Raw genomic sequence first — 115,343 nt, forward strand, 5'->3', positions numbered from 1 at the left:
TCAACAGAGAAACCGAGATCAGGAACTTCACTACCCACGCTCACATTGCGATCATTCAGATCTTGTCCGGCACAAAATCCACGGCCTGCGCCAGTGATCACTAAACAGCGTACGGTTTCATCGCGTTCTGCTATTTTGATTACTTCACTGAGCTGACGATGCATTTCATCGTTAAAACTATTCAGCCTATCGGGGCGGTTGAGAGTGACGGTGAGAACCCCATTTTCTAAAGTAGTGAGGATCATTGCTTCATTGGTCATGATTATTGTCCTGTAAACTGAGGTTTTCGTTTTTCGAAGAATGCCTCGATCCCTTCACGTCGATCGTTGGTACCCGCTAAAGTCACAAAATATTGGCGCTCAAGCTGTAACCCCTCAGTAAGGTGGTTTTCTTGAGAATGCACCAGTGATGCTTTCGCGGCTTGTACCGCTAAAGGCGCATGCATCGCGATGCGCTCTGCCAGTTTTTGGGCGCGTTCTACCACCAATTCATCCACACAAATCTCACTGATTAACCCTGCTTGCAACGCGTGTTTTGCATTGATTGGTTCACCCGTTAGTACCATTTGCATGGCGAGGGATTTGCCCACCGCGCGGATTAAACGCTGCGTTCCTCCCGCGCCTGGCATTAAACCCAGAGTAATTTCGGGTAAGCCGAAGCGAGCGGACTCACCGGCAATGATGATGTCGCTGGCGAGTAATAATTCAAAACCTGCCCCTAGTGCATAACCATTTGCAGCAGTAATAATAGGTTTTGATATCATGGATAACCTGCGCCAAACTTGTGGGCGTTTATCGGTGATCGCATTCGCAACGGTTTGTTGCTGTAGTTCTTTAAGGTCGGCACCGGCTGCGAAAAAACGTGGATTTCCGGTGATTACGATCGCACCGACCTCATCATTTATTTGTGCTTGTTCGAGGTGCTGAACGAGCAACTCTAAGCAGGCGGTGTTCAGAGCATTACGCACTTCAGGTCGGTTTAACGTGAGTGTCAAAACGCGGTTATGTTGTTGTGACAAAATCCAGTGGTTTTCCATTACAGCTCCTACACGTCAAAGTCTAAAACAACACCATCGCCTTTTGGCCACGCTTGGCAGCTAAGAATGTACCCCGCAGCGATTTGGTCGGGTTCGAGGCTGTAATTGACCCCCATTTCCACTTCACCAGAGCGCAATTTACATTTGCAGGTTGCGCAAACGCCCCCTTTACAGGCGTAGGGCAAATCCGCACCTTGGCGCAGTGCGGCATCCAAAATACTGTCGTCTTGGCTATCCATGGCGATATCCATCGTTCTGCCATCAAGTTGAATACTGACTTGACGTGTTTCGCTAGTTATAGCTGTTGCGGGTTTGAATTTAGCGCCTGAAGTATTGAAACGCTCGGTGTGAACATATTCCTTTGGCATGCCATAGCCGACTAAAGTGTCATGCACCTCATCCATCATGCTGTCGGGCCCACAAATAAACGCTCGGTTAAATTGTTTAAAATTTAATAAGGTGTTATTTAAGGCGCTGAGCTGTTGTTGGCTAATCCTGCCGCTGAGTAGTTCGCTATCTTGCTGTTCTTGGCTGAATAGGTAGAGAACTTGGAAACGTGTTGCAAAACGGTTTTTTAGGTCTGCGATGCTTTCTTTAAACATCACTGAGCGGCTATTTCGATTACCATAAATCAACACAAAACTGCTTTTGGGTTCAGTTTGTAATGTGGCTTTAATAATGGAGAGCAATGGTGTGATCCCAGAGCCAGCAGCGACGGCAAGGTAGTGTGCGTGGTTATCTGCTTCTGGCTGATAGCCAAATTGCCCTTGCGGAACCATCACATCAAGGCTATCGCCAACTTGTAGCTCTTGGTTAACGAAATTAGAGAAACGCCCCTCGTAAATGGCTTTCACCCCAATTTTTAGCGTGTTTTCATCCGGTGAGCTGCAAATGGAATAACAGCGACGTAGGTTTTCACCATTAATAGAGGCTTTTAATGTGAGGTGTTGCCCCGGGCGGTAATGATATTGCTCTCGTAATGCATCGGGTACGTTAAAAGTAATGGCGACAGCATCAGGGGTGTCACGCTCAATGGCAGCAATACTTAAACGATGAAATACAGTCATATAGGTGCCCCTAAATACATTTAAAGTAATCAAACGGTTCTAAGCATTCAGTGCATCGATACAATGCCTTGCATGCAGTGGAACCAAATTCACTAATTTTTTCGGTCTGCTCGCTGTCACAACGTGGGCAACGAACCGCACCTTTGTGTTCTGGGTGCTCGCAGGACGTACCTTGTGGTGGTGCGATACCGAATTCACGCAAGCGTCTTTTTGCATCTTGGTTCATCCAATCTGTTGTCCACGCAGGGGTTAACAGAATTTCGATATCGATATTTGAAAAACCCGCATTACCTAGAACAGTTTTAATTTCATTGAGTAAAAATTCAGTTGCTGGGCAACCTGAATAGGTAGGTGTAAAAATAACTTTCCAACCCTGAGCCGCAGGTAGCACATTGCGGATCATGCCAAGATCAGTAATAGAGAGTGCGGGTAGTTCAGGATCGGGTATTTGGTGGAGCTGTTGCCAGATCTGGTGAACCTGGGGCGATTGAAGTTCGCAATGTTGCAGTCTCTGTTCCATAGCATCACCACTGGCAGTTCGGGTAAGCGCGTTGCACAAACTGCAATTGTGTTAATAACAAGCCCAAATGTTCAGTATGGCTGCCTTGCTTGCCGCCTAAGCGATACGCTTTTTTCTCCGGCACAGTGAGGGTCGCTTCAGTGAATGTTTCGTTAATGGTGTTTAACCATGCGGCTTGTAAAGAACGTGGGTCAACAGCGATGCCTAATTCGCTAAGTGCGACTTCAACGTTATCAGCATGGAAAAGTTCGCCAGTAAAACGCCATAACTCATTGACTGAACGTTGGATTCGTTGATGACTTTCTTCACTGCCATCCCCTAAACGGATCATCCAACCACGGCTAAAACGCAAGTGATAAACGGCTTCTTTGAGGGATTTCTCAGCAATGGCAGACAGTTGTTCATCACGGCTATGAATTAGTGCTTCATATAATGGAACATGATAAGCATCCATAAAAAATTGGCGCACTAAAGTGTCATCAAAGCCATTGTTGGGTTGCTCAACCAGTAATAAATTGCTGAATTCTCGTTCATCGCGCAAAAAAGCAAGGGTGTCTTCATCGCACTCAGTTCCTTTTAATTGCGCGGCATAGTTCAAAAAGTTACGCGCTTGCCCTAGCAAATCTAAGCCGATATTGGATAACGCAAGGTCAATTTCGAGCTCAGGAGCATGGCCGCACCATTCGCACAGGCGCTGCGCTAAAATTAAGGGGGTATCGCCAAGTCGTAATGTGTAATGGTGGAGCTGTTCTTGTTGGTTCATGGCAAGCTCCTTACATGTTTTTGATACCATCAGGGATGGTATAGAAGGTTGGGTGACGATAGACTTTGGTATCCGCAGGGTCGAAGAAGGTGCTTTTATCTTCGGGCTGTGAGGCAATTAAATGTGCGGCCTTCACCACCCAAATTGAGCAGCCTTCGCTACGCCTTGTATATGCATCGCGGGCATTCTCCAGTGCCATTTGGTCATCAGCCGCATGTAAACTGCCGACATGACGATGCGCAAGCCCTTGCTTACTACGGACAAAAACTTCATATAAAGGCCAATCTTGATTGCTCATGGTATTTTCCTTTTTGTAAAATGGTCAGTGATTAAGCCGCCGTTTTAACGGATTTTTGTTTGCGGCTATGTGCCATTGCACCTTCACGTACCCATGCGCCGTCTTCCCACCCTTTGCGCTTAGCGCTAAGGCGCTCGTGATTACAAATGCCATTGCCTTTAATAACTTGATAAAACTCTTCCCAGTCGATTTCACCAAAGCGGTAATGACCAAGTTCTTCATCCCAAACCAGATCAGGGTCAGGGATCGTCATACCTAACGCTTCCACTTGCGGAACGGTGTTATCAACAAACTTTTGCCGTAGCTCATCATTACTGAAGCGTTTGATTTTCCAAGCCATGCTTTGAGCGCTGTGCGGGGAGTCCGAATCGTTGGGGCCGAACATCGTGAGAACGGGCCACCAAAAGCGGTTTATCGCATCTTGCAGCATCGCTTTTTGCTCATCGGTGCCTTCTGCAAGTGCCATAACAGCTTCATAACCTTGGCGTTGGTGAAAACTTTCTTCTTTACAGATTTTCACCATTGCTCGTGCATAAGGGCCATAAGAGGCACGGCACAATGCAACTTGGTTCACAATTGCCGCACCATCGACAAGCCATCCAATCACTCCTATGTCTGCCCAACTTAATGTCGGGTAGTTAAAAATGGAGGAATATTTCATTTTTTCATCAAGTAACTTTTGGTAGATATCTTGACGAGAGCAACCGAGAGTTTCGGCAGCGCTATACAGGTATAAACCATGACCTGCTTCATCTTGAATTTTGGCCAGTAAAATCGCTTTACGGCGGAGTGTTGGGGCTCGAGTCAGCCAATTCGCTTCTGGTAGCATGCCGACGACTTCTGAATGGGCATGCTGACCAATTTGGCGGATAAGATTTTGCCGATACGCATCGGGCATCCAGTCCTTGGGCTCGATGGAAATATCTGCTTCGATTTTGGCTTCGAAGTTAGCCTGATTATGCTCGCTCATTGATTTTTCCATTAAGTGATTCGTTAATGTTATTTTTTATTAAAATAGTGAATCATGTTTATTTAACATCAATGCTAGGAATTGTTAACATAAAGATCAATATTCATTAACCTTGTTTTGCGATGTACTTCACAATTAATAAGTAAAATTAAAGAAAAAACAATTAGTTAAATTTATTGCTTTTTGTGTGGTTTTAATGGAAATAGGCATTTTATATAAAATTGTTCTTAATTTGTTAAATTTAAATTAGCTTCTATGATTATTTTTATGATACATATTTGTCATCTGATTTGAATTGATGTTTTTTATTTCTGGAGAGGAATATGCAGCATTTAACAAGTTACATTATGGGAAAATGGGTACAAGGTGAGGGCGAAGGGCGAAAAATTCACCATGCGCTAACGAATGAAACCTTATATACGGTGACGACTGAAGGGTTGCCGTTAGCTGAAAGTTTGCAATATGGTCGCCAAGTGGGGGGCGAAATATTGTCAGCGATGACATTCCAGCAACGCGGGCAAATGCTTAAGGCCCTAGCAAAATACCTACTGGAACATAAAGCGCAGTTATATGCGATTTCGGCACAAACTGGCGCAACCAAAGCGGATAGCTGGGTGGATATTGAAGGGGGAATTGCCACATTGTTTTCTTATTCGGGGCTCGCTAACCGTGAGCTACCAGATGACACGATTTGGCCTGAAGATGAAATGATCCCGTTATCAAAACAAGGGCAATTTATTGGCCATCATATTTTAACATCTCGCCGTGGCGTTGCCCTGCACATTAATGCATTTAACTTCCCGTGCTGGGGTATGTTAGAAAAACTGGCTCCAACATGGCTTGCTGGCATGCCTGCTATTATCAAACCAGCAACCGCCTCAGCACAGTTAACACAGGCGATGGTGAAGTTAATGGTTGATAGCGGCTTGGTACCTGATGGCGCAATTCAACTGGTTTGCGGTGGTGTTGGCGATATGTTTGAACACCTTGATTTTGAAGATGTGGTGACTTTTACAGGGTCGGCTAGTACAGGGCAAAAACTAAAATCGCATCCACGTATCATTGCCAAATCAGTGCCTTTTACAATGGAAGCGGATTCACTGAATTGTGCAATTTTAGGTGATGACGTCCAGCCAGAACAGCCTGAATTTGCTTTATTTATTAAAGAAGTCGTTCGTGAAATGACAGCGAAAGCGGGACAGAAGTGTACCGCGATTCGTCGCATTATTGTGCCGAAAAACCAGCTCGAAAATGTGAAGCAGGCGTTATTGAAACGTTTATCTGCCACAACAGTGGGCGATCCTGCGGTGGAAGGGGTTAGAATGGGCGCATTGATTAACTTAGAACAGCGCCAAGACGTACAAGAGAAGGTGAATTATTTACGTGATCATGGCTGTGATGTCCTATGTGGTGGGCAATTCGAAAAGCTGGATGTTATTGGAGCAGATAGCCAGTACGGGGCTTTCTATCCACCAACGTTGTTATATTGTGCAGAGCCGTTTAATTCGACTGCGGTACATGAAATTGAAGCTTTTGGCCCTGTCGCCACATTAATGAGCTATGACAATATCGAACAGGCGGTGCAGTTGGCGATTTTAGGTGGAGGTAGTCTTGCGGGGACGTTAGTCACTGCTGATGCACAAGTCGCGCAAACGGTCATTCGTGCGAGTGCGCGGGCACATGGGCGGATGCTAATTTTAAACGAAGCATCCGCCGCGGAGTCCACAGGCCACGGTTCACCGCTTCCGTTACTGGTACACGGCGGCCCAGGTCGTGCAGGTGGTGGTGAGGAGCTCGGTGGGTTGAGAGCTGTCAAACACTATATGCAGCGTACTGCCATCCAAGGTAGCCCTTCGATGCTAACAGCCATTACCAAGCAATGGATTCGCGGGGCAGACACTATCGCTGATGTGGTTCATCCATTCCGTAAGCATTTTGAAGACTTAGCGATTGGCGACACATTACTGACTGCAAGGCGTACCGTTACAGAGGCCGATATTGCTAATTTTGCTTGTCTCAGCGGTGATAATTTTTATGTTCACGTCGATAAAATTGGCGCAGCACAGTCGTTATTTGGTGAACGAATTGCGCACGGCTATTTTGTCGTTTCAGCAGCCGCAGGGTTATTTGTTGATGCAGGTGTTGGGCCCGTAATCGCCAATTATGGCATGGAAAGTTTGCGTTTTATTGAACCGGTGAAAATCGGAGATACCATACAAGTTCGCCTAACGTGCAAGAAAAAGATCAAAAAAACGCAAAAACTTGCTGAAGATAAACCCAATGGTGTTGTTGAATGGGATGTGCAAGTGTTTAATCAGGATGATACCGTTGTGGCGTTGTACAGTATTTTAACGCTGGTGGAGCGTCGTGTAGGTGATTTTCATTAGTCATTATACGATATGAATTAATTATTGAGCTAATAGGTGCATTTTCAATCATTTTCTGTTGTGATGAGTTACTAGCAACTGAATGTAGGGAAACAAAGATGAAAACGCACCACCAAGCGGTTTATCAACAATTTGACCAGCAAGCAAACTCGTATTTAACCAGCCAAGTTCATGCACAAGGTGAGGACTTACTTGTTTTGCAACAATTGCTACAAGGCTGTCAGGGTGAGGACGTGCTTGACCTTGGCTGTGGAGCAGGGCATGCCAGCTTCCATGCAGCGCCGCTGGTAAAGTCAGTGACGGCTTATGATTTATCGGACTCAATGCTCAATGTTGTGGCTAAAAATGCACAAGAACGTGAATTAAACAATATCACTACCTGCAAAGGGACTGCGGAGTCTCTACCGTTTGATGGCAATGGTTTTGACCGAGTGATTAGCCGTTATTCAGCACACCATTGGCATGATGTGGAACAAGCGCTACGTGAGGTGCGTCGAGTGCTCAAACCAGGTGGAAAAGGCATCTTTATTGATGTGGTATCACCGGGGCATCCATTATTGGATATTTACTTACAAACTGTCGAAGTGCTTCGGGATACTTCACACATTCGTGATTATTCCGCTGGAGAATGGTCTGGTATGTTTAATAATGCAGGGCTATTTGTTCAACGAGTACAAAGTTTCCGTTTAGCGCTGGAATTTACCAGTTGGGTCGAACGGATGCGTACACCAAAGGCACTCGTTGAGGCTATCCGCCACTACCAAGGAACATTAAGTGATGAGGTAAAAAGCCACTTTGCAGTACAAGCAGATGGCTCATTTACCTCAGATGTGATGTTGTTTGAATTTCAGTGCCAATAGCTATTTATTGCGCTAAAAATTATTGCGCTAAAAACTGCGCTTGGTTTAATTGGCTAAGCGCGTTATTTACCGCAAAAATTTCACCGCGAACATCAGGAACACCAAAGGATTTTAATCGTGCGCTGTGTTTGGTGAGGTAAGCTTGTGCATCAGCTTCTGAAGCAAACAAATACACACCACCTGCCATTTGTGTTTGTTGGTTTTCAGTCCAAATCTTCCAAATAAAGCCCGGCTCTTGGTTAATTGATTCCGCCAAATCATTCATTGCGGATGCCATTTCATCACCCCATGGCCCCTGATACGGAAAATCAACTTGTAAAATAACGCTCATATCTGCTCCTTATGATTGAAGCGTTATAGTAGTTCTTAAAGCAAATAATAACTTTGCTATTTATCGTATTTTAAACGATTTATTGCTTCAAACTATTACGTTTACCTGCCTCAAACGCAGCCAAAGTCGCTAACCGAGCTTGTTTATGGTCAACAATCGGCTCTGGGTAATTAAGCGCAGTGTTGCTGATCACAGCCCATTCATGAGGTGTATGAATATATTTGTCGGGGACTTGCTGCAATTCGGGCAACCAATGGCGAATAAAAGCCCCTTGCGCATCAAACTTTTTCCCTTGAGTGGTTGGGTTAAAGATACGAAACCAAGGGGAGGCATCAACGCCAGTAGAGGCTGACCACTGCCAACCGCCGTTATTTGCGGCTAGACTGCCATCAAGTAGTTGGCTCATAAAGTATTTTTCACCTTTGCGCCAATCAATCAGTAAGTCTTTGACTAAAAAGTTAGCCACAATCATTCGTAGGCGGTTATGCATCCAACCCGTTGCATTCAGTTGGCGCATAGCTGCATCAACAATAGGGTAACCCGTTTGCCCCGTTTTCCACGCTGCAAAATCCGTTGAAGAATCATTCCAATGAATGTGTTGCGTCCATTCAATAAATGGTTGGTGGTGGCATAGACGTGGAAACGCGACTAAAAGATGTGAATAAAATTCACGCCAGACTAACTCATTTAACCAAGTGAACGCCCCGCTATCTGGGTAATCCAACACTTGGGGATTTTCTGCTTGTAATCGATTGAAGCATTGGCGAGGGGACAGCACCCCCACCGCGAGGTAAGGTGATAATTGGCTGGTACCATCAATAGAAGGAATATCTCTATCGTTTTGATAATCGAAGACTTTCTGGGAACAAAACTGCCTTAGTCGCTGCAAAGCAGATTTTTCACTGGCAGGAAATTGCTGGGAGTCTTCAATTGGCTGGTGCGGAAATAATGGCAAAGCCTTATCGATGTTGATAGCGGCCGCTCGTTTTTCAGGGGCTCGCAGTGAACGGCAATCTGTCACGGTAAGTTGGGTGAGGAAGGCACGGCGAAAAGGGGTATAGACTTGATACATCTCACCTTTTTGGGTAGTTACGGAGCCGGGGGGCAGTAATAAATAGTCATCGAAAGCATGAATATGTAACCCATGTGGCTGGTTGATTAACCATTCGTCCCGTTGTTTTTCGTTCCATTCATATTGCCGATTAAAAAATAAGGCATCAGCCTGTTGCGCCTTTGCGTAATCAAGTACCCATTGTGCCGCATCGGTGAAATGGTTAACGGTTTGGCAAACCAGTGGAATACCAAGCTCTGCGAGTGAATTCTGCAGTTCAACAAGATTCTGGTGAATGAATGAAATTTGCCGTTCAGCCATATCATGTTGTTGCCACTGCTTAGGGGTTGCCGTAAAAAGGGCGATTACCTTTGCATTTGGGTCTGCGCAGGCGGAGGAAAGTGCTTTGTTATCAGTGACCCGTAGATCATTACGAAACCAGATAAGATGACAAACTTGTTTGGCTGCCATCGCCTCCCTCCTTGGTTGAAGTTTTTGTTGAAATTAAAACAAAGAGCCGTTTTACCGGCTCTTCAGACTGCTGACAAACATATTATGTTTGGCGGCAAGTCGAATAGGTTTTGAAAATAAACTAGGAAAATCAATTTATTGATTTTCGGCTGATAACACAAAGTGGGAAAAACCACGCTTTTATCCCGCTTTGTCAACAACCTTAAGAGCCGTTTTACCGGCTCTTTCATGTTTAATCTAATTTAGGGTGCTGATTGATTAAGGATTGGCGTTTTTTCTCAAGCTCAGCAATTTGTTGGTCAATATCTTCAACTTTCTGCTCAATATTGTCAAAGTACTCGCTAAGAATTTCTTTTGCCTCAGCTTTATCTGATGCCGCAGGTGTTGCTCCACGCAATGGCTTATTCGCCGTTTCTGGCATCCTGATACCCGTATATAAGCCGATTAAAGCAATCACGATTAAGTAATATGCAGGCATATATAAGTTAGTGGTTGATTCGACCAACCATGCCGCAACAGTCGGTGTCGCACCGGCAATTAATACTGAAATGTTAAAGGCAATAGCTAACGCACTGTAACGAATATGTGTCGGGAAAATCGCGGGTAAAATGGAAGCCATAACCCCTGTAAAACAGTTCAACAGCACCGCTAAAATTAATAAACCTAGGAAAATTAAGCCAACAGAACCACTGTTGATTAACATAAATGCAGGGTATGCCAATAAAATCAGACCGACACTACCGGTAATAACAAATGGGCGGCGACCAATTTTATCACTGGTTAAACCGATAATCGGTTGAACAAATAACATACCAATCATAATTGCAATAATAATTAGCACGCCATGGTCAGTAGAGTAATTCAGATTGTGTGACAAATAACTTGGCATGTAGGTCAACAACATATAGTAAGTGACGTTAGTTGCGATAACTAAGCCAACACAAATCATCAAGCTTTTCCAATACTTAGTTGCGACTTCACGTACTGAGATTTTTGGTGGGTTTTGAATATTGGCTTTATCTTGTTTTTCTAACGATTCAACATGTTGTTGGAACGCAGGAGTTTCTTCCAGTGAATGACGTAGATATAACCCAATGATCCCTAACGGTAACGCTAAGAAGAACGGAATTCTCCAGCCCCAATCATGGAAGTTAGCTTCCCCAACGATACTGGAAATGAGTACTACGACACCCGCACCTAAAACGAAACCGGCGATAGAGCCAAAGTCTAACCAGCTTCCCATAAAGCCACGTTTGCGGTCTGGTGAATATTCGGCAACAAAGATGGCTGCGCCAGAATATTCACCACCTACCGAGAAACCTTGAGCTAACTTAGCAATTAATAACAGAATGGGTGCCCAGATACCAATGCTTTCATATGATGGAATCAAACCAATACAGAAGGTACTGACTGCCATGATGATAATTGTCATCGAAAGGACTTTTTGACGGCCGTATTTGTCACCTAAAATACCAAAAACGACACCACCTAATGGCCTAACTAAGAAAGGCACGGAGAAAGTGGCTAATGCGGCAATCATCTGTACGCTCGGTGATGCGTCCGGAAAGAAAACCTGACCTAGAACATAGGCTAAGAAACCGTATACCCCAAAATCAAACCATTCCATCGCATTACCCAGCGAAGCCGCGGTAATTGCTTTTTTGAGTTTACCGTCATCAATAATAGTAATATCACTAATATTTAACGGTTTTTCTTTTTTCTTCTTGAATCTCATGAAACCATCCTCTTATTTTAATTTCAATAATCGAAACAACAGCACTTAAGATATGGGTTTTCATACATCGGAAAATATAAAACCTTATTATTTAGAATAGACGTTGTTTACGCAATAGATAAGTTTTTAGTGTTTTTATGTCGCGCTGAAATAACAGGCTAAAATAGGTATGTAATAGGTAGAATAATGAGAGTGTCTGTCTTTAAAATACAGCAAAAAAGTCACCTTGAGTTAAAAAATACAGTACTAATACTACATTAATATCGAACAAATGTAAAATGTAGGTGCTTTATACTGATTCATGCGCCTTATTGGGATTTTATATTGGTAATATAACGATTGAATTTAATACTTGAAAAAATAGAACTTTGGGGATCAATTAGGTGAATATAAATTGTTTTAAATCAATTTAGTATATGTTTTTTTGGTGAGTTTTAGTCTGTCATAAATATATAAGGTTATTGATTTAATATGGTGGAAACAATGGTGTGACTGTGATGAATAATATATGTAGATAACTCCATCTTTTTATGATGTTCTTGTTTTGCTTAAGTTGTTAATAACTCGTCTATTTATTTATCTTGTTGCTATCCTCTTCTTTTGATAATAACGGTGGATTGTGCTGTTCTGTTTTATATTTAATTTGATGAGTAGGAATGAGGAATTTACTTAGTTACAATCAATCTATTATCGATATTGGGTTTGATATACGCGAGTATGACAAGATTCTACTTTGAATGTTGTTATGTTTCTAAAAGTACCTTTCATATTTTGAGCTGCAAGATATCAAGGGTATCACATCCGACTTAAAAGAGTGCCATTATGAAAAAACAGAGTGTTGCATCCTATATTGCAAAAGTACTTGATAATGCAGGTGTTAAACGTATTTGGGGCGTTACAGGAGACTCGTTGAATGGCTTAACCGACAGCTTGCGTCGTCAAGGCGCTATTGAGTGGCTAGGTACTCGCCATGAGGAAGTCGCTGCCTTTGCTGCGGGTTCAGAAGCTCAGCTAACTGGTAATTTAGCCGTATGTGCAGGCTCTTGTGGGCCGGGAAATATGCACCTTATTAATGGGCTGTATGATTGCCATCGTAATCGAGTGCCCGTGTTGGCAATCGCCGCTCATATTCCATCTAGCGAAATTGGTAGTAATTATTTCCAAGAAACCCATCCAACTGAATTATTCCGCGAGTGCAGCCATTATTGTGAAATGGTCTCTAACCCTGAGCAAATTCCACAAGTTCTTGGTATCGCTATGCGTAAAGCGATTCTGAATAAAGGGGTATCAGTCGTTGTGATACCAGGTGATATTGCGCTAAAAGATGCGCCAGAGTCCGCGAAAGAAACATGGTATCAACCACAAGCGCCACTGATTATGCCTCAGCGAAGTGAAATCGAAAAACTTGCTGAACTGCTGAATCAGTCTAAGAATATCACGTTATTCTGTGGTAATGGCTGCGCAGGTGCCCATGATGAAGTGGTTAAACTAGCAGAAACACTAAAAGCACCGGTAGTACATGCGTTACGTGGTAAAGAACATATTGAATGGGATAACCCATATAGCGTTGGGATGACAGGCTTAATAGGCTTTTCATCAGGTTACCACGCAATGATGAATGCAGACACGGTTGTTTTGTTAGGGACACAATTTCCATACCGTCCTTTCTACCCAAGCGAAGCTAAAATCATTCAGGTTGATATTAATGCAGGTAGCTTGGGCTCCCACTGCCATATTGATATGGGGCTGATTGGTGATATCAAAGCAACATTAGATGCATTACAGCCACATTTAGAGGCTAAACAAGATACAAAACACCTTGATGGCGCTTTAAAACATTATGCAGAGGCTCGAAAAGGGTTAGATGACCTCGCTAAACCGGGTCATGAGGGGTTAATACATCCTCAGTATCTTGCAACAAAAATTAGTGAATTAGCTGCTGATGACGCGATTTTCACCTGTGACGTTGGAACCCCGACAGTATGGGCTGCGCGCTACTTGAAAATGAATGGTAAGCGCCGTTTAATTGGCTCTTTTAACCACGGGTCAATGGCGAATGCGATGCCACAAGCTATTGGTGCGCAGGCCGTTGATAAAAAACGTCAAGTGGTTGCAATGTGTGGCGACGGCGGTTTCAGTATGCTAATGGGGGACTTTATCTCTCTTTCTCAAATGCAATTACCGGTAAAAATCATCATTCATAACAATGGCGTGCTTGGTTTTGTTGCCATGGAAATGAAAGTGGCCGGTTTCTTAACAGCGGGAACGGATTTACATAACCCTAACTTTGCAGCGATTGCGAATGCTGCGGGTATCAAAGGGATCCGTGTTGAAAAAAGTGAAGATCTAGACGGTGCATTAAAAGAAGCTTTTGCCCATGATGGGCCAGTGGTGGTTGATGTCCTAACCGCCAAACAAGAGCTGTCTATGCCACCAGAAATTGCGGCACAAGAAGCGAAAGGCTTTAGCTTGTATATGTTAAAAGCGATTATGAGTGGTCGCGGTGATGAAGTCGTTCAATTAGTGAAAACGAACTGGTTACGTTAAATCATTATTGTGAATAGTAGGAAAGCCCATTTCAGGTTATTGAAGTGGGCTTTTTAAAACTATTCAATAACCTGCGGCTGACTGGCTACGCCACAAATGGGCGGCAACCAGTGCACGCCATGGGGAAAATTGTTCCAACCATTTTTCCGTTTCTTTGGCGGAGGGCTGTTCTAATTTCGCAAGTAATGTTTGCAAATTACGTCTTACCGCCACATCTCCATGTAAAGAGCCATCTAAATAGTTGAATCCTCTAAGTAAAGCATAGCTCACAGTCCAAGGTCCAATACCTTTGATTTGTAATAATTGTTCAGTTATTTGATTCGCATTGGAATGAGTCACGTGCTGTGATAAATCAATTTGTTGATTTTCGATGGCGTCACAAAGAGCTCTGAGGGCGATAATTTTTCCCTTTGAAAAACCCGTTTGGCGCAGTATTTCGTCATCAACTAACCTGACTTGCGGAACATCGGGGAAACACCAAATACCTGAAGCATGTTGAATCCCCACGACTTGGATAAATCGCCGACGAATGGCGATAGCTGCATGGACACTAATTTGTTGCCCAATAATAGCCCAAACTAACGCTTCAAATGCACTAGCAGATTGATAAATCCGTAATCCTCTTTGTTTTTCAATGAGCTGTCCAAGTATTGGGGTTTCAAGGTAGCGTTTTTCGAACTCATCAATATTTTGTTTCAAACCAAGTACATGCTGTGCCAGTGTTAGTAAATCTTGCTCATTGATAATGATAGATGGAGAATCAATCGCTAATGAAATCGTTGCTTGTTGTTTTTTAAGTTCCAATGTCATTTTTGTTGCATGTTGTTGCCATATTATGCCTTTATGTAATGTATTTTCTTCTACTATTTCCGCGACATTGTGTTGATCTCTTAAATGAAAGGCAAAAAAATCACCATAAAGGTAATTGGTAGGGAGTGGTAACTGTGCGGTAAATATTTGCATAATGATGGCCTTGTCAGATTGTTCTTTATTAGCAATATAATTGTGAATTAGCGCATTTAGTTACTCATTTTTTGTTGAGTAGGTATGCTATCTTATACAGGGCTATTTATTTTGTATTGATATTATTTGTTTGTTTAATAAGGAAGTGTAAATGAAAACTGAAGGTCACAGTTCATCTCATGGCACTTCGGTACCATCACCACAACCAAGGCAGGAATTAAAAGGCATTGGTGGATGGCTTATTTTACCCATGTTAGGGATAATATTGTCCTTGATTATTTTGCCTTTTTCGATTTATGAGCAAAATGCTCAAGTGATTGAATATTGGATTGAATTAACAGACCCACAATCAAGTTCATTTATTCCATTATTTAAAGAGCTAATCTACTTTGAAGTTTTAGGTAACGTTATTTTATACGCCACCTTACTTTTCCTAAGTTATGTCTTTTTTACAAAGAAAAAACTCACAATTAAAATTTATATTTTTTTCCAGATCTTTTCTTTAGTTTTGACGGTTACGGATATTATACTCGCAAGTATTTTATTGGATTTAGAGGTTGAAGCCTCCGATATCAAAGATATTTTTCGGGCTCTAATTGCTTGTGCCATTTGGATACCGTATTTTTTAGTTTCAAGGCGTGTTAAAAATACTTTTGTAAATTAATAAATAAAATGCTGCGGTTTACTTATTGGGTAGGTAAATGATGATTAAATGCAAACGAGTTTATGACCCTGTTGACGATAATGATGGTTATCGCGTGCTTATCGATAGACTGTGGCCAAGAGGAATAAAAAAAACAGACTTACACCACGACTCTTGGAATAAAGACGTTGCACCTTCCAATGAGTTACGAAAATGGTTTCATCAGAACACAGATCAGTTTGCTCAATTTATCGAGCGATATCAGCAGGAACTTAATAACACAACAGCTTGGCAGGTATTGGTTTCACAAGCAAAACAAGGTGACTTAACACTGTTATACAGTGCTAAAAATACAGAACATAATCAAGCAATTGTACTCAAGGCATTTATTGAAGAAAAAATGCAAAGTAAATAGTAAATAAAGGTTATTTGAATGGATATTCAGCAATCAACCACGCAAACAGAGCCAGCAATAATATCACCAGAGGCTCAGCCGGTAGTTAAAAAGCCGTTACAGGGACTCAGTGGATGGTTAATTTTACCGGTTATTGGTCTGTTTTATATGTTGTACAAAACGGTCACGATGCTATTGCAAGAAATCTCGCAAGTACAAACTGCATGGTCATTGGCAACTGAAGCGGATTCTGATTTTTATATTTCAGGCTTTGCGACAGGTTTTTACCTCTTGCAACTAGGTTATGGTGTTTTAATTGCTCTATTTCTTTGGACGTTTATCGCTGCGGTTAAATGGAAAAAACAGGCGAAGTGGCTGTTTATCACCACCATGGTACTGTTTACTTTAATGGTATTAGTTGCTCGTTTTGTGTTCCCATATATATTTGGTTTGGAAATTAACTACTCAAATATTATTACCGCTATAAATGGCAGCTTCTATTGTGTGTTATGGATCCCCTACTTTTTAGTTTCTCATCGCGTCAAAAATACGTTTATCCATTAAAGCAGATGGCCACACCTAATTTGGCAGTGGCCTAGTAGACAGTTATTTATCAGAAAGATTTAGCGTATGGGTTATATTGCAGTTTGCAATAAAGGCGTCATCGTGAGAAACCAGTAAGAGTGTTCCTTGGTAGTCCTGCAATAGCGCTTCAAGTAGTTGTTTTGAATCCAAGTCTAAATGGTTATCCGGTTCATCGAGTAATAAAATAGCGGGTGGGTTCGGGCTATGCGTGAGCGCCAGTAGTGTTGCTTTTAACTGCTCACCACCACTGAGCTGCTGTAGTGGCAGTAATGATTTATCTCCTCGTATTCGCAGCATACCTAATTGCGTGCGCCACTGCTCTACAGTAAACAACGGTTGGTATTGATGAAGTGCTTCAGCGACAGGTAATGTCTTATCGAGTAAGTTGAGGTGTTGGTCTAAATAGCAAAATTCACCGCTTAGGCGGCACTCTCCTGAAGATGATGGCAATAGGCCAGCAAGCACTTTAAGTAGTGTTGACTTACCACAGCCATTACGCCCTTGAATATGCCAATGTTCTCCACTGTATATGGTGAATGAAAGTGGTGATGAATAACCGTAGGGCAAACGCAAGTCAGAAGCAAAAATTGTGACTTTATTACCTTCATTTTGATAGTTAATCGTCATTTTTTGCGGCTTGATATGGCGAGCTCTTTCTTGGTTTTCCTGTTGTTGGCTTTGCAGATTATCCATAACCCGTTGGTGCCGTTCTGCGACATTTGATTGCCTTTTCTCTGCACGGTTCTTTTGCATATCAAGTAGCAGTAAGGATTGCGACCCACCATAGCGAATTTTTTCCCCCTGTTTCTTGCGTTGAGCGGCTTTTTGTAATGTGGCCTGTTGCTGCTTTTTCTCTTGGTGAATACGTTTTTCTAAGCGCTCACTTTGTGCATCAATTGCGGCAATTTCCAAGTTTTTTTGGGTATCGTATAACGCATAATTTCCCCCATATTCGTGTAAGCCTTTTTCCGTTAATTCAAAAATAGCATCCATTTCGCCTAACAGAGTTCTGTTGTGAGAGATAACTAGGCAGCCAGCCAGATGCTCAGTAAGCTTTTGGCTGAGCCATTGCCGACTTTGCGTATCTAAATGGTTATCCGGCTCATCAAGTAGCAAAAAGTGATCTTGATGAAGAAATGCACGGCAAAGGGCTAGACGGGTACGTTCACCCCCACTTAAATGGGAGATAGGAGCTTCCATTGAGATAGCTAGCCCAGCAGAGTCCAATAAACTTTGCCATTGGGAAGGTAAATGCCATTTATCTTCCGTTAGTTCAAAATCTGCCAAAGAACCATTTCCTGCCTCAATGCGTGAAAATGCATGATAAAGTTCCTTGATGCCTAAGGCATCGACGAGTGTTTCGCCCGTTAGCCGAGTTAACTGCTCAACATAGATAAAGGGGAGGTTCCAATGTACATTCCCTTGTGTAGGGCGCAATTGGTTAGCAAGAATACGCATTAAAACCGATTTTCCTCTGCCATTATGGCCAATTAGAGCATTTTTTTGGCATGACAACGTCCCGCTTAGCGGTGGAAAAAGGGCGGTTTGGTTAAATTCAATATTGAGCTGTGAAAAGTGACAAGCTATCGTCATATGCACCTCCAAAATAATGAGGACAGACAACGTCGTTGACTTATCAAGAAGCGTCGATGAAAGCGGTTGCCTGCCAGGAACAGAAAAATGAATACCAAAAGGGTATTAGAAAATATTTTCTGGCAGTGCTTAGTTCATCGTGAGGCGTACCTGCGAAGTTGGGTGAGAAGTAAGGTCGCGTACATTATAAACAGATGGAATTGATTTGTGCAAATTATCGTGATTGGGGTTTTTCTGAAAGTCGTACAAACTAAAAATAGAAAAAACGGTTTAAAAATAGAAAAAGCCAGTCAACAATTGCAACTGGCCTTTTCCATTAACAACGAGATTTTATAACAACGAGATTTTTACGATTATGCAGAGGTGTGCTCTGACAACCCATTTTTTGCTAACCAATGAGCAATGTGCTGTTTTTCTTCTTCATTCAGCCACATACCCAATTTAGTACGACGCCAAATAGCATCATCCAACTCTGTTACCCACTCATGCTTGACTAAGTAACGTAATTCCGCTTCATAGACATTCGCAGAGAAGGCTTCACCGAGGTCGCTGAGTGAATTCGCGCTTTCAAGGATTAACTTACTGTTGCTACCGTAGGTTCTGGCAAAACGTAGCGCTAAGCCTTCAGGAAGCCATTGATAATGTTGACGTAATACACGTGCATAACCATCACGGTCACAACCTTCGATATCACCACCTGGTAACTGACCATTTTTAGTCCATGGGCTACCTGCATTTGGATAGTAAGTCGCTAACTTATTCACAGCAGCTTCCGCTAATTTACGGTAAGTGGTTAATTTACCGCCAAATACAGATAACAATGGCGCTTGGCCTTGTTCATCGTGAATATCCAATGTGTAATCACGAGTAATGGCTTGTGGTGAGTCTGATTCATCGTCGCACAGTGGGCGAACACCTGAATAGTCCCAAACAATATCACTCACGGTTAACTGTTTTTTGAAGTGATCGTTATACACTTTCAGTAAATAGTTAACTTCGTTTTCATCAATTTTGACGTCTTTCGGGTCGCCTTTGTATTCTACGTCAGTGGTGCCGATGATAGAAAATTCATCCATCCACGGGATAACAAATACAATACGGTTATCTTCATTTTGTAAGATGTACGCTTGTGGTTCATCATGAGCACGCGGAACGACAATATGGCTCCCTTTGATTAGGCGAATACCATAAGGTGATTTTAATTTCAGCCCATCATCAAAGAATTCTTTTACCCAAGGCCCTGTGGCGTTAACCAGCCCTTTTGCTTTCCATGTATGGGTTTCGCCTGTACGTAAGTCCTGAGCCTCAACAACCCATAAGCCGTTTTCACGGTAAGCGCGAGTCACTTTTGTGCGAGTACGAACCTCACCACTCTTGCGTACCACTTCTTGAGCGTTTAACACAACTAAACGCGCATCATCAACCCAACAATCGGAATATTCAAAACCTTTTGTTAGTTCAGGTTTTAGTACAGAGTTTTGGTTGAATTTCAGCCCCTTACTACTTGGTAAGCTGACACGTTTGCCTAAATGGTCATATAAGAATAGGCCAATACGGATCATCCAAGCTGGACGTAAATGAGGCTGATGAGGTAAGCGGAAGCGCATTGGGAAGGCAATATGCGGTGCTAATCGTAATAGCACTTCACGTTCTGCCAAAGCTTCGCTGACTAATCTAAATTCATAATGCTCTAAATAACGTAAGCCACCATGAATGAGTTTAGAACTCGCAGATGAAGTCGCACTTGCCAAGTCTTGAGCTTCGAGCAGTAATACCGATAATCCACGACCTGCAGCATCTGCTGCAATTCCAGCGCCGTTGATCCCGCCGCCGATGACAATCAAGTCTTTAGTTTCCATGCATCCCCCTGAGATGTTCGAAACACTTTCAATAATGTTCGTTTTCGCTCATTTGATTGTAGTCAAAATAGATAGTGATGCCAACTATTATTAATGAAAAAAATAACAACTGCGTGATATTGGTAACAATTTTTTTTCAATACCCACATATAAAGTATTGCTATTTACAAGAGGGAAAAGAGGGTTTCGCGCGAAAAAGAAAAAAACACCTGTAAGGTGGGGGACTATGGTGGGGAAGGGGACTAATGAACATGATGGTAGCTGGGACTACCATCATGAAGGTAACTATTTGATTAACAAAGCTCTAATTGAACATTATGTTGCTCAATCACTTTGAGAATGCTGTCTGGTGGCTGTTTATCAGTAAATAAATAGTCAATTAGGTTCATATTACCCAAATTAACCATCGCGTTACGACCAAATTTAGAATGGTCGGTGACAAGCATGACACAACGTGAATTTTCAATAATCGCGCGTTTGGTACGAACTTCGTGGTAATCGAACTCAAGTAATGAGCCATCCATATCAATACCACTGATGCCCAAAATGCCGTAATCTAACCTAAATTGGGAAATAAAATCGAGGGTCGCTTCACCGACAATACCGCCATCTCGTGATCGTACTTCACCTCCCGCTAAAATTAGGCGGAAGTCTTCTTTTGGCATCAGCAAGGTGGCGACGTTAAGATTATTGGTCACCACACGTAGGTTTTTATGGTTAACCAGCGCATGAGCAACCGCTTCAGGGGTTGTACCAATATCAATAAATAGTGTCGCACCATCAGGGATCTGGCTTGCAACATGCTGCGCGATACGCGCTTTTTCATCTGACCACATGATTTTACGGTCATTATAAGCTGCATTCACAGAACTTGAAGGCAGTGCTGCGCCACCGTGGTGCCGCTGAATTTTATTCTGTTCAGCGAGGTCATTGAGGTCTCGACGGATCGTTTGAGGGCTAACCTCAAAGTGTTCGACGAGTTCTTCAGTACTGACATATCCCTGAAGACGCACAAGCTCAACTATTGCATCATGTCTCTGGGTTTGTTTCACAGCGTTAGCCTCTAATTATTAAAATGTTTTATCTGGAGCTCTGGTGTTTAAAACTGTGCCTATTATCCCATACTCCCATCAATAAGCCGATAATTAACCCTGAAGTATGTGCGGCATTGGCAATATGCATACCTAAAACATCGAAGTAACCGAAAAAAAGCCAGATAATCGAGAATATCATTAACCCTCGAGGAACACTGATGCCACTTTCGGGACGACGTTCACCCGTTAACCACACATAGCTGACAAGGGCATAGACGACACCAGATAAGCCGCCAAAGTTGTTTTCACTAAACAGCGACTGCCCCCAGTTACTAAACAGCGCTGAGACCAGTAAGATAGTGAATAATTTACCCGTTCCGAGCTTTCGTTCTACTTGCCCAGCTAAAAACCACCAGAGCGCAAGGTTGAAACCAATATGTGATAGCGAAAAGTGCACCAATGCAGGACTAAACCAACGCCAAAGTTCCGTTTGTTGGTCGCCAATAGGCCATGCCAAATAACGTAGAACTTCTCGTGCATCAGTCATTTCTACCCAAAGATATACAACAATCGACAACAAAATAACAGCGATAGTTAAAGGGCCAGATTGTTCTTTAAGGTAACCCCAAGTTAGGTAATTGCGATATTGAAACTGGGTATCTGCGCTTCCCGTGTGCCAACTGGCTTCTAGGTAGCGAGGGTGATTTGGGTCTTGTAGAAAAATATCTAATTCTTTTTGGACTTGAGGTTGAAGTTGCTCATCTTCTAGCCAAAGCTCAAAGACAGCTTGTTCTTGTGATGGCTTTATTTTTAAGTGAATATTTTTGCTAGCCATATAGTCAACAAAGGCTTGCGCCATTCTGGGATTAGCAAAGGAGGTGATGTGGATCATGAATGCGTTTTCTCATCTAGAGAGCCGTAACGGCTTGTGGATATTCCCTTAACCATGCTTCAAATCCACCATTGATGCTATATACAGATTCAAAGCCAATGTTGATCAGATATTGTGCAGCACCTTGGCTACTGTGCCCATGGTAGCACATCACCATAACAGGTTGTTCGTAATCCGTTTGTTCTAAAAATTGGCTCAGTGACTCATTGGTGAGGTGATAGGCTCCACTAGCATGGCCTGCACGGAAACTTTGTGGGTCTCGTACATCTACCAGTATGGCCGTGCCGTCTAACCAATGTTGATAGGCTTGTTCTGGTGTTAGTGTTTCAAAATGGTCCATAAAATACCGAATACAGTAGGTAACAACCCATTAAAGGTTAAATAATAGGCACTCGTAAAAACAGAGTGCCAAATATTCGTGGTATTGATTAGTAGAAAGAGTGCTCGCCACGTTGGTGTTCAGTCAGGTCTTTAACGCCTTTTAGCTCACCTTCAAACATTTTGAGAAGTTCTTTTTCGATACCTTCTTTAAGCGTGACATCGACCATTGAACAACCGTTACAGCCGCCACCAAATTGCAGAATTGCAAAGCCTTCATCGGTGATTTCCATCAGGGAAACACGGCCACCGTGGCTGGCAAGTTGTGGGTTAATTTGTGACTGTAAAACATACTCAACACGCTCAATTAATGGTGCGTCATCAGAGACTTTACGCATTTTGGCGTTCGGCGCTTTTAACGTCAGTTGTGAGCCTAGTTGGTCGGTAACGAAGTCAATCTCGGCATCATCCAAGAATGGAGCGCTAATTTCATCAACATAAGCAGATAATTTCTCGAACTTTAGTTCTTTATCTGTTGCTTCAACGGCACCCGGAGGGCAGTATGACACACCGCATTCTGCGGTTGGTGTGCCTGGGTTGATAACAAAAACACGGATTTGAGTTCCTGGCTCTTGATTTTCCAACAACTTGGCAAAATGAGCCTGTGCTGCTTCAGTAATATTAATCATAATCATTTGCTCAATAATAGTTGACTGCTTTAGTTGGTTATAATACGCCCATTTACCCCTTTCCTACAAGGTGCGACACAGTGACCATGCATCAACAGTACGTGCTCCCGCACAAATCAACAATTGTGCTGCGGCATTCATCGTGGAACCTGTTGTAATAACATCATCAATAACAGCAACATGTAGGTTTGAAACCGAGTCGTTTAAGGTAAATGCTCCCTTTAGGTTGTTTTGGCGATACTCACGTTTTAGTGTTGTCTGTGCCAGTGTAGCACGACTACGCGATAATGAATTTTGCGAATAGGGGATATTTAACCATCTGGATAAATTTTCGCCTATTAATGCCATGTGGTCAAATCCTCTCCACCACAGACGGCGGCGATGCAATGGAATTGTGACAATTAAGTCCGGTTTGTGCCATTTTTGTTGGCGGTAACCCGTGAGCCAAAATAACGCAAAGATACGAGCTAGAGTAAAAGCAAGCTGAGGTTGTTTTTGAAATTTAAACCGATGGATTAACATGCGTAAAGCGGCTTGGTATGGGGTTACAGTGATAATTCTCTGCCATGCAGGAGGGGTTTTTAGGCAGCGTCCACACTCCATGGTAGGCTGTTCACAGGGTAAAGCACAGCGCAAACAGCAGGTTGGCATTTTAGGCAATCCTTCAAGACAAAAACTACAAACACCTTGATGAGGTAATTTTAGTGATTGATGGCATAGCCAGCAGCCCCCCTCCATTGTTAGCATAGTAGAGTCCTGTTAAACGAGTTGACGAATAAATGAATGAAGAGAGTGTAACGATGGCAAAGTTATATTGGCAGACCGTTGGTGAAGGTAAACAAGATCTTGTGTTGCTGCACGGATGGGGATTGAATGCACAAGTCTGGCAAACAATTATTCCGCGAATCGCTTCGCACTTTCGGGTTCATTTGGTTGACTTGCCGGGGTACGGACGTAGCCAAGGGTTCTCCCCCATGAATATTCAATCGATGGCGAATATTTTGTGGGAACAAGCTCCTAAAAACGCGATTTGGCTCGGTTGGTCACTTGGTGGGCTAGTTGCAAGCCGTATTGCGCTTGACCATCCTTATGAAGTCAAAGGGTTAATTACCGTTGCTTCTTCCCCATGCTTTAAAGCAGAAGAAAACGGTTGGGCAGGGATCCGGCCAGAGGTTTTATTAGGTTTCGAGCAGCAACTTTCGGCTGATTTTCATCGCACCGTCGAGCGTTTTTTAGCATTGCAAACTTTAGGCACTGAAAGTGCAAGAAATGATGCAAAAACTTTGAAATCTGTGGTACTTGAGCAGCCTATTCCAACTGTTGAAACACTAAATGCAGGGCTTGAATCATTACGTACCGAAGATTTGCGGGATGAATTAAAACAGTTACCTATTCCTTTCTTGCGCATTTATGGTTATCTCGATGGCTTGGTACCGCGCAAAATAGTGCCTATTTTAGATGAGCTGTATCCGAATTCGCCATCCGTGATTATGCGCAATAGCGCTCACGCGCCATTTATTTCTCATCCTGATGAGTTCTGCGAATACTTGTTGGATTTTCAAAGTCGTACCGAGGAATAAATAAAAAAAATCAGCCTAACTTGGGGCTGATTTTTTGTGGTGTCTCTATTATTTGATTTTATACACAAAATGAGCGCAATCAGTGCTTTCAGGGCAACCTTTACAGCTACTGCCTGTTAAACAAGCACTGATATCGACTTGTTCAATTTTTTCTAAACTGACTAGCTTCTCAACCATTGCTTTAATTAATGGGATTGGCGTATTTAGCTGCTCACTAAGTAGCGCGATGTCAGCTTGCCCATATAAGGCGATTAAATCTCTTATTTGTAGCAAGCTGGTCATCGTTTCATTCCTTAGTGGCAAGCATCTCTTGAACAGCCAGAGCATTGCTCTGCGGTTTTGCTCTTGATATTCAAGGTTACGCGGCTACGCATGCGACGTAAGAATATAAACAAGGCAAGGTTGAACAGGATAACCGCAGTAATGGTAATCAAGCTACTTTGTGGGTGTTCGCTGAAAGTCGCTGTTTGGTAAAATAGAGCTGCAAGACTATAAGCCACATTTAAACCCCACAGAATGGAGAAACTCATCCAGCTTTTATTGGTTTCACGTGCGATAGCCCCCATCACCGAGACGCAAGGCACATACAGCAAGACGAAGATGAGGTAGCTGTAAGCTGCAATTCCTGAACCAAATTTTGCTGCCATGGTTCCCATTGAGCCGGATTCCATCTCTCCATCGCCTTTACTAGCTTCGATAGGGTTTGATAGCGCGCTTAAGGTAAAGGTTTCTTTTAAGCTATTCCAAGTTTCAGAAACCGCATCTCCCAGTTCTTCCCATAAATTGAAAGATTCTGCATCAAACGGCTCAGATGTAATGGCTTCAGCGGTATACAGGGTGTTTAGTGTTCCCACTACCACCTCTTTGGCCATTGCCCCGGTAATCAACCCAACGGTCGCTTGCCAGTTATCAGCATGCACGCCAATAGGTTGTAAAGCAGGGGTTATGACTTTACTGACAGAAGCCAGTGCGGAGTCATTAATATTATCAACAGGCTTACCAGAGAAAGAAAAGCTATTTAATGCACCAATAAAGATACTGGCAACGATAATGACTTTACCTGCACGTACCACGAAGCCTTTGAGGCGTTGCCATGTTTGAATCAGTAGTGTTTTGATGTGTGGCACATGGTAAACCGGAAGTTCCATGATAAATGGAGAGGCTTCGCCACGCATGAGGGTATGTTTTAGTAGTAACCCAGTTAAGATAGCGACAACAATCCCTAAAATATAGAGAGAAAAGACCACACTTGCCCCATTTTTGCCAAAGAAAGCGGCAGCAAAAACGGCGAAAATGGCCAGTCTTGCCCCACAAGACATAAACGGAGCCATTAATACAGTAATTAGTCTTTCACGGGGTGCGTCTAACGTGCGGGCACCCATAATGGATGGTACGTTACAACCAAAACCGACAATCAAAGGTACGAAGGATTTACCCGGTAAACCTAGTGCTTGCATGAGGCGGTCCATTACGAAAGCCGCTCGCGCCATATAACCCGAGTCTTCCAGTATTGAAAGGAACAGGTACATCATCCCGATTTGTGGCACTAACGGTAAAACCGTGTTAATACCGCCACCAACACCTTGAGCAAGGAAAATAGTTAGCCAATCAGGGAAGCTGAAATAATCACCTAGCCATTGAATTCCATGGATAAATATTGCTTCTGATGCACCTTCAAAGAAGGGTTGTAAGGCACCGCCAATGTTGATGGCTAAGACGAACATCAAATACATCACAAACAAGAAAATTGGTACGCCGAGCCAACGGCTCAGAATAAATTTATCCAGTGATTGTGTTAGTCGATTTGGTTCAGCGGCACTATTGTTAATCGCAGCATTGCAAATTGTGGCAATAGATTGATAACGTGCGTCGGCAATGAGTAGTTCAGGTTCTTCGTTTAAGCTTTCTTTCAGTGTTTGGCGTATCGCCAGCAATTGCCCTTCAGATATTTCCGCGCGTTGGCGACTATATATATCCCCTTCGAGGATCTGCAATGCTAGCCAGCGGCGTTGCTGGTGGCTAAATTGTTGTGCTGAAATTTGTTCAGATAATGAATCCACTGCCTGTAATAATTGGGGTGGATATTCCACAAGGGCTTGCTGGCTATTTTGTGGATGTGTATCAATGGCTTTTTTCAGTTTATCGATACCAGTTGCTCGAGTTGAAACCATTGGGATCACAGGGCAGCCGAGCTGTTTTTCTAATTCAGCGATATTAATATCAATATGTTGGCTTTGAGCGATATCCAACATGTTCAAGGCGACAATACATGGAACGCCTAACTCGACTAATTGTAATGTCAGATAAAGGTTCCGTTCTAAATTAGACGCATCGACAACATTAATGAGCATGTCTGCCTCACCACTTAAAATAAAGTAGCAGGCGATTTGTTCGTCGAGAGAGGTTTGTTCGGAAATCGTGGTCAGAGAATAGGTGCCAGGTAGGTCAACGAGCTCGATTTTATGGTCATCTGTATGGAAGCGACCGACTTTTCGTTCAACAGTGACCCCAGCCCAGTTACCGACACGCTGTCTTGACCCTGTGAGCTGGTTGAATAAGGTCGTTTTGCCTGCATTGGGGTTACCAATTAAGCCGATGGTTAAACGTTTCATAGTGTTTGCCAATAATAAAAAAGAAATACTTAAGCGGTGGTCGCTTCATCTAGGTTGAGTAGGGCGAGATCCTTTTTGCGTAGCACTAAGCTGACACGATGAGTTTCTATTTGTACAGGATCGCCAAAAGGCGCTAAACGCACCACTTTAAAGACAGAACCCGGAAGTAAACCGAGCGAGAGCAGTTTTTGTCGGTATGCAGGACTGATTTCTGGGGAGAAACCAAGTATTTTGTAACTGCATTGAGGAAGTATTGCCATAGTGTCTTCCTAATCATTTAATTCATAATGATATCGATGACAATTGTTAATGATTACAATTGCTCAGGTAACGAGACCACCAAACAACAATAAATCTAATTAACAATGAGAATCATAATCATCCACCTTTTATTATATTTAGCCTCTTTTTTCGTCAATTTGACTTGATATGGATCAACGAAGCATTGAGTTTGCGGTGTTTCGTTAGCAAAAATAATGGTGGGATAAACGGGGGAGAGGGTTTAATTATGCCTAATATATTGGCTGGGGTAATTAATTACAGCATTATTTATTGAAATAGGCACCACAACAGGTACATTGCGATGCCTATTAACAGAGTTAACGTTTCTTGCCAAATGCAGCAGCAAGGGCATCACTCATGGCACTATTACCCGAAGATGCGTTGTTTTGGCGTGAACTTCCTCTTGATTGAAGTGTTTTACGCGTATTTTTTTCCTGTTCAGGGGCGGCACGGCGAGGAGAACTATTAGAATCCCCCGCTTGCTCATCTAAACGCATCGTTAAAGCGATACGTTTACGTGCAATATCAACATCTAACACTTTTACTTTAACAATGTCGCCCGCTTTTACCACCTTGTGTGGGTCTTCGACATAACTATTTGAAAGTGAAGAAATATGAACTAAACCGTCTTGGTGAACACCAATATCCACAAAAGCACCGAAGTTGGTCACATTAGTGACTGCGCCTTCTAATATCATGCCAGAAGTCAGGTCATTCATCGTTTCTACACCTTCTGCGAAGGTGGCAGTTTTAAACTCAGGACGTGGGTCGCGACCCGGTTTTTCCAGTTCTTTAATGATATCAGTGACAGTTGGAACCCCGAATTGCTCAGTAGTAAAGTCACGTGGGCTCAAGGCATTAAGCACCTGTGAGTTACCCATAATTTCTTTGAGCGGCTGGCGGACAGACTCAAGAATTTTTTCAACAATCGGGTAAGCTTCAGGGTGAACAGTAGAAGCATCTAACGGGTTTTCACCATTGGTGATACGTAAGAAGCCCGCACATTGTTCAAAGGCTTTTGGCCCAAGGCGTGCAACTTTGAGTAACTGTTTTCTATCACTAAACTGGCCATTCTGGTCGCGCCAGTCCACCACGTTTTGCGCAATCATTTTGCTTAAACCGGCAACGCGAGTCAGTAAGGCAACAGAAGCGGTATTCAAATCAACACCAACGGAGTTTACACAGTCCTCGACGACCGCATCGAGTTTACGCGCTAACTGAGTTTGGCTAACATCATGCTGATATTGGCCAACCCCAATGGATTTAGGGTCAATTTTCACTAATTCAGCAAGCGGGTCTTGTAGGCGACGAGCAATAGATACGGCACCACGTAAAGACACATCTAAGCTAGGAAACTCCAAAGCCGCAAGTTCAGAAGCGGAATAAACAGAAGCGCCAGCTTCGCTGACAATGACTTTCTGTGCAGTGACTTCAGGGTACTGTTTTTGTACTTCAGCAAAGAAACGTTCCGTTTCACGAGAAGCGGTGCCGTTACCAATCGCCACTAATTCGACGTTATGTTTTTGGCAAAGTGCCGCAACGATGGTTGCCGCTTTTGCAGCTTGTCCGGTGTGCGGATAAATCGTATCCGTCGCAATTAATTTACCTGTCGCATCCACAACTGCGACTTTTACCCCAGTACGTAAACCTGGATCTAAGCCCATGGTGGCACGCATTCCCGCTGGCGCCGCCATCAGTAAGTCACTAAGGTTACGAGCAAACACGTTAATAGCTTCCTCTTCAGCTTTTTCGCGCAGTGAGCTCATGACCTCTGTTTCTAAGTGCAGTAATACTTTGACACGCCATGTCCAGCTGATCACGGCTTTACGCCATTGGTCAGCCGGAGCATTATTTAAACGAATATCTAAATGGCGGGTGATAATTTCTTCGCAGTAACTTTCTTTTGGCGGTTCATCGAACTGCGGATCACAGTTTAATGAAAGTTGTAAAATTCCTTCGTTACGACCACGGAACATCGCAAGCGCTCGGTGAGAAGGGACTTGAGCAACAGGCTCGTGATGTTCAAAATAGTCACTAAATTTTACCCCTTCTTCTTGCTTACCTTCTGCAACAACAGAAACAAGGTGGGCATTTTTCCAAATATAGTCACGAACTTTCGCTAAAAGTGCCGCATCTTCGGCGAAACGCTCCATAAGGATATAACGAGCACCATCTAAGGCGGCTTTGACATCAGCAACACCTTTATCTGCATCGATATACGTTTTTGCAAGTTCGTCAGGTGATTGGCTAGGGTCATTCCATAAGGTGTCCGCTAAAGGCTCAAGCCCTGCTTCGATAGCAATTTGCCCACGGGTGCGACGTTTCGGTTTATAAGGAAGATACAGGTCTTCAAGTTCGGTTTTATTAAGCGTAGTGTCGATAGCGGAGGCAAGCTCTGGAGTCAATTTACCTTGCTCTTCTATCGATTTGAGAATGGTTTGTTTACGGTCATTTAATTCGCGCAAGTACCCTAAACGGCTTTCTAGCTGGCGAAGCTGAGTATCGTCCAACCCACCGGTAACCTCTTTACGGTAACGTGCAATAAACGGGACAGTATTCCCTTCATCTAATAGTGTGATGGCAGAAAAAACTTGTTTCGGCTGGGCTTGCAGTTCCGCTGCAATAATTTGGCTTAGAGTTTCATTCATGTCGAGTTTAAATACCTACTGAAAGAACAGTTAAAAAATTTACTGCACTGTTATACTTGGTGGTAACGAGAATTTCCAGACTGAATTTGAGCCTATTGGTAGGAAAGTCTCAGATTATGTTCTATAAAATACTATAATTATGGTTTCACTGATTAATATTCAAAGGTTATGACTAAAAGTCTTTTAATTACACGTGAAGGTTGGGATGCATTAGATAAAGAGCTGAAATACCTGTGGAAGGAAGAACGTCCTCGGGTTACTCAATCTGTTTCAGAGGCCGCAGCTCAAGGGGATCGCTCAGAAAATGCAGAATATATTTACGGCAAAAAAAGGTTGCGCGAAATTGATAGACGCATCCGTTTCTTATCCAAAAGATTGGATCAATTAAGGATTATCGAGCCTGATCCTCGCCAAGAAGGCCGTGTGTTTTTTGGAGCATGGGTTAAACTAGAAGATGAAAATGAAAATATCAGAATATTCCGTATCGTCGGTGCTGATGAATTCAACCCTACAAAACAATGGATTTCAATTGATTCTCCCGTAGCACGAGCCTTGATAGGTAAACAGGTTGATGATGAAATAACAGTAAATACGCCAGGAGGGCAGGTGACTTATTTTGTGTTAGAAATAAGCTACCAGCCACTAACCACCTGAAGTGTAAAATGATTCATTAAATCCTACGTTAGTGGTAAATTAGTGAGCATTAATATTGTTTTACTTACATTCATTAAAAAAATAATTTGAAAGATGCACATCTTGAGGGCTACAAAATGCAGGAAAGTTATAAGGTTCTTGTCGTCGATGATGATATGCGTTTACGTGCACTGCTGGAACGTTACCTCACTGAGCAGGGTTTTCAGGTAAGGAGTGCCGCGAACGCAGAACAGATGGACAGAATCCTGACAAGAGAATCTATTCATCTGATCGTCTTAGATCTAATGCTACCGGGTGAAGATGGCTTATCAATTTGCCGTCGCTTACGTAGTCAAAATAACCCAATTCCTATTATTATGGTAACAGCGAAAGGCGAAGAAGTTGATCGCATCGTTGGCTTAGAAATCGGTGCGGACGACTATATTCCAAAACCTTTTAATCCACGGGAATTGCTAGCTCGTATTCGTGCGGTTTTACGTCGCCAAGCTAATGAATTACCGGGTGCGCCATCTCAAGATGATGCGATAATTACTTTTGGTAAATTTAAATTAAATCTTGGGACACGAGAAATGTTCCAAGGTGATGAGAATATGCCATTAACCAGCGGTGAATTCGCGGTGTTAAAAGTGTTGGTTTCTTACCCAAGGGAACCGTTATCTCGTGACAAGTTAATGAGCTTAGCGCGAGGTCGTGAATACAGTGCGATGGAACGTTCAATCGATGTTCAAATTTCACGTTTACGCCGCATGGTTGAAGAAGACCCAGCACACCCTCGTTATATCCAGACGGTTTGGGGCTTGGGCTATGTGTTTGTTCCTGATGGAAGTAAAGCATGAAGCGACTGAGGTTCTCAAGGCGTAGTACATTTTCTCGCTCGTTATTTTTATTTGTAGCCTTACTGTTTGCGAGTCTCGTAACCAGTTATATGGTCGTGTTGAATTTTGTTGTAATGCCTAGCTTACAGCAATTCAACAAGGTACTGGCATACGAAGTAAGAACATTAATGACAGAGAAAATGGTTCTACAAGATGGAACCTCAGTGCGGGTATCTCCCGCGTTGCGTAAGAAAATCTACAATGAATTAGGAATTACCTTTTATGCACATTCAGCGGCGATGGAAGAAGGACTGAATTGGGCAAAAGAGTATGATTTTCTAAGTGAACATATGTCGGAATATATTGGTGGTAAGGCGAGTGTTCACCTTGAATTAGGCCGAGAATACCCCATTCTATGGCTAACGTCTTATCTCGCACCTGATATTTGGGTGCGAGTTCCACTGACTGAAATCGGCCAAAACCAGTTCTCCCTTGTTTTTCGCTATACATTAACAATTTTTCTCACCATTTTTGCAGGGGTATGGTTGTATATACGCTACCAGAACAAGCCGTTGCTTGAATTGGAATACCACGCAGGTGAAGTCGGCAAAGGGGTAATTTTACCCCCAATGCAGGAAAAAGGCGCCACTGAGGTTAGAGCTGCTATTCGTTCTTTTAACCACATGGCTGCAGGGATTAAAACCTTAGAAAATGACCGAACTGTCTTAATGGCAGGGGTAAGTCATGACCTAAGAACTCCCTTAACCCGTATTCGTTTAGCGACAGAAATGATGAGCCCAGAAGATAGCTATCTGGCTGAATCTATTAATAAAGATATTGAAGAATGTGATGCGATCATCGGCCAATTCATGTCTTATCTGAAAACAGGTCAAGAAATGGATATGGAATTCTGTGACCTTAACGCTATTTTAATGGAAGCGGTGAACTCAGAAAGTAATGTCATCGGTGAAATTGAAACCGCACTTGAGCCTGGCTCAATGATTGTTAATGGTAACCCATTAGCAATTAAACGCGCGATTACCAATATGATTGTTAACGCTTATCGCTATGGTAATGGCTGGATCAAAGTCAGTAGTGGAAAAACGGAAGACTCCGTTTGGTTCCAAGTCGAAGATGACGGTGCAGGTATCAAAGAAGAAGATATTCATCGCCTGTTCCAGCCATTTGTACAGGGTGAAAAAGCTCGTAGCAACAAAGGCACAGGGCTAGGGCTAGCGATTATTCGCCGAATTGTCGATGCTCATGAAGGGAGCATTGAGATCCATAAGAGTGAGCGTGGTGGGTTTGCGATTAGGGCTTTGCTGCCTCTTAAAGAGAAAGAAGACTAAATACTCTTCACACTTTGTGCCGCAGCGTTGTTGGCTGCGTTCGGCTACTCAGGTCATATACTTGTGTATGCTCCCCGAGCTAAATACTCTTCACACTTTGCGCCGCAGCGTTGTTGGCTGCGTTCGGCTACTCGGGTCACATACTTGTGTATGCTCCCCGAGATATCCTCACTTGCCGCCTAGCTGCAACACAAATTGTTTTGAGTATTATTTTATGGTTGCAGGATAAAAATATTTTTCGCTTTTATGACAGTCTGTCATTTTTCTTTTTGACGTCAGCTTTGAAATAATAGTTTTTTAACTATTTGAATTTTATAATATAAAATCTAATTCATCTTCGTTTTTGTTTCCTCGCTAGTGAAAAAATCAGCAATTGTCATAAAACTGTCATAAAAACGACATGTTGTCGTAACTAAATTGTCCTATTTTTCCTACCGTGACATACACCCAACAATTTCATACTTGATTGTTTCTATACATCCCCGGAGGGATTATGAAAATGACGCGTACCACCTTAGCAAGCGTAATGGCAGCAACTTTATCTCTGACTGCAATGTCTTCTTTTGCTGCTACCAGCCTGACCGGAGCTGGCGCGACCTTTCCTGCTCCTGTTTATGCGAAGTGGGCAGACTCTTATCAGAAAGAAACAGGTAATAAAGTAAACTATCAGGGGATTGGTTCTTCTGGTGGTGTCAAACAAATCAATGCAAAAACAGTTGATTTCGGTGCATCTGATGCCCCATTAACTGATGAAAAATTAAAAGAAGATGGCTTGTTCCAGTTCCCAACTGTTATCGGTGGTGTGGTACTGGCTGTTAATGTAAAAGGAATTGAGTCAGGACAACTGACTTTAGATGGCAACACATTAGGTGACATCTATTTAGGTAAAATTACCAAATGGAATGACCCAGCAATCGCTAAATTGAACCCAAATGTTAGTTTGCCAGACCAAGCTATCGCAGTTGTTAGACGTTCTGACGGTTCTGGTACCACGTTCGTATTCACCAGCTACCTTGCTAAAGTCAGTGCAAGCTGGAAATCAGACGTTGGCGCGGGTTCTACCGTTAACTGGCCGAAAAATAGCGTAGGTGGTAAAGGTAATGATGGCGTTGCAGCTTTCGTACAGCGTCTACCAGGTTCTATCGGTTATGTTGAATATGCATACGCAAAACAGAACAACCTTGCGTATACTAAATTAATCTCTGCTGATGGCGAGGCGGTTTCACCAACGGGTGAAAGTTTCAGTGCCGCAGCGAAGAAAGTTGACTGGTCTAAATCTTTTGCACAAGATTTAACAAACCGTGATGGCGCGAATGCATGGCCGATTACTTCAACCACATTTATCTTAGTTCACAAGCAGCAAGCGAATGCGGAAAAAGGCAAAGCGGTTCTTGACTTCTTCAACTGGGCTTATGATAAAGGTGGTAAACAAGCTGAGGCATTAGATTACGCAATTTTACCTCAAGAAGTCGTGACCGCAGTACGTGCAGCATGGAAAACAGAAGTTAAAGATAGCCAAGGTAAAGCATTATTCTAGGTGAACTTAGGTTTTCTAAGTGCACTTAGGGTTGGAAATGGCGGGTAAGTGCTGAGGAACAGGGCTTACCCGCTCATCGTTGTAACGCAATCCTGTAGAAAAGAGCAGGAATGAAATGAGAACAAAGCGCATGGCCGAGAAAACAACGGCATTTAGAGCTCCCAGCAAATCAGGTGATGTGATTTTTAGTGCACTGGTAAAGATTGCCGCGCTCATCACTTTGTTAATGCTCGGAGGTATTATTATTTCCCTTATTTTTGCATCTTGGCCAAGTATGCAAAAGTTTGGGTTTTCGTTTTTGTGGACCAAAGAATGGGATGCACCGGCTGAAGAATTCGGTGCTCTTGTGCCTATTTACGGCACTATCGTTACATCGTTAATTGCTCTGATTATCGCCGTTCCCGTTAGTTTTGGTATAGCACTGTTCCTAACAGAACTGGCACCCAATTGGTTAAAACGTCCTCTTGGTATCGCGATTGAACTTCTTGCTGCTATCCCAAGTATCGTTTATGGGATGTGGGGGTTATTTGTCTTTGCTCCTCTGTTTGCAGAATATTTCCAAGAGCCAGTTGGTAATGTGATGTCGAGTGTGCCGATTGTCGGTGAATTATTTTCAGGGCCTGCATTCGGGATCGGTATTTTAGCAGCGGGGATAATCCTCGCGATTATGATTATTCCCTACATTGCGTCAGTGATGCGCGATGTATTTGAACAAACGCCTGTGATGATGAAAGAGTCAGCTTACGGCATTGGTTGTACGACATGGGAAGTGATTTGGAATATCGTGCTGCCGTATACCCGCAATGGGGTAATCGGTGGAGTGATGTTAGGCCTTGGCCGTGCATTGGGTGAAACCATGGCGGTGACGTTCGTGATTGGTAATACTTACCAACTTGATAGCGCATCACTGTTTATGCCAGGTAACAGTATCACCTCGGCACTGGCAAATGAGTTTGCGGAAGCAGAGAGCGGTTTACATACCTCGGCCTTGATGGAACTTGGACTTATCCTGTTTGTTATCACTTTTATTGTGTTAGCGATTTCCAAGTTGATGGTCATGCGTCTTGCGAAGAATGAGGGCCGTTAATATGTCGATATCTCAACCTATCGCAGTGAATGAAAAAGAACGAGCACGCCGTCAAGCGTGGCGTCGTCAAGTTAACAGAATGGCTCTATTTGTCTCAATGTTAACCATGGCTTTCGGCTTGTTCTGGTTAGTGTGGATTTTGTTTTCTACAGTCACTAAAGGGATTGATGGCATGTCCCTCAATCTGTTTACTGAAATGACTCCACCACCGAATACTGAAGGTGGCGGGCTGGCAAATGCCATCGTAGGTAGTGGTTTATTAATCTTATGGGCGACAGTTATTGGTACGCCTTTAGGGATTTTAGCGGGAATTTATTTAGCAGAATATGGCCGTAAGTCATGGCTAGCTTCAGTCACCCGCTTTATTAATGACATTTTATTATCAGCTCCGTCTATCGTTGTAGGGTTGTTTGTGTACACCATTGTGGTTGCTCAAATGCAGCACTTCTCGGGTTGGGCTGGGGTTGTGGCGCTTGCATTGCTGCAAATTCCAATTGTTATCCGAACCACTGAAAACATGTTGAAATTAGTTCCGGATAGCTTGCGTGAAGCCGCTTATGCACTTGGCACACCAAAATGGAAAATGATTTTATCTATTACGCTAAAAGCATCTGTGTCAGGGATTATCACTGGGATCTTGCTTGCAATTGCGCGTATTGCTGGGGAAACCGCACCGCTTCTGTTTACTTCTCTGTCAAATCAGTTCTGGAGTACAGATATGAGCGAACCAATTGCTAACTTACCAGTGACAATCTTCAAATTTGCAATGAGCCCATTCTCCGAATGGCAAGAGCTTGCATGGGCTGGGGTTCTTTTAATTACCCTATGTGTCCTGCTCATTAACATCATTGCACGTGTTGTGTTCGCACAGAAAAAACACTAAGCGCCAGATAAATAAAGATTTAGAGAGAAAAGCAAACCATGATTAATGCAAACGATATTGCAAATAGTAAAATTAAAGTACGTGACCTCAACTTCTATTATGGCAAGTTTCACGCACTGAAAAATATCTCTTTAGACATTGAAAAAAATAAAGTCACTGCGTTTATCGGCCCATCAGGCTGTGGTAAATCGACGTTATTACGTACCTTCAATAAAATGTATGAATTGTATGGCGAGCAGCGCGCAGAAGGTGAAATTTTACTGGATGGTCAAAATATCCTGACAGATAAACAAGATATCGCGTTATTGCGTGCGAAAGTCGGAATGGTTTTCCAAAAACCAACACCATTCCCGATGTCAATCTACGATAATATTGCATTTGGTGTGCGTTTATTTGAAAAATTATCTCGTGTAGAAATGGATGAACGTGTGCAGTGGGCGTTAACAAAGGCTGCATTATGGAATGAAACCAAAGATAAGCTACACCAAAGTGGTTATAGCTTGTCGGGTGGGCAGCAACAGCGTCTCTGTATTGCTCGTGGTATTGCTATTCGTCCAGAAGTTTTATTGTTGGATGAGCCCTGTTCTGCTCTTGACCCAATTTCAACCGGTCGAATTGAAGAACTGATTAGTGAATTAAAGTCAGAATACACCGTGGTAATTGTTACCCACAATATGCAACAAGCAGCACGCTGTTCTGACTATACGGCTTTCATGTATTTAGGGGAGTTAGTTGAGTTTAATCATACTGACAAAATGTTTACTACCCCAGAAATGAAGCAAACTGAAGATTATATTACTGGCCGCTACGGTTGATATGGAGCCGACGATGGATACGCTGAATCACAACAAACATATATCGGGGCAGTTCAATGCTGAACTGGAACATATCCATACTGAATTGATGACGATGGGGGGGCTGGTCGAAGAACAGCTTACCAAAGCCATTACGGCCATGCATAATCAGGATGAAGCCTTAGCGCGTGAAGTTATCGAAAATGACCATAAAGTCAATATGATGGAAGTGGCCATTGATGAAGAATGCGTTAAGATCATCGCGAAACGCCAACCAACGGCGAGTGATTTGCGCCTGATTATGGCAATTTCAAAAACCATTGCTGAGCTGGAAAGAATCGGCGATGTTGCAGACAAAATTTGCCAAACTGCATTGGAAAAATTCTCTCATCAACATCAGCCCTTGTTAGTGAGCTTAGAATCATTAGGCCGCCATACAGTGCAAATGCTACATGACGTATTAGATGCATTCGCACGAATGGATCTCGAAGAAGCCATTCGTATTTACCGTGAAGATGAGAAAGTTGACCAAGAGTATGAGGGCATCGTACGCCAATTGATGACCTATATGATGGAAGACCCTCGGACGATCCCAAGTGTATTAACGGCATTGTTCTGCGCACGTTCAATTGAGCGCATCGGTGACCGCTGCCAAAATATCTGTGAGTTTATTTTCTACTATGTGAAGGGGCAAGATTTCCGTCATGTGGGTGGGGATAGTCTTGAAAAGATGCTAACGAACAAATAAATGCTCGTCATATTTCGTACTGTGGCGGTGTTGGCTTCGCTCGGCTACTCGGGTCACATACTGGTGTATGCTCCCCGAGATATCCTTGCTTGCCGCCTAGCCACAATACGAACTATTTAGAGCATAAACGCTGGTCATATTTCGTGCTGTGGCGGTGTTGGCTTCGCTCGGCGATTCGGGGCACATACTGATGTATGCTCCCCGAAATATCCTAGCTTGGTGCCTAGCCACAATACGAACTATTTAGAGCATTGATACGTTTGAACAGTTATTTCTTTAATGACTATTGGCGTATATTTTCAGGTACAAAGCATCTAAAAATTTAGCTTAAGATTTTTATACCGACTTTCTTCTTGCTCAATAAGAGTCTATTGATGGTTTAACCATGTTGGGGCCTTTGTACAAAGCTTGCCCCTTTTTTGTGTGGTTTTATATTCTATTTTGTTATAAATATATTATTTAATATTATTTCAAGTGCTAAGCAATAGTTGATAGCTTGTGATGGTCGATTTACAAAAATTTACCGTCAGGGGTGTTCAATGAAAGCTCGTATTCTAACGACTGTTTTACTTACAGGTTTAGCGCTGACAGCGAATGTCGCTAGCGCAGATAAATTAGATGATATCAAACAAGCGGGTGTGATCCGCATTTCAGTATTTGATAGTAACCCACCATTTGGTTTTATTGACCCACAAACTAAAAAATTAGCGGGTTATGATGTTGATATTGCGCAAGAAATTGCAGATGGCCTAGGGGTAAAACTTGAGCTTCGTCCAACTAATCCAGCAAATCGCATTCCACTTCTAACTTCAGGTAAAGTTGACTTGATTGGTGCTAACTTCACCATTACAGATGAACGCGCAAAACAAGTTGATTTCTCAATTCCTGATTTTGCGACAGGCCAAAAATTTATTGCCCGTAAAGGCGTATTAAAAACACCTGACGACATCAAACCACTGCGTATTGGCGCAGACAAAGGTACTGTGCAGGAAGTGACTCTGCGTGAGCGGTTCCCTGAGACTAAAGTGATTTCTTATGACGATACCCCACAAGCTTTCGCTGCACTGCGTAATGGTAACGTCCAAGCTATCACACAAGATGATGCAAAACTGGTGGGCTTATTAGGTAATTTACCTGAAAAAGTGAAAGCAGATTTTGAGATTTCCCCATTTAGCCTGACGAAAGAATACCAAGCATTGGCAGCAAGCAAAGGTGAAACGCGTTTGGTTGAAAACGTCAACGAAACACTGTTGAAACTGGAGAAAGAAGGTAAAGCCGAGGTGATCTATAACCGCTGGTTTGGGCCAGATACCAAAGCTGCGCAGCCACGCGGAGACTTTAAATTCGCACCACTGAGTGAGCAACAGCCACAGTCTTAATGGGTAACGGTAAGTACTCAGTGATTTGAAGCCCCGCACTCTGTGTGGGGTTCTTGGTTATAAAGGATGAGTTTTTAATCACAAGCTGTGAAGGCAATAGGTCGTGAACAATGTTTGAAAAATTTTTAAATGGTGATTTTTGGTCTGCCCATTTCTTGGCACCGCAGTATTTAGAATGGTTTGGCTACGGCTTTTTGATCACTATTTGGATCTCGATTTGTACCATTGTTGCAGCCACTGTATTGGGTTTTATAGTTGCATCAGCAAAGGATAGCCAAATTACTCTTGTGCGTTGGGCTGTGAGTATCTACATCTCTATTTTCAGAAATACGCCTTTGTTGGTGCAGTTATTCTTTTGGTATTTCGCTTCTGGTGAAATTTTACCCTCTGCTGCAATGGAATGGCTCAATACTCCCCATGAAGTCCATTTACTTGGAATCACAGTGGGTTGGCCGTCATTTGAATTTTTAGCCGGTTTTATCGGTTTGACCCTTTATACCGTGCCGTTTATCGCTGAAGAAATTCGTGCTGGGATCCGTGGCGTTCGTCAGGGACAGAAATATGCTGCGTTTGCTTTAGGGCTAACCTCATGGCAGGCCATGAAACTGGTGGTATTACCGCAAGCCGTTAAAATCGCGATGCCTCCACTACTGGGCCAATATATGAATGTGGTAAAAAATTCATCATTAACGATGGCGATAGGCGTCGCAGAATTGTCTTATGTCTCCCGCCAGGTTGATAGCCAGACACTGCAAACCTTTGCTGCATTTGGTGTGGCAACCGTTTTGTATATTGCCATTATTGCGGTAATGGAAGGTTGGGGCCAGTGGCGTCAACAGCGTAATTTGGCTCAGGGGGTATAAGATGGATTTTTCGATTATTGAGCAGAATTGGCAATATTTATTGTTTGGTACTTTTCCGGATGGGCCACTTGAAGGCGCTGCACTGACGTTAGTCATTAGTTTACTTGCCGGTGCGGCTTCTATTGTATTAGGAACATTGGGTGGAATAGCTTTAGCCATGCTGCGGGGCTTCTGGGTTAACCTATTTGCTGCGATTTTAGGTTTTTTCCGTGCAATTCCGGTCATTATGTTAATTTTTTGGACCTATTTTCTGTTGCCAATCTTATTGGGTATGGAAATTCCGGGTATTGCAACAGTCGTCTGTGCATTGGCATTAATTACTTCTGCATATTTGGCTCATGCCGTGAAAGCTGGCATTTTAGCGATAGGAACAGGGCAGTGGCAGGCAGGGTTATCCTTGGGATTTAGCCGCTGGCAGGTATTGTGGAATGTCGTATTGCCACAGGCCTTACGTATGATGGTTCCTTCATTTATTAACCAGTGGGTAGCATTAATTAAAGATACCTCGTTGGCTTATGTTGTTGGTGTTGCGGAGCTTTCTTTCTTAGCAACCCAAGTGAATAACCGTGAAATGGTTTATCCTCTCGAAGTTTTCTTATTCGTAGCATTTATTTATTTCGTTATGTGTTTTGCGGTAGAAATTATTGCGAATAGGGTGGCGACAAAGCTGAGTGCGCAACATCAACCTCAAAAAATGGCTGCGAAACATCGTTTATTGTTTTGGCGCCGACAAAAACTGTTAGCACTTTCCTAAATTAAAAGTGGTGGTGAAATATCCACCATTTCCTCACTCCACTATTTTGGTTTATTTTTATTATTTCATCTTGGCGTATCAGTTAGTTAGGACATTTTTGCCTCTTATAGTTTACGCAATCGTTTTCTTTTGTGATTTTTAATTGTAGTATAGGGCGAAAAAAACTTTTTTTGGGCGCAATATCTAATGAGTAATCAATCTTCTAGCTCGGCACAACCGCAGGGCTTGTTTCAGCGTGTTTTTAAATTGCAAGAGCACGGCACGACAGCACGGACAGAAGTTGTTGCAGGCTTCACCACCTTCCTAACGATGGTATATATCGTTTTTGTTAACCCTCAAATTCTCTCAGTTGCAGGCATGGATATCAAAGCTGTGTTTGTCACCACCTGTTTGATTGCGGCTATTGGTAGTATTTTGATGGGGCTGTTGGCAAATTTACCGATTGCAGTAGCACCTGCTATGGGGCTGAATGCTTTTTTTGCTTTCGTTGTAGTTGGCGCGATGGGCTATTCATGGCAAGTTGCAATGGGGGCCGTATTTTGGGGGGCAGTCGGGTTATTTATTCTGACATTATTCCGTATCCGTTATTGGATTATCGCCAATATCCCGCTTAGTCTTCGCGTCGGGATCACCAGTGGTATCGGCCTATTTATTGCGATGATGGGGCTGAAAAACTCCGGTATTATTGTCGCTAATCCAGACACGTTAGTCTCTATCGGTAATTTGACTCACCATAATGTTTGGTTGGGAGCCCTCGGGTTCTTTATTATTGCAATCTTAGCGGCTCGTAATATTCATGCCGCGGTATTAGTTTCTATTGCAGTGACCACCTTGATTGGCCTAGCTCTGGGGGATGTGAAATATTCTGGAATATTCTCAATGCCGCCAAGTATCACGAGTGTCGTCGGGCAGGTTGATTTCGCTGGCTCTTTAGACTTAGCGTTATCCGGTGTGATTTTTGCCTTTATGTTAGTAAACCTGTTTGACTCATCAGGCACCATGATAGGTGTGACTGACAAAGCGGGTATCACAAATGAACGCGGAACTTTCCCACGGATGAAGCAAGCGTTATATGTGGACAGCTTGAGCTCTGTTGCAGGTTCAGCGATGGGGACATCTTCTGTCACCGCCTATATTGAAAGTTCTTCTGGTGTTTCTGTTGGTGGGCGTACAGGTTTAACCGCGATCGTCGTTGGTGTTTTATTCCTATTGACCATGTTTATCTCACCTCTTGCCGGTATGGTTCCAGCTTATGCAACTGCGGGAGCCTTGATTTACGTGGGCGTGTTGATGACATCAAGCCTAACTCGCGTGAAATGGGATGACTTAACTGAGTCTGTACCCGCATTTATTACTGCAGTGATGATGCCATTTAGTTTCTCGATTACTGAAGGTATTGCGTTGGGCTTTATTGCTTACTGTGCAATGAAAATTGGTACTGGTCGCTGGCGTGACCTAGGCCTGTGTGTGATTTTAGTCGCGGCGATGTTTCTACTAAAAATGGTGCTCGTCGACGCCTAAAATACGCTTTATATTTTGAACTGTAGCGGTGTTGGCTGCGTTTGCTAACCCTAGTCACATACTTTTGTATGCTCCTAGGGATTAGCAACTCTTGCCGCCTTGCTACAGCTCAAACTATTTAGCGTATTAATATTCGTCATACTTCAAGCTGTGGCGTTGTTGTCTTCACTCGGCTACTCGGGTCACATACTTATGTATGCTCCCCGAGATAACCGCGATTGACGCCTAGCCACAACTTGAATTATTTAGAATATTTCTCAAGATGGCTCTCTATTTTTTTAGGTAAAACCACTTGGAAGATTAATCCCCCTTCAGATGGCTTTCCCGTCTTGTTACTTGCATGCAACTCAAATTATTTAAGGTATAATCATTAAAGTACTATTGCGAAGGCAGGGTGGAGTAAAAAATCCGCTGAAATTGCAAACTAGTGCTTTCCCCCTTTATGGGATCCTGCTAGATTTCGCAGCAGAAACTGACTTTATCAAGGTATCAGACCATGAATGCACCAAAAAAACCGGCTGCTAAGCCAAAGAAAAAATACCGTAAAACTAAAGAAGAGATAAATGCGGAAGGCCGTGAGCGTAAGCGCGAGAAAAAACATCGTGGTCATAAATCTGGTAGCCGTAACCAAGAATCTGCTTCTAACAATGCTAAAGGTGGGATATCTACCACCACAGACCCGCGTATTGGTAGCAAAAAACCGATTCCATTAGTTGTGGATGATAACAAACCTGTAGCGCGTCCAGTGGTGAAAGAGAAGCCAGTCGCTAAAGAAAAATTAACGCCAGAAAAAGAGTTGGAAATGCTAGAAAGCGATGACCGCCTAGATAGCATTTTGGCGCGTCTGGAGGATGGCGAAACTATCACTGCGCAAGAACAGCAGTATGTTGATACCTGTTTAGACCGTATTGATGAACTGATGAATATTCTCGGTATTGAATATAGCGAAGAAGAAGAGGAAGAAGACGAAGAAAAACTTGATGACATTATGCGCATCTTAAAAAGTAAATAATTTCGTTTAAAAGATCCCTCGCGCTAGCGGGGGATTTGGCTATTTTTTCTGCTAACTCACTTTTCTTTGATGTTGAATCAAGTCTCTTTTCTCTAACATATTTATACTCGTCATATTCAAAGCTGCAGCGTTGTTGACTATGTTCATTCGCACGAGTCTCATACTTATGTATACTCCTAGCGACTCATTCACTTGTCGCTTAGCTGCAACTCGAAATATTTAGAGTCTATAATGCTTATGCAGGTTATAAAATTTTCACTCTCATCGAATAACAAATTAAATAGAGTGAAGTCATCGTTATAGTTTGAGCTTTTGGTCAATTGAGGAATGTTATGTCAGAGCAAAATATTGTTTGGGATCTTTCTCTCATTCAAAAATACAATTATTCAGGGCCTCGTTATACCTCGTATCCCACAGCCTTGGAATTCAATCAAGATTATGATGAGAATGCGTTTGTTCAAGCAACACAACGTTATCCTGATCGACCTTTATCGCTCTATGTCCATATCCCTTTTTGCCATAAACTTTGTTATTTCTGTGGCTGTAATAAATTAGTGACACGCCAAAAACATAAAGCCGATGAATATCTTAAAGTAATTGAAAAAGAAATTATTCAGCGCGCAGCTTTATTAAAAGGTCGTATTGTGACCCAGATGCATTGGGGCGGTGGTACTCCGACTTACCTAGATAAAGCTCAAGTCAGCCATTTGGTTGGTTTATTGAAAAAGCATTTTCATTTTGCGGATGATGTTGAAATGTCCATCGAAGTCGACCCGCGTGAAATTGAACTGGATATGATAGACCATCTGCGCCATGAAGGGTTTAACCGCTTAAGCATGGGAGTTCAGGATTTTAATAAAGAAGTTCAGGTGCTGGTTAACCGTGAACAGGACGAAGAATTTATTTTTGCCCTAATTAAACGAGCCAAAGAAACGGGTTTTACCTCAACGAGTATTGATTTGATTTATGGTTTACCTAAACAAACTCCTGAAAGCTTTGCATTTACCTTAAAGAAAGTGGCTGAATTATCACCAGATCGCTTAAGTGTGTTTAATTACGCGCATTTGCCTAATTTATTTGCGGCGCAGCGTAAAATTAAAGATGCTGATTTACCAAGTGCAGAGCAAAAACTCGATATTCTGCAAGACACAATCGCAACCCTCACCAGAGATGGCTATCAATTTATTGGTATGGACCACTTTGCTCGCCCTGAAGATGAGCTCGCTGTGGCCCAACGAGAAGGGGTTTTACACCGTAATTTCCAAGGTTATACGACTCAAGGCGACTGTGATTTATTAGGATTAGGCGTTTCTGCGATCAGTATGTTAGGCGATAACTACGCGCAAAATCAGAAAGATTTGAAAACCTATTATGCGCAAGTTGAAGAGCAAGGCCAAGCGCTGTGGCGAGGTCTCGTCTTAACCGATGATGATTGCTTGCGCCGTGATGTTATTAAAACCTTAATCTGTAACTTCCAATTGGATTTTGCACAAATTGAAGCAATCTATCCAATTGACTTTAAATCTTATTTTAAAGAGGATTTAGAGCTATTGAAGCCAATGGCAGAAGATGGATTAGTCGAAATGACAGACAAAGGAATTAAAGTTACGCCGCAAGGGCGTTTACTTATTCGTAATATTTGTATGTGTTTTGATGTTTATTTACGTAGTCAGATGAGGCAGCGGCAGTTTTCCCGCGTTATCTAAATGCTCTTCATAATTCGTGCTGTCGCGTTGTTGTCTTTAATACTCTTCATATTTCGCGCAATAGCTGCGTTGGCCTTATTCGGCTACTCGGGTCATATACTTTTGTATACTCCCCGAGATAGCCGAATTTTGCCGCCTTGCTCTAGCACGAACTATTTTGAGTATTACTGGTTCGTTATCTGATTATTTAGAACATTGGATGTTCTGCGTGGGCTAGTGTTTCGCTTTTTCGATTAGCTGGTAGGCCGCAGTGATGCGGTCAGGGATTGGATACCATTTGTTGGATAAAATAATAATACCCACTTGGTTTTCCGGAATAAATGCCGCATAGGTTGCAAAACCATTGGTTGAACCTGTTTTATTGTAAAAAGCCTGTGTTTCAGGTGGCATTACAGGATGGATAGCTTCAACTTTTTGCGGTGTGAGCGCCATTTCATTTCGGTTACCTTGCTGTAATTGAGCAAGAGATACTGGCCACGAATAGCTTTCCCACATCATATCTTGCATAAATGAATCGGTCATATAGAACCCAGTATGGGTGTTTTCTACGGCTTCTTGCCACAGCTTAGCGACTTTCTTCGTTTGCATATTAATATCTAAGAAGCGAATTAGATCTTTAGCATTAGATTTCAAACCATAAGATTCAGCATCTAAAATTTGTGGTGCTACACGAATGGGCTGATCGTGCTTATTATAACCTTGAGCATAATTTTTCTGTTGGTTTTTAGGGACATGAATATAGGTATGTTTTAGCCCAAGTGCAGGCAACATTAATTTTTCCATCGCTTGCTCAAATGGCATTTTGAGTTGTTTAGCGGTAACGATACCGAGTAGCCCCACGCCAAGATTTGAATAAGAGCGATATTGCCCAATGGCTTTGGTCGGTTTCCACTGCTGGTAATAACGGATTAATTCAGCTGAATTAGTAATGCTATCAGGCACAAATAACGATAAACCGGAAGTGTGAGTAGCCAAGTTCATTACTGTGACTTGGTCAAAAGCAGACCCTTTTAATTCAGGAAGATAGTGGCTTACCTTTTGCGAAAAATCGAGTTTTCCTTGGTCTTGTGCATAGGCTGCGAGTGTGGCAGTAAACGTTTTAGACAAAGAACCAATCTCAAATAAAGTCTCATCACTGACAGGTACTAAGCTTTGCTTAGACTGCACACCATAGTGATAAATATAGTGTTTCCCTTCAACGGAAATTGCGACAGACATCCCTGGGATCTGTTTTTGTTCCATCAGAGGTTTAATAATGTCATCCACATCCTTTTGAGTGAACGCATTAGCGGATAGCGTGGTTAACGCCAAACTCAGTGCGACAAAAATTCGCCCCTGACGAAAAAGAGTTTTCATAGAGTTATTCCAATAAGTACAAGTTTAAGTTATTGCTAACAGGAATTGAAAGCACTTCATTGTAAATTTAAAGTGCTTTAATATAGGCTATTAGGCGGTTAAACCGCAATTGCAAAGCAGTATGCATGCTTTCGGTCATTATTTGAAACGATATAAAATTCGATGAGGTAAAAGAAAATCTTATGGCAGAAAATTATCGTCATCGGCTTCCACTCAATGCGCTTAGGGCATTCGAAGCTTCAGCGCGGCATTTAAGTTTTACACGAGCAGGAATAGAGTTGAATGTCACTCAGGCAGCTGTTAGTCAACAAGTTAGGTTGTTAGAGGAGCAGCTGGGACTAGAACTCTTTATTCGTTTACCTCGAGGGCTTGCATTAACTGATGAAGGGCTTGCATTGCTGCCCGTATTGAGCCGCTCTTTTGACCAGATTGAGTCACTACTATTGCAATTTGAAGATGGCCATTATCGAGAAGCTTTAAGTATTTCAGTGGTCGGTACATTTGCTGTGGGCTGGTTATTGCCAAGATTGACCCAATTCTCGGAACTATACCCTTATATTGATTTACGCATTATGACTCATAACAATGTGGTGAATCTCGCTGCCGAAGGCGTTGATTTTGCTATTCGCTTTGGGGAGGGCTTATGGCCACTGGTTGAAAATATTCCTCTATTTTCAACGGCTCATACTGTACTTTGTTCAGAGAAAGTCGCGAGCCAGCTCAAACATCCATTAGATTTAAAATCCCACCAGTTAATGCGTTCATATCGTAAAGATGAATGGGAAAAATGGTTTTTAGCTGCGGAGATTGAACCTTGGCGTGTCAAAGGCCCTGTATTTGATTCATCACGTTTAATGGTTGAGGCTGCGTTATTAACCGACAGTATAGCATTGGTGCCAAGTTGCATGTTTAGTCATGAATTAAGTGCTGGGGCGTTAGTTCAACCTTTTGATATATCTGTAACACTGGGTGGATATTGGTTGAGCCGTTTAAAGTCGAGAGTCATGACACCAGCGATGGCGATATTTCGTCATTGGTTGGTGGAGGAGTCTAAAAAAGAATAATAAGTCGGTGCTATACTATAAATAGAAATAGCACCGATATTTAATTTATTGGCATATTATAATGCTCATATTTAGAGGTTAGAATACCAAAGCTTCAGCAGAGAAATAATTCTTTTTATTAACAGAGAGCTCTGTACTATTAATATCCGTAATGGTTTCAGTAAAGAAATAGGTCGGCGAAACATTAAATATTTGTGCCAACTGGTAAATGGTGTCGACATGAATATTAACCTCACCATTTTCATAGCGTGATTGGTGTTGTTGGCTAATGCCTAACAATATGCTTAAATCTTTACCACTCATTCCGTGACTTTCTCTTAATGATCTTATTTTTAAACCGACGGATTTGGATATTTTTCGTTTCATGATTTTCTCTCTAATTTATTTTAAATATTATAATGTGAATATAATTAAATATTTTTAATGTAATTGGATCTTCTAGTGATATGTATTATTACTTAATTTATTAAAAATCATGGGACTGAAAGAAGGTTTTAATATCAATTTCAAAATACGTTGCATACTGGAACAATCTATCTAAAGTAATTCTATTTACTCCTCTTTCATATCGTGACTGTTGTTGTGGGCTGATGCCAATAACCTCGGATAGTTCATTAACTGAAAGTCCATTCGTTTTCCGATAATAAAGTATTTTTTTGCCAATTAGGTGAGATGTTGAATAAGGCATATATACTCCTATAATTATATTTTTTATTTCTAACTAAACACGATGAAAGATTACCTCTCTATCTTAACCATTTTAATAAAATAGTAAATTTGCTATTTATCAATTGTTCGATGATATTTTTCGATGTTAGCAATAAAAATCAAGTTATAAATAAATTAATATCTTTTTATGATTAATGTTGGATGCTATTTATTCATATCTTATGTTAACCGAAGCTGTTGAGTTTGCAGTTCCTGCAGTTATATTATTAGCAGTCTTAATATATCTAGCTTTCCAATTAAAAATATAATCGCCACCTGCAACATTGTTTTGCAAAGTGAACTTTGAGTTGAGCTTTATCGGGTTACTATTTCTATCCAATAATTGAATGGCGACTCCGGTTGCTTGCCCTTGCCCAGACAATTTAATCTTCCCTGTATTGATATCAACATACCCAGCACTACTTGTGACTGTCACTTTTAGATTGGTGCCTGCAGCGCAGCTTAATGTAATGGGTATATTGACACTATTGCTAGTAGAGCCAATAGCTTTAAACTGAGTATCATACCAAGTCCCTAAGTTAACATTGTAACTTGTCGCTTTTGTTGAGCACTTTAATACATTAATTTTGATAGTACCTGCTGGAATATTCAGCGATGTTAAATTCCACGTACTGTTATGTGGCGCAGGGTTACGCTGTGTTAGTCTTCCCACATGCCCTGCCTTTAAATTTCCCCCTTGTGTGACTTGTCCTGTTTTTTTTATGGTAATCGTCCAATATGGGTTAGCAATAGTCCAAGCGGCTGGGTTAGCTGCTGTTGGTGGTCCATAACGTGTATTTAAAAAACCGATATTGGTTGCTTTCACTTGAATGCTGATGCCCGGTATATTACTGGCTGCAATTTTATTGCCGTTTGGTACCCAACCATTGACATAGTCAGCGTGTAAGTAGGCATCACCACATTGACCATTACTTTTTGGGCCTGAAAATGTATTGACTTGTGAGCCTTTAAAATTGACCTGAATAGTGGCTAAATCGCGAGCCCCTGTATCATCATATTGCAGCGAATAGGTTCTTGCTGGTACATTCACCACAACATTCCGTAAATTAGGATTTTGAATACAGGCCGCTTGTGTATATGCAGAATAAGCAAAAACCGAGCCTATTATTACCAGTAAAATTTTCTTTTTAGTCATAAAATATCCTTAACATTTACTTTTTTTATTTAAATATTTTTCTTCTGCATGCTCAATCTCATTGATCTCTCTAGAATTGAAAATAAAAAAAGCCATAATATCAATTTCAAATATCTTAGAGTAATGATAAAGCCTATCAATATTAATTCGATTAATACCACGCTCATAGCGTGACTGTTGTTGTTCACTCACACCCACGATATTAGATAAATTTTCTAATGTCATGCCTTTCATTTTTCGGTAATAGGTGATTTTATTGCCAATTATTTTTGATATAAGATAGTAATTAGGCATACCGCTTTCCCCTATTAAAACTGATATAATTAAAACAAACTTACTTACTGATATGTAAATGTAAATTCTAAATGGCTTTTAAATGAACCTGCAACCATACCACTTCCATAACCCGAGACTCTTGCCGATAATGGGATTTCAACATTTCTCGTTTGAGTATTAACATTCGCGGTAATGGTATCGCCATTTTTTATTGTTGTTTTATTGCCGGTATTGGCTAAATTTAATGCCACATTTTTCGCCGTACCATTATTAATAAAATGTTCAGTTATTGTTGAGTCTGGCGTACCTGATATTTTCATTACAGCTTTGGTGGTGCCTACAGGGCAATTTTTTAGCTTCACGGAAAAATCAACCCACGGAGATTTTTGCGTATCTTTGATATTCCAAATATTAATTTTTTTCAAATCGATTAAATAATTATTTTTTTCAACCTCACAAGGAGCAGCAATAACGACGCCATGCACTTTAATATTTGCTGTTAGCCCAAATGCAGTTAAAGAACAGCTCATTAGTGATAGTAATAGGATAAAATGTCTCATATTATTTTCTCTTTTATAAATAGGTAATTGTTGCCGTAATATTGGCGGAAATAGTTCCCGGAGTGGCATTACCTAATGAGCTAAAGGCGCGTGTGCGTAATGGAATATTAATATTCGCTTGCCCATTTGTCGGAACTTGTAATACTTTTTGGTTACCTAAAGCGGTTGTTCCATTACCATTTTGTAGTTGAACGGCTAGGTTTTTAGCCGTACCTTGATTTTTGTATAAGCTTGCTGCATCCGCAGTATCTGCGGTTCCTGTAAACGTCAGTTTTACTTGGTTAATAAAAGATGAACAGTTATTTAGGCTAATATTAAATGTGTTCCAGTTAGAACCTGAACTCGCATTACGAAATACATCAGCAGAAATATTTTTCAGGTCAATATCAATATTATTCCCACCGGTAATATTGCAAGTTGCGGCTCTAATATTTCCGGTAAAGTTCAATGTCACTGTGCTAGCAGCAAATAAATTCCCACTGAATATTAAGCTACTAAGTAAAAGTAAATTTTTAGATATTTTTTTCATTTTTTATTCCTACTCATAGCGAATATTTACAGTAGCAGAGGCATTCGCTGTACCTGGCGTGATATTATCTGCCGTTTTGATATAGCGAGCTTTCCAATCAAACATATAATCACCAGCCGGCACATTATTTTGCAGGCTATTTGTGGTGTTCAATTTGATTGGATTATTATTTTTATCCAACAATTGTATTGCGACACCAGTGGCGCTATCAGGTCCCGTTAGAGCTAATTTTCCTGTAGCGGTATCTTCATATTTAGAACTTGTGACCGTCGCTTTAATATTGGTACCCGCTGCACATGTTAAGGTAATTGGAATATCTACAGGCGCACTGGTTGAGCCTATATTAGGGAATTGTGTATCATACCAATCTTGCATATCAATATTGTAGGTTGACTGGTTGTTCTTTAATGAACAGCTAAGTACATTGATACGAATCGCATTTGCAGGCATGTTTAAGGTTGTTAGATACCAAGTGCTAATGGGCGTCTGATTTTTTTGAGTTAATTGAGCTACTGGGCCAGAGCGCAGGGTATTTGACGAGGTTACCTGCCCTATTTTTTTTATTTTAATATACCAAACGGTATCTGATATTTCCCATGGTTGCTTGCCACTTGAGGAAGGGCCAAACCAACGATTGAAATCTCCACCTATTGATGCAGTTTGAACTGAAATACCGATACCAGGAATATTTGATGTTGCAACACCATTATTGGGAACCCAGTTATTAATAAAATCACCATATAAGTAAGATATACCACAGCTCCCATTTCCTTCAGAATAGGTAGTTGTCATCGAACCAGATAAATAACGGACACTTAGTGCCCCTAATTCTCTGGTAGTTATATCATCATACTGAATGTTATAAGTTGCTGTAGGAATATTCACTTGTATATTATTAAATCTTGGATTCTGGATACAGGCTGCATTTGTATAGCTTGAATATAAAAATAGACTTATAAATATAAAAGTAGACTTATAGAATAAATTTTTCATTTATATCACCGATTATTTACAAATTGCAGCTGTTTTATATAACCCCATATAATTCGATATACCTGCTAAGTTATAATTTACTTGGCATTGTTGTTTATCGTTATATTGAATAATAAAATTGCCATTTTCAGCTAAACCAGATAAATAAATTTCGCCATCATTGCCCACTATATTATTTAGCTGAGGATTATCTTTAAATATCGCCTGAGCACCAAAAGGTACGGGATTACCATCAGCAAAGGTTAATATCATGATGGCTCGGTAGCCGACATTCGCCGCAAAGCTAGCTTTCACCAAAGCGCCACGGCTTGGTGCAACACTTTGGCTGGTTAACTCCATTTCCGTATTTTCAGGTAGTTCAGAAGTGTCAATATCAATCACATTTTTACGATAAGCCGTGACATAAGGCACGAGTGCATAACCTTGGTTATTAGTGACAACCCCTGCTTGGTTTAATACTGGTACATCACCTGCATCTGGGATTTCAACAATAGCCGCGGTTTCGCCTAATTGTTGACCGAGTACAAGGCCGCCAGAGTGAGCCACTAAGCTACCATTAACACCGTAATAGAGGTTATAGTTGTCTTTGCTATAGCCTGTTCCACCTGAAATTTCACCATATTGGCCTTTATAAGAAGCGTTCATATTACCGCTCGTACCTTGTTCTTGAGTGGTGAAACCCTGCTGCATGCTCCAATTTAAGCGGTTATTAAGTTGTGAAGCGGAAAGCCCAATACTGCCTGTGCTTGGGCCGTTGCTGCTACTATTACTGTTAAAGTTGTAATAGAAGGTGTTATCAAACACGGTAAATGGCACACTGACAGAGAAGGCAAGCTGATGATCATCTTCACTTTTCGTACGGCTACCGGAAGTATATGAGTAGCTATTGGTATTTTTGTTATAGGTATAATTCAAACTATAACTAATGCCTTGCCAACTGTTGTTATAACCCACGGTGGCAGACTGAGTTTTACGGTCACTATTCCAGTAGTCTTCATTGATATAGCCTACGGAGATTGAACCAAAGTTATCCCCTAAGTTTTGGCTGAGGGTGATCTCACCGCGATTACGGCGGCGTTCAATTTCAGGGATATAGTTTGTATTTCTATAGCCGTCAAAGACTTCCGCTAAACTGTAAAAACCTTTAGTGGAATAACGATAACCAGCCAATGCGATATTAGTACCAATATCGTTGATATTTTTGTTATAGCGGAAACGGTATGATTGGCCTTTTTCCTTAACGTCATTACCTAGCGTTGAATTTGCATGGGTAACGTCAATGGATAACGCACCAAATCGCCCAAGGTTTTGGCCTGCGCCGATGGAGTAAGATTGGTAATGCTCACTCACTTGGCTACCACCATAAGCGGTAATACCATAAGGTAGACCATAGATTAAGGTAAATTGGCCAAATTTTGTTTTATCAATGCTACTGTCATAAGCGCGGTATTCTCCGCCCGTTACGCTATAAGAAAAATATCCTTCACGTTGCAATACAGGTAATGAAGCAAAAGGAACGATTTGATATTGCTCGCTACCGTTGGATTCTTTGATGGTGACATGCAAATCACCGCTTCCCCCCGTTGGGTATAAGTCATTGATTTCAAAAGGGCCCGCAGCCACCTCTGTTTGGTAGATAATGTAACCATTTTGGCGGATCGTCACCTGTGCGTTGCTACGAGCAATCCCACGTACAACGGGCGCATAGCCGCGTAAACTCTCAGGGGACATATCATCATCTGTCGCAAGCTGAGCACCACGAAATGGCACGCTATCAAAAACCATCGAAGGTGAGACACTATCTCCCAAGGTCAACTGACTTTTGATGCTATTAATACCGCGTGATGCGTAGGTATAGATGGTATCCCATTTACCGGATTGGTCGGTACTACTTGACCATGTTGTGTAATTGCGTAGCCGCCATGCTCCAATATTTAAGCCAGGTCTTAAATTTACATAATGGGATGTGTTATCCGAACCACTACTTTTACGATCGTAATTTTTAGAGCCGTTATAGCTGTAATTTAATAGCAGTGCGTTGATGCCATTATCGATATTGGCTAAGTCAACGTAACCCCTTGGGTTTCTATCCAATGCGATTTGGGGGATGCTTAAATATAAACGTTGAGAATCAAACTCAAAATTACTTGTGGCATCAGGAATCGCTGCAAGGTTTACACAGTGACTTCCTGCTGTTTGTAATTCAGGGTATTCCGCTGTTTTGATACCAAACTCTTTAATATCAGCAAGTGATAAACATGGAACTAATTGGTTACGGCTATTTTTTTCAAATTTAAGATTTTTAGCACCAATTAAGTTGGTGTTGACATAAATATCAACATAGTAGTCACCGGCTAATTGCTCATTATTCTCGAACTGTGACAAATCAACCGAATCTTTATTCGGTAGCTCTAAAAAGTCAGGATCAAAGTAGACATTATTTTCTGTTTTTTCTTCAGCATATAGCGATGCGGTATAGCCTAAATATAATAGTAGGCCTAGAGATATTTTATTTATTTTCATGATAAAGCCCAACTTATTTTATAGTTTTATATTTTCTTTTCGAGTGCTTCTGGTGCTGCACCATAATCATTAATAACTTCCCATTTAATTATTCCATTAGTATTTGAGTTATTAACCTCGAAAGTCGCACTTGAGAAAGGTGCAGCATAAGAAACATCATTAGCCTTTGTTCCGTTAAAGCTGATGCTCTGGAAATTCATAAAATAAGGTGTTGGGTTTTTAACCGTAATTTTATTTCCAGATTTAGACCACACTAATTTTTTTTGCTCTTCAATAAAATTAACATCTTTTAATGCTTTAGGGCGATAAATTAATTTCATTTGTGTTTTAAAGGCAATTTGTAATGAGTTTTCTGTTCTTTCTGTTGCTGGAATAGTTTTTATATTTAACCAGAACAATGACTCTCTATCATTAGGTAATTTATTTTCTGTTAAAAATATTCTAAGCGCATTAGTTCTATCTGCATTTAGCCTAAATAATGGTGGTGTGATAGAAAAATCAGACTGTTTTTTTTCATCTATATTATCTATCCAAGATTGAATCAAATAAGGGATTTTATCTGGATTTTCTACGCTGATGCTGACATCTTTGTTTCCCTCATTATAAATAACACGGGTTCCACCAATTATAACACCAGCATTCGCAGTATTTATTAGCGTAAGTAAGGAAATGAAAATATAGATAATAGATTTCATAATACCACCATTGATTATTATTAGATAAGGCTTAAGTCCTTTTAAACCTTATTTATTACTTAGTTATAATTGATTGTGAAAGTTGCTGTCGCATTTGCAGGACCAGGAGTCACTGTGTCAGACTTAGCAATATAACGTGCTCTGAAATCTAAATTATTTTCCACATTTTGTTGTAATGGATATGCTTTAGAGGCAGTAAATAATGGAACAATTTTATTCGTATCATCAGTAATTTGAATTCCAACGCCAGTTGCAACGCCAGTTTCTTCTTTTAATTTAATAACTTCATCATCACCAATATAAGAATCAGCATCAAATTTTACTGAAGCCGTTGTTACTGTAGCAGGGCAATTAATTAATTTAATCGTAAATTTAGTTGCTGCCGCTGTACTTCCTGCGTTTGGTAATGCTTTTTTAGATACTTGTCCTAAGTTTACTTTTAGTGCATCAGAGCCAGCTGCTAATTCGCATGCTTGGTCGATGATTTCACCTGTAAAGTCGATAGTACCATCTGCTGCTAATGCATTATTAACAGCAAAGATTGAGGTTGCAGCAATTAATGATGCAAGTAAGTTCTTTTTCATTTGTTTTTCTCCAAAAGATAATTATTTATTTTTATTGAGTAGGTGGAATTACCAATTACTCAATTGAAGAGTATTTTGAAACTATTTATTAAAATAAACAAGTTTTGTAAAATTTGGTAAAATATAATTAAATTTTAAAGTATTTAATTTTTTTAATTAAGTTAACACATTATAAGAGAAGAATTGATACACTATATTGAGCTAAGTTAAATATAATTTTTTTTGATTTTTTCACTAAAGTTAAATAACGATATAAAACTAAGAATAATTATAAGGAGGGATATAAGTTTAATTTATCTCTCATATGGTGATAATTTGGGGTTATAAGGTTTTGACTTATTAGACCACATACAGTGGATGTTGTATTTTTACTATCGAAAAATGAAATAATAGTATAGTTATCGGATTTAGCAGGTCTAAATGTGCTATTTATTTGGTTTTTTATAGAGAAAATGGTGTTGCCATTCAGTAAATGAATAAAAATAGGGGTAACTTTGGTTTTAAGGAAACATTAAATGACTATCAAAATGTTCTTATTAAATTCAATTAAGTAGCCTTAATTTTAATTCGCTATGTTAAGGCTACGTGAGAGATTTCTTACTTATAGATACCTTTAGCTATAGTTGTCATGACTATAAATTTCCTATAAATAAATTTAGTTTTGTATTAACGCTATTTGTATAAATTGAAATTATGTTCTGGTGATAATAGGCTTTCTGCTTGCAATATTTTTTTTCTATTCTGTTTATTACTCATTATGTTAACTGGTAGTGGGGTAGCAAAGTCAACAATTAACTCTTGAATATCAAGGTCGAGTATTTCGGAAATAGAATATAACGTATCAACATGAATTCGGATTTCGCCTAATTCATGGCGAGATTGATGCTGCTGACTAATTCCAAGTAATGTGCTGAGTTGCTGAATACTCATGTTTTGGTCTTTTCTTAGTGTGCGGATCCGCGCTCCGACAATTTTAGAGGTGTTTTTTTTCATACAGTATCCAATAATGATTAAGTAAAAATACTATAAAGAAAATGATTTTTTAATTTCATAACCATTTTTAATTTTTGTTTTTTCATCGTCACTAAACGAAAAAAAGTAACTAATGTTAATATCAAAATAGTTGGAATATTGTTTTAGTCTATCTACCGATATTCGGTTATTTCCCCGTTCATAACGTAGTTGCTGTTGCTCACTAATTCCAACAGTCTTAGCGAGAGTAATAAGAGAGAGTCCTTTATTTTTACGCAATGACTTTATTTTATTACCAATAACCGCAGAGACAGGGTAATAATTGCTCATTATTCAACCTCATTGATTTTTTATTCTTAATAAGTAAAAGAATGCCTTGTACCTTCAAGATACATCTATCAGGTACTATGGTTTTTATCTTGATTTAAATCACACGTATACAGTTTTTATTTGGATATTAGTTAATATAATAGCCAGACCTTGTTAATGATAAACAAATGTAAAATCAAGGTGGCTATTAAATGAACCACTTGTCATACCTGAGCCATAGCCTGCCATTCTCGCTGATAGCGGAATATCAACTTTGCGGGTTTGTTCATTAACGGGCACCGTAATTTTTTCACCATTTTTTATCGTGGTTTTATTTGCATGGTGAGCTAAGTTTAATGCGACATTTTTAGCACTACCGGTGTTGATAAAATAATCCGTTGTGGTTGAATCTGGGGTGCCTTTAATTTCCATAATGGCTTCCTTGGTACCCATAGGGCAATTTTTCAATTTAATTGAGAAATCAACCCACGGTGAAGTTTGTGTATCCCGAATATTCCAAACATTCACTTTTTTCAGGTCAATGACATGATTGATGGTTTCTAATTCACAGGGCATAACTGCGACATAACCATGTACATTGATATTAATTTGCTGGTCTGTTGCCAATACGGGGCTGGAAGCAAGACAGAATAACAGCACTATTTTCTTCATATTATATGCTCCGGTTTATAAATAGGTGATGGTGGCGGTAATATTGGCTGAAATAGAGCCAGCCACGACATTACCTGCCATGCTAACAGCCCGCGTACGCAGTGGAATAGCGACATCAGATTGCCCATTTAAGGGCACTTGTAATATTTTTTGATTACCTAACGGTGTGGCACCATCACCGCTTTGTAATTGCACAGCTATATTTTGAGCAGTACCTAGGTTTTTATATAAGCTAGTCGTATCAGCTGTGTCCGCAGTGCCTGCAAATGTCAGTTTGATTTGATTGATAAATGACGAACAATTATTTAAATGAATATCAAAATTTCTCCAGTCGGACCCTGTCTGCGCGCCACTAAATATATCAATAGGTAAACGTTTTAAGTCAATATCAATATTGTTGCCGCCAGAGATATTACAGGTAGCGGCTTTGATATTGCCTGTAAAGTTAACGGTAATATTTGACGCTGCAAATGAATGAGATGACATCGCAAGTAAATTAATCGATAAAATAGTGAATAATATTTTCTTCATACGGTTATTCCTATTCATAGAGCACATTAATTGTCACGGTGCCATTAGCGGATCCGGGTGTCACTTTATCGGCAGTTTTAATGTAGCGCGCTTTCCAACCAAAGATATGCTCGCCTGCTGCGACGTTACTTTTTATTGTTTGCTTGCTACCTAAAGGAATGGGGTTTTTATTTGCATCAACAAGCTGTATGGCGATCCCTGTCGCTTTATCTGTACCCGATAAGCCTATGTGCCCCTGAGATGCATTAATAACACCACTGGTACCGACTACTGTTGCTTTTATATTGGTGCCCGCTAAGCAGTTTAAGGTAATTGGAATGTCAACTTCGCTACTGGTGCTGCCAACAGTAGGAAATTGAGTATCATACCAATCACCTAAGTTAATGGTAGGAACAGTATTTTTTAAAGTACAACTGAGAACTACAATTTTAAAATTCACAGGTACTCTTAGTGTTGAAAATGACCATCGGCTATAACTAGGTAGCGAGTTCGTTTGGTAGAGTTCTGCAAGGTTGCCTGACTTTAGGTCGCCTGATTGAATTACCCGGCCATCCTTTCTTAAACGTACCGCCCAACTGATTCCTCCTGGAGAGGCCCAAGCTAAGTATGCTTTGTTATAAGGAAGGCTTCTTTTCCAGTTAAATGCTGAATTGATTCCTGCCGCGGGTATTGAAATATGTATACTTACCCTAGCAATATTCGTGTTTGCATAACCATCGGTGCCTTGACTCCAGCCATTAGAATATTGCCCGTATATCGTGCTATAACCGCATTGATCTCCATTAGATGTCGTTGCATTAGCCGCACTTCCCATCGACATGACCTTATGATATATCTCTTTTGTACTATCATCATCATACTGAAGGTAAATCGTCTCGGAAGGTAGAGTAGTAATACGATTCTTGAATTGAGGATTTTGATTGCAGGCTGCACTTACATACCCGGTATATAAACATCCCACCGCTAATACAGAGTTGACTATTAATTTTTTCATTATCGATTTCCCTCTTATCGGCATACCGCAGTAGTTTTATATAACCCCATATAATCCGAAACACCGGCTAAGTTATAATTAACCTGACACTGTTGTTTCTCGTTATATTGAATAATAAAGTTCCCACTCTCAGTTAAACCGGATAAATAAACTTCGCCATCATTACCCACTAGATTATTTAATTGTGGGTTATCTTTAAATATGGCTTGTGCGCCGAATGGTACGGGTTTCCCATCTGCAAAATTCAATACCATAATGGCGCGATAACCGACATTGGCAGTGAAACTGGATTTCACTAGCGCTCCACGGCTTGGGGAGACCGACTGGCTAGTGAGTTCCATTTCCGTGTTGTCAGGTAACGCCGAAGTATCAATATCGATGGTATTTTTACGGTAGGCTGTCACGTATGGCACTAACGCATAACCTTGGTTATTGGTCACTACACCAGCTTGGTTTAGTATTGGTACACCTCCTGCATCGGGCACTTCTACCAATGCGGCGGTTTCACCTAATTGTTGCCCTAACACTAACCCGCCCGCGTGGGCGACAAGGCTACCGTTAGTTCCGTAGTACAGGTTATAGCTATCTTTGCTATAGCTTGCACCACCAGAAATTTCACCATACCTGCCTTTATAGGTGGAGTTCGCATTACCAGAACTGCCTTGCCCCTGATCGGCTAAACTTTGTTGCATGCTCCAATTTAAACGGTTGTTCAGGTGAGATGCTGATACACCGATGCTACTCGAACTGGAGTCTCGGCTACTGTGGTTACTGGCAAAGTTAATGTAGGCGGTATCTTCAAACAAACTGAACGGGATATTGACCGAAAAGGTAAATAAGTGGTCTTCATCACTGTATTTTTTTGCCCCAGCACTCTGCGAATAGCTGCTGGTATTCTTGTTATAGGTGTAATTCAGCCCGTAACTGATTCCTTGCCAGCTATTGTTATAGCCAAGGGTTGCTGACTGTGTTTTGCGGTCACTATTCCAATAATCTTCATTAACATAACCCATTGAAATAGAACCGTAAGTATCCCCTAGGTTTTGGCTGAGGATGATTTCACCGCGATTACGGCGGCGTTCGATTTCAGGAGTGTAAGTGGTATCACGGAAGGTATCAAACACCTCGGATAAACTGTAATATCCTTGGGTCGAATAGCGGTAACCTGCCAAAGCAATATTGGTGCCGATATCATTGAGGTTTTTGTTATATCTAAAGCGGTAAGACTGACCACGTTCTTTGCTGTCATCACGCATTTTGGCGTGAGATTGGGTAATATCAATAGACAGCGCCCCGAAGCGCCCCAAGTTTTGCCCAGCACCTATCGAATAAGATTGGTATTTTTCACTGAACTGACTTCCTCCGAACATAGTGATGCCATAGGGTAAACCGTATACCAAAGTGAACTGACCAAATTTGGTTTTATCTACATGGCTATCATATGAGCGGTATTCACCTGCGGTGGTGCTATAAGATAAATAACCCTCACGTTGCAGCACGGGGAGTGAGGCAAAGGGTACAATTTGCACCTGTTCGCTGCCGTTCGACTCTTTTATCGTCACATGTAAGTCACCGCTGCTGCCGGTTGGATAGAGGTCAGTGATTTCAAAGGGGCCTGCTGCCACATCGGTTTGGTAGATGGTGTAACCGTTTTGGCGAATGGTAACCTGTGCGTTGCTGCGAGCTATCCCGCGCACGACTGGCGCATAGCCACGCAGACTTTCAGGGTACATATCATCATCGGTGGCGAGCTGAGCCCCACGAAACGGTACACTGTCAAATACGTCTGACGGAGATACGCTGTCTCCCAAGGTTAGTTGGCTTTTTATGCGGTTGATCCCACGGGAGGCGTAAGTATAAATAGTATCCCATTTATTGGGCTGCCCTGTGCTGTTGGACCACGTGGTATAGTTGCGCAGACGCCATGCCCCAATATTTAAGCCGGGGCGTAAATTGACGTAGTTTGAGGTGGTGTCTTCTCCACCTTTACGATCGGTATTTTTAGAACCGCTATAGCTGTAATTCAGTAATAGGGCGGTAATACCGTTATCGATATCTGCAAGGTCAACATAACCTCTCGGGTTTTTCGCCAGCGCGATTTGCGGAATACTGAGGTATAACCGTTGTGAATCAAATTCAAACTGGCTTGTTGCGTCAGGAATGATTGCTAAATTGACGCAGCCTGTTTGGCTATTTTGTAGCTCAGGATAATCTGCAATTTTAATATCAAAGCTTTTTAAATCATCCAAAGTTAAGCAAGGAACCAGTTTGTTCTCAGTATTTTTATCAAACTTTAAACTTTTTGCCCCGATTAAGTTGGTATTGACATAAATATCAACATAGTAATTACCAGCCAATTGTTGGTTATTTTCAAATTGGCTTAAATCGACAGCATCTTTATTAGGCAACTCTAAGAAATCAGGGTCAAAATAGATATTTCCCTCTGTTGTATTATTGCCGATGGCATTTTCAGCGTATAAAGGTACCGTATAGCCTAAATAAATAAGTAGGCTAAAGCATATTTTATTTATTCTCATTTTAACAACCTAAATCAATTTTGGGCTATATTTTCGCTTCAGCCAGTTCAGATGCAGAGCCGTAGTCATTAATGACTTCCCATTTCACCGTGCCATGATTCGCAGTATCGTTAATCTCAAAAGAAGTGTTAGAAAACGGTGCAGCATAAGAGACGTCATTCACCTTTTTACCGTTAAAGGTTATGCTTTGGAAATTCATAAAATACGGTGTTGGGTTTTTTACTGTAATCATATTGCCTGTTTTTGACCAAGTTAATTTTTTTTGTTCTTCAACAAAATCAACATTTTTAATTGCAGAAGGACGATAAATTAATTTCATTTGCGTTTTAAAGGCAATCTGCAATGAATTTTCTGTTCGCTCCGTTGCTGGGATTGTTTTTATATTTAGCCAAAATAATGATTCTTTATCTTTCGGTAAGGTATTCTCTGTTAAAAATATTCTTAGCGCATTGGTTTTATCTGAGTTTAATCTAAATAATGGTGGTGTAATGGTAAATGCGGATTGCTTATTTTCATCAATGCCATCAATCCATGATTGAATTAAATAAGGGATTTTATCAGGGTTTTCGACACTAATACTGACATCCTTATTTCCCTCATGATAAATAACACGAGTGCCGCCAATAATAACGCCTGCATGGGCTAAATTAATCAATAAAAATGAAGAAATAAAAAAATAAACTAAGCGTTTCATATTAGTACCATTGAATAGAGGAATAAGGTTTAAATCCATTTAAACCCTAAAAGCCTATTAGTTATAATTGATAGTGAAGGTTGCGGTTGAGTTTGCTTGACCAACGCCAACGCTATCAGACATTGCAATATAACGAGCGGTAAAATCTAAATTATTTACTGTCTTTTCTTTTAATGCATACGCGCTAGATTCAGTAAATAGCGGAACGGTTGTTCCTGTGACGTCCTGAATTTGAATACCAACGTTTTGTGCTGTTGTCGCAGCAGTAGGGTCGGTTAACTGGAGTACACTGCTGTCGCCTGCGTAACTGGTGGCATCAAATTTAACCGTTGCGCTAGTCACGGTTTGCGGGCAGTTTTCTAATTTGATGGTAAATTTAGTCGCTGCTGCCGTGCTACCCGTACTAGGTAATGCCGTTTTAGAGATTTTCCCTAAGTTTACGGTAAATGCATCAGAACCGGTTGCAAACTGACAAGCCTGATCGGTAATTTCACCTGTAAAATCTATCGTTCCATCAGCAGCTAATGCATTATTAATGGCAAAAATAGACGATGCCGCAATTAAATAGGCAAAGACATTCTTTTTCATTTTTTACTCTCCAAGAGGATATTTATATGATGAGGTTGAGTTAGTGAATATATTTAGTTACTCAACTGGTGAGTATTTTGGCTTTTATTTTAAAAATAAACAATATGAGAGTAATTTAGGTTTAATGCCCTTTTTTAATATCGTTTTTATATCTTGAGTTTGATATTCACATTATAGGTTGGAGATTATTTTTGGATATTTTAAGAAATGCTGTTTTTCTAAGGTGATAAATTTTAGAGTGGAATTAAATAAAGATTAAATAATTAAATTAATTTTAAACTGGTGTTTTTTATTGTTACTTAACTCATGATGTGTTTTGATGGCATTTAATATTATTATAGTGCTTTAATTTTTTCATTTTAAAACAAAAAGCAGTCTAAAATGTATCGTAGTAAAAGTATCATCTAAAACCAATTATCATTAATGATGATTTATTTAACGTTTAAATATCTTTTTTGATGTGAATGGGTATGGAGTTATTGAATGTTAAGATAAGTATGAAGTAATAAATTACTTCGTACATTATCTTAATATGATGGTGAATATTTGAAGCTATTCAATTCCTAATTCTTTTAATTTGCGAGTTAACGTATTTCTTCCCCAGCCTAATAAACGGGCAGCTTCTTGCTTATGGCCATTGGTGTATTTTAACGCGCAATTTAGCATGGTACGCTCAAGTAAGGGGATGGTTTGAGAAAAAAGGTCTTCTTTACCGTCCATTAATGCGTTATCAGTCCACTCTTCAAGTAATTCAAACCACTGAGCTGCAGAAATAGGATTTTGTGATGACAATGATTGTGTTGGCATGGAATCAGCTTGCGAGGATTTTACCACTGCATTTTGTTGTGGGTGCTCTTCAAGTAAATCATCGGGCAAATCTTGCGGTAAAATTTCTTGGCTTGCTGCCATCACGGTTAACCAACGGCAGACATTCTCCAATTGGCGAACGTTACCTGACCAATAATAGCGCTGAAGAATTTTTTCGCTGTCAGGGTGGAGAACTTTAGCTTCGACACCGAGTTCTTTTGCCGTATTTTGTAGAAAATAATCGGCGAGACGTGGGATATCTTCAGTGCGTTCACGTAGCGGTGGTAATTGTACTCGAATGACATTTAACCGGTGAAATAAGTCTTCGCGAAATAAGCCTTCTTTAACTCGTTTTTCAAGATCTTGGTGGGTCGCTGCAATAATCCGTACATCCACATTGACTGGGGTATAACCCCCAATACGATAGAATTGGCCTTCAGCCAGAACACGTAACAAGCGAGTTTGTACATCAAGGGGCATATCGCCGATTTCATCTAAAAACAATGACCCATGGTTAGCTTGTTCAAATCGGCCCTGACGTACTTGGGTCGCCCCAGTAAATGCGCCTTTTTCGTGGCCAAATAGCTCAGATTCAATTAAGTCTTTGGGAATAGCCGCCATATTTAATGCAATAAAAGGGGCGTCGGCACGAGGGCTGTGTTGATGTAACGCGTGGGCAACCAGCTCTTTTCCCGTTCCTGATTCGCCATTAATAAGCACACTAATTGATGAGCGTGATAAACGGCCAATAATGCGATAAACCTCTTGCATCGCTGGTGCTTCCCCGATCATGGTCGAAGAGACTGTAGGGGCAGGCTGCTTAGCTTCACGGCTAGTATGGTTTTGTTCACGGCTATGATTCAGAGCACGTTCGACTAATGCGACGGTTTCATCAATATCGAAAGGCTTTGGTAAGTAATCAAATGCCCCTGATTGGTAGGCATTTACGGCAGCATCAAGGTCAGAGTGTGCTGTCATAATAATAATCGGCAGAAGCGGGTGTGATTGCTTGATGGTATTCAGAAGCTCAATACCATTTGTGCCTGGCATACGGATATCAGATAACAACACATCAGGGAGTGAATTTTCTAATGCGGCGAGTACAGCATCCGCACTGTCAAAGCAGGTGCAAGCGAATTTTGCATTATCTAATGCACGCTCAAGTACCCAACGGATGGAACTATCATCATCAACCACCCAAATTTTTCCCTGCGTCATGGTTATCTCCTATTTCTTAATTGGTAGATAAATGGAAAACTCAGTGTGGCCTGGCCAACTGGTAAATTCGATTTTTCCTGCGTGTTGGTCAACTAAACTGCGAGCAATCGATAGGCCAAGCCCTGTGCCATCAGGCCGTCCGCTCACCATGGGATAAAATAATGTATCCTGAATTGCCAATGGAATACCCGGACCGTTATCTTCAATATCAATACGTGCAGCTAATCGATAACGTTCACCTTGTAGTGTGACTTGAAAAGCCGTTCGTGTACGCAAAGTGATATAGCCTCCCGTTTCGGCGAGAGCTTGCAATGCATTTCGGGTGATATTTAGCAGCACTTGCTCGATTTGGTCTGGGTAATACTCTAATTCGGGCAGGCTTGGGTCATAGTCACGAATTAGTGTCACATTATCGGGCTTTTCTAATGACACCAACCGCGTTACATTTTCCATAATATGATGAATACTTTGCTGTGTTTTCGGCCCCGGATATTGAGGGCCAAGTAGCCGATCAACCAGTGCTCGCAAGCGGTCGGCCTGTTCGATAATCACTTGAGTATATTCATTTAATTGTGGGTCAGGCAACGCTTTAGATAGCAATTGCGCAGCGCCTCGCAAACCTCCGAGAGGGTTTTTGATTTCGTGAGCAAGTCCACGGATCAGTTCGCGGGCAGCCAATTGCTGGGCATTCTGTGCGAGTTCTTGGCTCAAACGCCGTTGGCTATCTAATTGTGAAAGCTCAACTAAAATAAATTGCTCTGAAAAAGGCTGTGCACTGAACGACATCACGTGGGAATGGTTGTTAAATACTAAGGTGACTTCGTTCTCGGTAAAACTATGGCCATCTTTTAAGCTATTGAGCATGAGTTCATCATTGAGCGAACAATAACTGAATAATAGTGGCAGTGGCGTACCGTATAGCTTGCGCTGGCTTTGGGTTAAGATCTGGAGTGCAGCATGGTTGGCGTAATGGATAACCAAGTCGTAATCCAAAATTAGCACGCTATTAATGAGTGAGTCGAGAATATGTTCCGGTGCTGGCAAATGTTCGGTTTTCATGTAATGTTGCTCCTGCACTATTTTGGTGCATTATACCTGATAGACCAAACAACCGATATTTGATTTTTGTTGCGTAAATACGTTAGAGATAAAAGGCCCCATCAAAAGATGGGGCAAGTGCTTCACGGCAACAAAGACTAACAGTGGAACGGCGTGTTACACACTGTAGTACATTTCAAATTCGAGAGGGTGTGGCGCCATACGAACACGTTGGATGTCGGCACGGGTTAATTCGATATATGCATCGATAGCATCATTAGTGAATACGCCACCACGGGTTAAGAATTCACGGTCTTTATCTAATTCCGCTAATGCTTCGTCTAAAGAGCCAGAAACTGTTGGAATTTCTTTGGCTTCTTCTGGTGGTAAATCATATAAATTTTTGTCCATCGCATCACCAGGGTGGATCTTGTTAATGATGCCATCAAGGCCTGCCATTAACTGAGCCGCAAACGCTAAATATGGGTTAGCTGCTGGGTCTGGGAAGCGAACTTCAATACGGCGTGCTTTAGTACTCGCAACGACTGGAATACGAATCGAAGCAGAGCGGTTACGTGCAGAATATGCCAACATTACAGGTGCTTCAAAGCCCGGAACTAAGCGTTTGTATGAGTTAGTTGTTGGGTTAGTAAATGCGTTCAGTGCACGTGCATGTTTAATAATACCACCGATGTAGTACAGCGCCATTTCGGATAAACCGCCATATTTGTCACCTGCAAACAGGTTAACGCCACCTTTAGATAAAGACATATGGCAGTGCATACCAGAGCCGTTATCGCCCACTAAAGGTTTAGGCATAAAGGTGGCTGTTTTACCGTAGGCATGTGCAACATTGTGAACAACATATTTATAAATTTGAGTTTCATCCGCTTTTTTCGTCATAGTATTAAAGCGGGTCGCAACCTCGTTTTGGCCAGCTGTCGCCACTTCATGGTGGTGAGCTTCAACAACTAAGCCCATCTCTTCCATTGTGGTACACATGGCTGAACGTAGGTCTTGTGATGAATCAACCGGTGGAACTGGGAAATAACCGCCTTTTACTGCAGGGCGATGGCCTTTATTACCACCTTCGTATTTGGTTCCCGTATTCCATGCCGCTTCGATATCATCGATATGGTAGTAACTACCATGCATGTTGTTGCCAAAACGAATGTCATCAAAAACGAAAAATTCAGGTTCTGGCCCAAAGAGAACGATATCGGCAATTCCACTTGAGCGCAGAAAATCTTCCGCACGTTTTGAAATTGAACGTGGGTCTCTGTCATAACCTTGCATTGTGCCCGGCTCTAAAATATCGCAGCGGATGATCAAGGTGATATCTGCAAAGAACGGGTCTAACATTGCAGTAGATGCATCTGGCATTAATACCATGTCTGACTCATTGATGCCTTTCCAGCCACCAATAGATGAACCATCAAACATCTGGCCTTCTTCAAAGAAGTCTTCGTCAACTTGATGAGCAGGGATAGTGATGTGTTGCTCTTTACCTTTAGTGTCGGTAAAACGCAGATCAATAAATCTAACATTGTGCTCTTTAATTAACGATAAAACATGTTCAGCGGACATCTCGGCTCTCCTGGTCGGGTCTAATCAACAAATCACAGGCTATCATATTGATAATATGTTTGTTGTTTGTCTGGCGTGTTAGTCATATATAAATAGGTAGCACGCGCTCTATAAATAGATAAGCGAAAAGCGTGCCAACTTTTTAATCATAGTAAATACTGATTGTTACGAAGGAATGTCAATCGATTGAGTTAAAAACAGGCATGAATTGCACCGTTTTGGTGCTTCTTGTTGGGTGTTTGCACTATTTTGGTGCTAATTTAAACGCGGATCATTTATGTCATGCATTCATAATAAATGTAATATTTTATGTTCTTTGCTTATGTCAGTATTAATAAAGATATATTTGAGCAACATTTAGAGTTGAATCTAAATATATTTTTTGCACTTTACATAATACTCATGTGAAAAAGTGACGACATAGTTAATGGGGGAATAAATATATGGCAAGATCTCAAGGTTGGGCACCACCACTAGTATGGGGACCGTGGGTTAATCTCCATACGCACGTAGGGAATAGCGCTTATACTGTTTCATTTAATGCAGTATCAAGTCTGCAATCAACATTTGATGCTGAAATACAATATGTAACCAATTCAGGTGATAGAACCATTCACACTATGGGGCCAGGCTCATATAGAATTAATGGAAATAATGGGGCAGGACAAGACCGAATTAGGTTTAAGAGCCATCCAGTCGGGCTGACGATAGAGGTCAGGTACTAAATATAAAAGTTGCTTCATGCTAACTTTAATTATTCATCAAAGATTTAAATAAATCTAAATTAGATTGATTATTTAGATTTTGATAAAAACCATCATCTAATGAATGGATGTTTCCTAAATGAATATCTTTTTGAATAAGAACGTTGTTAAAATAAACATTCATTTTTTCATTTTTATTTTTTGTTAGAAACTCATATAATTTAGGTCGGCAATTATTTGTATTGCTAAGCGTTATAAAAACAGTATGTTCATTATTTTTTGATTCATCCTGATATGATTCGATACACTCTTTATCTAATTGAAAAGATGAATTATTTGTAGAGTAAGATAAAATGTTATCGCTTTTAATTTTGCAACTAATGAGCGATAGTCCCGTTATAATTGCGATAGATGAAACAAAAAAATTTTTTTTGAATTGTTCATAAATGTTATTATTATTCCAAAGGCTAAATTTTTTATAATATATACCATAAACAGAAAATTTCATGTTATTTATTCTGATGTGCGAGAGGAGTAGAACTCGTATATATAAAGAAAGCCCATATAACAAAGAATATGGGCCTCTTGCATTATTCATCATCGCTATTGGTTAATAACGTATTCACTTCTTCAATCTGTTTTACTGCATCATTGATGATTGAGGCAATTTGGCGAGTTTGCTCTTCATTTAGTTGTTTTAAAACCATTTTGTGACGTAATAAAGCTTTAAAGCGACTGACTGCCACCTCAATGTCTTCTGCTAAATTACTGCCTTGTTGCATATCACGTGCTTTTGCCAGCTTACGAGCAATAACCGCTTCAATTTCTTTATTTTGAGCTAGATGGGCAGAGCCTTCAGGTGTAATCGTAAAACTTTTGCGATTGCGTTCAACAATCTGAGACTCCAAGAAACCTTGTTCTTCAAGCAGTGTTAGCGTTGGGTAAATAACCCCCGGGCTAGGAACATACAAGCCATTTGAGGCTTCTTGAATATCTTTGATAATTTCGTAGCCATAGCTTGGTTTTTTAGCGACTAACGAGAGTACCATAATATGAAGATCGCCATGGTCGAATAAACGACGAAGGCCTTTACCTCTTCCACGGCCTCTTTGGTTGTCATCACCATGGCCTCGACCATGACGGCCTTCGCCGTGGCAGCGTTCACCGTGCCCATGACCATGACGGCCTTCGCCATGGCAGCGTTCACCGTGCCTATGACCATGACGGCCTTCGCCGTGGCAGCGTTCACCGTACCCATGACCATGACGGCCTTCGCCGTGGCAGCGTTCACCGTGCCCACGACCATGACGGTCTTCGTCGTGGCAGCATTCACCGCTTCCATGACCATGACGGCCTTCATCGTGGCAACATCCACCGCGGTGGCCATGTTGATTTTCATCATGGCGTGCATAATATACATGACGACAAGATTTAATTAGCATATAGTTACTCCTTAGTTTGTAACTTTAGATATATCGAATTTATTTTATGGTTTTACTATATTTAGATATATCTAATTAGTCAATTTAGATATATCTAAATAATGCAAAAAGATATTTAAACTGGCAGTTAAGAAAGAAAGTCTATTTTTTGTTCTTTTTTTGGGCTGCGAATATTAAGTTTTTAGCGTATTATTCTGTCACTTCGTGGTTTCGCAGAGATGATGCTCATTATTTTGTGAGGGAATCTGGCACTGTTACGCAACTGAATGTTTTTTCGCTAAAAACTTTTTATACAGTGATGGGTTTCACATTTATTCCACTTGTGCGGAAAAACGTGTAAAATAACAGCAAATTAACGTAGAAAGTATGCTTTGGGTGTGAATAACGGCTCAGTAAGCATATTCCTTTCCTGTCAATTAAACGGTAAAAATCCTTGTCAATTCAAAATTTAAGAAACATCGCCATCATCGCTCACGTTGACCATGGCAAGACCACACTGGTTGGTAAATTATTGCAGCAATCAGGCACGTTCGGTGAACGTGAAACTGTTGATGAGCGTGTTATGGACTCCAATGACTTGGAGAAAGAGCGTGGTATTACTATCCTTGCTAAAAATACCGCTATCCAATGGAATGGTTATCATATCAATATCGTAGACACCCCAGGTCACGCCGATTTCGGTGGTGAGGTTGAGCGCGTTATGTCTATGGTTGACTGCGTACTGCTGGTTGTTGATGCGATGGATGGCCCAATGCCACAAACTCGTTTCGTAACGCAAAAAGCGTTCGACCACGGTTTACGTCCTATTGTTGTTATCAATAAAGTTGACCGCCCAGGCGCACGCCCTGATTGGGTTGTTGACCAAGTATTCGACTTATTCGTGAACTTAGGTGCAACGGATGAGCAACTCGATTTCCCTATTGTTTATGCATCTGCATTAAACGGTATCGCAGGCCTTGACCACGAAAACATGGCTGAAGACATGACTCCACTGTATGAAGCGATTGTGGAACATGTTGCACCACCAGCAGTGGATATCGACGGTCCATTCCAAATGCAAGTTTCGCAATTGGATTACAACAGCTATTTAGGTGTTATCGGTATCGGCCGTATCAAACGTGGTGTTGTTAAGCCTAACCAACAAGTAACAGTTATCGATAGCGAAGGTAAAACTCGTAACGGTAAAATTGGTAAAGTTCTGACTCACTTAGGTTTAGAGCGTATTGATTCACAACAAGCTGAAGCGGGTGATATCGTTGCTCTGACAGGTTTAGGTGAACTGAACATTTCTGACACCATTTGCCAAGTCGGTAGCGTTGAAGCATTGCCTGCGTTAGCGGTTGATGAGCCAACAGTTAGCATGTTCTATTGTGTTAATACCTCACCATTCTGCGGTAAAGAAGGTAAGTTCGTGACTTCACGTCAGATCCTTGACCGCTTGAATAAAGAATTGGTTCACAACGTTGCACTGCGTGTTGAAGAAACTCAAGATCCAGACGCATTCCGTGTTTCTGGTCGTGGTGAGCTTCACTTATCTGTTCTGATTGAAAACATGCGTCGTGAAGGTTTCGAATTAGCAGTATCGCGTCCAAAAGTTATCATTCGTGAAATCGATGGCCGTAAACAAGAGCCATTCGAACAAGTGACTTTAGACGTTGAAGAACAGCACCAAGGCGACATCATGAAAGCTTTAGGTGAGCGTAAAGGTGACCTGCGCGACATGATGCCAGACGGTAAAGGCCGCGTACGTCTAGACTACGTGATCCCAAGCCGTGGTCTGATTGGCTTCCGTACTGAATTCATGACAATGACATCAGGTACTGGTTTACTGTATTCAACATTCAGTCATTACGATGATGTTCGCCCAGGCGAAATCGGCGGCCGCCAAAACGGTGTTCTGATCTCCAATGGTCAAGGTAAAGCAGTTGCTTATGCGCTATACAGCCTGCAAGACCGCGGTAAGCTGTTCTTAGGTCACGGTGCTGAAGTGTATGAAGGTCAAATCATCGGTATTCACTCACGTTCTAACGACTTAACCGTTAACTGCTTAACGGGTAAAAAACTGACTAACATGCGTGCGTCAGGTACTGATGAAGCAACAACACTGTCACCACCAATTAAAATGACTCTGGAACAAGCACTAGAGTTCATTGATGATGACGAGTTAGTTGAAGTGACTCCGCAGTCTATCCGTCTGCGTAAACGCCACTTGACTGAGAACGATCGCCGTCGTGCAAACCGTTCTAAAGAAGACTAATTATCGTTACGTGATGTTGTTGATTACGTCATTGTAGTTATCCAGTAAGGCGCCGAAAGGCGCCTTACTTATTTATAAGGTTTATAATGTCTTGTCTTTTTTCATAAAATACAGCGACGAAATAAACAGTCCGATAATTAAAGGGATTTCGTATAATTCTTCGATAAGGCTTTGTAGTTCAGAATGATATAGGAAAACTGAACTGAGAAATCTATGGTGTTCAACACTATCTGAAATCACAAAAGCGCACAGGGTCAGTAGTAGGCTCCAAAGTGGAATAGCTGTGTTTTTTAGGTGAAAAATAATACTTTTTCTTAATGAAGAAGCAAATAGCATCAAAACTAAACTGCCAATCAAGATGATAGAAATTAGCCTGAAGTAAGAGTGATCCAGATTAGGAAAAAATTCACGCCCCCAATTTATTCCTCTGCCAAATAATGTTACCCACCAGATAGTTGCCCACACCCAAAATAATTTCATTCCCTGATTTTTTTGCTGTAATGGTTTCATATAAAACCAAGTGAAAATGGCACTGATAATTAGAATAATAGATTGAAAATGTTCAATAATTTTTGTTGTAAGGTCGATATTAAAATCCAGAGGGATAGTATTAAATAATGGAATTAAAAATAAGCTTCCCCACAGAATAGCAATCGGCCAAGAGATTGTTTTATCTATTTTCATAGTATGACTTTTATATTTTAAGATTTATTTATTACTGATATCGGATAGATATCAGCTCACATTGCTTGTGGCATGGCTTGCTACGTAAAAACTATTATGCAAAAAGCGTATGGAGGGACTTAACATTTAGTATCAAAAACCGATAGTGCTGTGTGAAATAGCACCTTTGGGATAAAAAGTGTTTTCTCATTAATGGAACAAACCGTCCGGTTTGTTGTTCATTAATTGTGCTAAGTGTGGATTGCTTAATCGATAAATTGACAAAATAACGTGAATTATCACTAATTAGGGCTGTTCAGTTGCGTGAATAATGATTAAAGTAAATTTAGTGAATAACAATGAGGAAAATTTATGCTGTATATCTTCGATATGGGTAATGTGATTATTGATATCGACTTTAATCGTGTATTTGATAAATGGTCTGAACTCAGTGGTACACCAAGTGAAGAGATCAAATCACGGTTTACTTTTGGTAATATCTTTCAATTACATGAGTGTGGAAAAATTTCAGACATCGAGTTTGCTGAGCTGCTTTGTGAAGAAATGGACATCACTCTAAGCTTTGAAGACTTTGCTGAAGGCTGGCACGCTATTTTTATTTCGTTAAGACCTGAAGTCATTGATATTATGGAACGCCTGCGTGAGCAAGGGCACCGAGTGGTGGTTTTATCGAATACCAACCGTCTACATCTAGACTACTGGCCAGCACACTACCCAGAAATTGCAGCCTCCTCCGATTTCCTATATCTGTCCCAAGATTTAGGCATGCGTAAGCCTGATCCTGAAATCTACAAATATGTACTGCAATCAGAAGAGTTTGATGCTGCAGATGCTATTTTCTTTGATGATGTCGAAGAAAATGTAAAAGCCGCAGAAGCTCTTGGTATTCGTAGTATTCATGTTGTGGATAAAGACACCATTCCTGAATATTTCCGCACTTACGATTTTAGTGCAGAAGTTGAATAACATCCTGATTTTATAGTGGGGCAACGGCTAACGTTGCTCCATCTTTTTGTAAAGAGTCATCATGATTGCATTAATCCAGAGAGTCACTCATGCGAGTGTGGCTGTTGATCAGAAAATAGTAGGGCAAATAAATGCTGGGTTGTTGGTTTTGCTTGGCGTTGAAAAAGATGATGATGAGCAGAAAGCCAAACGTTTGTGTGAAAAAGTATTGGGCTACCGTATTTTTAGTGATGAACAAGGGAAAATGAATCTCAATGTTCAACAGGCGGGAGGCAGCCTTTTGGTTGTTTCTCAATTTACTTTAGCAGCTGACACTAAAAAAGGTATGCGGCCTAGCTTTTCAGGGGGAGCAGAGCCTGAAAGAGCAGATGCTTTGTACCAATACTTCGTTGAACAAAGCCGCCAACAAGGGGTTGAAACACAAACTGGTGAGTTTGCCGCTGACATGCAAGTGAATTTAACCAATGATGGCCCTGTTACCTTCTGGCTACAAGTGTGAGTTCATTTTTAAAGGGGGAAGCGATGTACCATTTACGTACACCGAAAGATGATATTGAATTTGCAACTTACTACCATTTTCGCTGGGAAATGTTGCGAAAACCGTTTAATCAACCCCTAGGTTCAGAAAAAGATGGTTATGATTTAACCGCACACCATCAAATGGTCGTGGATGATAAAAACCGTATTCTTGCCATTGGTCGCTTATATATCAATGCTGACAACGAGGGAGCAATCCGTTTTTTAGCCGTTAACCCTGCCATGCAAGGTAAAGGACTCGGTAAATTGATTATCATGGCCCTAGAGTCCGTTGCACGCCAAGAAGGCGTCAAACGCATCGTATCCAGTGTTCGTGAAGAAGCAGTACCCTTTTTCGATAAAATGGGCTTTGAGAACCGTGGGCAAGTTGCTGGGCAGTTAAAAACACCTGTGCGCCATTACTTGATGATCAAACCCATTGAGACATTAGACCAAATTCTACATCGTCCAGACTGGTGTGGTGAGTTACAACAAGCTTGGTATAAGTATATTCCATTAAGCGAAAAAATGGGGGTTCGAGTCGACCAATACACGGGGACTCGTTTTATTACTACCATGCCGGAGGCGGGCAATCAAAACCCCCATGAAACGATTTTTGCAGGGAGCCAATTTTCATTAGCCACACTGACAGGATGGGGGCTGATTTGGCTGTTAATGCAAGAACACCAGCTTGGTGGCGATATTGTATTGGTCGATGCCAGTATTCGTTATGGTAAACCTGTAAGTGGCAGGCCTACAGCAACTGCGGACTTAGCTAATATGAGCGGTGACCTTGACCGTTTAGCTCGGGGTAGCAAAGCGCGAGTAAAACTGAAAGTCGAAGTCAGTAACCCCGATGGTAAAGTGGGCGCTGTATTCAGTGGTGTCTATATGGTGTTACCTGTAGAGCCCGCAAAGTAACGTTGTTCATTGAAAATTAAAAGATAAAGGCAGGTATGATTGACCTGCCTTTTGTATTTCTATGGATTGATAGTTTTTATGGATTGCTAAGAGCGGGGAGCGGCTCTACCAAAGAAGGCTCGGTAGGCTGTAAATCGGCTTCGGACTCTACTGAAGAAGTGACAACCCCGTTAACAACGGTACGGAATAGGCGTTTACCTTGCAATGGTATGGCCATCAATTCCCCATTCAAACTTTTTGCCACTGATGGGGCGAGTAAGTCCCCTTGTAATGTCGCATCAAAGTCACCGATAACTTGAGCTGGGAAGCCTGCCCAACCCCATTGGTTTAAATCGACGAGGTCAATATTAGAACCTGATGCCCTGAGTAAGAAGGGGACTTTTTTGGGCTCTTGTTTTACCAGCAAGCCAATTTTACTGATACCTTTATCAGTACTGACCGTTAAGCTCGCTGCTGCCGAGGATTTACCACTTTGGCGTATTTCGACAAATGGACGGCGCACTAGAACTTGGTTGATTGTGCCGCTATCTGCATTGAATGTCGCTTTACCGCTCCAAATTCCCCATTGTTTTTGTTTGATTAAATCAACATTTTCAATATTACCGCTTAATGCCGTCAACTCGAAAGGAAATTGCGGCTGGATATTCATCAAAAGTGATTGGGAAAGGGTGAATTTCTTAATATTTAAACCGGACAACCACGCTGGCGTTGGTTGCGCGAAGAAGGACAACCAATTTTCAGGTAAGGTATATAAGATACCCGCGAGTTTACCTTCATCGATAGTGAGTACTTGATTATTGCGTTGCCAAGACCCACTGAGGTTAAAAATGCCTTTATTATAGTAACCTGATAACTTGCTGATATAGAGGTTATCACCGTTAATATTCAGCTCTCCAATTAAGGTACTCAGCTGCTGGTCTTTCACGACGAATTGGTCGACATTAAAGCTAATGCTGCTTTTAGGGCTAGTCCAGCTGCCTCTAACGAAGCTGAGTTGGTCAATTTCGGTGCTTAAGCCAGAAAGTGCCCAATCTTTACCTTGAATATCAACATTGGTTAGTTCTACTTTTTTGACTTGCAGTGATTTATCACTCGTTATTGCATCAAATAGTGAATCGAAATCAACATTATTTTCCCAGCCAACTTTATTCATGGTGAGGGAGTCAACCATGATAGAGCCATCATTAAGTACCTTCCCAGTGCCCGCAATATAGCCATTATTTAAGTAGGCACTGGCTTGGCTTATTTCTGTTCCTTGCTGCTGTAATTTACCGGTAATGGCAACATTCTTGAATGCAAGGTCATTGAATTTTAATTGGTTAGAGGTAAATCGAAAATCACCGTAACCAAAAGGAGTGTTTTCGGTGGGTTTCCAAGGGGTCATTCCTCCCGTAAAGCCGGCGACTTGTACCGTATCATTGCCTTTTTTAAGCGTAATCTGGCTATTTTCAAATTGCAAAATAGTCGCGGAAATAGGGAACAACACCGTATTTGGTGAGACTGTTGTAGATAATGTCCCTTGAGTGATAACCAAACGTTTTATTGCGGTGCCACTAAATAGGTTTAGCCAATTAACATCAACCACGACTTGCCGTGAATCTAAAGATAGGTCACTGTTTTTAGCCGTTAACTTAACATCTTGGAAGATGAACTCACCGGGGTTAGAAAACTCATGCCCCATAATTCCCACATCAATATCGTAATCGGTAAATTTACTTAAAAATTGACTGGAGTAGGATGCGCCCCAACGGGTTTGTAGCCCGATATAAGTAAAAATAAACAATAGCAGCAGTAACAAAAGTGCATAGGTAGTAAATTTGATTAACCATTTCACAGTTTACTGCTCCTTTGGTTTGTGAACGAATAGACACAGGAAGAAACCGTCTAATATAACGACAATTTAAGGATAGCATACAGAAAAACCGCCAGAGTGTTCAACACTGGCGGCTAGAATGAAAGGTTATTTTTCGAGAGGGAAGACTAAATTCAGAACAATTGCAGTTAAACCACCCGCAGCAATACCTGAAGAAAATAATGTTTTTAACCAGTCAGGCGCGAATTGCAAAATCAAGGGTTGCTGTGACACACCCATACCCACGGCGAGAGAAAGGGCTATAATCATGATGGCGCGGCGATTGAGTGGCTCACGAGACACGATACGCACTCCTGAAGCGGCAATGGTACCAAACATCACAATGGTTGCTCCGCCTAATACGGGCTCAGGGATTTGTTGTACAAAGCCTGCAACCGCAGGGAATAGCCCTAATAACACTAACATTAAAGCAACAATGTAACCGACATAGCGACTTGCCACCCCTGTTAATTGGATAACACCGTTGTTCTGCCCAAAACAAGAGTTAGGGAAAGTATTAAATACCGCTGAGACCATCGAGTTCAAACCATTGGCAAGTACGCCACCTTTGATTCGTTTCATATATAAAGGGCCACGAACGGGTTGTTCTGATACATCAGAAGTGGCGGTAATGTCACCTATCGTTTCTAAGGAAGTCACCATGAAAATGAGAATTAATGGGATCAACAGGTTCCAGTCGAAGGATAAGCCATAATAGAAAGGCTCAGGAACAGTAATAATTGGCTGATTGGCTTCCATTGGTTGCGCATTTGGCAACATGTCCATCCACCAAGCTGCAATATAACCAACGGCCATGGCAATAACTAAAGATGCGACACGTAAGTAAGGGTTTTTCTGCCGATTAAGTAAAATAATAACCGCTAAAACAACCCCAGCCAAAATCAGGTAATCTGGTGAACCGAAGGTATTATCGCTAATCGCACCATAACCACCACCAATGGAGGTCAAGCCGACTTGAATTAAAGATAAGCCGATGATCATGACAACGACACCAGAAACCAGTGGTGTAATGACTCGACGGGCTAGATGTAGAAAACGTGAAAGAATCACTTCGGTTAATGCGGCTACGAGTAAAGTACCAAACAAAGCTGCCATCATGGATGGGATATCAGCCCCACCTTGCTTGAGTGCAACACCTCCCATGATTAACGGTGCAACAAAGTTAAAACTGGTTCCTTGAATCGAAAGTAGGCCTGAGCCAATAGGGCCCCATGCACGAATTTGAATTAAAGAAGCAATACCGGAGGCAAATAAAGACATACTAATGATGCGCTGAGTATCGTGAGCTGGCAGCCCCAGAGCCTGACAAATCAGCATCGCTGGGGTAATAACAGCGACAAACATCGCTAGAAGATGTTGCCCGGCAGCAAACAAAGCTTGCGGCAGCGGTGGACGGTCTTCTAATTTGTAAATAAGTTCGCTTTGCGTGTGTATGGTCGCTTCAGTAGTTTGCTTTTCAGACGTCGCAGTATTCATTGCCTTCATTTCTCGCCAACAAAAAACGCATTGTAATGTGTCGAAATTAAAAAGCAATCGTTTGCTTTTAAAAAATATATTCATTAGTTAAATAGTGTCGTCACATTTATATATATTTTAACTTGTATTTATAACAGTTTTTTTTTCTAATCCTACAACCTGCTTTTGGCGTTTTAAGGAAGAAATTAACGTCTAACTAGTTTTTGATAATTTTAACAACAGACGAGGTACGTGAATGTATCATCTCGATGTCTACGGTACACTGGTAGCTGCTACCTTAGTATTATTGCTTGGGCGTAAACTGGTAAAATCAGTCCCTTTTCTTGAAAAATATACCATCCCTGAACCTGTTGCGGGTGGGTTGTTAGTTGCTTTTAGTCTTTTATTGCTTAAACAATTATTTGACTGGAGCCTTTCTTTTGACTTATCACTGCAAGAACCTATGATGCTGGCATTCTTTGCCACTATTGGTCTTAATGCCAACCTTGCTAGCTTGAAAGCTGGTGGTAAGGCATTGTTTATATTTATTTTTGTGGTTGTAGGCTTATTGCTAGTCCAAAACACAGTGGGGATTGCCCTTGCTGAATTATTGGGACTAGACCCTTTAATGGGGCTGTTAGCTGGCTCAATTACCTTATCTGGCGGCCATGGTACTGGTGCGGCATGGGGTAAAATTTTCACTGAAAATTATGGTTTCCAAAGTGCAACAGAAGTTGCAATGGCGTGTGCTACATTTGGACTCGTTCTTGGTGGTTTAATTGGCGGACCTGTTGCACGTTTTCTAACACGTAATATTCCAACGCCAGGAACGGCAGAAGATGATAAAGATGTGCCAACTGCATTTGAGAAGCCTCAATCAGGGCGCATGATCACGTCAATGGTTTTAATTGAAACTATTGCATTGATTGCTATCTGTTTGCTGATAGGAAGTTATATTGCAGGTGAATTAGCCGATACTCCTTTTGCACTGCCTAAATTTGTATGTGTACTGTTTGTTGGTGTTATTTTAAGCAATAGCCTATCACTGCTTGGTTTTTACCGAGTGTTTGACCGCGCCGTTTCTGTTATGGGTAACGTGAGCCTATCATTATTCTTAGCGATGGCTTTAATGAGCTTGAAGCTCTGGGAATTAGCATCACTGGCCATTCCAATGATCATCATTCTTGCTGTACAAGCTTGTGTAATGGCAGGGTATGCAATTTTTGTTACCTTCCGTGTGATGGGGAAAAACTATGATGCCGCTATTTTAGCTGCGGGGCATTGTGGTTTCGGTCTTGGGGCTACGCCAACAGCGATTGCGAATATGCAAGCGGTAACGGATAGGTTGGGTCCATCTCACCTTGCGTTCCTTGTGGTCCCAATGGTTGGGGCATTCTTCATTGATATTGTTAATGCGATAGTCATTAAATTGTATTTAATGTTGCCACTATTCCCAACTATTGCGGGATAGTTTTTATTTAATAATAAATCAAGTTAAGCAGGTATTGCCGTGAAAATATTCACGGCAATTTTCATTTTAAGGAATGGATAAAAAGAAGATATAAAACTTAAGCGTGGCTGTATTGTTCTCGCTCAGGTAACCAGCGCTCAATAAGTTGTTGTGCATTTTCTGGGTAGTTTTGTTGAATATGGTGAGCGAGGCGTTGCACTTCTGGCAACATATATTGGTCACGTAACAAATCAGCGACCTTAAATTCTGCATTTCCTGTTTGTCTAGTGCCTAATAATTCCCCAGGCCCGCGAATTTCAAGATCTTTTTGTGCGATAACAAAGCCATCATTGCTGTCCCGCAATACTTGTAGCCGTTGTTTAGCGGTGTGGGTTAGCGGTGTCTTATATAATAATACGCAGTGAGATGCGATAGCTCCACGGCCAACTCGCCCTCTCAATTGGTGCAATTGAGCTAAACCAAGGCGCTCAGGGTTATCAATGATCATCAAACTGGCATTAGGCACATCAACACCGACTTCAATGACCGTTGTAGCCACAAGCAGTTGAATTTCATTCCTTTTAAAAGCCGCCATAATGCTTTGTTTTTCAGCAGGTTTCATTCGCCCGTGGACTAAGCCTACTTTTAATTCAGGTAGTGCCAGTGCGAGTTCTTCGCTGGTCACTTGAGCCGCTTGTGCTTCTAATAATTCAGAGTCTTCAATGAGTGTACAGACCCAATAGGCTTGGCGACCTTCTTCAATACAGGCTTGGCGAACGCGTTCAATAATATCGTTACGGCGAGTGTCCGGGATGGCGACAGTAGTGACAGGCGTACGGCCTGGAGGAAGTTCATCGATGACAGAGGTATCTAAGTCTGCATATGCTGTCATCGCCAGTGTCCGTGGGATTGGCGTAGCGGTCATGATCAATTGATGAGGGTGGTACCCTTGCTGCTCACCTTTTTCACGCAGAGCGAGCCGCTGATGAACGCCAAAGCGATGTTGTTCATCAATGATAACAAGCCCCAGCGCTTTAAAGCTCACTTGCTCTTGGAAAATAGCGTGTGTTCCAACAACCATCGCAACTTCTCCACTTGCGATGGCATCTTGCTGAGCCTGACGTGCCTTACCCTTCTGTTTGCCCGCTAGCCAACCCACTTTAATGCCTAAAGGCTCTAACCATTGTTTGAATGTATTGGCATGTTGCTCTGCAAGAATTTCGGTGGGAGCCATCAAAGCTACTTGTTTGCCATTCTCGATGGCACAAACGGCCGCTAAGGCCGCAACAAGCGTTTTTCCTGACCCTACATCCCCTTGAATCAAACGCATCATAGGGGCATCTTTGGCGAGGTCTGCTTCAATTTCGCTAACAACACGGTTTTGTGCATTTGTTGGCGAGAAAGGTAATTGTGCGAGTAACTGTGATTTTAATTGACCACTTGTTGCTAAAGGCTCGGCATATAGGCGTTCGTTGCCTGCACGGATGGCTAGCATACTGAGGTGATGTGCTAAAAGCTCTTCGAGTATAAGCCGTTTCTGGGCAGGATGGTGCCCTTTCTCCAGTTCAATCAAAGCGACATTCGGTGGTGGATTGTGTAATAAGCGAATGGCATCTGGTAGGCTTATCATTCCACGGCTAAGCTCTTCTGGAAGCAATTCTTTTATTTTTCCGCTATCAAGTAACCTTAGCGCTTGTTCCATTACCTTGCGTAAAGTGGCCTGACGAATACCTTCCGTGGTTGGGTAAACGGGTGTTAAGTTCTCTTGTAAGCTGATATTGCTGGTGTCTTGGGAGACTTTATATTCGGGGTGAATGATTTCTGGCCCTGTATTTCCTCTGCGAACTTCCCCATAGGCGGTGACCTGTTTTCCTTCTGCTAAGTTATTCTTCATTGCAGCTGAAAAATTAAAAAAACGTAAGGTGAGGTTACCTGTGCCATCGGAAATCAAGCAGGTCATCATTCTTTTGCGGCCGAATACCACTTTAGTTTGCAGTATTTCACCGGTAATTGTTGCGGTCGTACCGGGGAGGAGATCTTTTATTTGATATAGACGGGTGTGGTCTTCATAGCGTAAAGGGAAATGAAGAAGAAGGTCTTGAACGGTGTTCAAACCGATTTTACGCATTTTTTCTGACTGGCTTGCTCCAATTCCGTGCAATGAAGTCAGTGAAATGGTATCAAGTAGCCCATTATTCATGTTATTTCCTTTTATTTAACCAAACTGCCGTCTTTTCATTTTTTCGGTTAATTGCATTTGTGCCCACCACGAGTCATCAGCTTCAATTTGCCCTTGGTTATTGATAAATGGGCGAGGAAGTCCCTTACGTTTAGCAACTTCAGCCAGTACAGGGTAACCTCCTTCAAATAACCAAGTTTGTTGTTCATCTGGTGAGAGTAAGCAATGGTCACGTTCGTACATACCCGCCTGCTGCCGTTGTCGTTGGGCTTCATATAAAATCAGTGCAGAAGCAACGGAAACGTTCAAAGATTGCACCATGCCAGCCATTGGAATGATAATGTGTTTATCAGCCAGTGCGAGGGCTTGTTGTGAAATCCCTGTTTTTTCTTGCCCCATCATAATACAAGTTGGCAAAGTATAATCAATTTCACGAAAATCAACGGCATGTTCTGATAAGTTAGTCGCCAAAACCTGCATATTTTGTGATTTTATGTGGGCAATTGCTTCTTCGGTGGATGTGTGTGAAATAATTTTAACCCAGCTATTACTCCCCGCAGCAGAAGAAACGGACAGTTTGACTTGTTGGTCCGGCCAAATAGCATGAATTTGATGGATCCCTACGGCATCCGCACTGCGTACAATCGCAGAAACATTGTGCGGTTTATGAATTTCTTCGAGGCAGAGAGTTAGGTCAGGCTGCCGCATCGCCATCATTTGGCAAATGCGGCGATAGCGGCGTTCATTCATAGTTATTAATTACGTATGGTCGTTAATTACGGTTTCGGCTAACACGTAGAACGTCAGGCATAATACGGATTTTCCGCATCACATTTGCCAATTGAACTCGGTTTTTAGTTGTAAGGCGAATAAAAGCGCAATATACACGGCCATCTTTTTCTTCTGTATTCATACTTTGAATACTTGAATTGGCGTCATTAATGGCGGCAGTTAAATTCGCTAAAGCACCTTGGTGATTAATCATATCCACTTTAATTTCAGCGATAAAGTCGGTATCAGTGTCGTTGTCCCATTCAACAGCCATAAATTTATCAGGTTCTTTTTGATAACCACGAATGTTGCGGCAGGATTCATGATGAATAACGAGACCTTTACCAGGACTAATATGTGCAACAATTGGGTCACCAGGAATAGGACGACAACATTTTGCAAAGGTGATTAAAACACCATCAGCACCTTTGATAGAGAGTTTATTCCGGCTTTCAACTAACACTTGTTCTTCAGGTGTATTTTGTGGATTGTTCTGTAGGTTACGTGCGACAACCACACTCATTGCATTACCCAACCCAATTTCAGCAAGCAAATCATCGATAGAGTGCAGCTTCATGCGTGCCAATTCTGCATCAATATTAGCTTGAGGGATATCAGTAAGTTTATTTCCTGCCCCTAGCGCATGGTTGAGTAAACGGCGACCTAAATTAATAGAATCTTCACGTTTTAAGTTTTTCAATAACTGGCGAATTTTGGCCCGCGCTTTTGAGCTGACAACAAAATTGAGCCATGCTGCATTTGGCCGTGCGCCTGGCGCGGTAATAATTTCGACAGTTTGGCCACTCGTAAGGGATTGCGAAAGTGGGTAAGGCTGGCGATCAACGCGCGCGCCCACGCAAGCATGACCAATATCCGTGTGTACTGCGTAGGCAAAGTCAACAGGTGTTGCACCGGTAGGTAATTCAACAATACGGCCTTCTGGGGTGAAAACGTAGATTTCATCCGGAAATAGATCCGATTTAACGCTTTCAATAAATTCAAACGAGCTACCTGCACTTTGTTGTAACTCAAGTAGACTTTGCATCCAACGTTGAGCTCTAACTTGTGCTGTTGTACCTTGTTCGCCTTGCTCTTTATAGGCCCAATGCGCAGCAACCCCCATCTCAGCCATTTGGTCCATGTCTTCTGTGCGAATTTGCACTTCGACAGGAACACCATGTGGGCCAATCAATGAGGTATGTAGCGATTGATAGCCGTTGGCTTTAGGGATAGCAATATAGTCTTTAATACGTCCCGGACGCGGTTTGTATAAACTATGCATTTGGCCTAAAACGCGGTAGCAAGTATCCACATCTTTTACAATTACCCTAAAAGCATAGATATCCATAATGGAATGGAAACGTTGCTCTTTTTGGTGCATTTTGCGATAGATGGAATAAAGGTGTTTTTCTCTGCCACTTACGCGACAAGGAACACCTGCCTCGGTTAGCCTACCGTCAATTTCCGAGAGAATTTTTTGGATCATCTCTTTTCGGTTACCGCGAGCAGCCTTGACGACTTCCTTAATAACACGATAACGGTTGGGATATAACGCTTCAAAACCCAGCTCTTCAAGCTCTGTTTTGATGTGGTGTATACCTAGCCTGTGGGCTAACGGGCTATATATTTCAAGGGTTTCACGTGCAATGCGCCGACGTTTATCGGGCCTAAGTGAACCCAACGTGCGCATGTTGTGAGTGCGGTCTGCCAGTTTTATCAAAATGACACGGATATCTTTTACCATCGCCATGATCATTTTGCGGAAGTTTTCTGCTTGGGCTTCTTTTTTGTCGCGAAAGTTGAGCTTGTCTAGTTTGGATACACCTTCGACGAGACCGGCGACGGTGGTACCAAACAATTCTTCTATATCTTGAAATGTCGCTGGAGTATCTTCAATCACATCATGAAGTAGCGCTGCCATTAGTGTTTCATGGTCCAAACGCATCTCAGCAAGAATACAAGCAACAGCAACTGGGTGAGTAATATAAGGCTCACCACTTGAACGGGTCTGTCCTTCATGGGCATCCCGAGCAACAACATAGGCTTTTCTTAGTAATTCAATTTGTTCTTTAGGAAGATACTTTTGAATGACTAAATTAAGGCTTTCAAACAGATACAAGGCAGACCCACCTTAGTGATTAGCGACGACCTTCAGCGATTGCAGAAACTGCTTGCATTTCAGCCGCTTCTTGCTCTTGCTGTTCTTGGCGCTCACGCACATCTAAAATGTGACCGTTGATTAAGCCTTCTTCTACTTCACGTAATGCGATAACAGTGTATTTATCATTTTCTTCAGGAACTAAAGGGTCTTTTCCACCCGTTTGTAACTGACGAGCTCTACGTGCCGCAACCAATACGAGGTCAAAGCGGTTACCAATTTTTTCTACTGCGTCTTGAACAGTTACGCGTGCCATAAATGTGCTACTCCAAAGAAATAAAAAAATGACCTGATATGATACTGAAACTATTCTCAGTCTGCTAGTAATTTGCTGATTAAAGCATCATGTCGTTGAACTTGACGCCCTAATTTTAAACGCTCAGTACGGATGATAGATTGTAAATCGCTCAGTGCGGTATTGAAATCATCATTAACAATAAGGTAATCATACTCGTTGAAATGTTCAATTTCACCTACTGCTTGTGACATGCGTTTTTCAATAACTTCATCGCTGTCTTGCCCACGACCACGCAGTCTGCGATAAAGTTCATCTTTTGATGGTGGGAGAATGAAAATACTACGCGCCTCAGGCATTTTGGCTCTTATCTGCTGCGCTCCCTGCCAATCGATATCAAGAAAAACATCAACACCACTATTTAATACATCTTCAATGATAGGTTTGGACGTCCCATAATAATTCCCAAAAACGTATGCATGCTCTAGGAATTCACCTTTGTCGACCATTTGTAAAAAATCAGTTTCAGATACAAAGAAATAGTGCTCGCCATGGACTTCTCCTGGACGTGCAGTTCGAGTTGTATGAGAAACGGAAACCTGTGTGTCATACAATGGTTGTGTTTTTAATAAAGCCTGAATCAGACTTGATTTCCCTGCTCCACTAGGGGCAGAAACAATATATAACGTGCCTTGTATCATGATGATTTCTTGAATAGTCGAGGATTAAACATAAAAGATGGTGATAAACCCGACATAGTATACACGGACTTGCATCAACATGCAGCGATATCAATAAATCATGAATTTTAATTAAATGAATTTGATTAGTAACTAAATTGTGAACGGGCTCGAGAAATTAACTTATTACTCATGAAAGCATCATTAGTTTTGCGAAGCCTTTTGCAAACAACTTCTTTTGAGGATGAAGACTTTGAGAGGTTGTTTGATGCTTAGCAACTGAGGAGAAAATGCTTTAAAAGAGTAACATCTTAATGGATTGGTAATAACAAGGAATAGTTATGATTTATATTTTGTATGGTTATTGGTTCGCGTCAGTTTATAGACTAAGTGGGTTAATTGTTGGGGTAATGGTGTGTATTAATGTTGCTCAAGCAACGCAGCAAATTGCCGTTAATAAACCGTGTGAAAAACAAAATAGTAAAATAATAATTCAGGAAAGTCATCGGTTAGGAAAACAATTACAACTGTGGAACCAAGCTTACCGTTTGGCGGGTAGCAGTTCCATTAGTGATGAAGCTTATGACCAGCTATTTAATTTATGGCGTTCTTTACAACGATGCCAGCAACTCCCCGAAGAATTGCCAGAAGTACTATTACCTGAAAAATCACAGCTAACTATGCATCCCATTCCTCATACAGGGTTAAAGAAACTCAATGAATTAGAAGTTTATAGCTGGATAGAAACACGTAAAAATATCTGGCTACAACCTAAAGTTGATGGTGTAGCAGTAACGTTGGTTTATAAAAATGGCAAGCTTATTTCCATGATTAGCCGAGGAAATAGTGTTGAAGGAATCGAGTGGCGGGCAAAAGCAGATTTTATTCCTGCGATACCCAAACAAATCAAATATTCAGGCATGTTAGTTCTTCAAGGCGAATTGTTTTGGCGTATGAATGGACATATTCAAGCTAAAAGTGGGGGAGTGAACGCTCGTAATAAGATTGCGGGGTGGTTAATGCGAAAAAATGAGCCAACCGCCCTTGAAGAAAATATTGGTATTTTTATTTGGGCATGGCCTGCGGGGGATGCTAATCCAAAAACACAGTTAACATTACTTTCTGAGATAGGTTTTCCGCTTGCTGAACAATATAGCCATAAAATTGAAAATAAGATTCAAGCTAAGCAACTAAGGGAATACTATTATCAAGGGCAATTACCATTTGCTACAGATGGCGTAGTGCTTAAAAATTTTCCAGCGCCAGCAGCATCAGCTTGGCAATCAAAACAAAATAGTTGGGCGATTGCATGGAAATATCCATTACGCAGTGTGCTATCAGAGGTAACTAAGCTTCAGTTCAATATAGGAAGGACCGGGAGAATTAGTGTTGTAGCTAGCATAACCCCCATCAATATTGACTCGAAAACTATTTCAAAGGTAAATGCTGGATCATTATCATCATGGGAAAAACGAGATTTACTTGTTGGAGATAAAATACTTGTCTCTCTTTCAGGGCTAGGAAGTCCAAAGATTGAAGATGTTATTTGGCGACGAGAGGAACGCGAATATCCAGAGACATCAACCTTAAAGCAATTTCACTCACTCAGTTGTCTTACTTATACTGAAGTTTGCTCACAGCAGTTTGTTGCAAGGTTAACGTGGTTAGGTAAACAACTACGTATGCGAGGAATAAGTGAGGCTACATGGCGCCAGTGGGTAGAAAACCATAACCTAACTCGATTAACAACTTGGTTGTCAGAACAATGGCAAAGCGATTTATCGAAAGGTAAAAAACACCAAATGTTAGTAAAGCAACTGAAAATGGCAAAGGATCAACCTATTTCGCTTTGGTTAAAAGGTCTCGCAATTCCACTAACTAAATTACAAGTAGGGAAAGTGACTGACATAGGTATGTTGTATGACCCATCATGGGTTAACAGTATAAATTTGACGAAGCTGCAAAAGAAAAAATTAGCTAGTTGGCTAGCGGAACCAGAAATTGAATCTATTTTACGTATATTGTCTGACATGAAAGCGATTCAGCCATCAATAGCAAGCCATCAATAGTAAATCATTAATGGCTGAAACTCTTTTATTGATTAGATTAATCTTGGTTTTCGTAATTAAAAATAGGCAAACCGAGACGATAACGAATGGCTATTAGCCTTGCACTCAAGCCAACAACGAGTGTGATAATAACCACGATATCTTTAGGTAAAGGCGTTTGTAATAGGCCAATATAGATCCAAGCGGCAGCGAAAGAAACGCCAGCATAGACTTCTTTTTGGAAAACTAAAGGGATTGTGTTACACAGCATGTCTCTTAACACACCACCAAAAACGCCAGTAATCACTGCTGCAATAGCTGCAATGATTGGGCTGTAGTGCATATCGAGTGCTATTTGGGCGCCAAGTATAGAAAATACAATTAGTCCGATAGCATCTAATATGAGGAATAATCGGCGTAAATGTTTCATCATAGGGGCTATCCAGATTGTCACAATCGCAGCGCCTGCAACAGTCAGGATATACTCAGGATGTTCCACCCAACCTAGGGGGTAATGGCCAAGTAAGATATCACGGACGGAACCACCACCAATTGCCGTCGCGGACGCAATAATAATGACGCCAAAGACATCCATTTTTCGTCTGCCAGCCGCAAGTGCTCCAGTCATGGCTTCTGCGGTGATACCAATAATATAAAGTACACTTAATAACATGGTAGTTTTGTTCGAGATTAAGGTTATTGCTAAAGGGTAATATTACTTATGAAACTTCTCGACTGAGATTTTTTAGTATTGATTAAACTAGATTAGTTAAAGTAATCCGATAGCGATATTAAATGATGTCAAAGGATAACAGATTGAATAATAAATTGCCCTATAAAGAAACACGTTTAACGCATGATGAACGAAGCCACCAACTAACGAATATTAATATCTGGACTCCAGACAGCCAGTGGTTAGCGTATGATATACGGCCGAGCGGTAGTTCTTTTACAGGTTTATCTATAGAAAAAATTCATGTAAAAACATTACAAGTCGTTGAGGTTTATCGTGCAAGTCATGGGGCTCATGTTGGAGTGGTAACGGTAAGTCCTCAACTGCCAACTCAATATGCTTTTATCCATGGCCCTGAGTACCCTGATGAACAGTGGCAATATGACTTTCACCATCGAAGAGGGGTGTATGTTAAAGAAGATCAATTAAATGTAGCTCACCCAATTGATGCAATGTGTATTACCCCTCCGTATTTAGTGGGGGCGTTGCGTGGGGGGACTCATGTCCATGTTTTTAGTCCAGACGGAAAGTGGTTGAGTTTTACCTATAATGACCATGTAATGCATGAATTAGATGTGCAATTAGACCAACGAAATGTGGCAATTGCAGTACCTATTGGGCCTGTTAATGTGAGTCCTAAAATACATTTTCGAGAATATAGTGGCGATTACTTTTGTTGTGTTGTGACGCGAACAACGCAACAGCCTAAGCCTAGCAGCGATGAGATTAGCCGTGCATATGAAGAGGGTTGGGTAGGTCAAAAAGGTTATCAAAAAGAGAATGGAGAGTGGCAAGAAAGAGCGCTGGTGTTTATTGGTGACACTCATTCTACAAATGGAGAAATTATTCCTGAGATCTATATTGTTGACCTACCTTCACAGCTTGAGGATTACATGATTGCGGGGGAATCTCCTATCCAAGGAACAGAATCAAGCATGCCTTCCCCACCAAAAGGTATACAGCAAAGGCGTTTAACTTATACACACGATAAAAAATTTCCTGGTTTAGCGAAGCAGCCACGACATTGGCTAAGAACTTCGCCAGATGGTAAATCAATCGCTTGTTTGATGAATGATGATGACGGTAATGCTCAATTGTGGTTAGTTGATACGCTGACTGGAGTGCAAAGGCAGATAACTCAGGGTTCTTCACCGGTTCAGTCTGCCTTTAGCTGGGATAGTAAAGGTGAGCACATTTGCTTTATTTGTGACAATAGTGTCGTGTATTGTCATGTCGTGAGCGGAACCATACAAAAATTAACGCAGCGTACTGAACTTGCTCCTGTTGCTGATTCCGTTGTATTTTCACCTAATGATGAATTGATTGCGTTTATGCGAGATATTGATGGATTTAGGCAAATTTATACCGTAGAAACGGGTTTAAACAGCAAATAAAATAATTATGTTACTACAGTCACGAATAAAAAAAGTATTGATAAGCTTTTTTTTATCTGTGACTGTTTTTATTTTTCTCTGATTAGCATTTAAAAAATTTAATTGTTAATTATTCATGTAATGAGTGCAAAAATACTTATAAACAGAATAGAATATTTAAGTTAAGGAGATGGTTATCATAATAAGATAATAATTAAACAGATATTATATAAATGATTGGTCAGATCTTAGATTAAAAAATAATGTATTCATAAATACAGTTAATACACAATGAAATTTTAATTACAAACGTTTGATTGAGCCTGAATTACTTTTTGGTTTTATCTTTATTTTCAAGTTCTTCTATGCGTTTTTTGGGTGAGTCTGCTTTATCATCATTACCCGATTTCGCGTAATCTAAAGGAATTAAAAGAGTATCCATAACAACAGAAAAGGGTAAATCAATAGCAAGTAAAGGTTTAACAACCCAGCCGGTCTCATCATCTTTAATCATTTTAATACTGTTTTTCGATCCAGGGTAATAACCTTCTGATGGGCCTGCATGAGTCATAATACTGGAGCAACCACTCAAAATAAGAGGTGCGATAAGAAAATATAATCGTATTGAAATTAAACTCGGCATAGACATTGTTAACCTGTATTTAGTTTGTCGTCCCCAATATTTACTTATAATAACTAAAAACAAGAAATTCACAATAATGGTGTCGTATTATTATTTTATTTAACCGTATGTATTTTTTTAGTTAATAGTTTACTTGTAGCTATTAACTAAAAATGTTTGTCTTAAGTAGCTATTTCTATGAATGATAAATAACGTTAAGAAATAAAGACATACTATTTTATATTTGTTATCAGGTTGAAAATTCTAAAAAAATAGATCATTTATTCCTTCTGAACTGTGCTCTATGGCACATATTACCCTCATGCTATTTGGCATAATCGATTCAGTAGTATGTTTTATCACCTATTTGGGTGTGTTTAACGGGTAACTTGTCGTCAAAAGGATGCGGTCTATGAGTGAATTAGCTCTTACTGTAAGTTTGTTGGCGTTAGCTGCTGCTTTAGGGCTATGGATTGGAAATTGGAAGATCCGGAGTGTTGGGCTAGGGATTGGTGGTGTTCTATTTGGGGGGATCATTGTTGGACACTTCGCCCAAAGTTATGGCTTGCAACTTAATAAAGACATGCTGCATTTTATTCAAGAATTTGGCTTGATACTGTTTGTATACACAATAGGTATTCAGGTTGGGCCTGGTTTTTTCTCTTCTCTACGCGTTTCAGGGCTGAAACTAAATGGCTTTGCGTTGATGGTCGTTGTCTTAGGCGCAGTGGTAACAGCAATCATATATAAAGTCGCGAATATTCCATTACCGATTATCTTAGGTATTTTCTCAGGGGCGGTAACGAATACGCCATCTTTAGGTGCTGGTCAGCAAATTTTAACTGACTTAGGATCTGACCCTAATCTTGTTGGCCAGATGGGGATGGGCTATGCCATGGCTTACCCTATGGGGATTTGTGGCATCTTATTGGTGATGTGGTTAGTACGCATTATCTTTAGAATTTCAGTAGAGAAAGAAGCTTCTGCATTTAATAGTTCCACTTTTCAACAGCGCGACTCTCTGCAGACTATGAACATTGCCATTCGTAACGCCAATCTTGATGGCTTAATGATGCAAGACATCCCACTGCTTGGTAGTGAAGCTATTGTTTGCTCAAGATTAAAACGTGGGGACATGCTGGTTGTTCCTCAGCCTACCACAGAAATTCATTTAGGTGACTTATTGCACGTTGTTGGTTTAAAAGATGATTTAAATAAAGTTCGTTTAATATTAGGTGAGGAAGTTGACGTATCCCTGTCGACATCAAGCTCTATTTTGCATTCCGTTCGTGTGGTGGTGACGAATGATGCCGTACTAAGTAAAAGGCTGAAAGACTTAAACTTAAAACAAAAATATGATGTTGTTGTGACACGATTAAACCGTACTGGTATTGATTTAGTTGCTAATAACAATTCGGTTTTACAATTTGGTGATATTTTAAATATTGTTGGACGTCCTGAGTCAATCGAAGCCGTCACCGCTTTGTTAGGTAATGCGAAACAGAAACTACAGCAAGTTCAAATGTTACCTGTATTCCTCGGGATAGGGCTTGGAGTTGTGCTGGGGTCAATACCCGTTTTTGTTCCTGGTTTTCCTGCCGCACTGAAACTAGGATTAGCGGGAGGGCCACTGGTTGTTGCTCTAATTCTCGGTCGTATAGGGACTATAGGGCGTTTATATTGGTTTATGCCTCCGAGTGCAAACTTAGCGCTGAGAGAACTGGGAATCGTCATGTTCCTCGCTGTTGTTGGGCTCAATTCTGGTGGTGGCTTCATTGATACTTTAATTAAAGGTGATGGGCTAACGTGGATTGGTTATGGGCTATTGATTACGTTTGTACCACTATTTATTACAGGTGTTGTAGCTCGAATTTTTGGCAAAATGAACTATTTGAGCCTTTGTGGGGTGCTAGCGGGCTCTATGACAGACCCTCCTGCACTGGCTTTTGCAAATAATATTCATGCGGCCAGCGGTGCTCCGGCATTGTCTTATGCAACGGTTTATCCATTAGCGATGTTTTTAAGAATTATTTCTCCACAATTGCTGGCTATTTTATTTTGGGCGGTTTAGCTAGATGTGATTGTTAAACCGATGAATAGCAGAAATTCTATTGAAATTTCTAAAATTATAGCTTTTTCAATATGATATTTGGATTTTGATGTTTGATGTATAAGGCAGTAATGAAAGGTATCACGATATATAGGGGCAAAAAGTGCTTTTGTTTAAGCAATAACCAAATAGAAAAGATGTTCTAATAGTTTTGAATGATATTCGTATTGAAAAGTTAATTTGATTTCAATTACGGAGTTCTCGCTAATTTTTAGCCCCTTCTATATGAAAGGGCTTTTTTTTTTACCTAAATATTGCAATAACAGGGCTAAAAGTACCTTGTCGTTTCACAACTAGCAGGTCACTTCTTGATAAGCTTTTTCAAGCTCTTCAGCTAATATCTTGATCCCTTGTTCAATTTTTTCTGGCTCAGGGACATAGTTCATACGCATACATTGATGCGCATGTGGCCAATCTTGTTCAATACCAGGAAAAAAGTAGTGACCCGGTACCATCAATACACCGCGTTTTTTTAAGCGTTGATATAGTTCTAAACAATTAATTGGTAAGTCTTTGAACCATAACCAAAGGAAAATAGCACCTTCAGGCTTATGAATTAGACACTTATCTTCTGGAATATAACGACGAATAATTTCGATGGCTTCTTCTACACGTTGCTTATAAAAAGGGCCAATTACATTTTTAGATAATGAAATAAGGTCATCTTTTTTAAGCATTTCTAAAGCAAGTGCAGGGCCTATACCACCAGGAGCAAGGCTGATGATGCCATTCATATTACTAACAGCTTCAATGATTTCTTCGTTAGCGATGATAATGCCGCATCGAGTTCCTGGTAAACCAAGTTTAGATAAACTCATACAAAGAATGACATTTTCGTTCCAAAATGGCGTAGCTTCGCTGAAAATAATGCCAGGGAAAGGAACACCATAAGCATTATCTATTAGTAGTGGAATATTATGTTGTTTAGCTAGTTGGTCTAAATGCTCAACTTCTTCATCAGTAATGACATTACCAGTCGGATTTGTTGGGCGAGACACACAAATCACACCAATATCATCAGTAACCTCTAATGTGTTGAAGTCGACTCGGTATTTAAATTGACCATTAGGTAAAAATTCAATTTGTGGCTTATTAGCAACGAATAAGCCATCATCAAGACCTGAGTCTGCATAACCGACATATTCAGGGGCAAGAGGAAATAGCACTTTACGGGTGATACCATCTTCAAAGCGACCGGCTAGCAAGTTAAATAGATAGAAAAAAGCACTCTGGCTGCCGTTAGATAGGGCAATATTTTTCGCGCTAATATTCCAACCTAGTTTTGCTTTTAGCGTTGCTGCAAGCGCTTTCAACATGGCATCTTTACCTTGAGGACCATCATAATTACATAAAGTGTCCGTCAATTGGCCATTAGCACACATCTCAGCTAACAGATCTTGGAAATACTTATCCATTTCAGGGATATGAGCAGGATTTCCTCCCCCTAACATAATGGAGCCAGGGGTTCTTATGCCTTCATTCAAGTCTTTCATTAATAATGAAATACCTGAATTTTTAGCAAATTTATTGCCAAATTTAGAAAATATCATCGCATTTATTCACATATATTTATTAGATTGTTAATGGAATTTAAAACATACTCCGCTGCACCTCAGAGTTCAACCACCAATTTCTATCTTTTATTAAGATAAAATATCAAGATGGATATATTTAACAGTCTAAAATGTTGCAATGTTAATGCTTTGGTGGTTTATTTTTCTTTTTACTCGATGAGTTACACCGATAAAAACTAATTTATTTAAATTGGCAACAATTCACTAAATGGTCATTTATCATGCCAGTTGCTTGCATAAAGGCGTAGCAAGTAATTGAGCCGACAAATTTAAACCCACGTTTTTTGAGCGCTTTGGAGAGAAGCTTAGAAAGTTCGGTTTCCGCAGGAACTTGTGATGAGAGCTCCCAACCGTTGATAATGGGTTGGCCATTAACAAATTGCCAAATAAAAGTGGAGAAGTCTTCACCATTTTCTTTCATGGCTAAATAAGCTTTTGCATTTGCAATAATTGCATTAATTTTTAATCGATTACGGATGATCCGAGTATCTTGCATGAGTCGCTCAATATCGTCTTCATTCATTGATGCAATTTTTTCAGGGTCGAAATGATGAAATAGATCACGATATCCTTGGCGTTTTTTTAAAATGGTGTACCAAGAGAGCCCGGCTTGTTGGCCTTCAAGGCAGATCATTTCAAATAATGTTAAGTTATCATAAGTGGGTTTACCCCATTCATGGTCGTGATAAGCGATATATTCAGGATCCTGATTGACCCAATGGCAACGTGTTAGTGTGGTATCCATTTTCATCCTTTTTACAATGGTAATTGGTTTGCTTCAAAAAACAAACTATTTATACTGTATAAATAACCAGCTTAAAAGGGGTGAAAGTATTTTTTTTTATTTTTAGAATAAATACAGACATATTCAATGCTGTATATCTTGCGGTCAAAGGGTATACTGGCGTACTTTCATTAAATTTTACGTATCGCGTGCGGATCTAACATGCAAAAGTTTGATACCAAAACCTTTCAAGGTCTTATCCTGACATTACAGGACTACTGGGCGCGTCAAGGCTGTACCATTGTTCAACCATTGGACATGGAAGTCGGCGCTGGAACTTCTCACCCAATGACGTGTTTGCGTGCATTAGGCCCTGAGCCTATTGCAGCGGCTTATGTTCAACCATCTCGCCGACCAACTGATGGTCGCTATGGTGAAAACCCAAACCGTCTACAACACTATTACCAGTTTCAGGTGATCATCAAGCCATCACCAGACAATATCCAAGAGTTATACCTTGGTTCTTTAAAAGAATTAGGTGTTGACCCAACAGTTCACGACATTCGTTTTGTTGAAGATAACTGGGAAAACCCAACATTAGGTGCCTGGGGATTAGGCTGGGAAGTGTGGCTTAATGGTATGGAAGTTACTCAGTTCACTTACTTCCAGCAGGTCGGTGGTCTTGAGTGTAAACCAGTAACAGGTGAAATTACATACGGTTTAGAGCGCTTAGCGATGTATATCCAAGGCGTGGACAGCGTGTATGACCTTGTTTGGTGTGATGGCCCATTGGGTAAAACCACTTATGGTGATATCTATCATCAAAACGAAGTTGAGCAATCAACCTATAACTTTGAATACGCAAATGTTGATTTTCTTTTCAAATGCTTTGAAGAGTACGAAAAAGAAGCTCAACACTTGCTGGCTTTGGAAACGCCACTTCCACTACCTGCATACGAACGTATCTTGAAAGCGGCCCATACTTTCAACTTACTCGATGCACGTAAAGCCATTTCTGTTACTGAACGCCAGCGCTATATCTTACGTATTCGTACCCTAACCAAAGGGGTTGCAGAAGCGTATTATGCTTCTCGTGAAGCGCTTGGATTCCCTATGTGTCATAAGAACTAAGAGGCTGTCATGACTCAACAGACTTTCCTTGTGGAAATCGGCACCGAAGAGTTACCGCCGAAGGCTCTTCGTTCATTAGCTGAATCATTTGCTGCAAATTTTACGGCTGAACTTGATGGGGCAGATATTGCTCATGGTGCAGTAACGTGGTTTGCTGCTCCTCGCCGGTTAGCACTTAAAGTCGCTGATTTAGCGGCTTCACAGCCAGACCGTGAAATTGAAAAACGCGGCCCTGCTATCTCTCAAGCATTCGGTCCAGATGGCCAACCAACTAAAGCCGCTGAAGGCTGGGCTCGCGGGTGTGGTATTACCGTTGATCAAGCTGAGCGTTTGACCACGGATAAAGGCGAGTGGCTACTCTATCGTGCCCAAATGAAAGGGCAGGCAGTCAGTGAATTACTGGCTGATATGGTTAGCCGTGCATTGGCCAAATTACCTATACCTAAATTAATGCGTTGGGCAGATAAGGACACACAATTTGTTCGCCCTGTGCACACGGTAACATTGTTACTGGGTAGTGATGTTATTGATGGCGAAATTTTAGGTATTAAGAGCGGGCGCACAATTCGTGGTCACCGTTTCATGGGTGAATCTGAATTTACTATTGATAATGCGGAACAATATCCAGCCATTTTACGTGAACGCGGTAAAGTCATGGCGGATTACGCAGAACGTAAAGCGGTTATTAAAGCAGATGCGGAAAAAGCGGCTCAGGCTCTTGGTGGCCAAGCTGACTTAACAGATAGTTTGCTTGAAGAAGTGACTTCATTGGTTGAATGGCCAGTCGTTTTAACAGCTAAATTTGAAGAGAAATTCTTAGATGTTCCTTCAGAAGCGCTAGTTTATACCATGAAAGGGGACCAAAAATATTTCCCAGTTTATGATAAGACGGGCAAGTTAATGCCTAATTTTATCTTTGTGGCAAATATTGAGTCTTCTGATCCTCAGCAAATTATTTCAGGTAACGAAAAAGTTGTACGTCCGCGTTTAGCCGATGCCGAATTTTTCTTTAAAACTGACCGTAAACAACGTTTGGAAGATAACTTACCACGCTTAGAAACTGTATTGTTCCAAAAACAATTAGGTACACTGCGTGATAAAACTGACCGTTTAGAAGCATTAGCTGGCTGGATTGCAAACAAAATTGGTGCAGATGTAAACCATGCGACACGAGCTGGTTTATTAGCAAAATGTGACTTAATGACTAATATGGTGTTTGAATTCACAGACACTCAAGGCGTTATGGGAATGCATTATGCACGCCATGATGGTGAGTCAGAAGACGTTGCATTAGCTTTAAAAGAGCAGTACCAACCGCGTTTTTCTGGAGATGCACTTCCATCGACTGATGTTTCAGCCGCATTAGCATTGGCTGAAAAAATGGATACGCTTGCTGGTATTTTTGGTATTGGCCAACATCCTAAAGGCGATAAAGACCCATTCGCTTTGCGCCGTGCTGCATTAGGTGTCTTACGCATCATCGTAGAAAAAGGCTACCAGCTTGATCTTGTTGAAATGACAGAAGAAGCAGCTCGTTTATACGGTGATAAATTAACCAATAAAAATGTGGTTAATGACGTTGTCGAGTTCATGCTTGGTCGTTTCCGTTCTTGGTATCAAGAATTAGGCTATAGTATTGATACCATCCAAGCGGTATTAGCTCGTCATCCAACACAACCTGCTGACTTTGATGCACGAGTGAAAGCCGTTACTCACTTCCGTTCATTAGAAGAGGCGCAGGCACTTGCAGCGGCAAATAAACGTGTTTCCAATATTCTGAGCAAATCAGAAGAAAAATTGGCTGATAACGTTTTAGCTTCTGTTCTAAAAACACCTGAAGAAGTCAAACTTGCGACCCATGTTGTGGTATTGCAAGATAAACTTGCGCCAATGTTTGCAGAAAGGAATTATCAAGAGGCTTTAGTTGAATTAGCTTCTTTACGCGATATCGTGGATGAATTCTTTGCAAATGTTATGGTAATGGATGAAGACCAAGCGGTTCGTATTAATCGTTTGACGCTATTAAGCCAATTACGTGAGTTGTTCTTAAAAGTAGCGGATATTTCTTTGCTTCAATAGCCTTAAAAATAGGTTATTAGCTTGTAGTTAACGTTATTTTTATAAACGCTAACCTGTTTGATAAATAAGCACTAAAATATTCTAGTGCTTATTTTTTACTTAAAATAAGGTAATTTGCATATAAGCCTTACTGTTTTGGTGGTTTTATCAGCAAACGAACAGAATTGGCGAAAAATGGGTTGACGATCTCCGTTCTTGGCAGTATTATTCACACCGTTTTCGGCGAGTAGCGCAGCTTGGTAGCGCAACTGGTTTGGGACCAGTGGGTCGGAGGTTCGAATCCTCTCTCGCCGACCAAATTTTAGAACCCATCTCATTGAGGTGGGTTTTTTCGTTTATATCCCTTCCTATTTTTCACCCCAACTATTTCAGACTAACTTGGCTTGCACTCAATAACCTATCTCTGTTGATATATAAGCTGATTCACTCATGTTGTTTTAGGTAAAAACGCTTTTTCATTACAAGGACTCGTTAATGAAAGTTAATAACGTTTTATCGATACATCTTTGTTTCTTCTTATTAAGTCTTTATACCGTTATTGGCTTTAAAGCTTATAGCGCGCCTATAGCGCCTCCAAATGGTATTGTTGAGATGCCATCTACTTGTATTATGATAAACCAAGTACATTTCATTGGGCTTGAGCAGATTAAGGAAATAGCTGTTAGCCAAGTCAATAAATGGCGGCAAAAGATAGAGGGCCAATGTATTGATGAACAAGGCTTACTCAACTATGCAGATGATATTACGGCGAAGTTAATTCATGCAGGCTATCTGACCTCTTACTTGTATTACCCTGAGCAAACTTTTCTGTTTGGTATTTTGCAAGCAAAAATAATAGCAGGAACGGTTTCTTCTGTGGTTTATCAAAATGAGCAGTCAGAAGATAAATTACTACCACACATATTTCCTTTCCAGTTAGGTGATACGCTTAATTTACGGCAAATTGAACAAGGCTTGTACAATTTGCAAAATACATCTTTACTTCCTTTCCATATCAAACTAATTCCTGATGATAGCTATGGGAATGCTACTCAAATTGTCGTGGTAGGCCAGCACCGACGCGAATTCCAAGGTGCGCTTTCTTTTGAATCACACTCAATTTCTCGGCAAGTCGGTAGCACTGTTGGCCATACTTTTATGGTCGCCAATCCTTTTTTACGAAGTGATTTTTTATATTCAGAAATCAGCCGCCAATTTAGTAACACAGAAGAAACTGAAATTAAATCAGCAATATTGTTTTACTCTCTCCCTTATCAATATTGGTTGTTTTCAATATTTAGTGGGTATCAGGAAAATAAAACAGTTATTACCAGTAATGATGCCGCTTTACCACTACAGCAGCATAACGGCTTCTTATTACTACAAGCCGAATATTTATTAAAACGAACAGAAAAAACGGTAACTTCATTAAGTCTAGGGTCTGAAAGCCAAAAAAGTGACATGTTTTTGGCTGACCTACACTTACGAACACAACAACGCTTGGCTCATTACATCATTGGTGGGTTAACTCATCAGGTCAATTTTCTACGGGGAAGTGCTTTAGTTACATTAACGTATAAACAAGGAACTAACTGGTTTGGTACCAATGTACAGCAAATTACGGGTTTAAATAAGCCACAGGTTTTACAGATTTCGGCTTCAGCAATGAAGGAAGCCTCCCCTTTTCAATATCAAAGCCAATTTGATATGCAATTAAGTCGTGACAAGCTAGATGTTTTATTAGACCAAGGATCACTTACTGGATTTGGAGGTGTTAGTGGTTTTATCGGTGGAGCTGAGCACCTTGAAATGGGGGATAATAGCTTAAAGCTACAAAACGAGGTGGTCTGGCAGAGCCCATGGCCGCAAATGGCTTTATATACCTCGTTAGGTTTAGGAACAACATCAAATGATAGAGCCACATTTTGGAAAGAAAACCTATTGCTGGGAGGGAGAGTCGGAGCTAAAGGCCAAATTGGGAGTTTGTCATATCATTTATTTGTAGAAGCGCCAGTTTGGCAAACTGACCGACTACTGGCAAATTCAATGAGTTCGAGCCTTCAAATGAAATTTCATTATTAATTAAATCATAGGGTTAAAGCTGGTGATTGTATCTATTTAAAATGACCTAGGTAATATTAGGCAATTGTAGTTTTTATCATCAGTATTAAAGCATATTCTGTACTTTGGAAAATAAGAATACAAACTACAGCCAGTATTATTTTATTCTTTAAGTTATCAATTGGTTAAAATTATGTTTAGTGAAAGCAGTTGAATGTTTTTTATTTGCATAAAAAACAAACTAAATAATTACATACTAAAATAATTTCCACATCGATTCTCTCTAGTGTTTTATTTCGTATCATGCCAACAAAAGCACTATATTCGTTCAGTAATTCAGCACTTAATCACAAATATAAAAATAAATAACCTCGATATAAAACCCTATTCACTACTAATTATATGGTTATAACACCTGCATCTTGCACTTCATTATGAAATTTTAAGCTAAATTGCAATGCTAATTGTTTCTAATATGTTACATGAATTGTGGGTGGAGCGTAAATGTGGCTATTGACGAAGTGAGTGACAGTTGATTAATTGCACAATGAATAACAAAAAATACAGATACTACATCTGTCGCTTTTATGACGGATCTAGACATCAAGCAAAACAACATGAACACCATAGGAGCATACAGATGCGCTCTATTAAAAAGACAGGTCTACTGACTGTAGGACTTACATTGGCAGCATTAGCAGTATCAGCAACAGTACAGGCAAAAACGTTAGTTTACTGTTCTGAAGGTTCTCCAGAAGGCTTTAACCCACAGTTGTTCACATCAGGAACAACCTATGATGCAAGCTCTATCCCGCTGTATAACCGTTTAGTTGAATTCAAATTAGGAACAACGGAAATTGAACCGGGTTTAGCGGAAAGCTGGGAAGTGAGTGATGATGGTAAAGAGTACACTTTCCATCTACGTAAGGGTGTCAAATGGCACTCTAACAAAGAATTTAAACCGACCCGTGATCTTAACGCAGATGATGTGATTTATACATTTATGCGCCAAAAAGATGCAAATCACCCATATCATAAAGTTTCAGGCGGTAGCTACGAATACTTTATGGGAATGGATATGGATAAAATTATCGATAAAGTTGAAAAAGTCGATGATAACACAGTAAAAATCACATTAACTCGCCCAGAATCACCATTCTTAGCTGATATGGCAATGGACTTTGCATCGATTCTTTCTGCTGAATATGCAGACCAGATGTTGAAAGCGGGTACGCCAGAGAAAGTGGACTTAAACCCAATTGGAACGGGCCCATTTGTTCTGCAACAATACCAAAAAGACTCTCGTATTCTTTATAAAGCCAATGACCAATATTGGGGTACAAAACCTAAACTTGACCGTTTAGTCTTCTCTATCACACCAGATGCTTCCGTTCGTTATGCAAAACTGCAAAAAAATGAATGCCAAGTCATGCCATATCCAAATCCGGCTGATTTAGAGCGCATGAAGCAAGATAAAGACATTACATTAATGGAGCAACCAGGCCTAAACGTCGGCTATCTCTCTTATAATGTTGAGAAAAAACCATTAGATAATCAAAAGGTTCGCCAAGCACTGTCTATGGCGGTGAACAAAGATGCAATTATCGAAGCGGTTTATCAAGGTGCAGGCCAAAAAGCGAAAAACCTTATCCCACCGACAATGTGGGGCTATAACGATGCGGTAAACGATTACGAATATAATCCTGAAAAAGCCAAAGCCTTATTAGCAGAAGCGGGTTTCCCGAATGGTTTTGAAATTGACCTGTGGGCTATGCCTGTTCAACGACCATATAACCCAAATGCACGCCGTATGGCGGAAATGATCCAAGCAGACTGGGCAAAAGTTGGCGTTAAATCAAAAGTTGTTAGCTACGAATGGGGAGAGTACCTCAAACGTGCGAAAGATGGTGAGCCACAAACAGTAATGATGGGTTGGACGGGTGACAATGGGGACCCTGATAACTTCTTTGCAACCTTGTTTAGCTGTGCAGCAAAAGAGCAAGGTTCTAATTACTCAAAATGGTGTAATGAAAGCTTTGAGAACTTGATCCAACCAGCGCGCCAAACAGCAGATCACGACAAGCGAGTCGAACTGTACAAACAAGCGCAAGTTGTGATGAATGAGCAGGCGCCAGCCCTGATTATCGCGCACTCTACAGTGTTTGAACCCGTACGTAAAGAAGTCAAAGGCTATGTGGTTGACCCATTAGGCAAGCACCACTTCGAAAACGTCGATATTGAGAAGTAATCGTATCTAATCTGTCTATGCCCTTCGTTGCTGGTTTAGAGCGGAGGGCGTTTTCTTCTCTAGAAGAAGCAGAGAAGTTAAGTTGTTTGTGAGCACCCGGAAAAGCAATTTTCTGAGTAGCCAAACGGACTAAGAGCCGTCAACGGCATTATTAAAGAGATTCAGGATATGTTGCAATTTATCCTCCGACGATTGGGGCTTGTGATCCCCACGTTTATCGGTATTACATTATTGACTTTTGCCTTTGTCCACATGATCCCAGGCGACCCGGTGATGATCATGGCCGGTGAAAGGGGACTATCCCCTGAAAGGCATGCTTATTTAATGGCAGAGTTAGGGCTTGATCAGCCACTTTGGAAACAATATCTTCATTATATCAATGGGATATTTCATGGTGATTTAGGGATTTCCTTAAAAAGTCGCATCGGTGTATGGGAAGAGTTTTTGCCCCGTTTTTTAGCGACAGTGGAATTGGCAACTTGTGCCATGATTTTTGCAATTTCTGTAGGGATCCCAGTTGGGGTTTTAGCCGCAGTAAAACGTGGTTCAATCTTTGACCATACTGCGATTGGCCTTTCTTTAACAGGCTACTCAATGCCTATCTTCTGGTGGGGGATCATGCTCATCATGTTAGTGTCGGTGCAATTAGACCTCACCCCTGTTGCAGGACGAGTGAGTGACACTGTTTTTCTTGATGATTCCCAGCCTCTGACCGGTTTTATGCTAATTGATACCCTAATTTGGGGTGAAGATGGCGATTTTATTGATGCGGTAGAGCACTTGATATTGCCTTCCATTGTTTTGGGTACGATCCCATTAGCCGTTATTGTGCGTATGACTCGCTCGTCAATGTTGGAAGTATTGGGAGAGGATTATATTCGTACTGCACGTGCTAAAGGTCTTGGCCGCGCTCGCGTAATTTTAATTCACGCACTACGTAATGCATTATTACCCGTTGTTACGGTAATTGGCTTGCAGGTTGGGGTGATGTTAGCAGGGGCTATCTTGACAGAAACTATTTTCTCATGGCCTGGGTTAGGGCGTTGGTTAATCGAAGGGCTACAGCGTCGTGATTACCCTGTGGTACAAGGGGGAGTTCTGCTGGTTGCTACACTGATTATCTTCGTAAACTTAGTGGTCGACGTGCTGTATGGCATTGTAAACCCACGTATTCGTCATAAGAAATAAGGAGCGCTAAATGTCTCAATCTACTGAGCCAACCGTTGTCAGCGCCCCACAGCCGATGACACCATTACAAGAATTTTGGCATTATTTTAAACGTAACAAAGGAGCAGTTGTCGGGATGTTCTACATTATCCTGATGGTACTGATTGCAATTTTTGCAGGTATATTAGCTCCACATGCTCCAGATGAACAATTTCGTGATTTCTTACTTGCTCCGCCAGTTTGGGAAGATGGGGGAAGTTGGCAGTTTATTTTAGGCACTGATGATGTTGGGCGTGATTTACTCTCTCGTTTAATGTATGGCGCCCGCCTGTCACTGCTAGTTGGTTGTTTAGTGGTTGTGCTGTCGTTAATCATGGGGGTCACTATTGGTGTGATCGCTGGCTATTTTGGTGGTGTCGTTGACGCATTAATTATGCGAGTTGTCGATATCATGTTGGCATTGCCAAGTTTGTTATTAGCTTTGGTACTGGTCGCCATTTTTGGACCTTCGATTGTTAATGCCTCGATTGCTTTGACGTTTGTTGCATTACCTCACTATATTCGATTAACACGAGCGGCTGTTTTAGTGGAAGTCAACCGTGACTATGTGACGGCTTCTCGTGTTGCGGGTGCAGGGGCAGTACGCCAAATGTTCGTGAATATTTTGCCTAACTGTTTGGCACCATTGATTGTACAGGCCTCTTTAGGTTTTTCGAATGCCATTTTAGACATGGCTGCTTTGGGTTTCCTCGGAATGGGCGCGCAGCCACCAACTCCTGAGTGGGGAACGATGCTGTCTGATGTGCTGCAATTTGCACAAAGCGCATGGTGGGTTGTGACTTTCCCTGGACTGGCAATTTTATTGACGGTGCTTGCGTTTAACCTAATGGGTGATGGGTTACGTGATGCATTTGATCCAAAACTCAAGCAGTGATGAGGTAACCAAATGGCATTGTTAAATGTAGAACAACTTTCGGTTCATTTCGGAGACGAAAAGGCACCGTTTCGCGCCGTTGACCGCATCAGCTATAGCGTTGATAAAGGCCAAGTCGTTGGTATTGTAGGGGAATCTGGTTCAGGTAAATCAGTGAGTTCACTGGCTATTATGGGGTTAATTGATTACCCCGGAAAAGTGATGGCGAATTCATTGCAATTTGATGGGCGAGATTTACTGTCAATCCCTGAAAAAGAGCGCCGGCAAATCGTTGGTGCCGATGTGGCGATGATTTTCCAAGACCCGATGACTAGTTTAAACCCATGTTTTACGGTGGGTTATCAGATTATGGAAGCATTGAAAGTCCACCAAGGCGGCAGCAAAAGTACGCGTAAGCAACGGGCAGTTGACCTGCTAGACATGGTGGGTATCCCTGACCCACAATCACGTTTAGATGTGTATCCTCACCAATTGTCAGGGGGAATGAGCCAGCGTGTGATGATTGCTATGGCAATAGCATGCCGGCCTAAACTATTGATTGCGGATGAGCCGACAACGGCATTAGATGTTACTATTCAAGCCCAAATTATTGAATTATTGTTGGAATTGCAGCAACAAGAAAATATGGCATTAGTGCTTATCACGCATGACCTCGCTTTAGTGGCAGAAGCTGCGCATCATATTATTGTGATGTATGCGGGGCAGGTGGTGGAGTCCGCCAAAGCAAGTGATATTTTTAAACATCCTCGCCATCCTTATACACAAGCGCTATTACGTGCCTTGCCGGAATTTGCGACGAATAAATCCCGTTTAGCCTCACTTCCTGGTGTGGTCCCCGGAAAATACGATAGGCCTGTAGGGTGTTTATTGAACCCACGTTGTCCGTATGCAACGGAGAAATGCCGTCAAGAAGAGCCAATGTTACAAACCGTTGGTGATCGCCAAGTCAAATGCCATATGCCGCTGGATGATATGGGGAGGCCAACATTATGAGTGATAAACAACACACTCCATTGCTCAAAGCGGTGGATTTGAAAAAATATTATTCCGTCAAAAGAGGGGTTTTTGCTGCTGAAAAAACCTTAAAAGCATTGGATGGAGTCTCTTTTGAGCTAGAACGAGGTAAAACACTGGCCGTGGTTGGGGAGTCGGGGTGTGGTAAATCGACATTAGGTCGTTTATTAACCATGATTGAGCAACCTTCTGAGGGCGAGTTGTATTACCAAGACCAAAACTTGTTAGTAAAAGATAAGTCTGCAGAGAAACTGCGTCGCCAAAAAATCCAAATTGTGTTTCAAAACCCTTATGGCTCTTTGAATCCACGTAAAAAGGTGGGGCAAATTTTGGAAGAGCCGTTATTGATTAATACTTCACTGTCGAAAGAGCAGCGCAAGGAAAAAGTATTATCGATGATGGCTAAAGTGGGTTTAAAAACAGAGCACTATAGCCGATATCCTCACATGTTTTCTGGTGGTCAACGCCAGCGTATCGCGATAGCACGTGGTTTAATGCTTGACCCTGACATTGTGGTTGCAGATGAACCCGTTTCCGCACTGGATGTTTCTGTTCGTGCTCAAGTATTAAATCTGATGATGGATTTACAGCAAGATTTAGGTTTGTCTTATGTCTTTATTTCACATGATTTATCGGTGGTAGAGCATATTGCTGATGAAGTCATGGTGATGTATTTAGGCCGCTGTGTGGAGAAAGGAACAAAAGAGCAGATTTTTAATAACCCTCTTCACCCTTATACTCAAGCGTTATTATCAGCGACACCAAGGTTGAACCCAGACGCTCGGCGCGAACGTATTAAGTTAACGGGAGAGTTACCAAGTCCTTTAAACCCACCACCGGGGTGCGCATTTGCAGCGCGTTGCCGTAGAGCATTTGGTCAGTGTACTCAATTTCAACCAACATTGAAGGAATATAACCAACAGTTAGTTGCGTGTTTTGCAGTTGATGAAGATGAAAAACAAACGGTTGTCGTGAGTTAAGGAGTGAAACGGTGGAAAGGCTAACTTTCTGCCGTCTTTTATTCTAGTGCCACTTTAAGCCGCTTTAACATGCTGTTTGTCCTAAATACCCAATCTTTCTTTTTAAGCTACTCTTTTACGGATAAAATCAAGTATACTGACTGATGTTTCCGTTTTCTTTAAAAAGCTGCTTGATTAGAAAGGTTGTGGCCAAATGAATACCCGAGTCCAACGCTCACTAACATTAAAAAGTATGGTCGTATTCTTTATGATTACGCTACTATCACTTGCGCTTTTTTTAGCTATTCAATTCAGTTACTTAGTTGAACAACGTAAGCAAGATTATTTAGACCAGCTCAGTAACGCTGTAGTGCAAATTCAAAAACCATTAACAGATTCCCTCCTAAGCTCCGACCTTAATGAAGTTAAACGGCTGCTGATAAGCTTAAAGACATCAGGCATTATGGGAAACGCGATTATTACTGTTGATGGCACAACGGTAATGAACCTAAGCTTTGCAACGCCGAAGCCGATACCCAATTGGGTTACCCATTTTGTGGGGATCCCTGTCGAAATGACCGTACCATTGTATGCGTATGGAAATGTTGTGTTGCAAGCGAAGCCTCAAGGGTATTTAACATTACAAGTGGATCCTAACCGTGTTTATCGGTTTGCGCTAAATACCCTTGCTTTGATGACAACAACTTATTTATTGTTGGTACTCATTATTGCTATTGGAATGACGTGGTGTGTCAGTCGTATGATAATAAGGCCGCTACGTAAAATTGCAATTGAATTACAGACAAATTCTGAAGTTAATCAAATTGTTGTGTCTGAATATCATCGTGACGATGAGCTCGGTTTACTTGCAAAAGGGTATAACCGTCAAAGAAAACAGCAAAAATCAGATTAAGTCATGAACATGAACTCAGCTTTATGGTCTAATATCGTTATAGTGGTAACAATGAAAAATGGAATAAAGCCAAACTATATCGTTTAACCCGATAAGTTCACGTTTTTCGTTAATTTATCTGTTGCTATTTGCGGTTAAATATAAAGATATAAAACACATAGGGGTTTACATGCAGGGCTTGAAAGTTCGGTATATCATTGGTGTTGTATTATTCTCAGTCGCGCATTTAGCGGGAGCTGAGCCTTTACAACCTGATCCAGCATGGCAGCAAGGGAAGCTAGAAAATGGCTTTAGCTGGCAATTATTACAAACACCGCAACGTCCTAATGATCGTATCCAGCTTAGGTTAGCAATTAAAACAGGCTCATTAACAGAAAAAGCGAGCGAGAAAGGGTACAGTTACCTCATTCCTAAAATGGCGTTGCTTCATCAAACTGAAGCATTTCCAACAGCAACATTACAAGATTTCTGGCGTCAGGCCACAGACCCTGACATGCCAATTCCACCCGCTGTTGTTTCTTATGACTACACCATTTATAGCTTAAGTTTACCGAATAATCGCCCGGACTTAATTAAGCAAGCACTCAGCTGGTTAGCAACTTCTGTTGCAGGAGCTGAGTATACAGAAACGACATTACATAATGGTTTGACAGCACAAAATGTCCCAGTTGCAACACTTCCTTTAAATGCCAATGATCCCGTTTGGCGAGCGCGTTTAAAGGGGTCGACGATGATGGGGTATGACCCAGGCCAAAAACCGAATGATGTTGTAGCTCTTGATAGTGTGAATTCTTTTTATCAAAAATGGTACACACCGGACGTCATGACATTGTATGTAGCGGGCCATGTTGATTCTCGAATGTTATCTGATTCAATTTCACAAACTTTCTCATCATTAGAAGGTAGGCGCTCTGAACCTGTTTCTGTTGCAGTACTATCGGCGGTAAAACCACAATCTATTGATATTTTACAGGAACAGCCTGCACAGGATACGCTTTCATTAATTTGGGATATTGATTGGCTCCCCATTAAAGACTCAAATGTTTTACTGCGTTATTGGTCGAGCGATTTAGCACGTGAAGCGGTTTATCGTTCTTTGCAAAAAGCGTTCAATCAAAAATTTAATCAAGGAGAAGTTGTTCCGGGGTTAGATTGTCGTGTGCAATATCAGAAAGCCAGTTGTACGTTAACGGTGACAGCGGCACCTGAAAAAATGGCAGCGGTAACGGATATTGTTGCGAGTGAGCTTGCATCGATTAACCAAAATGGTATTGCTGCTGAGCTATTTGACGATATGCTTAAAGAAAAACAAGTGCAGTTATCGCAACTATTTGCAGCCTATGCGCGTACGAGTACTGATGTTTTGATTAGCCAACGTTTGATTTCTCAACAAAATGGGGTGGTTGACATTGCTCCTGAACAATACCAGCGGTTAAGGCAATCTTTCTTGGCGTCACAAAGCCTTGAACAGGTGAATATGGAAGCCCGTCGGTTATTATCTCAAGAGGCAGCGTTTGTATTAGCGCAGCCAAAAGATAAACAAATGATGGATGCAGAACAAATTCGCCAGAAATTTACCAAGGTGTTATGGCCCCAAATTGCTGCGCCAGTACCAACAGAAGCGGCTCCCGCTGCACCAGCAGAAGAAAACCACACCTCACAATAAGCATGAAAAGATAGATATATGAAAAGATAGTCATTGAATGATTCAGTGGCTACCTTTTCATTAATGTTATTGGCTTAATAGCGATTCAATAACGCGAATTAGAGTCTCTCGCGACTCTCTGTCATCAACAAATCCTGCCGCACTGATTTTTGCTTCTGGTGCGTAATAGGCTACAGATCCCCAAAAGCCTAAATGGGAATACAGGGTGATACCATTGACCACATTCACCATAATGCCTAATCGGTAAAGTTCTGCACCTTCGTGAGAACCCATACTTAGCATAGTCTCTAGCGTATTTGGTGATGAAAAAATATTTCCCTCAAACAGCGCTTCTAGAAATATCGCCATTTGTTTCGAGGACATAACTAAACCCCCACCGCCATAGGTATCCATGGAAGCATGAATATGTGTTCCATCCAATTTACCTAAATATTGACGAGCCCGTGGTGCTGCTATTTGCGGCGGTTGTTCTAATGACTCCCAATATGCGCTCTCGAGACCAATAGAATCGAAATGCAAAAGCTCCCTAACAGCTAGGCCAAGAGATTGCCCCGTAATCCGTTCAATAATATTACCGAGCAAAATATAACCCGTATCTGAGTAGATAAAGGATTTTGCAGGCGAAAACGTTGGAAATTGTTTACGCATGTACATTTCGATTTGTTCTGTTCGGCTCCAAACATAGTTAGGTTGTTTGAGAACGGCTTTTAGATAGTCTCCATCTGCATGGTCTAGCAGGCCACTACTGTGCTCCAGTAAATGGCGGATAGTGATAGCGTGAGTGTTATATTGGGTACTGAGTAGCGTATTATATTGAGGGTCAATATATTCAGATATTGCATCATCAATACTGAGTTTTTCCATTTCAGCAAGACGTAAAATTGCAGCTGCGGTAAATGTCTTTGTATTACTGGCAATTCGTAGTGGTGTATCAACAGTAAGAGGCCTACCTTCAATATCCATTCCTCTAGCACAGAAGGCACCCACGCTATTTTTGGTCTGATTATGATAGTAAAGGACGACGCCACAAGTTAAATTTTCGAGCTGTTGAATAGAGGTAGTCATAATAATCTCATTATTGAATGATTAAGATGAGGATATATGGCATCTTAATCATATCTATACGATCCCTGCACGCTTTAAATGCGCTTAAAGTGACAATATGGCGACGACACAATGGCAAGTGTTTTTTCTTTTTATATAAATTTGGTGCTATGTTTATCCTCAATATAAGAACATAAAATGTACCCAGACATTGAAGTAAAGGAAATAACATGAATAGCTCGAATATATTTCTACAACGGTTAGGTTTGCGTTATCCCATTATACAAGCCCCAATGGCGGGAGTTTCTACTCCGGCGCTAGCCGCTGCGGTTTCAGAAGCTGGAGGGCTTGGCTCACTAGGCCTAGGCGCAAATTCAGTAGAACAAGCTCGCCAATTGATTACTCAAACACAAGCACTGACAAGTAAAGCATTCAATGTCAATTTATTCTGCCATTTACCTGCGAAACGTCATCCTGATAATGAACTGGCATGGAGCCAGTATTTAGCGCCTTATTTCGCTCAATTTAATGAGACTCCTCCTACCTATCTCAATGAAATTTATCACACTTTTTTAGATAACTCAGAAATGTTATCTATGTTACTTGAAACAAAACCTGCGGTAGTGAGTTTTCATTTTAATATTCCATCCATCGAGGTGGTACAGCAATTGAAACAACATGGTATTTATACCATGGCGACGGCAACGAATTTACAAGAAGCACAACAAATTGAATTGGCTGGAATTGATGCTGTTGTTGCACAAGGTATTGAAGCGGGAGGGCATCGAGGCATGTTTGATTTGCAAGTTTTAGATGAAGAACTCACCACTTATGAATTAGTGACGTTAATCTCTCAACATATTGATTTACCTGTGATTGCTGCGGGTGGCATAATGGATGGGCAAGATATCAATAGGGCTTTAGAGTGCGGTGCTGCTGCCGCTCAATTAGGCACAGCATTTTTACTTTGCCCTGAATCTGCCGCGAACGCAGGCTATCGAGCTAAGATCAAATTGCAAACAGCGGATCACACTCAACTAACTTCTGCAATTTCAGGGCGCCCAGCGAGAGGGATTATTAATCAATTTATTCGAGCAGGTAACGGCTATGAGACAAGTCAATTACCTGATTATCCATTGGTTTATGATATTGGTAAGCAGCTCAATGCAGCAGCAATGAAGTTAGGTAGTGATGAGTTTGCGGCATATTGGGCGGGGCAGAATGTGGCGAAAGCTCGTGAGATGTCTGCGTCTTTATTGGTTAGAACGTTGGCAGAAGAAATGAAACGCTAGTTTTAAACAGTGGTAGGGCGGTTTGTCTTACCGCCCCAGTAAGTTGTTATTTAATTATTTCGTTATCCAATGAACCTTTTGGCTCATCAGTCGCTATCCAAGCTGCACAAAATAAGGTTAAACGCGCAAAGAAGTAAAAGAATGCCATTAGGCCAAGCACTGAACCAAACGCGGCTCCAGAAGGTGACGAGGCAAGGTTAGGTAAAATCCATGTCATAATGGATTTAATGATTTCAAACCCAATAGCAGCAAGTAATGTTCCTTTAAATAGTGACCTGCGGCGATGCTGCATACGCGGTAGGATCCAAAAAATCCATAAAAATAGTAGGAAATTAGCTGTAATTGATATTGTTAAACCAATCAGTGTCCAAGCAGGTTTAAGCCATTCTATACCATCTAACCCAAGCGTACTGACAATCGTTGCTTGTGCAGAGCCAGCAACAGAGGTAAGTGTAATTGTCACAATTAAGGCAATAAGTAGGCCAATTAAGGCAAAGAAGTCGCGAATGTAGCGGAAAATAATATTTTCATGTTCATCTTCATTACGTTCCCATACAGAACGTGATTGTGCCAAAATAGCTAAACGTAAGTTATTAACCCAATTAACCCCTGAGTACACGGCTAAAGCCAACCCTGTCAGCCCAACTGTCGTACGTTGGCGGATTGCGGTGTCTATTGTTCTTTCTAATGTATTTGCGAGCGTAGGGTCAGTAATATTTGCAGAAATTCCACGAACTAATTTTTCAAGCAATTCAGGATTACTGGCTAATACAAAACCTGCAGCGGCGAATGAAAACATTAAAACGGGAATTAAAGAGAGAAAGGAGAAATAGGTAATTGCAGCCCCAAACTGGTTCCCCATTCGGTCATTAAAACGTTGCACGGTACGAATGATGTGAGCAATAAAAGGAATTGCACAAATAAAGTTCACAACTCGCATTGAGAAGGTCACTGCTTTTTTACTGCCATCAATACTTTTATTCAGTGTCGCTTTCAGTTTATTAGTATCTTTCTGTTCTTCTTCCTGCGTATTCGACATTTAATCCCCTTTTCCCGCAACTAAAAGTTGTCTGACTTTTCGACCTATTTAATGCCTATAAATGAATGATATGCATAATACTATAGCTTAAATTGGACAATAACTTCATCCCAATGACTGTTTTAAGAGACAAATAGTCATTGGAACGTTTGTTTAAAGTCAAAGCAACTGGTTAATTAATCAGAGGAAAAGGGGCGTTAGAAATTAAAGCGCATCTTTATAAACTTGCAGTTCAGCTTGGGCTTCTTTTAATTCTGCTTGAGCTTCCGCGAGTTTTCTTTCACGTTTTTTAATTTTACTACTGTCATCGCCTTTTAATTTTTCTTCCTGCAGCTCAGCTTCGCGTTCCTGCACCTTTTCTGTTTTCTCAGCTACATCTTTTTGACTATCACGATATAAAGATTCTGGAGTGCAATAACGATTCACATTATCTAATGCTTCTTCTAAGCCTTTAACTCGATGCTGATTACCATGTTGTTTTGCGTAATCAATTTGTTCTTGAATGCGTTGTTTCTTTATTTCGCAGCCATTTTGTGTTTTTGCTGCCATTACTGATGCGCTAGCAAAAAAGGAAATACAAATACTAGTTGTAAGGAGTAGTTTATTCATCATTTACCTCTGTTTATTTTAAAATTTGTGTTTAGGATAGCGTTTTATTTCTTTTCAGTCATGTGAATTTTAACACAGCTATGGTTATGACATTTGTAGTCAATTTTAGCTATAATGACGCGGATGAATAAATCCGGTCTATTTTTTGTTCAAAAGGGCTATCTTTAAAGAACCTATTTAATAATAGTCATCTTAGTGGCTAGTATTGAATTTCCTCAGGAAACAAACGTTACATGTTAAGTTATCGTCACAGCTTTCACGCAGGCAACCATGCTGATGTGTTAAAACACACAGTACAGAGCTTGATCATTGAATCTCTGAAAGAGAAAGAAAAACCGTTTCTGTATTTAGATACACATTCAGGTGCTGGCCGTTATCAATTAACGGGGGAACATGCAGAAAAAACAGGTGAATATCTTGAAGGGATTGCGCGTATTTGGGAGCAACCTGATTTGCCTGAGGAATTATTGCCGTATATGAATATTGTGCGCCAATTGAATGATAATGGGCGTTTACGCTATTACCCGGGTTCACCATTATTAGCAAAATATTTATTACGTGAACACGATAAGCTGGTATTAACTGAACTACATTCGAGCGATTATCCATTATTACGTACAGAATTTTCACGGGATAACCGCGCGCAAGTTTTCAAGGAAGACGGCTATCAACAGCTAAAATCGAAATTACCCCCACAGAGTCGACGTGGCTTTGCGCTGATGGACCCTCCTTATGAGATGAAGACGGATTATGAAGCGGTCGTGAAAGGGGTGGTGGAAGGCTATAAACGCTTTGCAACAGGAACATATGCAATTTGGTATCCTGTTGTATTACGTCAACAAATTAAGCGTATGGTCAATCAATTAGAAGCAACAGGCATTCGTAAAATATTACAAATTGAATTGGCGGTACGTCCTGATAGCGACCAACGTGGGATGACGGCATCCGGTATGATAGTGATCAACCCACCTTGGAAACTTGAGCAGCAAATGAAGAATGTGCTGCCATGGTTACATAAAACACTCGTCCCAGAAGGCACTGGGCATACGTTAGTTGAGTGGATTGTGCCAGAGTAAACTGTATTTTTGATAGGTAATACCGATTAAATTAACAGGTGTTATCTATCGTAAAGCGCTATTTATGCCATGACAATCAATAGCATGATGCGAGAAAATGCATTCATAAATCATTCAATCAATGGGAATAACCAAATTATGAGCAAACATTACGACTATATCGCAATTGGTGGCGGAAGCGGTGGTATTGCGTCGATGAACCGTGCAGCAATGTATGGGCAAAAATGTGCCTTAATTGAGGCGAAAGCATTAGGTGGGACTTGTGTTAACGTGGGCTGCGTACCGAAAAAGGTGATGTGGCATGCGGCACAAATCTCGGAAGCTATTCGCAATTATGGCCCTGATTATGGTTTTGATGCGACAATTAATCGTTTTGATTGGAAAACACTTATTGATAGTCGTACTGCTTATATTGACCGAATTCACCAGTCTTATGACCGTGTCTTAGGGAATAATAAAGTTGATGTCATCAATGGTTTTGCACGTTTTATTGATGCCCATACTGTTGAGGTAAATGGTGAAACCTACACGGCAGACCATATTTTGATTGCAACTGGCGGGCGTCCAGTGATCCCTGCTATCCCAGGTGCAGAATATGGCATGACTTCTGATGGCTTCTTTGAACTTGAAGCATTGCCAAAACGTGTTGCGGTTGTGGGTGCCGGTTATATTGCCGTTGAACTTGCTGGTGTATTAAATGGTTTAGGCGCAGAGGCGCATTTATTTGTGCGTAAACATGCCCCGTTACGTTCATTTGACCCACTGATTGTCGAAACATTAGTGGAAGTCATGAATACGGAAGGCCCTAAACTGCATACGGAATCAATTCCAAAAGAAGTCGTGAAAAATGCAGATGGTTCACTGACATTAAAATTGGAAAATGGCCAAGAACAAACCGTCGATGCATTAATTTGGGCTATTGGTCGTGAACCAATGACAGATAACCTGAATATTGAAGCCACAGGCGTCGCACTGAATGAAAAAGGTTATATCAAGGTTGATAAATACCAAAATACCAATGTACCGGGTGTCTATG

The 115,343-nt window shown here is 41.1% G+C and carries 105 protein-coding genes and 1 tRNA gene (2 of these 106 cut by a window edge); 45 read left to right on the plus strand and 61 right to left on the minus strand.

What is annotated here, in order from left to right:
* The 7 genes in view from paaG to paaA are tightly spaced (at most 31 nt apart) and all read right to left on the minus strand, a layout consistent with a single transcriptional unit that may run on beyond the window.
* Positions 1 to 260 carry the beginning of a 2-(1,2-epoxy-1,2-dihydrophenyl)acetyl-CoA isomerase PaaG gene (gene paaG / locus FVA72_RS01070; RefSeq protein ID WP_110592698.1) on the minus strand. Its footprint begins 535 nt before the window's first position, so 260 of the gene's 795 nt are visible here — the first part of the coding sequence; the start codon lies at positions 258 to 260; the stop codon falls past the left edge of the window.
* A 2-nt stretch (positions 261 to 262) separates the two neighbouring features.
* A complete protein-coding gene (gene paaF, locus FVA72_RS01075) occupies positions 263 to 1,036 on the minus strand; it encodes a 2,3-dehydroadipyl-CoA hydratase PaaF (RefSeq protein WP_110592697.1) in 774 nt (257 codons plus the stop codon).
* A gap of 8 nt (positions 1,037 to 1,044) precedes the next feature.
* On the minus strand, positions 1,045 to 2,103 hold the full coding sequence (gene paaE / locus FVA72_RS01080) for a 1,2-phenylacetyl-CoA epoxidase subunit PaaE (protein ID WP_110592696.1): 1,059 nt from the start codon (positions 2,101 to 2,103) through the stop codon (positions 1,045 to 1,047).
* A gap of 10 nt (positions 2,104 to 2,113) precedes the next feature.
* Positions 2,114 to 2,623, minus strand: a complete 510-nt coding sequence (paaD, locus tag FVA72_RS01085) for a 1,2-phenylacetyl-CoA epoxidase subunit PaaD (RefSeq protein ID WP_094960839.1) — start codon at positions 2,621 to 2,623, stop codon at positions 2,114 to 2,116.
* 4 nt (positions 2,624 to 2,627) lie between these two features.
* Positions 2,628 to 3,386: a 1,2-phenylacetyl-CoA epoxidase subunit PaaC gene (gene paaC, locus FVA72_RS01090; RefSeq protein ID WP_110592695.1), complete on the minus strand. Its 759-nt coding sequence runs from the start codon at positions 3,384 to 3,386 to the stop codon at positions 2,628 to 2,630.
* Positions 3,387 to 3,396: 10 nt separating this feature from the next.
* The gene (gene paaB / locus FVA72_RS01095; protein ID WP_004262911.1) at positions 3,397 to 3,684 is read right to left on the minus strand and encodes a 1,2-phenylacetyl-CoA epoxidase subunit PaaB; all 288 of its coding nucleotides are present in this window, start codon (positions 3,682 to 3,684) and stop codon (positions 3,397 to 3,399) included.
* A gap of 31 nt (positions 3,685 to 3,715) precedes the next feature.
* Positions 3,716 to 4,654, minus strand: a complete 939-nt coding sequence (paaA, locus tag FVA72_RS01100; protein ID WP_036958609.1) for a 1,2-phenylacetyl-CoA epoxidase subunit PaaA — start codon at positions 4,652 to 4,654, stop codon at positions 3,716 to 3,718.
* Positions 4,655 to 4,977: 323 nt separating this feature from the next.
* Here paaA and paaZ point away from each other — a divergent pair, with 323 nt between their 5' ends.
* Positions 4,978 to 7,041, plus strand: a complete 2,064-nt coding sequence (paaZ, locus tag FVA72_RS01105; RefSeq protein WP_036958608.1) for a phenylacetic acid degradation bifunctional protein PaaZ — start codon at positions 4,978 to 4,980, stop codon at positions 7,039 to 7,041.
* Positions 7,042 to 7,091: 50 nt separating this feature from the next.
* Positions 7,092 to 7,901: a class I SAM-dependent methyltransferase gene (locus FVA72_RS01110; RefSeq protein WP_226616998.1), complete on the plus strand. Its 810-nt coding sequence runs from the start codon at positions 7,092 to 7,094 to the stop codon at positions 7,899 to 7,901.
* Positions 7,902 to 7,920: 19 nt separating this feature from the next.
* Here the strand turns inward: FVA72_RS01110 and FVA72_RS01115 are convergent, their stop codons facing one another.
* The 3 genes from FVA72_RS01115 to proP form a co-directional block, all read right to left on the minus strand.
* Complete coding sequence (locus tag FVA72_RS01115; protein ID WP_094960835.1) at positions 7,921 to 8,232, minus strand: monooxygenase; 312 nt, start codon at positions 8,230 to 8,232, stop codon at positions 7,921 to 7,923.
* A 79-nt stretch (positions 8,233 to 8,311) separates the two neighbouring features.
* A complete protein-coding gene (phrB, locus tag FVA72_RS01120; RefSeq protein ID WP_110592694.1) occupies positions 8,312 to 9,754 on the minus strand; it encodes a deoxyribodipyrimidine photo-lyase in 1,443 nt (480 codons plus the stop codon).
* 232 nt (positions 9,755 to 9,986) lie between these two features.
* A complete protein-coding gene (proP, locus tag FVA72_RS01125) occupies positions 9,987 to 11,489 on the minus strand; it encodes a glycine betaine/L-proline transporter ProP (protein WP_110592693.1) in 1,503 nt (500 codons plus the stop codon).
* Between the two features lie 822 nt (positions 11,490 to 12,311).
* Here proP and poxB point away from each other — a divergent pair.
* Positions 12,312 to 14,036 carry a ubiquinone-dependent pyruvate dehydrogenase gene (gene poxB / locus FVA72_RS01130; RefSeq protein ID WP_004262892.1) on the plus strand — a complete coding sequence of 575 codons (1,725 nt, stop codon included), beginning with the start codon at positions 12,312 to 12,314 and terminating at the stop codon, positions 14,034 to 14,036.
* A gap of 63 nt (positions 14,037 to 14,099) precedes the next feature.
* Here poxB and FVA72_RS01135 read toward each other — a convergent pair whose 3' ends face one another.
* Entirely contained in the window at positions 14,100 to 14,999 is a 900-nt protein-coding gene (locus FVA72_RS01135; RefSeq protein WP_110592692.1) for a DNA-3-methyladenine glycosylase family protein, read from the minus strand.
* A gap of 151 nt (positions 15,000 to 15,150) precedes the next feature.
* On the opposite strand from FVA72_RS01135, the gene FVA72_RS01140 reads away from it, so the two are divergent.
* Genes FVA72_RS01140 through FVA72_RS01150 form a run of 3 tightly spaced genes read left to right on the plus strand, consistent with a single transcriptional unit; the run spans position 15,151 to position 16,600 of the window.
* Positions 15,151 to 15,663: a DUF2569 domain-containing protein gene (locus FVA72_RS01140; protein WP_004262890.1), complete on the plus strand. Its 513-nt coding sequence runs from the start codon at positions 15,151 to 15,153 to the stop codon at positions 15,661 to 15,663.
* A gap of 40 nt (positions 15,664 to 15,703) precedes the next feature.
* Positions 15,704 to 16,057 (plus strand): DUF488 domain-containing protein, encoded by a 354-nt coding sequence (locus tag FVA72_RS01145; protein WP_110592837.1) that lies wholly within the window; start codon positions 15,704 to 15,706, stop codon positions 16,055 to 16,057.
* Positions 16,058 to 16,075: 18 nt separating this feature from the next.
* Complete coding sequence (locus FVA72_RS01150) at positions 16,076 to 16,600, plus strand: DUF2569 family protein (RefSeq protein WP_004262888.1); 525 nt, start codon at positions 16,076 to 16,078, stop codon at positions 16,598 to 16,600.
* A gap of 42 nt (positions 16,601 to 16,642) precedes the next feature.
* Here the strand turns inward: FVA72_RS01150 and FVA72_RS01155 are convergent, their stop codons facing one another.
* From FVA72_RS01155 to FVA72_RS01185, 7 genes are all read right to left on the minus strand, one after another.
* Positions 16,643 to 18,214, minus strand: coding sequence for an ATP-binding cassette domain-containing protein (locus FVA72_RS01155; protein ID WP_110592691.1), 1,572 nt, complete (start codon positions 18,212 to 18,214; stop codon positions 16,643 to 16,645).
* 353 nt (positions 18,215 to 18,567) lie between these two features.
* Positions 18,568 to 20,073: a glycerol-3-phosphate dehydrogenase gene (gene glpD / locus FVA72_RS01160; RefSeq protein WP_110592690.1), complete on the minus strand. Its 1,506-nt coding sequence runs from the start codon at positions 20,071 to 20,073 to the stop codon at positions 18,568 to 18,570.
* Positions 20,074 to 20,366: 293 nt separating this feature from the next.
* The gene (locus tag FVA72_RS01165; protein WP_004262881.1) at positions 20,367 to 21,125 is read right to left on the minus strand and encodes a DeoR/GlpR family transcriptional regulator; all 759 of its coding nucleotides are present in this window, start codon (positions 21,123 to 21,125) and stop codon (positions 20,367 to 20,369) included.
* 28 nt (positions 21,126 to 21,153) lie between these two features.
* Entirely contained in the window at positions 21,154 to 21,999 is an 846-nt protein-coding gene (gene glpG / locus FVA72_RS01170; RefSeq protein ID WP_036958607.1) for a rhomboid family intramembrane serine protease GlpG, read from the minus strand.
* Between the two features lie 16 nt (positions 22,000 to 22,015).
* Positions 22,016 to 22,339: a thiosulfate sulfurtransferase GlpE gene (gene glpE, locus FVA72_RS01175; RefSeq protein ID WP_004262879.1), complete on the minus strand. Its 324-nt coding sequence runs from the start codon at positions 22,337 to 22,339 to the stop codon at positions 22,016 to 22,018.
* Positions 22,340 to 22,427: 88 nt separating this feature from the next.
* Entirely contained in the window at positions 22,428 to 23,006 is a 579-nt protein-coding gene (gene nfuA, locus FVA72_RS01180) for a Fe-S biogenesis protein NfuA (RefSeq protein ID WP_004266130.1), read from the minus strand.
* A gap of 63 nt (positions 23,007 to 23,069) precedes the next feature.
* The gene (locus tag FVA72_RS01185; protein ID WP_110592689.1) at positions 23,070 to 23,753 is read right to left on the minus strand and encodes a DNA utilization protein GntX; all 684 of its coding nucleotides are present in this window, start codon (positions 23,751 to 23,753) and stop codon (positions 23,070 to 23,072) included.
* A 53-nt stretch (positions 23,754 to 23,806) separates the two neighbouring features.
* On the opposite strand from FVA72_RS01185, the gene bioH reads away from it, so the two are divergent.
* A complete protein-coding gene (gene bioH, locus FVA72_RS01190; RefSeq protein WP_036958605.1) occupies positions 23,807 to 24,586 on the plus strand; it encodes a pimeloyl-ACP methyl ester esterase BioH in 780 nt (259 codons plus the stop codon).
* Between the two features lie 48 nt (positions 24,587 to 24,634).
* Here the strand turns inward: bioH and FVA72_RS01195 are convergent, their stop codons facing one another.
* From FVA72_RS01195 to FVA72_RS01210, 4 genes are all read right to left on the minus strand, one after another.
* Entirely contained in the window at positions 24,635 to 24,868 is a 234-nt protein-coding gene (locus tag FVA72_RS01195; protein ID WP_004262872.1) for a FeoC-like transcriptional regulator, read from the minus strand.
* Between the two features lie 11 nt (positions 24,869 to 24,879).
* Positions 24,880 to 27,198, minus strand: coding sequence for a Fe(2+) transporter permease subunit FeoB (gene feoB, locus FVA72_RS01200; RefSeq protein ID WP_110592688.1), 2,319 nt, complete (start codon positions 27,196 to 27,198; stop codon positions 24,880 to 24,882).
* Positions 27,199 to 27,227: 29 nt separating this feature from the next.
* The gene (gene feoA, locus FVA72_RS01205; RefSeq protein WP_004262866.1) at positions 27,228 to 27,458 is read right to left on the minus strand and encodes a ferrous iron transporter A; all 231 of its coding nucleotides are present in this window, start codon (positions 27,456 to 27,458) and stop codon (positions 27,228 to 27,230) included.
* A 339-nt stretch (positions 27,459 to 27,797) separates the two neighbouring features.
* Positions 27,798 to 30,128, minus strand: coding sequence for a Tex family protein (locus tag FVA72_RS01210; protein WP_110592687.1), 2,331 nt, complete (start codon positions 30,126 to 30,128; stop codon positions 27,798 to 27,800).
* Between the two features lie 168 nt (positions 30,129 to 30,296).
* On the opposite strand from FVA72_RS01210, the gene greB reads away from it, so the two are divergent.
* The 14 genes from greB to hemN all read left to right on the plus strand — a co-directional run bounded on the left by greB (position 30,297) and on the right by hemN (position 45,230).
* Positions 30,297 to 30,782, plus strand: coding sequence for a transcription elongation factor GreB (gene greB, locus FVA72_RS01215; RefSeq protein ID WP_004262861.1), 486 nt, complete (start codon positions 30,297 to 30,299; stop codon positions 30,780 to 30,782).
* Positions 30,783 to 30,898: 116 nt separating this feature from the next.
* Positions 30,899 to 31,618: an osmolarity response regulator transcription factor OmpR gene (ompR, locus tag FVA72_RS01220; protein ID WP_004266122.1), complete on the plus strand. Its 720-nt coding sequence runs from the start codon at positions 30,899 to 30,901 to the stop codon at positions 31,616 to 31,618.
* Positions 31,615 to 32,946 carry a two-component system sensor histidine kinase EnvZ gene (gene envZ / locus FVA72_RS01225; protein WP_036958604.1) on the plus strand — a complete coding sequence of 444 codons (1,332 nt, stop codon included), beginning with the start codon at positions 31,615 to 31,617 and terminating at the stop codon, positions 32,944 to 32,946. The genes ompR and envZ overlap by 4 nt, the downstream gene beginning before the upstream one ends.
* A 493-nt stretch (positions 32,947 to 33,439) precedes the next feature.
* Positions 33,440 to 34,483 (plus strand): phosphate ABC transporter substrate-binding protein PstS, encoded by a 1,044-nt coding sequence (gene pstS / locus FVA72_RS01230; RefSeq protein WP_004262850.1) that lies wholly within the window; start codon positions 33,440 to 33,442, stop codon positions 34,481 to 34,483.
* A gap of 130 nt (positions 34,484 to 34,613) precedes the next feature.
* Positions 34,614 to 35,570, plus strand: coding sequence for a phosphate ABC transporter permease PstC (pstC, locus tag FVA72_RS01235; RefSeq protein ID WP_004262847.1), 957 nt, complete (start codon positions 34,614 to 34,616; stop codon positions 35,568 to 35,570).
* 1 nt (position 35,571) lies between these two features.
* Positions 35,572 to 36,453, plus strand: a complete 882-nt coding sequence (pstA, locus tag FVA72_RS01240) for a phosphate ABC transporter permease PstA (RefSeq protein ID WP_036958603.1) — start codon at positions 35,572 to 35,574, stop codon at positions 36,451 to 36,453.
* 38 nt (positions 36,454 to 36,491) lie between these two features.
* The gene (pstB, locus tag FVA72_RS01245; protein WP_004262838.1) at positions 36,492 to 37,268 is read left to right on the plus strand and encodes a phosphate ABC transporter ATP-binding protein PstB; all 777 of its coding nucleotides are present in this window, start codon (positions 36,492 to 36,494) and stop codon (positions 37,266 to 37,268) included.
* Positions 37,269 to 37,281: 13 nt separating this feature from the next.
* Positions 37,282 to 37,995, plus strand: a complete 714-nt coding sequence (gene phoU / locus FVA72_RS01250) for a phosphate signaling complex protein PhoU (protein ID WP_036958602.1) — start codon at positions 37,282 to 37,284, stop codon at positions 37,993 to 37,995.
* Positions 37,996 to 38,534: 539 nt separating this feature from the next.
* Positions 38,535 to 39,374, plus strand: a complete 840-nt coding sequence (locus FVA72_RS01255) for an ABC transporter substrate-binding protein (RefSeq protein ID WP_004262826.1) — start codon at positions 38,535 to 38,537, stop codon at positions 39,372 to 39,374.
* 110 nt (positions 39,375 to 39,484) lie between these two features.
* Positions 39,485 to 40,237, plus strand: coding sequence for an amino acid ABC transporter permease (locus tag FVA72_RS01260; RefSeq protein ID WP_004262824.1), 753 nt, complete (start codon positions 39,485 to 39,487; stop codon positions 40,235 to 40,237).
* Position 40,238: 1 nt separating this feature from the next.
* Positions 40,239 to 40,991: an amino acid ABC transporter permease gene (locus FVA72_RS01265; RefSeq protein WP_110592686.1), complete on the plus strand. Its 753-nt coding sequence runs from the start codon at positions 40,239 to 40,241 to the stop codon at positions 40,989 to 40,991.
* Positions 40,992 to 41,177: 186 nt separating this feature from the next.
* Complete coding sequence (locus tag FVA72_RS01270) at positions 41,178 to 42,512, plus strand: NCS2 family permease (protein ID WP_110592685.1); 1,335 nt, start codon at positions 41,178 to 41,180, stop codon at positions 42,510 to 42,512.
* 496 nt (positions 42,513 to 43,008) lie between these two features.
* Entirely contained in the window at positions 43,009 to 43,524 is a 516-nt protein-coding gene (yihI, locus tag FVA72_RS01275) for a Der GTPase-activating protein YihI (protein WP_004262811.1), read from the plus strand.
* Between the two features lie 332 nt (positions 43,525 to 43,856).
* Entirely contained in the window at positions 43,857 to 45,230 is a 1,374-nt protein-coding gene (gene hemN / locus FVA72_RS01280) for an oxygen-independent coproporphyrinogen III oxidase (protein WP_004262801.1), read from the plus strand.
* A 213-nt stretch (positions 45,231 to 45,443) separates the two neighbouring features.
* On the opposite strand, the gene ampC is transcribed toward hemN, so the two are convergent.
* Positions 45,444 to 46,586, minus strand: a complete 1,143-nt coding sequence (ampC, locus tag FVA72_RS01285) for a class C beta-lactamase (RefSeq protein ID WP_243154728.1) — start codon at positions 46,584 to 46,586, stop codon at positions 45,444 to 45,446.
* 182 nt (positions 46,587 to 46,768) lie between these two features.
* Between ampC and FVA72_RS01290 the strand changes: the two genes are divergently transcribed.
* Positions 46,769 to 47,650, plus strand: a complete 882-nt coding sequence (locus FVA72_RS01290) for a LysR family transcriptional regulator (RefSeq protein WP_110592684.1) — start codon at positions 46,769 to 46,771, stop codon at positions 47,648 to 47,650.
* 78 nt (positions 47,651 to 47,728) lie between these two features.
* Here FVA72_RS01290 and FVA72_RS01295 read toward each other — a convergent pair whose 3' ends face one another.
* From FVA72_RS01295 to glnA, 21 genes are all read right to left on the minus strand, one after another.
* The gene (locus tag FVA72_RS01295; RefSeq protein WP_004262793.1) at positions 47,729 to 48,016 is read right to left on the minus strand and encodes a helix-turn-helix domain-containing protein; all 288 of its coding nucleotides are present in this window, start codon (positions 48,014 to 48,016) and stop codon (positions 47,729 to 47,731) included.
* Between the two features lie 100 nt (positions 48,017 to 48,116).
* Positions 48,117 to 48,338 carry a helix-turn-helix domain-containing protein gene (locus tag FVA72_RS01300; protein WP_004262791.1) on the minus strand — a complete coding sequence of 74 codons (222 nt, stop codon included), beginning with the start codon at positions 48,336 to 48,338 and terminating at the stop codon, positions 48,117 to 48,119.
* Between the two features lie 189 nt (positions 48,339 to 48,527).
* Positions 48,528 to 49,514, minus strand: a complete 987-nt coding sequence (locus FVA72_RS01305) for a fimbrial protein (RefSeq protein ID WP_004262787.1) — start codon at positions 49,512 to 49,514, stop codon at positions 48,528 to 48,530.
* A gap of 9 nt (positions 49,515 to 49,523) precedes the next feature.
* Positions 49,524 to 49,808, minus strand: a complete 285-nt coding sequence (locus FVA72_RS01310) for a helix-turn-helix domain-containing protein (RefSeq protein ID WP_004262784.1) — start codon at positions 49,806 to 49,808, stop codon at positions 49,524 to 49,526.
* 44 nt (positions 49,809 to 49,852) lie between these two features.
* Positions 49,853 to 50,350 carry a fimbrial protein gene (locus tag FVA72_RS01315; protein ID WP_036958601.1) on the minus strand — a complete coding sequence of 166 codons (498 nt, stop codon included), beginning with the start codon at positions 50,348 to 50,350 and terminating at the stop codon, positions 49,853 to 49,855.
* Positions 50,351 to 50,363: 13 nt separating this feature from the next.
* Complete coding sequence (locus tag FVA72_RS01320; RefSeq protein WP_004262778.1) at positions 50,364 to 50,879, minus strand: fimbrial protein; 516 nt, start codon at positions 50,877 to 50,879, stop codon at positions 50,364 to 50,366.
* 9 nt (positions 50,880 to 50,888) lie between these two features.
* The gene (locus tag FVA72_RS01325) at positions 50,889 to 51,872 is read right to left on the minus strand and encodes a fimbrial protein (RefSeq protein WP_110592683.1); all 984 of its coding nucleotides are present in this window, start codon (positions 51,870 to 51,872) and stop codon (positions 50,889 to 50,891) included.
* A 12-nt stretch (positions 51,873 to 51,884) separates the two neighbouring features.
* Positions 51,885 to 54,395: a fimbria/pilus outer membrane usher protein gene (locus FVA72_RS01330; RefSeq protein ID WP_110592682.1), complete on the minus strand. Its 2,511-nt coding sequence runs from the start codon at positions 54,393 to 54,395 to the stop codon at positions 51,885 to 51,887.
* Between the two features lie 26 nt (positions 54,396 to 54,421).
* Entirely contained in the window at positions 54,422 to 55,090 is a 669-nt protein-coding gene (locus FVA72_RS01335; RefSeq protein WP_110592681.1) for a fimbrial biogenesis chaperone, read from the minus strand.
* Between the two features lie 59 nt (positions 55,091 to 55,149).
* Entirely contained in the window at positions 55,150 to 55,674 is a 525-nt protein-coding gene (locus tag FVA72_RS01340) for a fimbrial protein (RefSeq protein WP_094960816.1), read from the minus strand.
* A 672-nt stretch (positions 55,675 to 56,346) separates the two neighbouring features.
* Positions 56,347 to 56,667: a helix-turn-helix domain-containing protein gene (locus FVA72_RS01345; protein WP_096863545.1), complete on the minus strand. Its 321-nt coding sequence runs from the start codon at positions 56,665 to 56,667 to the stop codon at positions 56,347 to 56,349.
* Positions 56,668 to 56,697: 30 nt separating this feature from the next.
* A complete protein-coding gene (locus FVA72_RS01350) occupies positions 56,698 to 56,976 on the minus strand; it encodes a helix-turn-helix domain-containing protein (protein WP_110592680.1) in 279 nt (92 codons plus the stop codon).
* Between the two features lie 153 nt (positions 56,977 to 57,129).
* A complete protein-coding gene (locus FVA72_RS01355) occupies positions 57,130 to 57,627 on the minus strand; it encodes a fimbrial protein (RefSeq protein WP_094960814.1) in 498 nt (165 codons plus the stop codon).
* A 15-nt stretch (positions 57,628 to 57,642) separates the two neighbouring features.
* Positions 57,643 to 58,158: a fimbrial protein gene (locus FVA72_RS01360; RefSeq protein WP_036958600.1), complete on the minus strand. Its 516-nt coding sequence runs from the start codon at positions 58,156 to 58,158 to the stop codon at positions 57,643 to 57,645.
* A gap of 10 nt (positions 58,159 to 58,168) precedes the next feature.
* A complete protein-coding gene (locus FVA72_RS01365; RefSeq protein WP_232062922.1) occupies positions 58,169 to 58,978 on the minus strand; it encodes a fimbrial protein in 810 nt (269 codons plus the stop codon).
* Positions 58,979 to 59,166: 188 nt separating this feature from the next.
* Complete coding sequence (locus FVA72_RS01370; RefSeq protein ID WP_110592679.1) at positions 59,167 to 61,689, minus strand: fimbria/pilus outer membrane usher protein; 2,523 nt, start codon at positions 61,687 to 61,689, stop codon at positions 59,167 to 59,169.
* 25 nt (positions 61,690 to 61,714) lie between these two features.
* Entirely contained in the window at positions 61,715 to 62,383 is a 669-nt protein-coding gene (locus FVA72_RS01375; protein ID WP_110592835.1) for a fimbrial biogenesis chaperone, read from the minus strand.
* A gap of 57 nt (positions 62,384 to 62,440) precedes the next feature.
* Complete coding sequence (locus FVA72_RS01380; RefSeq protein ID WP_110592678.1) at positions 62,441 to 62,971, minus strand: fimbrial protein; 531 nt, start codon at positions 62,969 to 62,971, stop codon at positions 62,441 to 62,443.
* A gap of 552 nt (positions 62,972 to 63,523) precedes the next feature.
* Positions 63,524 to 64,996, minus strand: coding sequence for a nitrogen regulation protein NR(I) (gene glnG, locus FVA72_RS01385; RefSeq protein WP_094960810.1), 1,473 nt, complete (start codon positions 64,994 to 64,996; stop codon positions 63,524 to 63,526).
* A gap of 9 nt (positions 64,997 to 65,005) precedes the next feature.
* Positions 65,006 to 66,055 (minus strand): nitrogen regulation protein NR(II), encoded by a 1,050-nt coding sequence (gene glnL, locus FVA72_RS01390; protein ID WP_004262719.1) that lies wholly within the window; start codon positions 66,053 to 66,055, stop codon positions 65,006 to 65,008.
* 156 nt (positions 66,056 to 66,211) lie between these two features.
* Positions 66,212 to 67,621 (minus strand): glutamate--ammonia ligase, encoded by a 1,410-nt coding sequence (gene glnA, locus FVA72_RS01395; RefSeq protein ID WP_004266097.1) that lies wholly within the window; start codon positions 67,619 to 67,621, stop codon positions 66,212 to 66,214.
* Positions 67,622 to 68,064: 443 nt separating this feature from the next.
* Here glnA and FVA72_RS01400 point away from each other — a divergent pair, with 443 nt between their 5' ends.
* A complete protein-coding gene (locus FVA72_RS01400) occupies positions 68,065 to 68,346 on the plus strand; it encodes a colicin Z C-terminal domain-related protein (RefSeq protein WP_004262712.1) in 282 nt (93 codons plus the stop codon).
* Between the two features lie 25 nt (positions 68,347 to 68,371).
* Here the strand turns inward: FVA72_RS01400 and FVA72_RS01405 are convergent, their stop codons facing one another.
* Complete coding sequence (locus tag FVA72_RS01405) at positions 68,372 to 68,833, minus strand: hypothetical protein (RefSeq protein WP_110592677.1); 462 nt, start codon at positions 68,831 to 68,833, stop codon at positions 68,372 to 68,374.
* An 82-nt stretch (positions 68,834 to 68,915) separates the two neighbouring features.
* Positions 68,916 to 69,767: a PadR family transcriptional regulator gene (locus tag FVA72_RS21615; RefSeq protein WP_243154729.1), complete on the minus strand. Its 852-nt coding sequence runs from the start codon at positions 69,765 to 69,767 to the stop codon at positions 68,916 to 68,918.
* Between the two features lie 433 nt (positions 69,768 to 70,200).
* Between FVA72_RS21615 and typA the strand changes: the two genes are divergently transcribed.
* The gene (typA, locus tag FVA72_RS01415) at positions 70,201 to 72,024 is read left to right on the plus strand and encodes a ribosome-dependent GTPase TypA (RefSeq protein WP_004262702.1); all 1,824 of its coding nucleotides are present in this window, start codon (positions 70,201 to 70,203) and stop codon (positions 72,022 to 72,024) included.
* 81 nt (positions 72,025 to 72,105) lie between these two features.
* Here typA and FVA72_RS01420 read toward each other — a convergent pair whose 3' ends face one another.
* Positions 72,106 to 72,708 carry a hypothetical protein gene (locus FVA72_RS01420; RefSeq protein ID WP_004262700.1) on the minus strand — a complete coding sequence of 201 codons (603 nt, stop codon included), beginning with the start codon at positions 72,706 to 72,708 and terminating at the stop codon, positions 72,106 to 72,108.
* Positions 72,709 to 73,059: 351 nt separating this feature from the next.
* On the opposite strand from FVA72_RS01420, the gene yihX reads away from it, so the two are divergent.
* The 3 genes from yihX (at position 73,060) to fabY (ending at position 75,111) form a co-directional block, all read left to right on the plus strand.
* Positions 73,060 to 73,674 (plus strand): glucose-1-phosphatase, encoded by a 615-nt coding sequence (gene yihX, locus FVA72_RS01425; RefSeq protein WP_094960806.1) that lies wholly within the window; start codon positions 73,060 to 73,062, stop codon positions 73,672 to 73,674.
* A gap of 61 nt (positions 73,675 to 73,735) precedes the next feature.
* Positions 73,736 to 74,173, plus strand: coding sequence for a D-aminoacyl-tRNA deacylase (dtd, locus tag FVA72_RS01430; protein ID WP_004262693.1), 438 nt, complete (start codon positions 73,736 to 73,738; stop codon positions 74,171 to 74,173).
* Positions 74,174 to 74,196: 23 nt separating this feature from the next.
* Positions 74,197 to 75,111: a fatty acid biosynthesis protein FabY gene (gene fabY / locus FVA72_RS01435; RefSeq protein ID WP_110592676.1), complete on the plus strand. Its 915-nt coding sequence runs from the start codon at positions 74,197 to 74,199 to the stop codon at positions 75,109 to 75,111.
* Between the two features lie 76 nt (positions 75,112 to 75,187).
* On the opposite strand, the gene FVA72_RS01440 is transcribed toward fabY, so the two are convergent.
* Together FVA72_RS01440 and FVA72_RS01445 are read right to left on the minus strand one after the other, a co-directional pair.
* Entirely contained in the window at positions 75,188 to 76,945 is a 1,758-nt protein-coding gene (locus tag FVA72_RS01440) for an AsmA family protein (RefSeq protein WP_110592675.1), read from the minus strand.
* Positions 76,946 to 77,071: 126 nt separating this feature from the next.
* Positions 77,072 to 78,460: a uracil-xanthine permease family protein gene (locus FVA72_RS01445; protein ID WP_036958597.1), complete on the minus strand. Its 1,389-nt coding sequence runs from the start codon at positions 78,458 to 78,460 to the stop codon at positions 77,072 to 77,074.
* A 235-nt stretch (positions 78,461 to 78,695) separates the two neighbouring features.
* Here FVA72_RS01445 and gltS point away from each other — a divergent pair, with 235 nt between their 5' ends.
* The gene (gene gltS / locus FVA72_RS01450; protein ID WP_004262677.1) at positions 78,696 to 79,910 is read left to right on the plus strand and encodes a sodium/glutamate symporter; all 1,215 of its coding nucleotides are present in this window, start codon (positions 78,696 to 78,698) and stop codon (positions 79,908 to 79,910) included.
* Between the two features lie 97 nt (positions 79,911 to 80,007).
* Here the strand turns inward: gltS and recG are convergent, their stop codons facing one another.
* From recG to gmk, 5 genes are read right to left on the minus strand one after another with little or no spacing between them, the layout of a single operon-like run.
* The gene (gene recG, locus FVA72_RS01455; protein WP_110592674.1) at positions 80,008 to 82,089 is read right to left on the minus strand and encodes an ATP-dependent DNA helicase RecG; all 2,082 of its coding nucleotides are present in this window, start codon (positions 82,087 to 82,089) and stop codon (positions 80,008 to 80,010) included.
* A 15-nt stretch (positions 82,090 to 82,104) separates the two neighbouring features.
* Positions 82,105 to 82,818: a tRNA (guanosine(18)-2'-O)-methyltransferase TrmH gene (gene trmH / locus FVA72_RS01460; protein WP_096863551.1), complete on the minus strand. Its 714-nt coding sequence runs from the start codon at positions 82,816 to 82,818 to the stop codon at positions 82,105 to 82,107.
* Between the two features lie 22 nt (positions 82,819 to 82,840).
* Positions 82,841 to 84,958, minus strand: coding sequence for a bifunctional GTP diphosphokinase/guanosine-3',5'-bis pyrophosphate 3'-pyrophosphohydrolase (gene spoT / locus FVA72_RS01465; protein WP_004262666.1), 2,118 nt, complete (start codon positions 84,956 to 84,958; stop codon positions 82,841 to 82,843).
* 19 nt (positions 84,959 to 84,977) lie between these two features.
* Positions 84,978 to 85,253 (minus strand): DNA-directed RNA polymerase subunit omega, encoded by a 276-nt coding sequence (gene rpoZ / locus FVA72_RS01470; RefSeq protein ID WP_004262665.1) that lies wholly within the window; start codon positions 85,251 to 85,253, stop codon positions 84,978 to 84,980.
* A 56-nt stretch (positions 85,254 to 85,309) separates the two neighbouring features.
* Positions 85,310 to 85,933, minus strand: coding sequence for a guanylate kinase (gene gmk / locus FVA72_RS01475; protein WP_110592673.1), 624 nt, complete (start codon positions 85,931 to 85,933; stop codon positions 85,310 to 85,312).
* A 320-nt stretch (positions 85,934 to 86,253) separates the two neighbouring features.
* Here gmk and ligB point away from each other — a divergent pair, with 320 nt between their 5' ends.
* Complete coding sequence (gene ligB, locus FVA72_RS01480; RefSeq protein WP_110592672.1) at positions 86,254 to 87,981, plus strand: NAD-dependent DNA ligase LigB; 1,728 nt, start codon at positions 86,254 to 86,256, stop codon at positions 87,979 to 87,981.
* A 37-nt stretch (positions 87,982 to 88,018) separates the two neighbouring features.
* Here ligB and FVA72_RS01485 read toward each other — a convergent pair whose 3' ends face one another.
* A complete protein-coding gene (locus FVA72_RS01485) occupies positions 88,019 to 88,633 on the minus strand; it encodes a trimeric intracellular cation channel family protein (protein WP_004262660.1) in 615 nt (204 codons plus the stop codon).
* Positions 88,634 to 88,755: 122 nt separating this feature from the next.
* On the opposite strand from FVA72_RS01485, the gene FVA72_RS01490 reads away from it, so the two are divergent.
* A complete protein-coding gene (locus tag FVA72_RS01490) occupies positions 88,756 to 90,087 on the plus strand; it encodes a DUF3748 domain-containing protein (RefSeq protein ID WP_172974359.1) in 1,332 nt (443 codons plus the stop codon).
* A gap of 307 nt (positions 90,088 to 90,394) precedes the next feature.
* On the opposite strand, the gene FVA72_RS01495 is transcribed toward FVA72_RS01490, so the two are convergent.
* Positions 90,395 to 90,709 carry a YceK/YidQ family lipoprotein gene (locus tag FVA72_RS01495; protein ID WP_096863582.1) on the minus strand — a complete coding sequence of 105 codons (315 nt, stop codon included), beginning with the start codon at positions 90,707 to 90,709 and terminating at the stop codon, positions 90,395 to 90,397.
* Between the two features lie 391 nt (positions 90,710 to 91,100).
* Between FVA72_RS01495 and FVA72_RS01500 the strand changes: the two genes are divergently transcribed.
* The gene (locus FVA72_RS01500; protein ID WP_004262657.1) at positions 91,101 to 92,759 is read left to right on the plus strand and encodes a putative transporter; all 1,659 of its coding nucleotides are present in this window, start codon (positions 91,101 to 91,103) and stop codon (positions 92,757 to 92,759) included.
* Positions 92,760 to 93,091: 332 nt separating this feature from the next.
* Here FVA72_RS01500 and FVA72_RS01505 read toward each other — a convergent pair whose 3' ends face one another.
* A complete protein-coding gene (locus FVA72_RS01505; protein WP_094960801.1) occupies positions 93,092 to 94,348 on the minus strand; it encodes a valine--pyruvate transaminase in 1,257 nt (418 codons plus the stop codon).
* Between the two features lie 205 nt (positions 94,349 to 94,553).
* Positions 94,554 to 95,117 (minus strand): DNA-3-methyladenine glycosylase I, encoded by a 564-nt coding sequence (locus FVA72_RS01510; protein WP_110592671.1) that lies wholly within the window; start codon positions 95,115 to 95,117, stop codon positions 94,554 to 94,556.
* 201 nt (positions 95,118 to 95,318) lie between these two features.
* On the opposite strand from FVA72_RS01510, the gene glyQ reads away from it, so the two are divergent.
* The 11 genes from glyQ to FVA72_RS01565 all read left to right on the plus strand — a co-directional run bounded on the left by glyQ (position 95,319) and on the right by FVA72_RS01565 (position 109,247).
* Positions 95,319 to 96,227, plus strand: a complete 909-nt coding sequence (gene glyQ, locus FVA72_RS01515) for a glycine--tRNA ligase subunit alpha (RefSeq protein ID WP_004262647.1) — start codon at positions 95,319 to 95,321, stop codon at positions 96,225 to 96,227.
* Between the two features lie 9 nt (positions 96,228 to 96,236).
* A complete protein-coding gene (glyS, locus tag FVA72_RS01520; protein ID WP_004262644.1) occupies positions 96,237 to 98,306 on the plus strand; it encodes a glycine--tRNA ligase subunit beta in 2,070 nt (689 codons plus the stop codon).
* Positions 98,307 to 98,526: 220 nt separating this feature from the next.
* Positions 98,527 to 98,603: transfer RNA gene (locus FVA72_RS01525), tRNA-Pro, on the plus strand.
* Positions 98,604 to 98,780: 177 nt separating this feature from the next.
* Positions 98,781 to 100,367 carry a ShlB/FhaC/HecB family hemolysin secretion/activation protein gene (locus FVA72_RS01530; protein ID WP_110592670.1) on the plus strand — a complete coding sequence of 529 codons (1,587 nt, stop codon included), beginning with the start codon at positions 98,781 to 98,783 and terminating at the stop codon, positions 100,365 to 100,367.
* A 619-nt stretch (positions 100,368 to 100,986) separates the two neighbouring features.
* Positions 100,987 to 102,594 (plus strand): dipeptide ABC transporter periplasmic-binding protein DppA, encoded by a 1,608-nt coding sequence (dppA, locus tag FVA72_RS01535; RefSeq protein WP_004262639.1) that lies wholly within the window; start codon positions 100,987 to 100,989, stop codon positions 102,592 to 102,594.
* A gap of 168 nt (positions 102,595 to 102,762) precedes the next feature.
* Entirely contained in the window at positions 102,763 to 103,782 is a 1,020-nt protein-coding gene (gene dppB, locus FVA72_RS01540) for a dipeptide ABC transporter permease DppB (protein ID WP_004262635.1), read from the plus strand.
* A 10-nt stretch (positions 103,783 to 103,792) separates the two neighbouring features.
* A complete protein-coding gene (dppC, locus tag FVA72_RS01545) occupies positions 103,793 to 104,695 on the plus strand; it encodes a dipeptide ABC transporter permease DppC (protein ID WP_004262633.1) in 903 nt (300 codons plus the stop codon).
* Between the two features lie 12 nt (positions 104,696 to 104,707).
* Positions 104,708 to 105,688 (plus strand): dipeptide ABC transporter ATP-binding protein, encoded by a 981-nt coding sequence (dppD, locus tag FVA72_RS01550; protein WP_110592669.1) that lies wholly within the window; start codon positions 104,708 to 104,710, stop codon positions 105,686 to 105,688.
* Complete coding sequence (dppF, locus tag FVA72_RS01555; RefSeq protein WP_004262626.1) at positions 105,685 to 106,689, plus strand: dipeptide ABC transporter ATP-binding subunit DppF; 1,005 nt, start codon at positions 105,685 to 105,687, stop codon at positions 106,687 to 106,689. Before dppD ends, dppF begins: the two co-directional genes overlap by 4 nt.
* A 193-nt stretch (positions 106,690 to 106,882) precedes the next feature.
* On the plus strand, positions 106,883 to 107,581 hold the full coding sequence (locus FVA72_RS01560) for a HAMP domain-containing protein (RefSeq protein WP_036958595.1): 699 nt from the start codon (positions 106,883 to 106,885) through the stop codon (positions 107,579 to 107,581).
* A 169-nt stretch (positions 107,582 to 107,750) separates the two neighbouring features.
* Positions 107,751 to 109,247 carry an insulinase family protein gene (locus tag FVA72_RS01565; RefSeq protein ID WP_036958594.1) on the plus strand — a complete coding sequence of 499 codons (1,497 nt, stop codon included), beginning with the start codon at positions 107,751 to 107,753 and terminating at the stop codon, positions 109,245 to 109,247.
* 66 nt (positions 109,248 to 109,313) lie between these two features.
* Here the strand turns inward: FVA72_RS01565 and FVA72_RS01570 are convergent, their stop codons facing one another.
* Positions 109,314 to 110,312: a serine hydrolase domain-containing protein gene (locus FVA72_RS01570; protein ID WP_153673245.1), complete on the minus strand. Its 999-nt coding sequence runs from the start codon at positions 110,310 to 110,312 to the stop codon at positions 109,314 to 109,316.
* 209 nt (positions 110,313 to 110,521) lie between these two features.
* Here FVA72_RS01570 and FVA72_RS01575 point away from each other — a divergent pair, with 209 nt between their 5' ends.
* Positions 110,522 to 111,583 (plus strand): NAD(P)H-dependent flavin oxidoreductase, encoded by a 1,062-nt coding sequence (locus FVA72_RS01575; RefSeq protein WP_094960796.1) that lies wholly within the window; start codon positions 110,522 to 110,524, stop codon positions 111,581 to 111,583.
* 46 nt (positions 111,584 to 111,629) lie between these two features.
* On the opposite strand, the gene yhjD is transcribed toward FVA72_RS01575, so the two are convergent.
* Both yhjD and FVA72_RS01585 read right to left on the minus strand, forming a co-directional pair.
* Positions 111,630 to 112,622, minus strand: a complete 993-nt coding sequence (gene yhjD / locus FVA72_RS01580) for an inner membrane protein YhjD (protein ID WP_004262608.1) — start codon at positions 112,620 to 112,622, stop codon at positions 111,630 to 111,632.
* Positions 112,623 to 112,826: 204 nt separating this feature from the next.
* A complete protein-coding gene (locus tag FVA72_RS01585) occupies positions 112,827 to 113,231 on the minus strand; it encodes a DUF1090 domain-containing protein (protein WP_036958592.1) in 405 nt (134 codons plus the stop codon).
* 233 nt (positions 113,232 to 113,464) lie between these two features.
* On the opposite strand from FVA72_RS01585, the gene FVA72_RS01590 reads away from it, so the two are divergent.
* Both FVA72_RS01590 and gorA read left to right on the plus strand, forming a co-directional pair.
* Complete coding sequence (locus FVA72_RS01590; RefSeq protein ID WP_004262593.1) at positions 113,465 to 114,307, plus strand: 23S rRNA (adenine(2030)-N(6))-methyltransferase RlmJ; 843 nt, start codon at positions 113,465 to 113,467, stop codon at positions 114,305 to 114,307.
* A gap of 138 nt (positions 114,308 to 114,445) precedes the next feature.
* Positions 114,446 to 115,343, plus strand: partial view of a glutathione-disulfide reductase gene (gene gorA / locus FVA72_RS01595; protein WP_004266020.1) — the 5' portion only. Its footprint extends 455 nt past the window's final position; the window shows 898 of its 1,353 coding nt (coding positions 1-898); its start codon is at positions 114,446 to 114,448; the stop codon falls past the right edge of the window.

This window comes from Providencia sp. PROV061 (assembly GCF_011045655.1).
GTDB classification, from domain to species: Bacteria; Pseudomonadota; Gammaproteobacteria; order Enterobacterales; family Enterobacteriaceae; genus Providencia; species Providencia hangzhouensis.

Coding starts and splice junctions, on each gene's coding strand:
- paaF (WP_110592697.1), bottom strand. CDS start 1,036: ATGGAAAACCACTGGATTTTGTCACAACAACATAACCGCGTTTTGACA.
- paaE (WP_110592696.1), bottom strand. CDS start 2,103: ATGACTGTATTTCATCGTTTAAGTATTGCTGCCATTGAGCGTGACACC.
- paaD (WP_094960839.1), bottom strand. CDS start 2,623: ATGGAACAGAGACTGCAACATTGCGAACTTCAATCGCCCCAGGTTCAC.
- paaC (WP_110592695.1), bottom strand. CDS start 3,386: ATGAACCAACAAGAACAGCTCCACCATTACACATTACGACTTGGCGAT.
- paaB (WP_004262911.1), bottom strand. CDS start 3,684: ATGAGCAATCAAGATTGGCCTTTATATGAAGTTTTTGTCCGTAGTAAG.
- paaA (WP_036958609.1), bottom strand. CDS start 4,654: ATGAGCGAGCATAATCAGGCTAACTTCGAAGCCAAAATCGAAGCAGAT.
- paaZ (WP_036958608.1), top strand. CDS start 4,978: ATGCAGCATTTAACAAGTTACATTATGGGAAAATGGGTACAAGGTGAG.
- FVA72_RS01115 (WP_094960835.1), bottom strand. CDS start 8,232: ATGAGCGTTATTTTACAAGTTGATTTTCCGTATCAGGGGCCATGGGGT.
- phrB (WP_110592694.1), bottom strand. CDS start 9,754: ATGGCAGCCAAACAAGTTTGTCATCTTATCTGGTTTCGTAATGATCTA.
- proP (WP_110592693.1), bottom strand. CDS start 11,489: ATGAGATTCAAGAAGAAAAAAGAAAAACCGTTAAATATTAGTGATATT.
- poxB (WP_004262892.1), top strand. CDS start 12,312: ATGAAAAAACAGAGTGTTGCATCCTATATTGCAAAAGTACTTGATAAT.
- FVA72_RS01135 (WP_110592692.1), bottom strand. CDS start 14,999: ATGCAAATATTTACCGCACAGTTACCACTCCCTACCAATTACCTTTAT.
- FVA72_RS01140 (WP_004262890.1), top strand. CDS start 15,151: ATGAAAACTGAAGGTCACAGTTCATCTCATGGCACTTCGGTACCATCA.
- FVA72_RS01145 (WP_110592837.1), top strand. CDS start 15,704: ATGATTAAATGCAAACGAGTTTATGACCCTGTTGACGATAATGATGGT.
- FVA72_RS01150 (WP_004262888.1), top strand. CDS start 16,076: ATGGATATTCAGCAATCAACCACGCAAACAGAGCCAGCAATAATATCA.
- FVA72_RS01155 (WP_110592691.1), bottom strand. CDS start 18,214: ATGACGATAGCTTGTCACTTTTCACAGCTCAATATTGAATTTAACCAA.
- glpD (WP_110592690.1), bottom strand. CDS start 20,073: ATGGAAACTAAAGACTTGATTGTCATCGGCGGCGGGATCAACGGCGCT.
- glpG (WP_036958607.1), bottom strand. CDS start 21,999: ATGATCCACATCACCTCCTTTGCTAATCCCAGAATGGCGCAAGCCTTT.
- glpE (WP_004262879.1), bottom strand. CDS start 22,339: ATGGACCATTTTGAAACACTAACACCAGAACAAGCCTATCAACATTGG.
- nfuA (WP_004266130.1), bottom strand. CDS start 23,006: ATGATTAATATTACTGAAGCAGCACAGGCTCATTTTGCCAAGTTGTTG.
- FVA72_RS01185 (WP_110592689.1), bottom strand. CDS start 23,753: ATGCTAACAATGGAGGGGGGCTGCTGGCTATGCCATCAATCACTAAAA.
- bioH (WP_036958605.1), top strand. CDS start 23,807: ATGGCAAAGTTATATTGGCAGACCGTTGGTGAAGGTAAACAAGATCTT.
- FVA72_RS01195 (WP_004262872.1), bottom strand. CDS start 24,868: ATGACCAGCTTGCTACAAATAAGAGATTTAATCGCCTTATATGGGCAA.
- feoB (WP_110592688.1), bottom strand. CDS start 27,198: ATGAAACGTTTAACCATCGGCTTAATTGGTAACCCCAATGCAGGCAAA.
- feoA (WP_004262866.1), bottom strand. CDS start 27,458: ATGGCAATACTTCCTCAATGCAGTTACAAAATACTTGGTTTCTCCCCA.
- FVA72_RS01210 (WP_110592687.1), bottom strand. CDS start 30,128: ATGAATGAAACTCTAAGCCAAATTATTGCAGCGGAACTGCAAGCCCAG.
- greB (WP_004262861.1), top strand. CDS start 30,297: ATGACTAAAAGTCTTTTAATTACACGTGAAGGTTGGGATGCATTAGAT.
- ompR (WP_004266122.1), top strand. CDS start 30,899: ATGCAGGAAAGTTATAAGGTTCTTGTCGTCGATGATGATATGCGTTTA.
- envZ (WP_036958604.1), top strand. CDS start 31,615: ATGAAGCGACTGAGGTTCTCAAGGCGTAGTACATTTTCTCGCTCGTTA.
- pstS (WP_004262850.1), top strand. CDS start 33,440: ATGAAAATGACGCGTACCACCTTAGCAAGCGTAATGGCAGCAACTTTA.
- pstC (WP_004262847.1), top strand. CDS start 34,614: ATGGCCGAGAAAACAACGGCATTTAGAGCTCCCAGCAAATCAGGTGAT.
- pstA (WP_036958603.1), top strand. CDS start 35,572: ATGTCGATATCTCAACCTATCGCAGTGAATGAAAAAGAACGAGCACGC.
- pstB (WP_004262838.1), top strand. CDS start 36,492: ATGATTAATGCAAACGATATTGCAAATAGTAAAATTAAAGTACGTGAC.
- phoU (WP_036958602.1), top strand. CDS start 37,282: ATGGATACGCTGAATCACAACAAACATATATCGGGGCAGTTCAATGCT.
- FVA72_RS01255 (WP_004262826.1), top strand. CDS start 38,535: ATGAAAGCTCGTATTCTAACGACTGTTTTACTTACAGGTTTAGCGCTG.
- FVA72_RS01260 (WP_004262824.1), top strand. CDS start 39,485: ATGTTTGAAAAATTTTTAAATGGTGATTTTTGGTCTGCCCATTTCTTG.
- FVA72_RS01265 (WP_110592686.1), top strand. CDS start 40,239: ATGGATTTTTCGATTATTGAGCAGAATTGGCAATATTTATTGTTTGGT.
- FVA72_RS01270 (WP_110592685.1), top strand. CDS start 41,178: ATGAGTAATCAATCTTCTAGCTCGGCACAACCGCAGGGCTTGTTTCAG.
- yihI (WP_004262811.1), top strand. CDS start 43,009: ATGAATGCACCAAAAAAACCGGCTGCTAAGCCAAAGAAAAAATACCGT.
- hemN (WP_004262801.1), top strand. CDS start 43,857: ATGTCAGAGCAAAATATTGTTTGGGATCTTTCTCTCATTCAAAAATAC.
- ampC (WP_243154728.1), bottom strand. CDS start 46,586: ATGAAAACTCTTTTTCGTCAGGGGCGAATTTTTGTCGCACTGAGTTTG.
- FVA72_RS01290 (WP_110592684.1), top strand. CDS start 46,769: ATGGCAGAAAATTATCGTCATCGGCTTCCACTCAATGCGCTTAGGGCA.
- FVA72_RS01295 (WP_004262793.1), bottom strand. CDS start 48,016: ATGAAACGAAAAATATCCAAATCCGTCGGTTTAAAAATAAGATCATTA.
- FVA72_RS01300 (WP_004262791.1), bottom strand. CDS start 48,338: ATGCCTTATTCAACATCTCACCTAATTGGCAAAAAAATACTTTATTAT.
- FVA72_RS01305 (WP_004262787.1), bottom strand. CDS start 49,514: ATGACTAAAAAGAAAATTTTACTGGTAATAATAGGCTCGGTTTTTGCT.
- FVA72_RS01310 (WP_004262784.1), bottom strand. CDS start 49,808: ATGCCTAATTACTATCTTATATCAAAAATAATTGGCAATAAAATCACC.
- FVA72_RS01315 (WP_036958601.1), bottom strand. CDS start 50,350: ATGAGACATTTTATCCTATTACTATCACTAATGAGCTGTTCTTTAACT.
- FVA72_RS01320 (WP_004262778.1), bottom strand. CDS start 50,879: ATGAAAAAAATATCTAAAAATTTACTTTTACTTAGTAGCTTAATATTC.
- FVA72_RS01325 (WP_110592683.1), bottom strand. CDS start 51,872: ATGAAAAATTTATTCTATAAGTCTACTTTTATATTTATAAGTCTATTT.
- FVA72_RS01330 (WP_110592682.1), bottom strand. CDS start 54,395: ATGAAAATAAATAAAATATCTCTAGGCCTACTATTATATTTAGGCTAT.
- FVA72_RS01335 (WP_110592681.1), bottom strand. CDS start 55,090: ATGAAATCTATTATCTATATTTTCATTTCCTTACTTACGCTAATAAAT.
- FVA72_RS01340 (WP_094960816.1), bottom strand. CDS start 55,674: ATGAAAAAGAACTTACTTGCATCATTAATTGCTGCAACCTCAATCTTT.
- FVA72_RS01345 (WP_096863545.1), bottom strand. CDS start 56,667: ATGAAAAAAAACACCTCTAAAATTGTCGGAGCGCGGATCCGCACACTA.
- FVA72_RS01350 (WP_110592680.1), bottom strand. CDS start 56,976: ATGAGCAATTATTACCCTGTCTCTGCGGTTATTGGTAATAAAATAAAG.
- FVA72_RS01355 (WP_094960814.1), bottom strand. CDS start 57,627: ATGAAGAAAATAGTGCTGTTATTCTGTCTTGCTTCCAGCCCCGTATTG.
- FVA72_RS01360 (WP_036958600.1), bottom strand. CDS start 58,158: ATGAAGAAAATATTATTCACTATTTTATCGATTAATTTACTTGCGATG.
- FVA72_RS01365 (WP_232062922.1), bottom strand. CDS start 58,978: ATGTCGATGGGAAGTGCGGCTAATGCAACGACATCTAATGGAGATCAA.
- FVA72_RS01370 (WP_110592679.1), bottom strand. CDS start 61,689: ATGAGAATAAATAAAATATGCTTTAGCCTACTTATTTATTTAGGCTAT.
- FVA72_RS01375 (WP_110592835.1), bottom strand. CDS start 62,383: ATGAAACGCTTAGTTTATTTTTTTATTTCTTCATTTTTATTGATTAAT.
- FVA72_RS01380 (WP_110592678.1), bottom strand. CDS start 62,971: ATGAAAAAGAATGTCTTTGCCTATTTAATTGCGGCATCGTCTATTTTT.
- glnG (WP_094960810.1), bottom strand. CDS start 64,996: ATGACGCAGGGAAAAATTTGGGTGGTTGATGATGATAGTTCCATCCGT.
- glnL (WP_004262719.1), bottom strand. CDS start 66,055: ATGAAAACCGAACATTTGCCAGCACCGGAACATATTCTCGACTCACTC.
- glnA (WP_004266097.1), bottom strand. CDS start 67,621: ATGTCCGCTGAACATGTTTTATCGTTAATTAAAGAGCACAATGTTAGA.
- FVA72_RS01400 (WP_004262712.1), top strand. CDS start 68,065: ATGGCAAGATCTCAAGGTTGGGCACCACCACTAGTATGGGGACCGTGG.
- FVA72_RS01405 (WP_110592677.1), bottom strand. CDS start 68,833: ATGAAATTTTCTGTTTATGGTATATATTATAAAAAATTTAGCCTTTGG.
- FVA72_RS21615 (WP_243154729.1), bottom strand. CDS start 69,767: ATGCTAATTAAATCTTGTCGTCATGTATATTATGCACGCCATGATGAA.
- FVA72_RS01420 (WP_004262700.1), bottom strand. CDS start 72,708: ATGAAAATAGATAAAACAATCTCTTGGCCGATTGCTATTCTGTGGGGA.
- yihX (WP_094960806.1), top strand. CDS start 73,060: ATGCTGTATATCTTCGATATGGGTAATGTGATTATTGATATCGACTTT.
- dtd (WP_004262693.1), top strand. CDS start 73,736: ATGATTGCATTAATCCAGAGAGTCACTCATGCGAGTGTGGCTGTTGAT.
- fabY (WP_110592676.1), top strand. CDS start 74,197: ATGTACCATTTACGTACACCGAAAGATGATATTGAATTTGCAACTTAC.
- FVA72_RS01445 (WP_036958597.1), bottom strand. CDS start 78,460: ATGAATACTGCGACGTCTGAAAAGCAAACTACTGAAGCGACCATACAC.
- gltS (WP_004262677.1), top strand. CDS start 78,696: ATGTATCATCTCGATGTCTACGGTACACTGGTAGCTGCTACCTTAGTA.
- recG (WP_110592674.1), bottom strand. CDS start 82,089: ATGAATAATGGGCTACTTGATACCATTTCACTGACTTCATTGCACGGA.
- trmH (WP_096863551.1), bottom strand. CDS start 82,818: ATGAATGAACGCCGCTATCGCCGCATTTGCCAAATGATGGCGATGCGG.
- rpoZ (WP_004262665.1), bottom strand. CDS start 85,253: ATGGCACGCGTAACTGTTCAAGACGCAGTAGAAAAAATTGGTAACCGC.
- gmk (WP_110592673.1), bottom strand. CDS start 85,933: ATGATACAAGGCACGTTATATATTGTTTCTGCCCCTAGTGGAGCAGGG.
- ligB (WP_110592672.1), top strand. CDS start 86,254: ATGATTTATATTTTGTATGGTTATTGGTTCGCGTCAGTTTATAGACTA.
- FVA72_RS01485 (WP_004262660.1), bottom strand. CDS start 88,633: ATGTTATTAAGTGTACTTTATATTATTGGTATCACCGCAGAAGCCATG.
- FVA72_RS01490 (WP_172974359.1), top strand. CDS start 88,756: ATGATGTCAAAGGATAACAGATTGAATAATAAATTGCCCTATAAAGAA.
- FVA72_RS01495 (WP_096863582.1), bottom strand. CDS start 90,709: ATGCCGAGTTTAATTTCAATACGATTATATTTTCTTATCGCACCTCTT.
- FVA72_RS01500 (WP_004262657.1), top strand. CDS start 91,101: ATGAGTGAATTAGCTCTTACTGTAAGTTTGTTGGCGTTAGCTGCTGCT.
- FVA72_RS01505 (WP_094960801.1), bottom strand. CDS start 94,348: ATGATATTTTCTAAATTTGGCAATAAATTTGCTAAAAATTCAGGTATT.
- FVA72_RS01510 (WP_110592671.1), bottom strand. CDS start 95,117: ATGGATACCACACTAACACGTTGCCATTGGGTCAATCAGGATCCTGAA.
- glyQ (WP_004262647.1), top strand. CDS start 95,319: ATGCAAAAGTTTGATACCAAAACCTTTCAAGGTCTTATCCTGACATTA.
- glyS (WP_004262644.1), top strand. CDS start 96,237: ATGACTCAACAGACTTTCCTTGTGGAAATCGGCACCGAAGAGTTACCG.
- FVA72_RS01530 (WP_110592670.1), top strand. CDS start 98,781: ATGAAAGTTAATAACGTTTTATCGATACATCTTTGTTTCTTCTTATTA.
- dppA (WP_004262639.1), top strand. CDS start 100,987: ATGCGCTCTATTAAAAAGACAGGTCTACTGACTGTAGGACTTACATTG.
- dppB (WP_004262635.1), top strand. CDS start 102,763: ATGTTGCAATTTATCCTCCGACGATTGGGGCTTGTGATCCCCACGTTT.
- dppC (WP_004262633.1), top strand. CDS start 103,793: ATGTCTCAATCTACTGAGCCAACCGTTGTCAGCGCCCCACAGCCGATG.
- dppD (WP_110592669.1), top strand. CDS start 104,708: ATGGCATTGTTAAATGTAGAACAACTTTCGGTTCATTTCGGAGACGAA.
- dppF (WP_004262626.1), top strand. CDS start 105,685: ATGAGTGATAAACAACACACTCCATTGCTCAAAGCGGTGGATTTGAAA.
- FVA72_RS01560 (WP_036958595.1), top strand. CDS start 106,883: ATGAATACCCGAGTCCAACGCTCACTAACATTAAAAAGTATGGTCGTA.
- FVA72_RS01565 (WP_036958594.1), top strand. CDS start 107,751: ATGCAGGGCTTGAAAGTTCGGTATATCATTGGTGTTGTATTATTCTCA.
- FVA72_RS01570 (WP_153673245.1), bottom strand. CDS start 110,312: ATGACTACCTCTATTCAACAGCTCGAAAATTTAACTTGTGGCGTCGTC.
- FVA72_RS01575 (WP_094960796.1), top strand. CDS start 110,522: ATGAATAGCTCGAATATATTTCTACAACGGTTAGGTTTGCGTTATCCC.
- yhjD (WP_004262608.1), bottom strand. CDS start 112,622: ATGTCGAATACGCAGGAAGAAGAACAGAAAGATACTAATAAACTGAAA.
- FVA72_RS01585 (WP_036958592.1), bottom strand. CDS start 113,231: ATGAATAAACTACTCCTTACAACTAGTATTTGTATTTCCTTTTTTGCT.
- FVA72_RS01590 (WP_004262593.1), top strand. CDS start 113,465: ATGTTAAGTTATCGTCACAGCTTTCACGCAGGCAACCATGCTGATGTG.